This window comes from Pectobacterium sp. F1-1 (assembly GCF_025643735.1).
Classification (GTDB): domain Bacteria; phylum Pseudomonadota; class Gammaproteobacteria; order Enterobacterales; family Enterobacteriaceae; genus Pectobacterium; species Pectobacterium colocasium.
Map to the genome: position 1 here is coordinate 1787815 of NZ_CP104733.1, position 115343 is coordinate 1903157.

Below are 115343 nucleotides of genomic sequence, written 5' to 3' on the forward strand. Positions count from 1 at the left end.
TGAGGCGAATTCATATTGGATGTTGCTGTAAAGGCGCCAAGACGCTCCAGTTCCATATTGCGATTCATTACAATATCTACTGCATTCTTGAATAGTCCAGTTGCCTCTTTTTCTTGTAATTTTTGTCTTAGTGAAAACTGAGTATCATCTGCTTTCTGTCCATAATTTTTTGCACTAATAATATTGGGGTCAGCTTTTTTATTTAGATCAGTTGGATATGTAATCTGTTGAAAATTCGTTTGATTCAATGACTTTCTTTTTATATCATCCGGGGTTGCATTTTTTATATTAGGATTACGTGCAGGCCAAGGGGTAATCTGCCCAGAATGAGAAGAAGATGCATCTTTTTTTTGATTCCCAACATCTTTTTTTTCTATTTCTTTTTCCCCTCCAGTACTCAACTCTATATTCTTATTTTGTATTACCTTATTGTTAATTTTCATGGGCATGATGTAACTCCGTAGGTGTATTTTTAATTTAACTATTAATTTCAATGTTTAATGTTAGAGTGTTTTTTATTTCCACCCTAATTTTAGGTGGTTTTTTATCTGAAGAAGTTCCCTCAAAACAAAGAGAAATTTATAAATAAAAACAATATAATTTTATAATGATTAGTTATAAAAAATTTATTTTAATATAATAAGTAATGGGTTTTCATGTCGTTAATATGAACAAAAAAATGGATTTTTTTCTCGCCAGACGTTTAATATGAATTCGCGAATTAATGTTATGTCGTTTAATTCGTTACTAAATACCTTACCTGCCCGTTAGCATGATTGAACAGGCATTAACGCTCACTGATACCGTCACGCTGCGCAAGCGAAAACTTCCCCTTGAGTCCATGGTGCGCTATATGAACGCATCCCGTTTGCAAGGCTTCCGTTGTGTTGACGTTGACGGATAGGTCGCAGCTCTATATCCGGCCTTATTGCAGCCTGTGCCGCGGGCCTCGATGAGATTCGCCGACTTGCTCCTTATTCTCCTGGCGGGCTTTATGCCCGACACACCATTCAGGTTTAGCAAGTCCCGGTCTTACCTGTCGTTGTCATCACGCTGGCTGCCCTCGCAACCTTTCCGCATTCATCCTTTTGTTAAGGGTTAATGGTTTTCAGCATCCGCTGTTAATACGGCCTGATGCTGACGTAATCTTTCCGGTACTCCCGTTCGTGCGCCGCCACCGCCCACACCGTGCGCGCCAGTTTGTTGGCCATCGCGACTATCGCCACACTGGTCGGCCGCCGTTTCTTTAACTCCGTTATCCACGGTCCCGGCTCTTTCGCCAACAGGCTCGCTGCCCTCGCTCCATGGATAAACAGCGTACGCAGGTAGGTGTCACCGCGTTTGCTTATCCCCGGCAGGCGAACCTTGCCGCCAGTGCCGGTCTGTTTTGGGACGAGTCCGACATAGGCCGCGAACTCCCGTCCCGACCGGAACGCATGAGCCTCGCCCATCGTAGCCACCGCCGCCGTGGCTATCAGTGGCCCTACGCCGGGTATAGCCATCAGCCGTCGGCAGGTCTCGTTCTGTTTCGCCAGCGCCGTCAGTTGTTGCTCAATGCCGTTAATCTGAGCATCCAGCTCACTCAAGCGACGGTGCTGCTCTTCAATCTGGGCGATGAGGAATAGCGGCAGGCGGTTTTTCAGCCTCTCCAGCGCCACGGGCAGAGCCTTGTCCAGCGCGGTACGTCCTTTGCGTACTGTTTCACCAAATTCGAGCAGTAAGCCATGCAGGGCATTGGTCTGCGCGGTGCGGAACTTCACCCACTGGCGGCGCATGCGATGCAGTGCCAGAACGGCCTGCTGCTCTTCGCTCTTTACGGCAATCCCCCGTCCCGGTTGCTGGACCGCCATCCATATGGCGCGGGAGTCCATGACATCGTTCTTGTTGCCCATCAGGAAGGCTTTGACGAATTTCGCCTGAAGCAGGCGAACCTGATGACCAAGTTTCTTCAACTCCCGGGCCCAGTGCTGAGAGCCGCCACAGGCTTCCATACCAATCAGGCAGGGTTCACGGTTGCTGAAGAAGGTCAGAACATCCTGACGTCGCAGCTGTTTATCCACCACTTCGCCGCTATGTTTGTCGATGAAGTGAACCTGAATCAGGTGTTTTGCGATATCAACGCCAACAGGGGTATAGTTATTCATGTGTGGAGTCTCCAGTCAGGGGAACGATGAGTATCCCGTTATAGGCACGATGATGCCGGAAATCTGCGAGGCTCCACACCCCGTCTTTCAGCCTCTGTGCTACTCGTCAAATAGTTGGGATGCGTTCATCTCATTCTCTTGATTCTCTATCGGCTTACAAAGACAAAGTATCTTTCTACAGCCTGGACGGGATACGGAGCAAAAGAGGCTGGAGGCCGCTGGAACAGTGTTGGCACCTCAATGGTTTATGTATCAGAAACCGCATAGCTTACGATGCTGGAGACGCTGGTACATCTGCATGCAGCGCAGATCCTGGATTATTACACGCTAATGCGTATCGAGGTGCCTGAAGATCAGATTCAGAGTGCCGATATGGACGAATTGCCAGACAACTGGGCTGCTGAAGAAGCGCCGCCAGATCTGGCTATATACGGTGATGCGAGGATCTTTACCAAAGGTTCGATAGCGTTGCGAGTCCCCAGCGCGCTATCGCCCGTGGAGTATAACTACCTGTTGAACCCAGAACACCCAGATTTCTACGGGATCATTCAGAGGGCAGAATCTATACCGTTCCAGTTTGATAGTCGGCTAAAGCCTGATCGTAAATAAGGAATACGGCCTGACGCCGTCGGTGCTGCGACTGGCGCAGAAATAGGTATGTTTTACCGAGGCGGACAGGTGTCCGCCTCGTTCTTTTCTGAACGTGCTTATTTCGCCGCCAGCAGGCATAAATGCAATGCCACTTCATACGATTTCACAAATGACGGCACGGGTAAAAACTCAAACCGCGAGTGGAAATTGTGCGCGCCGGTAAAGAAGTTCGGTGTCAGCAACCCTTTGGCGGACAGCGCAGCGCCGTCCGTGCCGCCACGCATCGGCGTTACTTTAGGCTCAATGCCCAGTGTGTCCAGTGCGGCAAACAGCAGGTCGATAGCCCTGCGATCGTCAGTGATGGCGTTGCTGATATTGCTGTAGATATCGGTGAGGGTATAGGTCACGCTGCCCGTCGGATATTGGGCAGCAATCTTGTCGGCAATTGCGGCGATCTGCTGTTTACGTTGTTCAAACGTGGCTAAATCAAAATCGCGGATAGACGCTTTGAGCTTCGCTTCATTGGCATTTGCCGTCAGATCGTTAAACCAGACATAGCCTTCACGCCCCTCGGTGTGCTCCGGCGTCTGCTGGCGATCAAACTGGCTGATAAAATCGTGCGCCATGAGCAGCGGATTGACCAGCACGCCTTTTGCCGACATCGGGTGCGCTGGCACGCCGGTAAAGCGAATTTCCGCCGAGGCCGCATTGAAGTTCTCATACACTACTTCACCCAGTTCGCAGCAGTCGATGGTGTAGGCAAAATCGACATCGAAGCGTTTGAGATCGAGCGCTTTCGCACCACGCAGCCCAATTTCTTCGTCCGGCACAAAGGCCACTACGATATCGCCGTGCGGCGTCGTGTCGGTCAGGTTCTCCATGAGCGTCATCACCACGGTAACGGCAGCCTTGTTATCCGCGCCGAGTACGCTTGTGCCATCGCTGAATATAATGTCCTGCCCGACATACGGCAGAATTTCCGGGTGTTCCGCCGTGCGCAGCCAGATGTCCTGTTCAGCATTCAGGCACAGGTCCTCGCCGGTAAAGCGCAGCGTCTGCGGATGAATATGCGGCGATAGGCCGACGTCCACCGTATCGATATGGGTAATAAAACCGATGCGCGGGGCGGACGGACAGTTGCCCGGCTTCACGGCGGTTACGGTGGCATGCTCATCAATCACTACGTCTTGCAGACCCAGCGCAAGCAGCTCGTCTGCCAGCAGTCGCGCCATCTCATGTTGCTCCGGGGTGCTGGGCAACGTTGTCGAACTGGCATCGCTTTGGCTGGTGACGGCGAGGTAACGGTAAAAACGCGTGCTGAGCTGATGAGCCAGACTGTCTGTCATAACGAATCCTTTTTATTCAGTACGTTTATTCAGTAATAGCGTTGATTATTATCCTAACGTAGAAATTATTTCATTCGAGGGTTTTATTTGTCATTTTATTGCCATGCTTTTCTATTTCAGACAGTGGCAGTCAGAAAGCAAATGCAGTAAACGGGGCACGAACAACACTAAATGGGAAACGAATGACACTACAAGTGAGGACTGGAATGAAAAAAACAGGAATACGATTTACGCTGGCAGCGTTGACGCTGGCGCTCGCCTCAGCGGCCTCGGCGAATACGCTGGTGTACTGCTCTGAAGGATCGCCGGAAAATTTTAACCCGCAGCTTTACACCTCCGGCACCAGCGTGGATGCCAGCGCGGTACCGATTTATAACCGCCTGGTGGATTTTAAAGTGGGTACTACGGAGCTGATACCGAGTCTGGCAGAGCGTTGGGACATCAGTGCCGATGGACGCGTGTATACCTTTCATCTGCGCAAAGGCGTGAAGTTCCAGAGCAACAAATTTTTCAAACCCTCACGTGATTTTACCGCCGACGACGTGATTTTCTCCTTCATGCGGCAAAAAGACCCGCAACACCCCTATCACAGCGTCTCGAAAGGCACCTATGCCAATTTTGAAAGTCTGGCCTTTGGCTCGCTGATTCAGAGCATCGAAAAAGTGGACGACCATACGGTGCGCTTTACGCTCTCCCATGCAGAAGCGCCGTTTCTGGCCGATTTAGCCTGGTACTTCGCGTCTATCCTCTCTGCGGAATATGCCGACGCGATGCTCAAAGCCGGGACGCCGGAGCGTGTGGATATGGAGCCGATTGGTACTGGGCCTTTTGAATTAGCGCAGTATCAAAAAGATTCCCGCATTCTGTTTAAGGCGTTTCCCGCCTATTGGGAAGGCAAAGCGAAGCTGGATCGGCTGATTTTCACCATCACGCCGGATGCCTCCGTGCGTTATGCCAAGCTGGAGAAGAATGAATGTCAGGTGATGCCGTTCCCTAATCCTGCCGACCTGCCGCGCATGAAAGAGAACAAGGATATCGTGCTGATGCAAAAGGCCGGGTTGAACACCGGTTTCCTGTCGTTCAACACCCAAAAAGCGCCGACGGATAACGTGAAAGTGAGGCAGGCGTTAACGATGGCGATTAATAAACCGGCGATTATCGAAGCCGTTTTCCAGGGAACGGGCACGGCGGCGAAAAACCTGCTGCCGCCGGGCGTCTGGAGTGCGGATAGTGAACTGAAGGATTATGACTACGATCCCGAGAAGGCCAAAGCATTACTGAAAGAAGCGGGCTTGGCGGAAGGCACCACGATCGAACTGTGGGCGATGCCGGTACAGCGCCCGTATAACCCGAACGCCCGCCGGATGTCGGAGATGATTCAGGCTGACTGGGCGAAGGTGGGCGTGCAGGCCAAAATTGTCACCTTCGAATGGGGGGAATACCTGAAAAGAGTGAAAGGAGGCGAGCATCAGGCCGCGTTGATGGGCTGGACAACGGCGACGGGCGATCCTGATAACTTCTTCGGACCGCTCTTTACCTGCACAGCTGCTAACGGCGGTTCCAACTCAGCAAAATGGTGTTACGCACCGTTTGATAAACTGATTACCGAAGCGCGGGCGTCGCAGGATCATGAACAGCGTATTGCCCTGTACAAGCAGGCACAGCAGATGATGCACGATCAGGCTCCGGCCGTCATGATTGCGCATTCCACCATCTTTGAGCCAGTCCGCAAGGAAGTGACCGGCTATGAAATCGATCCATTCGGGAAGCATATTTTCTATCAGGTCGATGTGAAGAAGTAAGACGCAGAAAGTCCGGCACGTGCTGTGCCGGACTCAGACCGTTGACAAACTTATTTGTCGAACGAAAACGGTAGTAACGGAATAGAAGAGTAAAGCGTTTGCGCCAGGGATGGCGCAATCCGAGCGTACAGGGATGTATTTACAGCGTCTTTACGATCTATCCGTTACTACCGCTCTACGGGCTCTGGTGTGGTGCGGTTATTCGGCTTCGTCGCCGTAATACAGTTTACCGATGCGAATAATATCGCGTCCCTGTGATTTTCGATGCTTGTTGGAGTCGCGCAGAGAATAAATGCAGCCGCAATACTCCTGTTGATAGAAACGTTCGCGCTTGCTGATTTCGATCATGCGCGATGAACCGCCGCCTTTGCGCCAGTTGTAATCCCAGTAGGTGATGCCGGGATATTTCTGCGCGGCGTTCTGGCCACATTCGTTAATCTGCTGCATGTTTTTCCAGCGGGAAATTCCCAGTGAACTGGAAATGACGCTAAAACCGTTTTCTGCGGCGTACAGCGCGGTGCGCTCGAAGCGCATATCGAAACACATGGTGCAGCGAATGCCACGTTCGGGTTCCCACTCCATGCCTTTGGCGCGCTCGAACCAGTTATCCGTATCGTAGTCGGCATCGATGAACGGCACGTTATGCTGTTCGGCGAAGCGGATATTTTCCTCTTTGCGGATCAGGTATTCACGCTGCGGGTGGATGTTAGGGTTATAAAAGAAAATGGTGTAGTCGATGCCAGAAGCGGTGATGGCTTCCATGACTTCACCAGAGCAGGGCGCGCAGCAGGAGTGCAGCAGCAGCTTGTCGGCATTATTCGGCAGAGAAAGCCGCGGGCGTTGCAGCGCAGCGGTTTTGACGTTCTGCATAGTTTTGATGTTCGACATAATAAATAGTCACTTCGTTGTGGTCCGTTAGGACAGTGTCGGCTCAAATTCGTCACGAATTATTGATGATATACTCACAAGAGGCAACCTCTGCGCCCGTCCTGCCTTATCTTTCCCGTTGCGTTCCTCGTACAATACCCCCTAAGATTGCCTGCTTTTTTAGCCGTGCAATGAATGGCTGTGATTAACGATAAAATGGTTACCGAGTAGCGTTATGCGTGTTCTGCTTGCCCCGATGGAAGGTGTTCTCGACTCATTAGTGCGAGAACTGTTGACTGAAGTAAATGATTATGACCTGTGCATCACCGAGTTTTTACGCGTGGTGGATCAGTGTCTGCCGGTGAAGTCCTTTTATCGCCTTTGCCCTGAATTGCACCACGCCAGTCGCACGCCGTCCGGCACGCTGGTGCGCGTGCAGCTACTGGGACAATATCCACAGTGGCTGGCGGAAAATGCGGCGCGGGCCGTTGAGCTAGGTTCGTATGGCGTCGATCTCAACTGCGGTTGTCCGTCCAAGCTGGTGAACGGCAGCGGTGGCGGGGCGACGCTGTTAAAAGATCCCGAGCTGATTTATCAGGGCGCGAAAGCGATGCGTGAGGCGGTGCCAGCTCATCTGCCGGTTACAGTGAAAATACGGCTGGGCTGGGATTCCGGCGATCGCCAGTTTGAAATCGCCGACGCGGTGCAACAAGCGGGCGCAAGCGAACTGGTCGTGCATGGTCGCACCAAAGAGGATGGGTACAAAGCCGAATGCATTAACTGGCAGGCAATAGGGAAAATCCGCCAGCGATTGCGGATTCCGGTGATCGCCAACGGCGAAATCTGGGACTGGCAGAGTGCGCAGGACTGCATGGCGACAACGGGTTGCGACGCAGTGATGATCGGGCGAGGGGCGCTGAATGTGCCGAACCTGAGCCGCGTGATTAAGTATAACGAACCGCGTATGCCGTGGCCGGAGGTCATGCTGCTGCTACAAAAATACGTGCAGTTGGAAAAACAGGGCGACACGGGAATGTATCACGTCGCACGCATCAAACAGTGGCTGGGCTATTTGCGTAAAGAGTACGACGACGCCACCGAGTTATTCAGCGAGATCCGTACCTTGAAAACATCGGCAGACATCGCGCGTGTGATTGGTGAGCCGTAGGCGCTCACCGTTTCCCCACTTTTGCCTTCCCACTCTTCGTGTTTTCATCACGCTGTTCAGATTTAACGCACTTCATCGCTCCCCTTCCGGCCTGCACTTTACTTTACGAATCGGTTGACGGTATAACACTCTATCTGTCTGGAAGTTTAGACGTCTATAATAAAAGGTCATCATGGAACAACACGCACCAGGCTCGGAAGGGCAATTTAAGCGCACCATGAAAGCTCGCCATCTGGTGATGCTCTCGCTCGGCGGCGTCATCGGGACCGGCCTGTTTTTTAATACGGGCTACATTATTTCCACGACGGGTGCCGCCGGGACGCTATTGGCGTATCTGATCGGTGCGCTGGTGGTGTATTTGGTGATGCTGAGTCTGGGGGAGTTGTCCGTCGCGATGCCGGAAACCGGGGCGTTCCATGTGTATGCATCCCGCTATCTTAGCCCGGCTACGGGCTATACCGTGGCGTGGCTCTATTGGCTGACGTGGACGGTCGCGCTGGGTTCCAGCCTGACTGCTGCGGGTTTTTGCATGCAGTATTGGTTCCCGCAGGTGCCGGTCTGGACCTGGTGTCTGCTGTTTTGTATGCTGATCTACCTGTTGAATATCGTGTCGTCCCGCTTCTTTGCTGAAGGGGAATTTTGGTTCTCGATCGTTAAAGTCGTCACGATCCTTGCTTTTATCGTGCTCGGCGCTGGCGCGATGTTTGGCTTTATTCCCATGCAGGATGGTTCTCCCGCGCCGTTCTTCCAGAACATTACCGCGTCTGGCTGGTTCCCACACGGCGGCCTGCCGATCTTGATGACGATGGTGGCGGTAAACTTCGCTTTCTCTGGTACGGAGTTGATCGGTATTGCGGCAGGGGAAACCGAGAATCCACAGAAAGTGGTGCCGATGGCGATTCGTACGACCGTTGCGCGACTGGTGATTTTTTTCCTGGGGACGGTGCTGGTGCTGGCGGCGATAATCCCGATGGAAGAGGCCGGTATCGCGAAAAGCCCGTTTGTGCTGGTGTTTGAAAAGATTGGTATTCCTTACGCCGCCGATATTTTTAATTTCGTGATTTTGACGGCGATTCTGTCCGCCGCTAACTCAGGGCTGTATGCCTCGGGGCGTATGCTGTGGTCGCTGTCCAATGAAGGCACGTTGCCGCGCCGTTTTTCTCGTCTGACGCGCCGTGGCATTCCGCTCTTTGCCATTTCCGTCAGTATGTTGGGCGGGCTGCTGGCGCTGTTTTCCAGCGTGGTCGCACCGGATACCGTTTACGTGGCGCTGTCTGCGATTTCCGGCTTTGCCGTGGTGGCGGTGTGGCTGAGCATCTGCGCCTCACACTATATGTTCCGCCGTCACCATATCCGTAAGGGAAAACCGCTGTCCGACCTGCAATATCACGCCCCTTGGTTCCCCATCACGCCGATTCTTGGCTTCCTGCTGTGCTTACTGGCCTGCGTCGGACTGGCGTTTGATCCCAGCCAGAGAATTGCGCTGTGGTGTGGAATTCCGTTTGTCGCGCTGTGCTACGGTGCTTATTATTTCACGCAGTCAATGAAGAAGCGTGGATTAACGGGAGTGGAAGACATTGCGTAAAAATACGGTTACCGAACTGCTGGCGACGGCACCCACGATTGTGCTGGATGGCGCGCTGGCTACCGAACTGGAAGCGCGCGGCTGTGATTTAACGGATCCACTGTGGTCGGCGAAAGTGCTGGTTGAGAACCCGGCGCTGATTTATCAGGTTCATCTCGACTATTTCAAGGCAGGAGCGCAGTGCGCGATTACGGCCAGCTATCAGGCGACGCCGCAAGGGTTTGCGGCGCGTGGCTATAGTGAAGCAGAGTCGCTGGCGTTAATTGCCAAGAGCGTGCAACTGGCGGCGCAGGCGCGGGATGATTACCGTCGCGACAATTCACAGGCTGGGTCGCTGCTGGTTGCGGGGTCAGTCGGGCCATACGGCGCCTATCTGGCGGATGGCTCGGAGTATCGCGGTGATTATCAGCTGCCGCAGGCTGACATGATGGCGTTCCATCGGCCGCGTATGGCGGCGCTGTTGGAGGCGGGAGCGGATCTTCTGGCCTGTGAGACGCTGCCGTCTTTTGCGGAAATTGAGGCGCTGATTGCGTTACTGGCGGAGTTCCCGCAGGCGCAGGTGTGGCTCTCCTTCACGCTGCGTGACAGCGAACACCTCAGCGATGGTACGCCATTGCGCACGGTGCTGGCGCGGGTTAATGCCTGTGCGCAGGTGGTTGCCGTGGGGCTCAACTGCATTGCGCTGGAAAACGTGACGCCCGCGTTGACGCATCTGTCTTCACTGACAGATTTGCCGTTGGTGGTTTATCCCAATTCCGGCGAGCAGTATGATGCGGTAACGAAAACATGGAGCAGCGCTCACGATGCGGCCTGCTCGCTGACGGCGTATCTGCCCGAGTGGCAAGCGGCAGGGGCGCGTCTGATTGGCGGCTGCTGTCGCACCACACCCGCTGATATTGCCAGTATTGCACGCTGCTGCCAGCATGGGCATCAGCACTAAATAAGGGGATGCTGAGATGGAAAATGAGGTGAACCTGCAACAGGTGTACTCGCTTGCCAGACAGCGCGTCGCGCCCGATGCGCCGGTAACGGTGCTGTGCATTGGCGAACAGCAGACGACGGTTGTCTGCGGAACGGCATCACACCCATCGATAACCCTGCAACTGACCATCGGTTTTGATAAAACGGCGGCGACGTTTTTCAGGCACCTTCCTCCAACGCCAGACGAAATGGAATTGGCGATCATGGCGGTCGAAGATGAAGTGACGCGCATTCGCCACGACATCCCAGCGGGTTCCGCTCTGTTTGCTTTTGATCCCGCCTTGGTGACTATCGTTCAGATTTCGGGAGCAGAAAAAGAGGGCGCTGGCTGGCGCCTGCCGCAGGATGACATGGAACGGACATTTAAACGTCTGGAACGTGTCATGTTGGGGAGTCCAGCTGCCTGGGAGGGCATTCCGCTTGAGAACGCTTTCTCTGCTCGGTTGCTGATTTTGCGTGAGTTTATGCACCATCACGGCTTCGATTCTGCACTGATTTTGCTATTACCTGAGGTTGTTGCGTGAAGAACTAGCGGTTTTTGCCTTCTCAGCTACTATTAACGGCGGTCAGCGTCCAGTAAGGGCACTGACCGCTTTTTTGTTGGGAAATATCCGAAGGTATTCGTCAATGAGTATGCTCTGACAGGACATTGCTCTCAGGATATCTGACGTTGTAAGGTAATAATGCGGTTTTATTATCAAGGTCGGCATTGCTATCGCGGTGACAGCCTGTGACAGGACGTAAGGCGTGAATCAAGGAGGATAAGAGGACGGCCACTGAGCCATATTATGTTACCTGTATTATCTATTTTGCGGATGACTGAATCATTATTATCTTGAATTTCCGTATGGCAGCGTAATAAAACACTGTTCTATATGGCGGATATTCAATGCTATTTCAGGGAGTCCAGTGAGGGGAAAGAACATGGTTGAACATTTCACAGGGAAATATGAAGTTGAACTTAAATTCCGCATTGACGATATAGCCGTTTTCAGGAATACGCTTTTTAGCCTTCATCCTGAGGCTTTTGTCTTTGAAAATAAAGAGCACGACGTTTATTACGATGATGCAGAGAATCGCCTGCGGCAGCAAAATATCAAAATGCGGGTGCGCCGCATGGAGCCATCGGGGATTAAGCTCTGGATCGTGAAAGGGCCGGGCGTCGATCGCTGCGAAGCGGTTAATGTCGAAGATTTTGAAAAAACCCACAGCATGCTACAGACGTTAGGGTATCAGCCCCTTTTTGAAATTCATAAAATCCGCAGCATCTACTTTTTAGACGCCTTCCATATTACGCTCGATTATATTGAGACCTTGGGTTATTTCGTAGAAATATCGGTAATGACCGATGATGAAACCCAGTTGAAAGCACTCAGGGATAGGTGTATAGAGTGTGCGATACGACTTCAATTGTCATTGGATAATATTGAAACGAAATCCTATTATCAATTATTAGGCTTTAACTAACTGTTATTTTCTGGTTATTGAATTGTTGTTTTTAGTGTTCGATTTACACACGGGGAAATGATGAAAAAATCTATTTCGGCGGCGTTGGCCACGGTAGTGATGGTGTTTTCTCTGCCTGTTCATGGTAGCGATGTGGCGCAATATAAAGATGGCAGCTATATCGGAAAAGCGCAGGGTAAGGCGGCAGACGTTGAGGTTACGGTCAGCATTAAAGACGGAAAGATCGCTAATGCTGAAGTGTTGAAGCACGGCGATACCGAAGCCATGATGCTGAGCGCGACGGATCAAATCGTGCCGGAACTCATTGAGAAGCAGGATATTAACAAGGTGGATGCGGTAACAGGGGCAACGTTATCGAGTCAAGGGGTGATTAACGCGGTGAAGCAGGCGCTGGAACAGGCAAAAGTCACGCCGTAATCGTCACTGTTACCGTTGAGGAAGGAATCTACCGCCGTGGAAGACCTGCTGATTATTCTGCGTCATACACCTTACTGGGTGTGGATTGTTTTGGGTTACCTGATTTATGCCGGAATAAAAGCCAGCCAACCGAGGCGACAATCGCTGACGCGGATGCTGGTTGTGCCAATTGTTTTCATGGTGTGGGGCGTTAGCGCCATTTTTCATACGCTGCTGTTCCCGCTTGCGGCGGCAGGAGGATTTCTGCTGGCGTTACTCGTTGGGCTGGGCATCGGGTGGATGTTGGGGAAAACGTCAGGCGCTTATCTGCCGGAATCACGTGTTTTTCAGCGCACGGGGTCATGGTGGCCGCTGGGCTTGATGCTGCTGACGTTTTGTTCTCGTTTCTATTTTTCCGTCCAACTGGCTCGGTTTCCCGCGTTGGCACATGACCTTGTATTCTGTCTATTGTCCGGCGCGGTAGGTGGCATTACCGCTGGAATATTTAGCGGTGTCAGCCTGTGTTTGCTCAACCAGATGCGCAAAATAAAACCGTCTCTGACGTAATGCGATAAAAAACAGTGGGTTGACAAAACCGTTTGTCAAAATTTGTCACAAAGCTTTTTCTGCTGCATGAGTGCGTGGGGAAGGGCGGTAAATTATAATGCCGATGCCTATCCCTTTCATTTAACAGAATACTGTTTAAGTTATTGAAGAATGACGAAAAATTTTAAGCTTTCTCTTTGTGGCCTGTTGCTGCTGTCAACCCATGCTGTGATGTTGCCTCAGGCTGTGGCGAAAGCACCGACGTACTCCGCCGGCACTGCGCATCAGGAAATTGCTTCCGGTAGCGCTATGGTGGTGGATTTGCGTGATAACCACATTCTGTATTCCAGTAACCCAGATGTGGTGGTGCCGATTGCTTCGGTGACGAAATTGATGACGGCGCTGGTGGTGCTGGATGCCAATCAGCCGCTTGATGAAATCATCTCTGTGGATATCAGCCAGACGAAAGAAATGAAAGGGGTGTACTCGCGCGTTCGTCTGAATAGTCAGATCAGCCGCCATGACATGCTGCTGCTGGCGCTGATGTCATCAGAAAACCGGGCCGCAGCGAGTCTGGCACACCACTATCCGGGCGGCTATCAGGCGTTTATCCGCGCGATGAATGCCAAAGCCCGTGCGCTAGGCATGGCTCACACGCGCTATGTCGAGCCGACCGGGCTGTCCATCAATAACGTCTCGACCGCCCGCGATCTCACTAAACTCCTGATCGCCAGTAAGCAATATCCGCTGCTGAGTCAACTGAGCACCACGCAGGAGAAAACGGCGACGTTCTCTAATCCGACGTACAGCCTGCCGTTCAGAAACACGAATCATCTGGTCTATAAAGCGGACTGGAGCATCCAACTGACCAAAACGGGCTTCACGAATCAGGCGGGACACTGTCTGGTGATGAGGACTGTCATTAATCAGCGGCCTGTGGCGCTGGTGGTGCTGGACGCATTCGGTAAATACACGCACTTTGCCGATGCTAACCGCCTGCGTAAGTGGATGGAAACCGGCAAGGTCAGCGAGGTGCCTGCCGCCGCGCTGAGCTATAAGAAACAAAAATCGCTGGCTTCTCGCCAACCGCAGAGCATGGCGAGCATCGAAACCGAATAACGGTTCCTTCTTTCTAATGCTTTAGAAGGGAATATTAACGGTGGCCGAACGGGCCACCGCTTCTACAGCGCTACGCGCGAGCGCGCCGATCTTCTATCACTTCTCCCGCTTTTCTCACTTCTTCGTCATGTTCATCTTCGCGCCAGGTTTCCGCTAAAGCATCTTCCAGCCAGCGCTGCATAGCAGGCTGCGCCAACAGATGGTCGCAATAGGCAGTGGCTTCCGGCGAAACGGGAAGCTGATAGGTTTTGATACGGAACACAACTGGCGCAAAGAAGGCGTCCACTGCCGAAAACTGTTTTCCTGCCAGAAACGGCCCGCCAAAGCGCGTTAGCCCTTCCTGCCAGAGTTCACAGATGCGGTTAATGTCGTTGCTGAGGGCGGGAGATATTTCGTTCATTTTGACGCGCACGCCGCAGCTCATGGAACAGGTATTGCGCAGGGCGGTAAAACCAGAATGCATTTCGGCCGCGGCACAGCGTGCCCAGGCGCGGGTTTTTGCCTCGGCAGGCCAGACGCCGGGATGCTGCTCAGCCAGGTATTCGGTAATCGCCAATGAATCCCAGACGGTGATATCGCCGTCGATCAGGCAGGGGACTTTTGCCGTCGGTGAAAAGGCCTTAAACGCCGGCTGTGCCATGCCCGGTGCAAAAACAACCAGTTTCTCTTCGAAAGGAATCGACAGTGTTTTCAATAGCACCCACGGACGCAGTGACCAGGACGAATAATTTTTATTGGCGATATACAGCTGATACATGTCTGATGCTCCTTGTGTTGACGAAGCCTTAGCATTAGCACGAAAGGGGGGAGAAATCATCCTCCACTTCTCTGCTAGCCTGGTCTGCGTGAGCGTGCTACGAGGCTAAACATCATCGTGCATGGTCAGGCTATGATCACCTGTTGGCAATGCATCTGTAGTAATGCCAGTTCGGGGTTGTCCGCACTGGCGGCATCGGTCACGATCATATCGATTTCCGGCAGGGTGGCATAGACCACGCGGCTGGTGGTGCCAATCTTGCTATGATCCGCGAGGATAATTCGCGTTCGTGCATACTGCACCATGGCTCTGGCAATAGCCGCTTCATGGTGAGCAAAACTGCTGGCGCCGGAAGCGGCAACTACTCCCACCGGAGAGAGAAGTGCGACATCGGCGCGATAGCGTTGTAGTTCATTGATGGTGATGTCGCCGCTGGTTGCCTGTGCCGAGGCGCCCATGTAGCCACCGAGTAATATCACGCTATGCTGTGCAACGGATTCCGTCGCGGTGAGTTTTTGTGCCACGGTCAGGCTATTGGTAATGACCGTCATTCCCGGCATGGAGAGCAACTCATCGGCTAACAGAGAAGTCGTGCTGCCCGCGTCGATAAACAGGGTTTGCCCGGCTTTTAACTGCTGTACGGCCGCGCGGGCAATGGCCTGCTTTTCTTTTTCGCGCACGGTATTACGAACGGACAGCGGCAGTTCCGGTTCTTGTGTTGTTGCCACAATCCCGCCGTGAACGCGGCGCAACGCGCCTGCGGCTTCCAGCTTCACGATATCGCGTCGTACGGTTTCGCGTGACACACCAAGATGTTGAATGATTTTCTCGGTGCTCACCTGGTTTAATGTCGAGAGCAGTGCCTGTATGCGATGTAACCGCGTTTCTTCTAACATAGCTTTCCATTCTTTGAGATTCTGACACCGGCTACACCGTTTGCCGTTTCTCTGTCACAAGATGCAGAAGCAGGGCGGTCATGGCGACAATCCCCATAATACACGTAGAAAAGGCGGCAGCCTGTGAGGTAAAGCCGGCTTCATCCAGCCGCATCACGGTAACGGCACCTAACGGCAATGACGGCGTGACCAAAAAAATCACGGCCGATAGTGTAACCATTGAGCGCATGAATAAAAACATGGCGACCGAAATCAGCGTGACGCGCATGGCTGGCAGATAAACATCACGTAAAATACGTACCACACCGCCGCCTAACACCGTGGTGGCATCTTCCATCGCGTGTGGAACGTTACGGATTCCCATCATCATCGTGGTGTAGCCTTGCGTGTGGTAGTGATAATAATTGCACAGTGCCACCAGCAGGGCTGAACCGTACAGCATACCCCAGGGAAGATCGGCCGTATTGAACGTAAACACGTAAGATAACCCTAATACCAGACCGGGAACCGCAACAGGCAACGCGCTGAGTAGTACGGCGGCGTTGGCGACTTTACCCGGCTGCCGATGAATACCGAAAGTGAGCAGGAATAACAGCACGGTGCCGACCATGGCCGCCAGCGCCGAAATCCACACTGACGTCCACAACGGGGTGTAGCCACCGGCGAGGTCGATATCATAATGCTTAAGCGTCAGGTCCAGACGGTACGGCCATAGGCGTATCATGCTGGCGATAATAACAGTGCCAATGACGGCGATAATGGCGAACGCGATCGTCATGGTGGCCAGATAGAATGACATATCGCGAGTACGCAAAGGTTGCGGCACATGCGGGATAGCCGCGTGTGTGCCAATTGCTTTTTGCCGTCTTGCCGCGGCGCGCTCTATCCAGATAGACGCCGCCGCAGGTAGCAGCAGTAAAATCCCCACGACCGCACCCATACCGAATTTCATCTGGCCGCTGACCTGGCTGTAAATCTCGGTGGCGAGTACGGAGAAGTTGCCGCCGATCACAATCGCGTTGCCGAAGTCCGTGATGGTAATGGTAAAAATGACAAAGGCGGCACTCAGCAGGCCGTATCGCAGGCCGGGGAGGGTAATATCCAGAAACTGTCGCCAGTCGGACGCGCCCAGCACATTAGCGGCTTCGTACTGGCGAGTATCGCTATGGCGCAGGGTGGTGCGAATGATCAGAATGGCCTGCGGCAGCGCGTACAAGACGTTGGCAATCAACAGTCCCCAAAAGCCATAAATATCCAACCGCACACCAAGCAGATTACCGATGATGCCATTTCTTCCCAGCAGAAAAATCAGCCCCAAGCCCAACACCAGCGAAGGTGCAAGTATAGGAAGTGCGGTCGCAAAGGCGATAAAACGCTTCGCGGGCATGGCGGTACATTCCAGCCCATAGGCAACAATGAATCCCAGCAACAATGTGACCAATGTGGTGACGACGCCTAATAACAAGCTGTTTGCTGTTGCCCGCCAGATGCCGGGTGAATCCATCAGCACCAGATAGTTGGATAAGCCAACGGTGCCGTTTTGATCGTCCAGCAGACTGTGCCAGGCGATACTCAGCATGGGGATGCCGAAAAACATCAGCAGCGCCAGCAGTGGAAGCCACAGACAGAGACGTGAAAGCCAGCGGTCACTGGCCGTTTGCGGAGGGAGAAGTGAATGGCTCATGCTTGCACCCAGGCGCAGTCTTCTGCGCGAATTGAGAGATGAACGGGGTCTCCAGAGGACCAGTTAACGGCGCTGCTGGTTTCGACCAGCAGCGGTTGCGATTTCCACATCACCTGAACACGTTGAATGCTGCCGAGGAAGCTGGTGGTGATAACCCGGCCTTCCGCGCCTTCTGCTTTCTGTAATGCGATGCGTTCCGGGCGAATAAACAGCTCTGCGTCTTCCGGTAGCACAGTATTTTGCGCGGAGGGAAGCAGCTCGGGCATACAGGCAGTGACGACATCACGCGACAGCAAATTACTGTGTCCCATGAATTCGGCCACGAAGCGTGTGCGTGGGCTGGTATAGAGTTCATGTGGTGTGCCTTCCTGAACAATACGTCCACCGTGCATGCAGATGATTTTATCCGCCATGCTCATTGCCTCTTCCTGATCGTGCGTGACCATCAGTGTCGGAATGCCAAGACGTTGTTGCACGTCACGCAGTTCCTGACGCAGCCCAGCACGCACGCGTGCATCCAGTGCTGAAAGCGGTTCATCCAGTAAGAGCAGGGAGGGATTGACCGCCAGTGCGCGGGCAATCGCAACACGCTGCTGTTGCCCGCCTGAAAGCTGGGCAGGATAACGATCGCCGAACCCGCTCAGACGCACGGTGTCCAGCAGATCGCTGACGCGTGCGGCAACTTCCTCGGCAGGCGTCTGGCGAATTTTGAGACCGTAGCCAATGTTTTGTGCAATCGTCATGTGGGGAAAGAGTGAATAAGACTGAAATACGATGCCAAAGCCTCGTTCTCTCGCGGGCACGTTGACCAGATCGCGGTCATCCAGCGTGATTTTCCCCCCATCGCAGCTTAGCAATCCGGCAATGATACGCAGCAATGTCGTTTTGCCACAGCCGCTTGGCCCAAGAAGGCAGACAAATTCGGCATTTTCAATCGACAAATTGATACGGTCGAGAGCGACATAACCCTCAAAGCTTTTATAAAGATTTTGAATAACCAGTGCCATGAATGCGACCTCTTAATGACGGCTTCCGCGCAGTTGGAATACGCTGTGCGGCAGCCTCTACAGCGAATACAGACCACTATCGGCCGATGGTTTTTTGCCAGGTTGCCAGTGTGGCGTCACGATCGCTGGCGCTTTTGGTGAAATCCACGGGATAGAGCACCTGTGTGAGATCGGCGGGCAGGCCAGCCACTTGCGCGGCTTTTGACTGTTCAACGCCAGGTATTGTCACGATCTCTTTATATTTGGTGTAGAGCGTGGCGGCATGGCTGGAGAGCGTCCAGTCAAGAAAGCGCTTCGCGTCGGGTTTGTTTTTGGCTGCCTTCATCAGGGCGGAGGCTTCTAATTCATAGCCAGCCCCATCGTTTGGGATCACCATCTTGATGGGGTAGCCTTCTTCAATCGATTGCATCGCGGCGAAAGCCAGCGATACGCCAATCGCATATTCGCCCGTCCGTGCCGCTTTACACGGACGTGAGCCGGACTTGGTGTATTGGGCGATGTTGCCATCCAGCGACTTCAGGAATGCCCAGCCATTTTGATCCCCTTTAGATTGCAGCAGCGCCGCGATTTGCAGATAGCCTGTGCCGGAGGAAACCGGATTGGGCATCACGATTTCCCCTTTATAGACCGGGTTGGTCAGATCCTGCCAGGATGCGGGAACAGGCAGATTCTTAGCTTTTAACGCTTCGGTATTGACGCAAAAGGCAGCCATATAGCCTGTTGCTGCAAACCATTTGTGATCCGGGGCGCGGTAGGTGGCGGCAAGGCTATCGCTGCCTTTGGCATCGTAGGGCTCCAATAAGGCGGACAAGCGTGGATCCATCACACTGGTCACTGCCCATCCCCAAATGACGTCATGTTGCGGATTCTTGGATTCCGCCAGAATCCGTGGGCCGAGATCGCCAGTGGACAAGCGCAGTACGTTGATTGTCAGGTCGGGTAAGTCTTTTTTGGCCTGTGCGACGTAATCTTTGATCTCATCTTCTTCCAGTGAGGTATAGACCGTGATGGTGCCTGCTTGTGCGACAGCGCTCGCCAGTGTGGCACCGATGAGTGCAGCGATCAGACTGGTGCGGCGCAATGAAAATCGGTTCATAAACGTTCCCCTACGGTTGTGGAAAAGGTTGGCATCAGTGTTCCTCTCGCGTTGAACGGTGCGTAACACGTTCTGTGTATTTTTGTGTTTATTGCGAGTGGTGTGAGGTTTTAGCACTAATCGTGCCATTTTCTGATTTGAGAGAAATGCTTGTTAAAATACTTATATAAATAAGTAGATTAGGTATTTTTTCTTACACGTGGGCCAATCCCATAACGGATGCCTGGCATCGTGCGTGATGTGATATGACAGATTTATTGCACTTTTTTGGCATTTTTGTGCATCAAAAAAGTGCATTTTTTTGTATTTGTGTATTTTGTTGCTTTTGGTGTAGGGTGAGTGTCATCTGAACCCGCACGATGCGTTTTATCCCTGTGTGACGCAGTCGTGCCACCACCTTATGTAGGAGTGATTATGGCGACACGCTCAACCATCATGGATACCAATAGCTTTCGCGCTGAACATGCGGATGCGCTGGATGAGGACACACGCAGGCTGACGAATAAGCGTACTCAGGTGTTAGGGGACTCCTATCGTTTGTTCTACCGTAATCCGGTACATCTGGTTCGCGGTGCTGGGCAATACCTGTGGGATGCCAGCGGGCATAAGTATCTGGATGTCTACAACAATGTCGCCAGTATTGGACACTGTCACCCTGCGGTCATTGACGCTGTTAACGAACAAATGCGCCTGCTCAACACACATACCCGTTATTTGCACGAGCGTATTCTGGATTACTCTGCGGATATCCTCAGTACGGTGCCTGCGGCGATTAACAAGGCGATGTATATGTGTACCGGGTCGGAGGCCAACGATCTGGCGATTCGCGTAGCGCGCGCCTACAGCGGTGGGACAGGGATTATTGTGAGCCGCGAGGCTTACCACGGGACCAGTGAACTCACCTCCGGCGCCTCACCGGCTCTCGGAAGCGGACAACCTCTGGCGGCGACAACGCGTCTTGTGCCCGCGCCTGACCGCTATCGTGTCAATGCGCCGGATCTGGGCGTGTGGTTTGCGCAGCAAATTCAACGGAAAATTGATGACATGGCTGCGAACGGTATTAAATTTGCCGGCTTTCTGGCGGATTCCATTTTTTCCTCGGATGGTGTCTTACCGGGACCGGCTGGCTACCTGAAACCGGCCATTGATGTGGTGCACGCGAATGGGGGAATTTTCATTGCGGATGAGGTACAGCCTGGCTTTGCCCGCACGGGCGAGCATTTCTGGGGATTTGGTCGGCACGGCATTGTGCCGGATGTCGTCACGCTGGGTAAACCCATGGGCAACGGCATACCGGTGTCGGCGCTGCTGGCAAAAGCCGATGTATTGGCGGCATTCAGCGATGAAATTCCCTATTTTAATACCTTCGGTGGCAATCCGGTGTCGATCGCCGCTGCGCAGGCGGTATTGCGCGTGATTCGCGAAGAGGGGTTGCAGGAACACAGCCGCTGTGTCGGGGAAAAATTGCAGCGTGAGCTGACGCTGCTTGCCGATCGCCATGCGTGCATCGGTGATGTGCGCGGCGCGGGGCTGTTTATCGGCTTTGAGCTGGTCAGCGATCGAGAAACAAAAACGCCGGATAAAGCACTGGCGCTGGACGTAGTTGAACAACTTCGTGCCGAACGCGTGCTCACGTCGGTGGCCGGGCCGCATGGGAATGTGCTGAAGCTGCGTCCGCCGCTGGCGTTTCAGGAACACGATATTGACTGGCTGGTTGGAGCGCTCGATCGGGCTTTGCGTTTGCAATCATCGCGGCGTTAATCTTCCCACATGCGCATGTGGCGACCGTTGTTCGCTTCATGCGCCTTCATGCTGTCCACCTTTTCTCGCCGCTGCTCAGGCAGAATGTTCGTTTTGCGTATCGTCTAGCATTATTCTTGCAGTTTTTATTAAATGAAATCTCAATAAATGCACTATATTACGCGCTGTGCATTTGAGTGCGTCGGTGCGGCAGCCACTATCGGGAAGCCTTATTCGCTTAAGGCAGGAGAAGGTGTTTTTCGCCTTGTCAGAGAAGGGATGTGACCGTCGGAATCTTCAACCTGTCTTGTGCTTCAGCGCCTTATTCTGTTTTGCTCTGACGCCTGGATTGACTGGGTCTTTATAACGAATGAAATGGCTTACTTCACTGACTATAGCAATTGGACTTGCTTGTAATCCGGCGTTTGCGCAGGAATTGACGTCTGCGCCGGCATCAATATCGCCTTCACACCAGCAACGCGACGCGTTTGTCACGGATCTGCTGAAGAAAATGACGTTGGAAGAGAAGGTCGGTCAGCTTCGACTGATCAGCGTCGGGACGGATAACCCGAAAGAAGCCATTCGGGAAATGATCAGAAACGGTCAGGTTGGCGCGATTTTTAATACGGTAACCCGTCCGGATATTCGTGCAATGCAGGATCAGGTCATGCAGCTCAGCCGCCTGAAGATTCCGCTATTTTTTGCCTACGATGTGGTACACGGCCAGCGCACCATTTTCCCTATCGCACTGGGGCTGGCTTCCAGTTGGGATATGAGCGCCATTGAGAAAAGCGCACGCGTGGCGGCTTATGAAGCGACGGAAGACGGCCTGAACATGACCTGGGCGCCGATGGTGGATATCACTCGCGATCCCCGCTGGGGCCGCGTGTCGGAAGGCTTCGGTGAAGACACCTGGCTGACCAGTAAAATTGCTGGTGTGGTCGTGAAAGCCTTCCAGGGCGATGATGTCACTGGACGCCACTCGCTGATGACCAGCGTAAAACACTACGCGCTCTACGGCGCGGTGGAAGGTGGGCGCGACTATAACACCGTGGACATGAGCCCTCAGCGCATGTTCCAGGATTATATGCCGCCTTATAAAGCGGCGATTGATGCGGGCAGCAGCGGCGTGATGGTGGCACTGAACTCCATCAACGGTACACCCGCGACGTCAAACAGTTGGTTGCTGAAAGATGTGCTGCGCGATCAGTGGAATTTCAAAGGCATCACCATTACCGATCACGGGGCGATTAAAGAGCTGATTAAGCACGGCGTGGCCAGCGATCCGCGTGATGCATCGCGTCTGGCGGTGAAATCCGGTATCGGCATGAGCATGAGCGACGAGTATTTCGTTCGTTATCTGCCCGATCTGGTGAAAAGCGGGGCGGTGAGCATGCAGGAGATTGATGATGCCTGCCGTCAGGTACTGAACGTAAAATATGATATGGGGCTGTTTGACGATCCGTATCGTCATCTGGGGCCGGCAGATTCCGATCCGGTGGATACCAATGCGGAAAGTCGTTTGCACCGTCTGGATGCGCGCGATGTGGCGCGGAGAAGTCTGGTATTGCTGAAAAACCGTCTGCAAACGCTGCCGTTGAAAAAAGAAGGTACGATCGCCGTGGTTGGTCCCTTGGCTGACAGCCAGCGCGATACGATGGGAAGCTGGTCTGCTGCGGGCGTGACGAAACAGACGATTACCGTTTATCAGGGGCTGAAGAATGCGGTCGGCGACAAAGCCACCATTCTCTATGCCAAAGGCGCCAACGTCAGTAATCATAAAGGCATTATCGACTTCCTGAACCAGTATGAAGATGCTGTGCAAGTGGATAAACGTCCACCGCAGGTGATGATCGATGAAGCCGTTGCCGCGGCGAAGAAGGCGGATGTCGTGGTTGCGGTTGTCGGCGAAGCGGCAGGTATGGCGCATGAAGCCTCCAGCCGCTCGAATATCGATCTGCCGCAAAGCCAGCGTGACCTGATCGCCGCGCTGAAAGCGACGGGTAAACCGCTGGTTCTGGTGCTGATGAATGGTCGTCCTCTGGCGCTGGTGCGTGAAGATCAGCAGGCTGATGCGTTACTGGAAACCTGGTTCAGCGGCACGGAAGGCGGTAATGCGATCGCCGATGTGCTGTTTGGCGACTATAACCCGTCCGGCAAACTGCCGATGTCCTTCCCGCGTTCCGTCGGCCAAATCCCGATTTATTACAATCACCTGCCGTCAGGCCGTCCTTACACGCCGGAAAACCCAGGCAAGTATACGTCTCACTACTACGATGAAGCCAATGGGCCGCTCTATCCGTTTGGTTACGGTCTGAGCTATACCACCTTCAGCGTGTCGGATGTGCGTTTGTCCAGCCAGACGATGAAGCGTAACGGAACGATCAACGCCAGCGTGACGGTGAAAAACACTGGCAGCCGGGCAGGGGAAACCGTTGTGCAGCTATACGTGCACGATGTGGTCGCTTCCATCAGCCGTCCGGTGAAAGAGCTGCGTGGTTTTGAGAAAGTGATGCTCCAGCCGGGAGAGTCACGCACGGTTACCTTCACGCTCGATCAGGATGCGCTGAAGTTCTACAACGCCCGCATGCAGCAGGTGGTGGAACCTGGCAAGTTTGACGTGATGATTGGTCTGGATTCACAGCGTGTGAAGAGCGAGAGTTTCACCCTGCTATAATGATGGTTGTCTCGCCGCCGGGAGCAAGTGCCGGCGGCGAGTGAATACGAAGGGTGATTATCGTCATACCGCGTGATTGCGGGAAAGCAGGGTATTGCGGGAGAGTAAGGTATTGCAGGAGAAGGGTATGCCGTTGACTGAAGTGGTTCTTGTTGATGAAAGTGACAAGCCAACGGGGGTAATGGAAAAGCAGGAAGCGCATGTAAAAGGGGCATTACATCGTGCGATCACCGTCTATATTTTCAACTCTCGCCAGCAACTGTTATTGCAGCAGCGTGCGGAGGAGAAATACCACAGCGGCGGTTTATGGAGTAACACCTGTTGCAGCCATCCTGCGCCCGGTGAAGAGACATTACAGGCGGCACACCGCCGTTTGTATGAAGAAATGGGATTACGCTGTGTGCTAACGCCGATGTTCACATTGACCTATCGCCTGCCGCTGGATAACGGGCTGATTGAGCATGAGCTGGGGCATGTGTATTTTGGCGTGACGGATGACCTTCCGCAGATAAATCCTGATGAGGTATCGAGCTATGAATACCAATCGATGGACGATATTGCACGGCGGATGACGGCGACGCCCGAACAGTTTACCGCCTGGTTCCAACTGACCTTCGCGCGTATTCCTGAGTACTGGCAGACGTTTCAGTCTGAGCAACCAAATTAATTAAAGCGATGCGAATTGCCGCGTTTCCGTGCGGCACCGTTCGTGCAGTCGGCGGTGCTTTGGGGCGAAAGCCTCAGCCTGAGTGCACGATAATAATGTAACCCACCAGCATCATGCCGGAGATGCCGCCTAAGGCAAGCAGGGCAAAGAGACCGATAATACCGATTTTTTGAAGAGTCATCAGGTTATCCTTTTGTTAATTGCCCCGAATTATAAAGCCTTCCACCCGTGAAACAAGATCGAAACGCTCCGCGCTTTTTAAATAAACCGCATTAGCGAAATAAAAGCAGCGCACCAAAAAACATCAGAATGACGCCAGCACCGCGTTCAATCGGGTTAAGCCAACGCGTTAAACGCTGCTGAATCAACGGACGAGCGATCAGTGCGGCGATCAGCAGATCCCACACCAGAACGACAGAAAACATCCAGCTACCGCTGACGAATTGCTGCGTTGGTGTCACATTCTGCCCAAGAATACTGGTCATCAGGCTGATGTAGAACAGCATGTTTTTGGGATTCAACAGCGCCGAGCCGAGTCCCAGCAAAATTTGTTTACGCAGCGTCGGGCAGTGGTCGGACGGTTGTTCCGCCTGTAATGAGAGCACTGAACGGCTTTTCACTAACTGATAGCCCACCCAGAGCAGATAAGCTGCCCCGCCTAACTCGATGAGGGTAAACAGCGTGGGCGAATGTTGAATGCCTGCCCAGCCAATCGCCGCCAGCAGAATGTAAATGCCGTTACCCAGCGCGATACCCAGACAAATCCCCGCACTGCCGCGCAGTTGGTAACGAATGGCGTAAGCTGTCAACAAAAAGAAGTCCGGTCCTGGACTCAGCAGCGCCACAAAATGTGCCAGCGCCAGAGCGGGAAAGTGAGTGGGAAAGAGAGCCTCGGCGGAAAACAGGGTATTGATAAACGGTGCATTGATGAACATGGTATGTCTGACCTCAATAAGTAATCGAGGCCAGTCTAGACAAGGCGTCCCGCTATTTATTGTCAAATATTGATCGCGCGTACTGACCCGGCGTCGCGGCGGTGTATTGCACAAACGTTTTGTGAAAATGGCTTTGATCGCAGAAGCCGCTTTGATAGCTAGCATCAACCAGCGGTGTGCCTTGTTTCAGCAGCGATTTGGCATACTCAATACGGGCATTATTCAGGAATGCCATCGGCGTGATGCCAGTATCGTGACGAAACTGTCGCACGATGGTTTCACGTCTCAGGTTTAACTCCTCCGCCAGCGTTTCCAGCGAGGGGGCTTCTTGCAAATTATTCAACAGACGTTCGCGTACATGGCGTGTCGTGATTTGCGATGCCTGATGCGGTAATGCTGGCAAACCGGAAGGGGCGGGAAGGCAATATTGTTGCCAGATGGGTGCCAGCATCGCTTTGAGCTGGTTATCTGCCGCTGCAATGTCTCCCCGATACAGCAGGGCAATGATGTGCTGATAATGTCTAAACCGTTCGGGATCGCGTAAGACGACGCAGTTGCAACGCAGGGTATCTACTTGATAACCACAGTGAGTAGCGATTTGAGCGAGACACCACTCGGCATCCAGGTACAGCATGTGATAACTGCGCGTTTTGCCGGGCAGTGGGTTACAGCTGTGCGGCTGTTGAGGATCGATAAAGATCAGGTCGCCAACCTGTAAGTGGTGAGTGTCGTTGCGGTACTGACATAGCGTTTCGCCGTGTTCTATCGCCCCAATCGAAAATTGCGCATGGCTGTGTGTTTTATAGGCATGACTGCTGTTGCGCGTGCTGCGGCTTTCAACGTGCGGTAAGTGTGGTGAAAACCAGTACGATTGGTTAATGGCATGGACTGAGGACATAATTTACCGAAGCTATTGTTTACGGAAATAGCGTTTACCGCTCGCGATAAAGGTCGTGTTTGATAAACAGATGTGTCTGGTAAAAAGAATAACTCACCCTAATCGTTGGGCGGAAGATTGTCGAGGTCAGAAGCATCGCACACGTGATATCGGCTGACGTCGCCGGGCGTCTGTGGGACAATGGCGGCCAGATTACACAAATACAGAGTATGCATGACGCTGTCCCCCGCAATAAAATTGCAGATTGGTCAATGGTATAAGGCCCTGCAAGAACAAATCCCGGATTTTATTTCCCGCGTTCCCCAGCGACAGATGATTGCCGAAGTGGCGAAAACACTGGCGGGTGATTACCCGCGCCATCTGGCTATTGAAGCGCCAACCGGCGTCGGGAAAACGCTTTCTTACCTGATTCCGGGTATTGCGGTGGGGCGTGCGGAGGATAAAACACTGGTGGTCAGCACGGCGAATGTGGCATTGCAGGATCAGATTTACAGCAAAGATTTGCCGCTGTTGCAGAAGTTTATTCCCGAACTAAAATTTACCGCCGCATTTGGCCGTCGTCGTTATATTTGCCCGCGCAATCTGGCGATGTTGGCAACCGATCCCGATGCGCAGGGAGATTTACCGCTCTTTCTGGATGACGAACTGATGTCCGCCAGCAAGGAGGAAAAGCGTACCTGCGTACGGCTCGAAAAGGCGCTGCAAGGTTACGCCTGGGACGGACTACGCGACCATTATCAGGATACGATTGACGATAGCCTGTGGCAGAAGCTGAGTACTGACAAAGCGAACTGTCTCGCGCACAACTGCCATTACTATCGTGAGTGCCCGTTCTTCATCGCACGGCGTGAGATCGAACAGGCCGATGTGGTCGTCACCAACCATGCGTTGGTGATGGCGGCGATGGAAAGCGAATCGGTACTGCCTCCCCCTAAGAATCTCCTGCTGGTGCTCGATGAAGGGCACCATATTCCTGACGTTGCCCGCGATACGCTGGAGATGTCCGGTGATATTCATCCCGCTTATATGATGGCGCAACTGGAACAACTGGTGCAGCTCATCGGGCAATGTATGGCGCAGTTTGCCCCTAAATCACCGCCGCGACTCGCTAATAGTGAACGGTTAACCAGCCACTGTGAGGAGATCCGCGAGTGCGTGCTGTCTTTCTCGCAAATGTGCGGTCTGTTTCTTCCGCCTGACGGGCAGGAAACCGAGTACCGCTTTGCGATGGGCAAAATGCCGGATGAAATGCGTGAACTCTGCGTTCGGTTGTTCAAATTGACCGATACGCTGCGGGCGCTAGCGGAGTATATGCTTAACGACCTGAGTGAGAAAACCGGGAAGCATGATGTGGTGCGGGTCTATCATGCCTTGTTGAAAATGAGCCGCCAGCAGGGCTACCTTGAGTCTATGAGTAAACTGTGGCGGCTGGCCGCGATGGAGAAATCTTCAAATGCGCCAGTTTCCAAATGGATCACCAGGGAAACGCGTGATAACCAGCCGCATCTTCACCTTCACTGCGCGGGGATCCGCGTCTGCGAGCAGCTTGAAAGACTGCTGTGGAGTAAGGTATCGCACGTCGTGGTGACCTCGGCGACGCTGCGTTCGCTGAACAGTTTTGCGCGTATTCAGGAACTGTCTGGTCTCGGTGAGGAAGAGGGGGACACGTTTATCGCGCTGGATTCGCCGTTCAACCACCGTGAACAGGGGCGTCTGGTGATTCCTAAAATGCGGTATGAACCGCTGATCGAATCTGAAGCGCAGCATATTGCTGAAATGGCGCAGTTTTTCCGGGCGGAGCTAAAGCAGGATAAACATAAAGGCATACTGATGCTGTTTGCCAGTCAACGTGCCATGCAGCTGTTTCTGACACAGGTTACCGATTTGCGTCTGATGCTGCTGGTTCAGGGAGATAAGCCGCGCTACAGGCTGGTTGAACTGCATCGTCAGCGGGTACAGGAAGGGCAGACTAGCGTACTGATTGGCTTACAATCCTTTGCAGAAGGATTGGATCTCAAAGGGGAACTCCTTTCTCAGGTGCATATCCATAAAATCGCGTTTCCGCCCATCGATAGCCCGGTGATTCTGACGGAGGGCGAGTGGCTAAAAAGCCTCAAACGGCATCCGTTTACCGTACAAAGTTTGCCCAGCGCCTCGTTTAACCTCATCCAGCAGGTTGGACGCCTGATTCGCAGCCATGATTGCTTTGGTGAAATCGTCATTTACGATCGCCGCCTGTTGAGCAAAGGCTATGGCGCACAGCTGTTGGCGGCGTTGCCCGTTTTCCCGATCGAACAGCGAGATATGCCATAATAAATTACTCTCTATGCGTTCGCTGAATAAAGGGGTAACTAATCCCTATTTAGCGCTATATTTTTTTATTCTTATTTGTTAGATTTGTCTCCGAACAGCAAGGATGCCGTTAATACGTGTGACAAAATATGTCATTGCTCGGCGCGATTTTTGTCAACCATGGAAAGGTGTCACGATGAGAATTAACGCAATTAATAAAAATTCTTATTTTTCAAAAATTAATACCACTTGGTATCTGTCTTTCTAGCTGTTCATATCCATACTAATAATAAAAATAGTCACTGTGATCTTATTATTTATCATTTGATAATAACGAAAATAATTTGCTTTATTAATTATTTCCTTATTGAGGTGGTTTTTATTTATATGCGTTTTTTATATAAATATTTCTTAGTGAGCATTATCTACCCAGGAGACGATTAGCACGCGACCACGCGCGGTACATGCAATATAGCCATTGCATGGAGGGATTTAGGATTCTGATCATCCCGATCAGACTTATGGAGAAGAAAAGATGGCTTTACGAGATGAAGATAAGGATACCGCTGAATCGGCATTGCATGCAGCGGGAACGGGGTATAGCGATGTGTACGATCTGTATAATTACCATTCACGTGGCGATGGACAGCTTAATGGCAAACCCTCGTTCACAAGCGATTTGGCAGCGAAGGAAATTGTCCGCGACGGTCTGACCTGGAATGGCACGAACGTATTCGGCAAATCCGCTAATCTGACCTATTCGTTCTTACAGAACGTGCGGTCTATCCCTTCTGGCGATCAGGGCTTTGTGAAGTTTAACGCCGCTCAGACTCAGCAAGCTAAGCTGTCTCTGCAATCGTGGTCAGATGTCGCTAACATCACGTTTACCGAGGTCAATCCAAGCCAGAAAGCCAACATCACGTTTGGTAATTACACCCGTGATTCAAGCGGTCGACTGGACAATAGTACCCAGGCCTATGGCTATATGCCGGGTAACCACTCGGCGGCCGGCAGCACCTGGTACAACTACAACGTCGACAATATCCGTAACCCAGATACGATGGAGTATGGGCGCCAGACGCTGACGCATGAAATTGGCCATGCGCTGGGTCTGAACCATCCAGGGTCTTACAACGCTGGCCAAGGTAACCCGACCTACCGCGATGTGACCTATGCGGAAGATACGCGCCAGTTCAGCCTGATGAGTTACTGGAGTGAGCAGAACACCGGAGGAGATTTCCAGGGGCACTACGCTGCTGGTCCGTTGATCGATGACATCACGGCAATCCAATATCTATACGGTGCGAACATGAACACGCGTACCGGAGACACGGTATACGGTTTCAACTCCAACACCGGCCGTGATTTCTATACCGCGAATAGCAGCAGTGACAAACTGATCTTCTCCGTTTGGGATGCGGGCGGTAACGATACGTTTGATTTCTCTGGTTACAGAAACGATCAGCGTATCAACCTGAATGAAGGCGGATTCTCTGATGTTGGCGGTCTGAAAGGTAACGTTTCTATCGCCCACGGCGTCACTATCGAAAACGCGATTGGCGGCTCCGGCAACGATATTATTATCGGCAATGACGCGAATAATATTCTGAACGGCGGTGCAGGCAATGACGTCATTTACGGCGGCGGCGGGGCAGATACGCTGACGGGCGGTGCGGGCAAAGATATTTTTGTCTACGCCAGCGCGAGCGACTCTTCCTATAAGAACGGTTATGACACCATTACGGACTTCCAACGCGGCATCGACAAAATCGATCTGTCAGCGCTGAATCCAAAAGGTGATTTGCAGTTCGTCAACGCTTTCACCGGACGTGGCAATGAAGCGTTGCTTAACTGGGATGCAGAGAGTAATACCACCGATCTGTGGCTGAATTTTGCCGGTCAGACCACACCAGACTTTCTTGTGCATATTGTTGGTCAGCCGTCTGCGGCAACCGATTTTATCGTGTGATGTAGCAAGGACGGGGAAATCCCCGTCCTTTTCTGTTATCTACTAGGGGCCACTATGAAAAAGTTAATCATCGCGGCGTTGTTAAGTGCAATAAGCGGAGGATGTATGGCAAGTAGTCTGAAATTACCTTCAGCAAGTGAGCTAAGCGGCGTATGGCAATTGCGTGGCGGAGAACAGCAGTGCGAGGTTGTGCTGCACAATACGCCGTTAGTGGATAACATCTGGCGTCTTGAGGGTGATGTAGCGTGTTTAAAAGCGCTGCTGCCGGATGTGCCCGCCGGATGGCGGCCGACGCCGGACGGTATCACGCTGACGAAAGCGCAGGGTCAGTCCGTCGCGTTTTTTAGCAAGGAAAAAGAGGGCTATACGCTGACGTTGCCTGATGGCAGTACACGGACGTTGCATAAACAGCCCTGACAGGAGAGGCAAACGCAGTGAGTCAACTAGCAAATAAGGAACGTTCGTTGTTGAGTATACTGCGTCCTTTCCGGCGCAGCTTTTGGAGCATTGGGATTTTCAGCGCCATCGTTAATCTACTGATGCTGTCGCCCTCTATCTATATGCTGCAGGTTTACGATCGCGTACTGGCGTCGGGGAATGGCACCACGTTGCTGATGCTCACCCTGCTGATTGCCGGTCTGGGGATATTCATGGCGGCACTCGAATGGGTGCGAAGTCTGGTGGTCGTGAGACTCGGCACCCGTATCGACCTACAGCTGAATCAACAGGTTTTCAACGCCGCGTTTGAGCGCAATCTGGAAGCCGGTGAGGCCAAAGCGGGTCAGGCACTGAACGATCTCACGCTCTTGCGGCAGTTCATTACGGGCAACTCACTGTTTGCCTTCTTTGATATTCCCTGGTTTCCCTTCTTTTTATTGGTGCTGTTCCTGATCCACCCGGTTCTCGGCCTGCTGGCGCTGGGAGGGACGGTGGTGCTGGTGCTGCTGGCGTGGCTGAATCAGTATCTCACCACGTCGCCTTTGGAAGAGGCTAACCATGAAGCGCTACAGGCGACCCATCTTGCGGATACGCAACTGCGCAATGCGGAAGTTATTGAATCGATGGGAATGTTGCCTAACTTGCGCCGCCGCTGGCTGGGGCAACACTACCGCTTTATTACCTTGCAAAATCTGGCAAGTGAACGGGCTGCGGTTGTCGGCGCGGCATCCAAACATGCACGCGTTTTTCTGCAATCGCTGATGCTCGGCGTGGGTGCCTTGCTCGCGATTAAGGGCGAGATTACGCCAGGCATGATGATTGCGGGTTCAATTCTTGTCGGGCGTGTGCTGAGTCCTATCGATCAGTTTATTGGTATTTGGAAACCGTTAAGCAGCGCCCGTCAGGCCTGGCATCGACTGAGTCGTATCATGGCCGCGTATCCACCTAAAGCGGCACCGATGGCGTTACCAGCGCCAGTTGGCCAGCTCAGCGTCGAGAATGTGCTGTTGCAGACGCCACAAGGGGCGGCCAGGTTGCAGGACATCCATTTCTCGCTTCAGGCGGGGGAAACGCTGGCGATTCTGGGCGCCTCCGGTTCGGGGAAATCGACACTGGCACGCCTGCTGGTGGCGACGCAAACACCAACGCGCGGCAAGGTTCGACTGGATGGCGCCGATCTCAACCAGGTAGATAAAACCGCGTTTGGCCCGGCGATGGGCTACCTGCCGCAGGATGTGCAGCTCTTTAAGGGCACGTTGGCGGAGAATATTTCCCGCTTTGGCGAACATGATGCGGAAAAAATTGTGGCGGCGGCGAAGCTGGCTGGCGTCCACGACATGATTCTTAGCCAACCGCAGGGATACGACACCCCGCTCGGCGCTGACGGCAACGGGCTGTCGGGCGGGCAGCGGCAGCGCATTGCTCTGGCGCGTGCAGTGTATGGTGACCCCTGTCTGCTGGTGCTTGATGAGCCGAACTCTAGTCTCGATAACGAAGGTGAAATGGCACTGGCACAGGCGATCTCGCATCTTCAGAAGCGGGGGGCGACGGTGGTACTGATTACGCATCGTCCTGCGTTAACCACGCTGGCACATAAGATTCTGGTGCTCAATCAGGGGAGGCAGCAACGCTTTGGCCCTGCGCGCGATATTCTGAGCGAACTGCAACCGCGACGTGCCGCCAATCAGGCACAAATGACACCTTCTGCCGCTGTCCAGCGGTAACACGGAATGACGACAACAGGGAAAGACATGTCCGCATCAGAAATAAGCGAAGAGAGTATGAACCAGACGGCGCAGCGCGATGAAAAACGTGCCGTGCGTCTGGGGTGGCTGCTGGTGCTTGCCGGGTTTGGTGGCTTTCTCCTGTGGGCACTGTTTGCCCCCTTGGATAAAGGCGTGATGGTGAATGGCAGCGTGGTGATTTCCGGTAACCGCAAGGTTGTGCAGCACAATCAAGGCGGCATTGTCGATAGAATTCAGGTGAAAGACGGCGACAGAGTCGAGGCCGGCCAGATCCTGCTCACGCTGAATGAGGTTGATGCGCGTTCGGCGAGTGAAGGGCTGGATGGTCAGTATTTACAGCTGGTGGCACGGGAAGGTCGACTGCTTGCCGAGCAGCAGCGCCTGAACGATATGGTGATGACGCCCCGCCTGCAACTTCTCGCTGAAAGGCCGGAGATGAACGTAATTACGGCATTGCAGCGTGATTTACTGCGCAGCCGTCAGCAATCACTCAAGCTTGAAGCTGAAGGAATGCGTTCCAGTATTGCAGGCATGGAGGCGTCACTCAGCGCCCAACGTCAGGTGATGTCCAGTAAGCAGAAGCAGCGGGAGACGCTGGAACAGCAGCTACAAGGGCTGCGTTCACTGGCGGCGGAAAACTATGTACCGCGTAACAAAATGCTGGAGAACGAACGTTTGCTGGCGCAGCTTAACGGCGACATCGCCCAGTTGGCGGGGGATACGAACCGTATCCGCCGTGATATTGAGCAACAAACGCTGCTGATAGCACAGCGTCAGCAGGAATACGACAAGGAAGTGAACAGCGAGCTGGCGGAAGTGCAGGCGTTGCTGAGTGATGTGGGCAGTAAGAAGGAAAAAGCCGATTTCAATTTGGCGAATATCCAGATGCGCGCGCCTGTTTCCGGCACGGTGGTCGGGCTGAAAGTGTTTACGGAAGGCGGTGTGATTGCGCCGGGGCAGACGCTGCTGGAGATTGTGCCGGACGATCAGCCGCTGTTGGTGGATGCGCGCCTTCCCGTGGAGCTGGTGGATAAGGTCTGGCCGGGGCTACCCGTCGAGTTGCAGTTCGTCGCGTTTAACCAAAGCACAACGCCGCGCGTAGCGGGAACGGTCGAGCTGTTGTCCGCCGACCGCCTGCTGGATGAGCGAGACGGTTCTCCTTATTACAGCCTGCGCGTGATGGTGGATGATGCAGGAAAACGTGAGCTGGAGGGGTTGGAAATCAAACCCGGCATGCCAGTACAAGGGTTTGTGCGTACTGGGGAGCGGTCGTTCGTCAATTATCTATTTAAGCCTTTAATGGATCGCCTGCATCTGGCATTAACGGAAGAGTAATCATGCAAAGGATCGCGATAATCATGCTGTTTGGGCTGCTTTCTTCGGGCGCGAGCGCATTAGGACTGCTTGATGCCTGGGAGTTGGCGTTGCGTAACGACGCTCAGTTTCGTGCGGCGGGGTTTGAACGTGCGGCAGGTCAGGAAGAGGAAAACATCGGGCGTGCCAATCTGCTCCCCAACCTCCAGTATGGCTATAGCGCTAACCGCAGCCACTCCAAAGTCACCCAAACGGATAGTTTCACCAATAACACGCTAAAACGTGATTACAACAGCTACACGTCCACGTTGTCGCTGCGCCAGCCGCTGCTGGATTATGCAGCCTGGGCGCGCTATCAGCAGGGCGTTGCCCGCACACTAATGGCCGACCAGCGTTTTCGCGATCGCAGTCAGGATCTGATGGTACGGTTATATAAAGCCTGGAGTAGCGCGCTGCTGGCGCAGGAAAAACTGCAATTGCTGGATGCGCAACAGCGGGCGTATCAGGAGCAGTTGGCGCTGAATAAACGTCTCTTACTTGCGGGCGAAGGGACGCTAACGGATGTGCGGGAAACGGAAGCGCGCTTTACGCTGATGGAAGCACAGCGGATTGAGCAGCAGGACAATCTGGATGCCGCGATCACCGATCTGGAAAATATGACGGGTACAGCGCTGGATATCACGGCGCTGCATCCTCTGACGCTCACTCAACTGCCGCCTGCGGAATCAGGCAAGCAGACGCTGGCGCAGTGGCGCGATCTTGCCGTGCAGCATAATGCCAAACTGGCGACGCAGCGCGAGGGGCTGACGGTCAGTCGTTATGAAATTGAACGCAGCCGCGCCGGACATTTACCCACGCTGTCGTTGGTGGCATCGTCGCGCAATAGCCGTTCGGAAAGTGAATACAACTACAACCAGAAATACGACACGCAGAGTGTCGGCTTGCAGTTGAACGTGCCGCTTTATTCCGGCGGTTCCGTCTCGGCATCGATGCGGCAGGCCGCAGCGGAATATCAGCAAACTCAGGCGGAACTGGACGATCAAACCAAACAAACGCTGGCGGAATTGAAAAAATACTACAACCTGTACAACAACGGGTCGGCGAAAATTAAGGCCTGGCAAATGACCGCCTCGTCGGCACAAGAAGCGGTCAACGCCACGCGATTAAGCGTCGCGGGCGGCGAACGTATCAATCTGGATATTCTGCTTGCCGAACAGGATTGGTATAACGCCCGACGAGAACTGGCGGAAGCGAAATACAGCTGGCTTCAGGCGTGGCTCTTACTACGCTATACCGCAGGGACGCTGAACGAGAAAGATATTCTGGAACTGGCGGCCTGGTTTCAACCAGCAACGACCCCTTCGTTTTAAATGGTTCAATTTTGTAGGATATTGTGCCTCAGTAATACTTAAACTCCTTTAAAATCATCAAACATCCTCATTTTGCATAATGGCCTCCGTTCTTATCAGGAGGCTTTATCGTGAAAAAAATCAAAAAACCGCGTCTTACCGGCTGGATTGTGACATCCGCTTTTCTCTTTGCTGTCATCGGGCTGATTTCACCACAACAGCTTCCCGTCACCGTCTATAAGCTCTCGCTTATCTCACTCGCCGCCGTACTCGGTTACTGGCTGGATCGTTCGCTATTTCCTAAAGCGCGCCCCGGTTTGTTCCTCGAACAAGGTGATGAACCTGTGCCGCGCGGACGTTTCCCGGTTCGGGACGGCCACCACACCGTGTTTGCAGCTGCGATGCTGCGGCGTGCGCTGATTGTGTCAGCCGTTTGCATCGGCGTAGCGATGGGGTTGTGATATGCGCTACTTTTTCATCATTCTGTTTTTTAAAACAATACTGTTAAGTGCTGTGGCCTGCGCAGATACGATCCCTCGTGCCGCGCAGGCGTACCGCAGTGATGTCATCCGCAGCGCACGGCTGGATTGGGGCATGAATGCCCCGATTGCAGACTTTGCCGCGCAACTGCATCAGGAAAGCGGCTGGAATCCACGGGCCGTCTCGCCCGTCGGTGCACAAGGGCTGGCTCAGTTTATGCCGACAACCGCTGACTGGTTTAGCGGTATCGTTCCTGAACTTCGGGCAAACCAACCGTTTAATCCGGCCTGGGCTATCCGCGCGCTGACGGGTTATGACCGCTGGTTGTGGACACGAATCAGTGCCAGCAATGATTGCGAACGCATGGCAATGACGTTGTCGTCTTACAACGGCGGGCTTGGCTGGTTACAGCGTGATAAACAGCGCGCGAAGATTGCCGAGAAGGACATCCTTCGCTGGTTCGGCCATGTGGAAACCGTCAATGCCGGGCGCAGTGCCGCCAACTGGCGTGAGAACCGTCATTATCCCGATCGTATTTTGCATCAGTTGGCGCCATGGTATCTGAGCTGGGGGAGGGCGAGCTGTGTGGAATAGTCTGTTTATCAATAGCCTGAAATCCCTTCTTTCGCCGCGCGTGGTCACGGTTCTGTTTGCTGTTGTGCTGCTACTCGCGGTCTATCTGACGGGGCGTCATCAGGGTTATCAACTGGCACAAGCATTGGGAGATGCCGCGCTGGCGAAACAGCTGGCGGCATTCAACTTGCTACAGCAGCAGCAAGCCGAAACCCAGAACCAGCTATCACGTGCGGCGGCAGAGCAATACCAGCAGCAGGTAGCGCGTGGGAACCAACTCGAACAGCGCTATCTCGCTGCGCGTCAAAAACTGGCGGCGGATAACGCCGCCCTGCAACGGAAGATCGATCATGTTACTCAGCAATATATTGACGAAAAAGGCAAAGTTCAGCCTGTGCAGTGCGTGTTTACTCGTGGCTTCGTGCAGCACTACAACGCCGCTTTCGGTCTGTCCGCCGACGGTGCCACAGACATTACCGCCGCTGCCCGCCGCACTGGCGCAGCGCCCGGTTCCGGCGCAGCCGCTGACGCCGAATTACAACCTTCAGGCGTCTCCCAGCGCGATATCCTCGCCAATATCAGTGACAACGGAGAACGCTACCAGGCGCTAAGCGCGCAGGTTAACGCACTGCTGGATTACATCGAAGCGTTACAACAGGCAAGGGAGGTAACACGTGAAGATTGAAGTGGAGTTCTGGTCGCTGGTCGGCCTGCTGTTGTCGTTTATGAGCTTCCTGTTTGCCGCTGGGCGGATTCTGCTTACCCAGATTGAAAAACGGCTGAACGAGCGTTTTGCCGCGCTGGAAAATGCGCGCCAAAAGAGCGAGCAAGGATGGACGCGGCTGGAGCGTGAGTTTCTGGAATTTCGCGCTGATTTACCGCTGATCTATGTGCGACGTGAGGATTACATCCGTGGTCAGACGGTCATCGAAGCCAAACTGGATGCACTTTACAATAAACTGGAGTTAGTGCAGCAGCGGCATGTGGGAGGCAATCATGGCTGACACGCAGCGTATTCGGCAGGAATCGATGCGTTGGCATTTGCTGATCGCATTAAATAAAACACGCCCTTACACCGCGAATGAAATGTTCCTGCTGGCGCTGATGCAGCGGCTGTATGCCGATGCCTCTGCGCTGGAGCTACGTCATGCGCTGGATTACCTAGCCGATCGCAAGATGGCGGTATTAACCAAGGAGGTGAGCGGCGTCTGGCTGGCGAATCTCACCCGTCTTGGCGTGGATGTCGTGGAATATGCGGTGGATTGTATGGTTGGCATCGCCCGGCCTGAAAAATACTGGGATCGGTAATCCCATTGCATGGCTTGCGCTTCTGCCTTTGCGCGTTGTCAGTGTCGCCATATTTCTCTGCGCCAGCACGATTGTGTTGGCGTTTTTTTTATCGAAATAATTTTTATTTTTCATGGTATTAGCCGTTATTTTTCAAATAAATCACGTCGCTGTTTTTTCTAAAACAGATTAAAAGCCGCCGCCAACCATTATCCGGATACTAGCGCCATCAACACGATGCGTCGCCAAAACAGGACGCCATCAACACAGCGGGTGAACGGATATGAATACCAGACCAATTATCGATGCGGTGATAGCCCGCCTCAAGCAGCACTTACCGGCACGGCGGATTGCGTCCTGTCCAGAAAACATTCTGACCGGGCCAGAGCTTCTGACGGCTGGCGACGTTCTGGTGGGGTATCGCGGTTCCGAGTTTTCCGCACCGGAAGATGCGGATTCTCCGGTTCAGACGCAGCGGCCACAGCTGATGGTCGCTGTGTTGTTGCCCGAGCTGGATGGCGAAGACGGCGTGCTGGCCACGCTCGATACCGTCCGTCAGGCGCTGGGAGGATACCGACTGCGTGACTGCCATCGCGGTATTCGGTTAGTTCGTGACCGTTATGTTGGCTACACCGAAGGACGCTGGCATTACGCCATCGATTGCACCACTGAAACCCTTTTTATCGAAGACCGCGAGCAGACGGATGGTCCGCTGCTTACCACGGTTAATTATGAGGAGAAAGACGCATGAAGTATCGCTATACCGGCCCTGCCAGCGGCGTCACGCTGGCAGATGGTCAGGAAATTCTGCTTTGGCCCGCTCAGGTGACTGAACTGCCGGCAGATCATGAGTATGTGAAAACGCTGATCGCGCTGGGCTATTTGCTGCCTGTCGCGGGTCAGAATCTGGCGGATAGCGAAACGGAGGTGACCCTTGGCCGCTAATTATTTACACGGTGTAGAAACGATTGAAGTTGAAACCGGTGCTCGTCCGGTGAAAACCGTCAAATCTGCGGTGATTGGGCTGATTGGTACGGCGCCACAGGGTGCGGTCAATGACGTTACGCTGTGCCTGTCCGAAAAAGACGCGGCACAGTTTGGTAGCCAGTTCGGCGGCTATACGATCCCGCAGGCGCTGGATGCGATTTACGATCACGGTGCGGGTACGGTTCTGGTTATCAACGTGCTGGATCCGGTGAAACACAAATCGTCGGTGAACGCAGAAAAAGTCATCTTTGACAAAGCGACCGGTACGGCGCAACTGGCGAACCGTGTGGTTGCCAAACTGGTGCTGACGGCGGCGGAAGGCAGTCAGCCGTTTGTCGAAGGTCAGGACTATACGCTGGATGCACAAACTGGCGTACTGAAAAATCTGGGTAAAAATATCGATGCCGCTGCTGTAGTCAGCGCGTTTTATGACTTTGCTGATGTCACGAAAGTGACTGCCGCCGACATCATCGGCAGCATCAACGCCGCGGGCAAACGTACCGGTATGAAGCTGTTGAACGATACCTACAACCTGTACGGCTTCTTTGCCAAGATTCTGATTTCGCCGGTGTTCTGTACGCAAAATAGCGTAACGACCGAGCTGATCGCACTGGCGGACAAACTGGGCGCGATTGCCTATATCGATGCGCCAATCGGTACCACCTTTGCGCAGGCGCTGAGCGGCCGTGGCCCGGAAGGCACGATCAACTTCAACACCAGCTCTGAACGCGCTCGTCTGTGCTATCCGCACGTCAAAGTGTACGACGCGGAAACCAACAGCGAACGTCTGGAACCGCTATCGGCGCGTGCTGCTGGCCTGCGTGCCAAAGTCGATCTGGAAAAAGGTTTCTGGTGGTCGTCGTCCAACCAGGAAATCAAAGGGATCACCGGTGTAGAGCGCCAGCTGTCCGCGATGATTGACGATCCGCAGAGTGAAGTGAACCTGCTGAACGAGCAGGGCATCAGCACCATTTTCAACAGCTACGGCTCCGGCCTGCGTCTGTGGGGTAACCGCACCGCCGCCTGGCCAACCGTGACGCACATGAAGAACTTCGAAAACGTGCGTCGTACTGGCGATGTGATTAACGAATCCATCCGCTATTTCAGCCAGCAGTACATCGACATGCCGATCAACCAGGCACTGATCGACGCATTGGTGGAATCGGTCAACGCCTATGGTCGCAAGCTGATCGGCGATGGTGCGCTGCTGGGCTTTAAGTGCTGGTTCGATGCCGCGCGTAACGAGCAAACCGAGCTGGCGGCAGGGCACCTGTTGCTTAACTACAAATTCACTCCGCCGCCACCGCTTGAGCGTCTGACCTTTGAGACGGAGATCACCTCGGAATACCTGGTAACGCTGGAGGGCACTAACTGATGGCCGGGAAAATTGAAGTAAACCGTATTACCAACGCCAACATCTACATCAACGGCACCAACCTGCTGGGGCGTGCGCAGGAAATCAAACTGCCGGATGTCTCCATGATCATGCAGGAGCACAAGGCGCTGGGTATGGTCGGTAAGATCGAACTGCCTGCGGGCTTCGACAAACTGGAAGGTGAGATCAAATGGAACTCCTTCTACCGCGAAGCAATGCTGGCGGCGGCGAACCCGTACCAGTCGCTGGCGCTACAGTGCCGCTCCAGCGTGGAACGCTACGGCTCTCAAGGCCGTATCGAAGAAGTGCCGCTGGTGACGTACATGACCATCATGTTCAAAAAGAATCCGCTGGGTACGTTCAAGCAGCATGAAAACCCGGATTTCAGCAGCGCATTCAACTGCACCTACATCAAGCAGGTGATGAACGGTGAAGACCTGCTGGAGCTGGATTATATGTCCAACATCTTCATGGTGGGCGGCGTGGATCAACTGAACAGCTACCGTGCCAATATCGGCGGTTAATTTATCTTCCAGGCTCGCCAGTAGGGCGGGCGTTTCTATCAATCAATGAGGTGACTATGTCAGCAAAAGTATTTGATATTATCGACTTGGAAAATAATATTCATTTTCAATGCCGCGAAGATGTCTACATTTTGGATGCGGGGGAAGAAGCAGGTTTTGATTTACCGTATTCCAGCCGTGCTGGCGCGGATCCTTCATCGGTAGCACGTTTGATTTCTGGTCAAGTCGATCAAAGCGATGGTTCCTATTTAGATGACAACCAGAAAGCGGCCGGCTTCTTTCTGACTGATACCTCTTACCCGCTAAGCAATTGTGTTGTTCGCTTCTATGCAGAAGATGAGCTGCATCATTAATTATCAATGTTCGCGTTATCGTAATGAGAGGGGCTTCGGCCCCTTTCTTATGCCCGCCATTTTCGTTTTCTAATTCACTTTAAAATCGTTATTCCTCGCTGCACGCGATACTGCTCCCGACATTTACTAAGGAGCCGTTATGCACACTGAAACCTATTCTCTGCAATTCCCTTACACCACCTCTGCTGGCCAACGCGTGGAGTCCATTTCGCTCAAGCGTCTGAAAGTCAAAGACATCAAAGCGGTAAAAAAAATCAGCGATGACCCAAGCAACTGGGACGACGCACTGCTGTCGCGCATGACCGGTCTGGTGCCGGAAGACATCGATGAGATGGACGCGCAGGACTATATGGCGCTGCAAAAACGATTTCAGCAGCTACTTGGGTTGGATAACGCAGCCGGCGCTGCTGTGGAAAGCGCAGGCGCTACTGGCGAGGTGGTTTCGCTTTCAGCCGAGTGAAATTGATGCGCTGGAACTGGACGATTTTGAACGCTGGTTGGATGAAGCCAGCGAACAGATAAAACGTGAGAACGGTGAGGAAGACTGATAACTGACATGATTACTGAGTCCACCATCCACCCTAACCCGGCCAGCGATAGGACGCTGGCCGTTTTACTCCCTCACCACCTGTCTTCTTCTCCTGCTGATTACCGCCCTTTTCCTCGTTTTATCCCCGGTTTGTGATGGGGAAACCAAGCTGGAGCGGCGCAAGCCGCCGTCTCCGATCCGCCCCGTAAGGGGTTTTTCTAAATGAGAGTGAACCGTGGATATGCTTTTAAACGGTGTCATGCTGGGCAGGGCGTTTGGCGCCACGCTGGATGACACAAAAAAATCCCTGCAGCCACTTAGCGATAAACTCAAACAAGCTGAGGAGTGGCAGCGTCTGTTTAATCAGTCGCTAGAACGTTTTGGCAATGTCAGTTTGCGCAGCACACAAGTGACATCCCGACTGAGCCAGTCATTAAGTAAATTGGTAACCAATCAGGAACGGCTGGAGAGTAGCCAGTCACGTCAGGAAACGCTACGTAGCCGTCGAAGTGAACTCGCTAGTGACTTTAAGACTAAGCGCGAACAGTTCGGTTCTGTCATGAAGCCAATTGTGGCGTCGGTTACACGCTATGCGTCGTTCGAGGCGCAGTTGCGCGACATCAGCGTTGCTCATGGGATATCGAGCGAGCAGGAAAAGTTGATGGGGCAGAAGCTACGTCAATCTTCTCAACGCGTAAACCAAACGCCGGATGCGCTGCTTAGCAGTACCGGACAGCTGCTTGCTCGCGGTATGTCAAAAGAGCAGGTAACGGATGTAGCCGAGGTGCTGGGGAAAACGTCAACGGCCTCTGGCGCGGCGCTGTCCGATCTTACCGCGCTTTCGGCCACATTGGATGGCGTGTTTAACCTGAAAGGAGCGAAAGCGCTGGAGGAATCCTTCTCCCGCATGCTGGCGGGGACTAAGCAAGGGTTTTCCATGGCGTCGATGGCGCAATACGCGACGGCGCTGGCTCCAGGATTTACGGCGATGGGGGCGACAGGCAATCAGGCGCTGAGTCAGTTAGTTTCCAGTCTGAGTGCGACAAAAGGCACGGATACGGAAGCGAACACGGCTGCCCGGCTGGAGAGCTTTATGAATGCCGTGGGGCGAACCGACATTGCTGACAGTTACGGCAAAGCGGGCGTGAATTACAACGCGTTGCTGAAAAGCCATATGAAAGATGGATATTCACAGTACGACGCAGCGGTTCTGATTGGCAATCAGTTGATCGACAGCAAAGGCAGTCAATTCCAGAAACGCTGGGACATGGCGGCGGGTAACGTGGACGCACAGCAAAGCTTAATGCAGCGTTACGGCTTGCAGGAGGTGTTCCGAACACCAGAAGCGCTCAATCATGCGATGTCGATGAAACAGAATTGGCAGAGCTATCAAGCAAACCAGCAGCGGATGAATAGCCCGGCGGCCACGCAAACGCTGGGTCTCGACTTCGCCCGACAGAATGACACATTGACCGCGCGCTGGAATCAAATGACAACGTCAGTGATGAACATTGCGCTCAATGTGGGAGAAGCACTGACGCCGGTATTGGTTTCCTTGAGCGACATACTGATTCCTATTTTGGATCAATTGGTGACCTGGACGGCAGCGAACGCTGAACTGGTTCGCGGGATCGTGATGGCCGTTGCCGGTTTCTTCGCGTTCAGAATGGCATTGAGCGGGGCGAAGTTGGGGATGACCACGCTGTTATCGCCTTTGCAGAGCGTTTGGGGCGGTATTTTGCAAGTTCAGCGCGGTTGGCAATTGTTCAATGCGGGATTAAGAACGACGGGCGTATTACAAGGTGTGGGAGCGGCGCTGAACTGGCTGGTTGGCGGAGCCGGAACATTAGGGCGCATGCTTGGCGGTGTGTTACGCAGCGGCTTGATGATGGCAGGCCGAGCAATATTGGTGCTGGGGCGTTTGCTGCTGACAACACCAATTGGCTGGATAATTACCGCGATTGTGGGGGCAGTTGCTTTGATTTACTACTACTTTGATCCAATCGCTGCATTTTTCAAAGATCTCGGTTCAAAAATTGGCAATGCTTTCGATGCGGGTCTGGAAGCGCTCAGTGATGCGGTATCCGGTGGCGTAGTAGGTATTACCGCTTTACTGCTCGATTGGTCACCCTACGGTGTGCTGTATTCCATCTTTGCTGATACTGTTAGCGAACTGGGGATTCAGCTTCCCGGCAGCCTCAGTGAGCTCGGTGGCGTGATTATTGATTCCCTGGTTAAGGGGCTGGTCAGTTATTTCCCTGAGCTAAAAAATGTCCTGAAAACGATCGATGAGTTTATTCCCGATAGCGTTAAAGACTTTCTGGGTATCGGCTCGAAGAAAGTGTCTGTAGAAGCCAGCGGTCAATCTGTGGCTGCCAGTGTTATGACTCCACCCGTTCTGCAACCCACTCAAGTATCTGCATTGTCGCTACAGCCGACGCAGCATGTTGAATCACCTAAGACTGAGGACACAATGCCAACCCCGCAACAGCGGGTTGCAATGACATCATCTGTCGGTGGCGCGAAAGGTAAGTTAGTCAGCGCAGCCCCTTCCGAACGTGTTCAGGTTGCTTTCTCACCCACCATTTATCTCAACGGCCAGAAGGCTGCGCCAACGCCTGAAATGACGAAGACGCTGACGCTTAGCATGAATGAACTGGAAAATATGTTGAACAAGCTGCTCACTCAGCGTGAGCGCAGGGGGTATGCCTGATGTTTGCGGTATTAGGAGATATTGAATTTAAAGTAACCGCCTATTGGGACGGCTTTAATACGTCATTCGGGGCAGATTACGCCGAGCATAGCCGTATTGAAGGTAAACCCGGTCTGCAATTCATCGGCGCGAAGCTGGACGAAATTCGTATTAGCCTGGTGTTTCACCAGCAATATTGCACGCCGGATGTGGAACTGAAGCGGTTGAATGAAGCGATGCGAGCGCATCAGGCGATGGCGCTGGTCTTCGGTAATGGGGACTATCGCGGCTGGTTTGTGATTACTGCACTGACCTCGACCAGCCAGCATACCGACGCGAAGGGCAACGTATTGGCTATGAATGCTGAGCTGACGCTGCGCGAATACATTGGCGATCCGAAGAATCCGCTCAAGCCGCCGGCGATACAGACGCCTGTTCCTAACGTCAGTGCAATCACCAAGGCTGTTGAGAAAGTGAACGACTTTGCGACCTCGTTACGTACGGCCGTTACGTATGCCAAGAAGGCGCAGTCTGCCTTTAAAGCGGCGAAAACCACGGTGCAGATTGTCAAGCGGATGAAGAAAAATCCCGAAACGGCGCTGTTGCAAGTTCCCGGGCTGTTAACGCAAGTCGGAAATGTATTGACGCCGTTAAGTGAGGTGGAGCCTGCGTTTAAAAAAACGGCAGAAGCCATTTCTGATGCCGCGGTTCAGGTAGAGAAGATGATGCCTGAAATTACGGCGGTGAATAAAGCGGCGAATGATGTGCTGAAACAGGTCAGGCAAGTTGCCGACTTGTTGCAGGGCGTCGACAGTAAAAACGTCATCGAAAGGGTGGAAGCCATCAGTAAACATGTTGATGCAGCTAGCGACACGTTTAAAGGCGCGGAACCTGCGCTGAGCAAACTGACGGCGGAAATCGTGAAGAGGGTTGAAGCATATGCACCTTGAACATATCACTACACAAGGCGAACGCTGGGATACCTTGTCCTATCGGTATTACGGCGATCCGCTCGGCTATCCGCGGATTATTGCCGCGAACCCGCATATTCCGATTGTGCCGCTGTTGCCATCAGGCTTGGTGGTGCTGATTCCGATTATTGAACAGGCAGAAGCCAGCAACGCGGAGGACACCCCACCATGGCTGCGTTAACGGAAGAATTAACCTTGCTCTCGCCCGCCGTGTCGGACGTGCTGCAACCCGCGTTCACCCTGTGGTATCAGCAGAAAGACATTACCAATGATATCGCGCCGTATGTCACCAGCGTGACGTATACCGACAGCATCAAGAATGAGTCGGATTCGATCGAGGTCAGGCTCGACGATACCGACGGCCGCTGGATGGATAAGTGGTATCCCGGTACGGGCGATACGTTATCGCTCAAGCTAGGCTATCGCGGTGAAACGCTGTTTAACTGCGGCACGTTCTCGATAGATGAAATTGAGGTTAGCGCACCGCCCAGCGAAGTGATGATTCGCGGCGTCGCGACATCGGTCAACCGTGCATTGCGAACCAAGTCAAACCGCGGTTTTGAAGATACGACGCTAGCTGCCATTGCGACACGCATCGCGAAAAAGCATCAGTTGATGCTGGTAGGCAAGATTCAAATCATCAAGATCGATCGTGTTACGCAATATGCGGAAACTGATGTCGCTTTTCTAAAGCGGCTCGCCAGCGAATATGGCTATGTTGTGAAAGTGGTCAGCGACCAACTGATTTTTTCCCATCTGGCAACGCTGCGCAGCCAGGCGCCTGTTCGACAAATCAAGCCAACGGATGTCGCGCGTTTTTCACTGCGCGACACCATCAGCCACGTCTATAAAAACGCCAAGACGAAATATCAGAAAGGGAGTGAAAAGAAACTGATGGTTTATGAAGCTGACGGAGGCGTGAAAAGCGAAATGAAGTCTGCTGGCGCCGAGACCAGCGCGGATACGCTGAAAGTTAATGCCCGCGCGGCGGATGCCTCTGGCGTGCGGATGAAAACGGATGCCGCATTGGATGCGCATAACGAAAAGCAGCAAACGGGATCGATGACGCTGATGGGCAGCCCACAGTTGGCGGCGGGGAATAAAGTTGAACTGGTGTCGTTCGGCCAGCTTTCTGGTCAGTGGTTGATCGAATCGGCTCGCCATGTTCTGGAACGGGGTAGTGGTTATACCTCCGAGATCGGTGTGACGCGCGGACCGATTACGGCAGGCAAGCGTAAGTCGGACAGCGGAAAAACGCTGGTGACTTACCATCCTGATGGCAGCCAGACAACACAAACGGTTAAGAGTAAAAAGGATGTGGGGTTATGAGTTTATCTCGTCGAATTGGCACGATCAGTGCGCTGGATGAGGTTCGCGTTATGGTGCGCGTCCGTTTACCTGAGTGCGACAATCTGCGAACGGCCTGGCTACCGGTATTACAGCGCAATACGCAGAACAATAAGGATTACTGGTTGCCAGATATTGGCGAACAGGTCGAAGTTCTGCTGGACGGCAACGGCGAAGATGGTCTGGTTCTGGGTGCGATTTACTCCGCTGTTGATGTGCCAACGCTGGCAGATAAGGACAAAAGGGCGGTAACGTTCGCTGACGGCGCGCACATTGAATACGATCGCCGAACGCATACGTTAACGATCAACGGCGGCGTGCAGCATATTGCAATTAGCAGTGGCACTGACGTGGTGGTTAACGCTCAGAAAGTCACTATCAATGCGCCAGAGACGACGGTGACGGGTAAGCTGCTGGTACAAGGACAGCTCACCTACGAGAGCGGGATGTCCGGTTCCGGCGGTGCCAGCCTCAGTGGTGATGTCAATATCTCCGGCAACGTCAGCGCCAGCGGCAGTGTGATGGACGCGGGTGGCAACTCCAACCATCACTCGCACTAGTATTTTTCTAAACCGTTTTACAATTCCTTCCTCTCACCGGGGGCGACAATAGCCCCCTATGAAAACTCAATCTGTTTTTTGGCAACCGGCGCTGCAACGTTCTGGCGAAATCGTCGAAGGAACGGCAGATATCATGCAGGCGATTCACATCATCCTGCGGACACCCTGCGGCAGCGACCCACATCGGCCTGACTTTGGTAGCAATCTACATCTGTATCTCGATTATCCGATCGATCGTGCGATCCCGCATGTCGTCAGGGAATCGGTAGAAGCGATCAAACGATGGGAACCTCGCTGCCAGTTACTGGCGGTTAAACCTTCTGTGAATGGGGCTCACCTGACGCTGCACGTTAGCTGGAAAACCGCTAACGGCGCGACACAGACCACGGAGTTGTTATGGCGCTGACAGAACCCAATTTTATTGAACGCGACGCGGCGAAGATTACCGCCGAAATGATCGCGAAATATGAAGCTGACTCAGGGAAAACACTCTATCCAGCGCAGGCCGAACGCCTGCTGATCAACCTCTTTGCTTACCGGGAAACTTTATTGCGTAGCGCGGTCCAGGAAGCCGCCAAGCAGAACCTGGTCGCGTTTGCTCGTGCGCCGATGCTGGATTATCTGGCAGAACTGGTCGGCGTCTCCCGTTTGGCGGCGCAGCCGGCGCGTGCAGAGCTGCGTTTTACCCCCGAAGCGCCGTTAGTCAGCGATTTGCTGATTCCAGCAGGCACCCGCGTTAGCGCATCGGACAGCGTAATGTTCTCCACCGACAGCGATGCGCTACTGAGAGTGAACGGCAGCGGCGTCACTGTAATGGCGACCTGTACCGAAAGTGGCGAAGTGGGCAATGACTGGCTGCCAGCCCAGATCAGTACGCTGCTGGATGAGATTGGCGACAGCGATTTACGTGTCGTCAATATCACCAAAAGCAGCGGTGGGTCTGCGGAAGAGGATGACGATCGCCTGCGGGAACGCGTTCAACTGGCGCCGGAGTCGTTTAGCACCGCGGGATCGAAACTGGCGTATCGCTTCCATGCGATGCGGGCGCACCAAAACATTGTTGATGTCGCGGTGATGTCACCGGAACCGGGTGAGGTGGTGCTGTACCCGTTGCTCAGCACTGGTCTGCCGGACAGCAGCCTGCTCTCGCTGGTGGAAAGCTTTTGCTCCGACGAGCAGGTGCGCCCGCTGACGGATTTTGTCTCCGCTAAATCCCCCACGCAGGTGGATTACGCCATCAATGCCAAATTGACGCTGTTCAACGGTGAACAGGCTAGTGTCGTTCAGGCTGCGGCGGAGAAAGCCGTGCAAGCCTGGGTTGAAACCCGTACCGCCACATTGGGGCGCGATATTGTTCCGAGCCAGATTATCGCCACGCTTTCCATTCCCGGCGTGTATCAGGTGGAACTCGTTTCACCGTCATTGATGGTGCTTGATGACAGCGAATGGGCGAACTGCACGGGCATCAATGTCAGCGTCGTCGGGGTGTCGAATGGCTGATTCACTACGACTGCTGCCACCGCCTCTTGCTGCCGACGCCCGCTTTCGCTCGCTGGCGGAGTTAGCCGACCGCTTCGATGACATCGATCTGAATACCTTACTGGTTTATCTGATCGATATTGCCGATAGCAGCGCATTGCCTTGGCTAGCCGAACAGTTCTCGCTGTTTGGCGACGGATGGGAACTGGCGGAATCGGATGATTCCAAACGTGCGTTGATCAAGGCCGCTATCGATCTGCATCGCAGCAAAGGAACGCCGTGGAGCATTAAAGAGATCATCCGCCGTTTCGGCTTCGGCGAGAGCACGCTGATTGAGAACATCGGTCGCCTGAGTTACGACGGGGAAACCACCTACAACAACCTTTATGTACACGGCGACAAAGCGGCGTGGGCGGTCTATCGCGTGCTGCTAAAACAACCGATCACCAACGATCAGGCCAGAATGTTACGCAATGCCATTGGGATGTTTGCCCCAGCACGGTGTCACCTGGCCAGCATCGAATATTGGGAAGTGCCTATCCGCTACAACCGGACGGCGACATACGACAGTAACTACAATCATGGGAGCGCTTGAACATGGCGAATTTGTCAGAGAACCCGCAATGGGTTGACGGCATTTACCAAATCGAAACGTCGGATCCGGTCGTGGGTGGACCGGACGGCGTCTCAAACCGACAGGCTAAAGAATTGGCCAGTCGTACCCGCTATTTGAAAAAAGAGCAGGAAAAAACGGGCAGCGATCTGGCGATACACGCCGCCGCCGCCGATCCGCATACGCAATATGCGCCGAAGGAGAACCCAACCTTTACCGGCACGCCAAAAGCGCCAACGCCTGCAACGGATAGTAATAGTCAGCAAGTGGCAACGACGGCGTTTGTGAAATCTGTTGCTGCGGCGTTGGTGAATGGTGCGCCAGCGGCACTGGATACATTGCAGGAATTAGCGAAGGCGATTGGTAACGATCCGAATTTTTCGGCGACGGTGCTGGATGCTATCGCTGATGTAAAAGCCGAGGCTGCGAATAAACTGAATGCACACAATGCAGCGGCTGATCCACATACGCAATATGCACCAAAAGCGAGCCCAGTATTGACGGGTAAGCCGACGGCACCAACGGCGGCACAAACATCGAATGATACACAAGTTGCGACAACCGCATTTGTTAAAGCGGCTGTTACCGCGTTGGTGAATGGTTCCCCAGCAGCATTGGATACCTTACAGGAACTGGCCAATGCATTGGGCAACGATCCGAAGTTCTCAACGACGGTGTTGAATGCATTAGCGGGAAAACTGGCAAAAGATCAGAACGGTGCGGATATTGCGGATAAGAATCTGTTTATTAAAAATATTGGCGCTGCCCGTGCTTTTCACGGAGCGATAAACATTGGCGGTGATAATGGTGCGTGGAAAACTTCTGATTTTATTGCTTGGTTGAAGAGTCAGGAGGCATTCAACCATCCCTATTGGGTTTGTAAAGGTGGATGGTATTACGCAGGGAATAAAATTATTACCGATACGGGCGTCGGTAATATTCAATTGGCTGGCGCGGTTATTGAAGTGTTTGGAACAGAAGCGGCGATGACTATTCGTATCACTACGCCTTCTACAGTGACTGCCGCTGGGGCAATACCCAATGCGCAGTTTACCTATATTAATCATGGTGATAATTATTCCCCAGGCTGGCGGCGGGATTATAATACGCGCAACTTGCCTACTGCTGCAGATGTGGGGGCGATACCATTTTCCGGCGGTACATTAACTGGGGAACTCACATCCGCTAAGCCTGATAATTATCGCATCAGTTACGGTGATTATGGCGTTTATATGCGTAATGATGGTGCGGCTTTTTATACCCTGCTAACAAATAAGGGAGATCCATATGGCAATTACAATGCCCTGAGACCATTTCGAATTCACCTTGAGTCAGGTGACGTTCAAATGTCCCAGAATGTTGAGGTTGAAGGCATTCTTTCAGAAAAAGGGGCTCGAGTTTATAGCTCAAAAAATAAACCGACTCCTGCTGACATTGGAGCGCTACCTGTCGCAGGAACTGCTGTTGCAGCTACAAAATTAGCCACACCGCGTAAAATCAACGGTGTGGTATTTGATGGTTCGGCGGATATTACTTTAACTCCCGCAAACCTTGGTTTGCGGGAAATCATTGAAACTGGTTCTGGTTCAGGATTCTATTGGAGAAAATACTCAGATCGAGTGATAGAAATTTTTGCGAGAGTAGATGTTATTACAGGAACGAATCAAACCATTTCTTTTCCTGTAAAAACTAACGGGGTGATTTTCATTTTAGCAAATGACTTCGGCGGATATTCGGGTCCAAATGCCTATACGGTAAGACCTTATAATGTAACTGAATCTGGTTTTTCTGTTTATTGGGATCGATTTAATGAGAATGGAGGAGGGAATAAGAAAAGTTTATATTATCATGTAATTGCTAATTCACTTTAATAGGTGGCCCTTATGGGCTGAGGGATCCCCACAAAATCATCGCTAATAAACCAGCACCATGCTTCGGTAGGTGCTGGTGAGTTGGGCTAAAATACTCTCCAGTTTCACCCGCCCGATTATTCGCGGTGAATGCCGCAGTACATTTTCCGCCAGTGTCAAAAACGATATCACTCTTCGACTTTTAAGGCTGTTCGCTTGATAATGAAGATGAAGTCCTTTATTTTCAAAATGATATCCTAATAACCAGAGTACAATGGATGCCAGTGTCGCCAGCAGACTCAGCACCCAAAGCCGCTCACCTGTTTTGCTTCCACAGGCGCGTAAGCCAAAGCCAAATCTCTCACTCTTTTCATCCCGAAAGTTTTGTTCAATCTGCATGCGTCTGCTGTAGAGCTTCATGATTTCACGGGGCTTAAATTCCTCTGTGCTGGTAAATATCAGCCACGGCTCTTTGGCTGAGGCTCGTTGCTCTTTTTCTGTTGTGGGATGGCTCGGTTTCCCTTTGCGACGTTGGCTTTTTCGGCCTTTCGGCGTTTTTTTATAAAGATAAAAATATCCGTTGCATTGCGCTTTTTTTGAACGCGCCAGCGTACCTATTCCCAGATATTCCGCAGATGCCGTTTCCTTGCAGTCTTTCACGCTCAGCCAGTTTTCTTTGTCATGATGAAGGCAAAATTTTACGTTTCCCCGGATGCGGCCAATAAAGTCCCACCCCAGTGATTTGATACGCCGAAACCATTCACTCTGGAAGCCCGCGTCGGTGATGATGATGACTTTCGTTTGCGGAGCGATGGCACTGGCAAGCGCGTCAAGAAAGGCATTCTGTATCAGAACATTGTTTTGCTTTTTCGACGGAACAATCTGGCTTATCAAGGGGATAGCACGACCATCACAGACAAGGCTGGCACGCAGGACATGAAATTCCTGAGAGGGATAGCCACTCCAGTCAACGGCAATAGCACACCACGGCATGTTTTTGGTCATCATGGACGTAATCTGATTAAATATTTTCGGAATATCGTTATAAAGCGCAGAATTTCCCAAAAGGCGGTCAACCCGTTTTATTTTATCTTTCACACGAGCCGCACCGGGCAAATGGCGCCCGATACTGGTGAGCGAAAGCGTCGCACCGTTTATCAACGCAGTGGTTGAGTCAATGAGCGCATTTTGTCGGTATTGATGCGTTGAAGCTAAAGCGTTATGGAAAAAAGTCTGGCATACTTTACGGACAGGCATAGGGTGATCTCATTGAATTTTTTGGCGAAAATCAGTAGATCATAAAACTCTATGCCTGTCTTGTTTTCTGGGGATTCGTCAGCCTGAAAGGGGCCCCTTAACAGATATGGAGCATAAGGGATTAAACAGGGCGATCCACCATGCCGGGAAAAACGGCAGGATCACGCTGTCTGAGTCTGCAATGGCATTGCTGGTCAGCCTGACCGGAAGACGACCCTTGCAAATCACCTCATTAAAATATCAGGACATAAAAGAAGAGAATAATAGTGATTCCGGCTATTTCATCAACTTCCCCAGGATCAAACAGGGGGGCGGATTCAGGAGGACCTTCAGGCTCCTGAACGTTGATAAATATCTGTTTGATATTGTCAGGCAACAGGCAGAGGCGTCGGTAAGCCGGATTGAGAAGGCTATCGGCAGGGCGCTTCAACCGGCAGAAAAAGAGGATGTGCCTGTTTTTCTGTGTGAGTCGCAATGTCGTCTGAGCGAAGGTCAGAATATGACGGCGTTACTGGCGTCGGACAGACTTCATGCTTCCCGAAACGGGGTTAATGATGCACTGATCAGCGTGGTTAATACCGAGCAGGTCATCTCTGAAAGAACCGGTGAAATCATGAAAATAAGTCCCCAACGACTCCGTTATACCCTTGGCACCAGGATGGCGCGTGACGGGTATGATGTGCAATACATTGCAGAGTTGTTAGATCACTCTTCCACGGCCTGTGCCGGGATTTATGTTGAAAATTTACCGGATAGTGTCGTCAGGATTAACGATGCTGTTTCTGACAAATTATCCTTTATTGCCGATGTTTTTCTTGGGAAAGAAAAGCCGAAAGTAAAAAGCTGTTCATCCTGTGCGACAGCCATTCCGTGTCATCAGTGCCTTTATTTCAGACCTTTCACTCACCAGAATAATGACGAGGTGGCGCATGGGTAACGTGACCGTATTCAAATCTCAGGCCGGGTTGAGTGCGGAAAAGAATACCGGTGATTTTATTGCTTTTTGCCGGGATAAGCTGACCGTATTTGGTGCGGATTTAAACTGGCATTCACCTGTCTGGAAAGGCATTGCAACGTTTTGCAAGCTGGGGACGGGGAGAGGCGCAGTCAGCAATGAATGTGCCATGGACAGCGATTTCATTTCTTTTGCCAAAAGCTATATCCGTTACCAGCAGGCGTTACGCCCGGTCAAAAGTCACGGTGCGGCACTCATGGCACTGAGGTGTCTGGAAAAAGCGCTGTTGCAGGTTTGCCGGAATGCCCATATCTATAACACGTCGGTTCTGGTGCTGGATGAAGCGATGCAGACCGCCAGACAGTATTATAAAGATAATGTGTTATACCAGTGTGGCGCACAGCTTGAAAAACTGGCGCAGTTTCTTACGACCCACCGCTTCGTTAGCTGTGGTTTTTTTCGCTGGTGCAATCCGGCTAAACCCGATTTCAAAAATCATTACCTGCCTGAGAAAGAAGATCCGGACAGAAAGCATAAATTACCGGACGAACGGGCTTTACTCGCTATCGCTGAAATTTTTTCACGACCGGATGATGAACTCAGTGAGCGGGATTTGTTTACCACCTCGGTCTTTGCTTTGCTGATGTGCGCACCAAACCGTATTTCAGAAATTCTGGCATTACCGGCAGACTGTGAGATCACCCGGAAAGATAAAAATGGCGTGGAGCGTTACGGGCTTCGCTTTCATGCCGTCAAGGGCTATGGGGCCACTATCAAGTGGGTGCCTGATGTTATGGTGCCGGTTGCCAGAAAAGCGGTCAGCCGGTTACGTCTTCTGTCGGAAAACGCCCGTTCAATAGCGAAACGGGCAGAAAATCAAACATGTTCAGCAAAACCTAAGACTGCTGCACGCTCTGTAAACGAGAAGGTGATGCCGTGTCTGCCTGCGGATTTTCCCTGGTTTGATAAAGAAAAGTCTGTGCGATATAGCAATGCGCTGTGTCTGCTGAACAAATATCAGGGCTGTGAGAAAAGGGAGACGCGGGACGTTCAGATTTGCAGGCCAGCGTATCATTTCTTTGCCTCTGATATTGCAAAGATGAGACCTTCCGGCACGGTGAAGAATATCTTTGCACGTCATGGTTATACCGATGATGAGGGGAACCCCTTATTTCTGCGCTCCCATCAGCCGAGGCACCTTCTCAACACGCTGGCGCATCAGGGGGAACTTTCAGAAATGGAGATCGCCAAATGGTCAGGCAGAGTCAGTGTCATGCAGAACCGTGCCTATAATCATGTCTCTCAGGAAGAGATGCACGAGAAAATCAAAGCGCTGAAGCTGGGGGCTCATGGTTATGCTCTGCCTGTCAGTATTCCGGTTATCACAGAAGAGCCGGATCACGGTGCGGTTCACGTCACCCCCAACGGTTATTGTGTTCATGACTACCTGATGCTCCCCTGCAAGAAATTAGCCAGCACGTTGCATTACGGCTGGGCAGGAGGAATGAACGGGCATGAGCCTGTCAAAAAAATCCGTCAGCACCTTCGGATGGCGAAAAAGGCAGTGAAAGACGCGTATTTTGGTGCGGATAAATGGGTGGCTCACCACGAAGCCGTATTATCTGTTTTAGAGAAAATGCAGAGCAAAAAATGAAAATATCTTATAAAAATTAATCATCAGGAGGCCGTATGGCAAAACATTTAACATCATCAGATATCACAGTCATTAAAAAAACGCTTCAGGGCTGGCAAGGAAAATTAACATGGGAAGCGCTTTGTATCGAAGTTGAAAAATTTATCGGAAAGAAACCCAGTCGTCAGTCATTGAATATGCATAAAGATATCGTGACTGCCTATTTAATGAAAAAGAAAATGATACAGACAAGCCGCGTTGAACCAAAGAAACCCGCCAGCCTGAAAATTGCAGCACAGAGAATACGACATATTGAAAACGAGATGGCAATGCTTGAGCAGCAAAACAACCGTTATAAAGAGCAGTTTTCCCTGTGGCAGTATAACGCCAATAAATATGGGGTGAAATCGCACCAACTTAATGAACCGTTACCTGAAAAAAAGTGACTATAAACGAAAGCAGGTAGCGTAAATATATTTTTACGGGTGCTTGATTTTTAATTTAATGGTGATATTGATACGTTGTCAGGATGACAATATTAATAATTTAAATGCAAGGATGCATAGTTATGAAAAAAATAAATATGAGTTTAATGGAAAGGTATCTGCTGTTGCTGGACAGGTTTGTTGATAAGCTCGATGAATCGGGCTTTTCAGAAGCGGAAATCACCGAGCAGTCTTATCTTTTTTGTGCCGGATTTTATATTAAATATCAGCAGGACATAGAAAATCTGACATTCTCAAACAGAGAAGTGGTGCTAAGCTTTTTGCTTCTCTCTTACTACTGCCATATCGAGAAAATCAGTGATGATTTGATTGATAAAGCTCGTCTGAATAAAGTCTTTCTTTCCATCATCAGTTTCATCATCAACAACGGTGGAAGAACCGAGCGAATCTACGTGCATGAGAAAAAGAAGTATGACGCCAACAGGCTGATAAGAGCCTCAATGAGCGTTAAGAGAAGTGGTTGTAGGATGTGATGAAAAAGCCCGTAGTTTCGACGCTACGGGCTGATGCTTTCCCTGATGTGGCAGTATTTTATTTAAAACACACCGCTTTTCATTTCACTGGCACCGGCAGTGAATTCATACGAACTGACTTTCTCACCTTTAAACGTGATGAGAATTGATTTTTCTTCAATATCCGTTCCGCCAGTCAGTATTCCTACAATCGGAATATATGATGTTGGTTTACTGCGGTAGTTATGCATTGAATAAGACCATTTCTCCTCATCATCTGAGGCGATACGTTTATCCGGCTCACCAAAGGCGGTTAATACTTCTGCCTTGGTGGTTTTTCCTTTTACAATTTTAGCTTTTACGTCTTCCTGCGTTACATTTTTCAGAGTCTGATTACCGAAGGAATAACATCCAGAGAGAGTGAGTGATACCAATACGATGATGATTTTTTTCATGGGTTTTTAACCTTAATTTTCATTGACAACCTGATCGAACACTTCCATCCACTGGTTCATTTGTTTACGCAGGTCATTGAACCCAATCTGAGATTTAAAAGAGCCTTCCTTAGGGAAAAATCTGATGTGCCATTCTGGATTTTGAATATCTCTTACACTAATAAAAAAACCTGTCTCATTTCGGTTTTTTGCCATGCGAACATTATTAATATTTTTAGCAGTAATGCTTAAACCTGCATCTTCAATTTCAACCCCATGACTGATGTTATATTTCCATTCTTTAAGATCATCAAATGAGTAGATCTTTTCATTATTCCCATCTTTGAGGAAAATGAGTCTTTTGTTGCTATCGAGCTTCATTGATGAATTAAGAAGCGTATGACTATAACAACCATCATTATCATCGTTAAAATTATCGACAGTGGCTTGATTGCTTAATTTAAGAATGTAAGAGCCTAATGCCGTGAAAAATAAAATAGCGCAGATTGGGATCCAAAAAAATCCGATAGAGATTAGATCTTCAGTCGTGCCAAAGTGCGAAAGAAACATTGGCAGAGCAAGGGCGATCCAAAGACGCTTCATTTTGAAAAAATTAATAAATTTCATGAAGCCACTGACTTTTTCAGGTGGAGAAATTTTCTTTTTTTGAGGCTGAAGCACGGCTAACGCTTTTTTGTCGCGTCGGTTCGTGAAATACGCCCAAATGAGCAGACCAACACTGACAGGAAGCCAGATAATCCCTGTGAGAACGAATCCACTTTTTCCCATCAATAATGCGATAAGTGCGGGGAGCGATACTGCAATCCAGAAGCGTTTCATAGCAAAAATGCTCATACAAATTTCCTTAATAGCGAATCAATGTGAAAGTCATATTCGTATGAAGCAGTCAGAGACTGAAAATGAGGCGAGGTTTGTCATTGCTGAGCCTATATCGTTAGTTGAATAAGTAAATAGACCAGTTAAATCAGTCTATTATGGGAAAAGGAACAGCTACATTTTGAACAGTTGTGATCAAACAAAGCAAATCGCTTATAACGATCGATGGTTTACTTGCGATAGTCAAAGGCTATCATAAATTAAATATAGATCGTTTATATCGATCGTTAATCTTGTGTTTTTTGTATGAAGAAAGGCTTGCTGGACGGCTTCTCAGCCCTACATTTGGAATGATGATGGGTGCGGTTTTTGCGGAGTTTGGATGGTGGTTTTTGGTGTTGCCGTAATTTCTATCATCTTCACGCCAGTGATGGTGTTGTGTTTTCTGGGGCGTTTGAGCATAGGGATTTTGAGTTTTTTCAACATGCCAAGGATGATGTTGAGGTAGGGAATGGTTTCCAACCATCTGAAGCCGGTCTGAATCATAGAGAGGGGTTTTCTGTGGTGAGCTTCTTTTGCTGCTTCGGTTGTATGCGTTTCTTTAGCATCTACACCAGCTTCTTTTACTGCTTCGGTTGCATACACTTCTTCAGCATCAGCATCAGCATCAGCATCAGCATCAGAGAGAAGCGCTTTGGGATAATTGATAGCGTATTTGCCCTGACCGGCTTCCTTATTGAGGGTAAGCGTTTCGATGGGGCTGTTAACGTCTGCTTTGAAGATTTCAGGGGTATCTATAGCTATGGTCATATCAAGAGCTTCGCTAACCGATGCCTTACTGACTGAGGGCATTTTCAGTTCAAACAGGAAAGCATTATCGCGTTCCGCCTGGTAATCGAGCTTGTCTTGTAGGGTAGACCAGGAATAACATTTACCTAATTGCGAAGCTTTGAAAGCAATCCCAGCATATTCGAATGAAAATCCATTCATCTTTCCGGTAGAAGCGATATTCGGGACTACCGTTATGTTTCGTGCCACAAGCTGTGTCACAAATTCAGTCGTTGATGGTTTACCGGCAAGTAATGCTTCCAAGGCTTCCTGGATTACCGATTTGGGTGATGGCTCTCCTCTATACTTCTCCATCATCGCTTCGTTACGTGACAGCTTTTTAGGTTTTGGTGTTGCGCCCATCGGTTTCTGGGGCGGGGATTTTCTGGATAGCGAAGGAGGGAAGGGCGAAGCTGGGGATGGTGATGCTACCAATTCTGGTCCTTTGGTTCTTAGTGAATAGTCGCGTTCAAGCTGTTGAATGATACGAGTGCTGATGAGGTTTTCATTTTTGCCCAAGTAAAGGCTTCCATTGGTGAGATCGATACGGCTGGCAATAATGTGGATGTGCTGGCCTGCTTCGTCATCATGAAGGACATAGCATCTCAGATGCGTTTCAGAGAAGCCCATTCGGGACATGTAATCATCAGCAATCTCTGACCACTGAGCATCTGTCAGCGCTTCGCTTTTCGGTAACCGAAGTGAATTATGCCAGACGGGTTTAGTAACATCCGGGCGAAGCGTTTTGGTGGTATTGAATTCGGCGATCAGATCTCCGGCTTCATTTCCCAGCATGTTCCCACCAATGACATAAGGTGTGCATTTATGGTGAGAGTCTGGCTTTAATGCGTAGAGAACAACACCAGCGAAGTTTTTACCTCGCTTGATTTTCTGCATTCCCTTCATGGGAAGCACTCCACATATTATCGGTGATCAGATTTGTGCGAAGCTCTGAGATCTGACGCTTCACTGCAAAGAGTTCAGTTTGTGAGAGAGAACTATCATTGCTCTTGCTATCCAGATGAGCGACCAGTCTGTTCAGCTTCTGTGAAATCTCACCAAGGGTTTTCCATGCTTCGAGATTAATAGGGGGGATAATGGCAGGGAGGTTGTGCAGAAACGCCATACGCAGCCATTCACCTTTGCGATGACTGCCACGTCTTTCATTCAGAAGCGACAACTCTTCATTATTTAATCTGACACTGATGCAGTGGCAGCGAAGGATATTATTAAAAGTATTACCAGTGCTCATATGAACTCCTTTTCATATAATTAAATCAAAGCATATTCCTTATGCTTAGACTTACTTATATGACAGAAGCTAACAATGTCAATGCATGGTGTTGATTTTGCTTTTAATTTTTTTCAACCGAAGGGCGAAAAAACAAGGGAGAACTCGGAGAAGCCAGCGTAGCGCTTCGGAGAGTTAGCCCTTGCTTTTGTTATTTATAATTATTTAAAAAAATAATAATAGATCTTTGATGGTTAATTTTTATTTTGATATTGACAATGCTTTTTTAACTGGTATCACTAGTTTATATTAATATAATGTACGAGGGTAATTTATGACTATCGAAGAATTTTGGAACCATGCATTTATAGCTTGTTTAACTAGGCTGTCAGTTGATGAGGCAAAGAAAGAGGCAGATAATGCGTTAAATATATGTATTAAACATTGGAATTCAAATAGGGAGAAATACACTCCTTTTTACAATAAATGGCAAAATCAAAATATTGGGGATGTTTTTATCCCAGATGAAGGGTCACAATTAAAAAACTTCCCCGGATATTTGGATAGTGAAAATAACAAGTAACTAATAAGTATAGCTATAACCTAAATTTTCTAATTCCGCCAATGCCTCATCAAATGAAGTAGCTCTGAATTTTACAACAGGTGGAGAGGACATAACAACAACCCAATACTCATATGATGGCGGTACAAATGGATGACCATTTTCATCAAGTGCCTCTACTCTGATGATTTTTGCAGATGGTTTTCGCGATTTAAATGAACCTATCATATTGTCCTTCTCCTTTAAATAATAAGATGTTAAGTTTTGTCGATACAGTATGCAGGAGTGCTTTTATCCGAATATAAGACTTGGAAAAACCAATAAATTACTATGTTTACTATTCGAGAATTATTACGGCAAGCCTGCAATCTCTTCAATTTCCCACAGCTTTACTGATAGCGTTTAACACTTCCACGCATACAGCATGCTACCATTAATTATCAATTTTAACAAAATAAAAAATCATGATTTTTTGTATGCAACTTGTATATTTTAGCCAAAAAATTAAAAAAATAAATTTTCTTTCCATAAAGAAAATATTGAAGAATAATGGGCGTAATAGATTAACTTTTAACATGAAAATGCTGATACAATCAGCCCAATCTTTCCCAAAGTAGGTCAACATCTTTTTTACTGTGGCTGTCTAGCTTCGCTGACTCTGTAGAACAACACCTTGCCCTGAGCAATCACCTATCCACTGATATGTAACATGTCCTCAACTGGATACGAGTCAAATAAAAATAAATTAATATTATTATCTTGCTATCGTTTTTTTGGATAAAACTATTGGATTAATTATTTTTTAACTCTCAGGTGGATCTTTTTCAATAGTAGAGCTATATCGTATAAGCAGTATTTTAAAAATCATTAGCATAAAAATATTTTACGTCTGTAATTTTTTTAATTGTTATTAATTAGACAGGACAGCAATGTTTATAAAAACTATAGAAAAAACAAATCATTCTGAATGGGTGGTGAGAAATAGTTTGTATTGGATGTCTGCTTACACAAGGTGGCAACTGGGGGCAGATGACAATGACTGGATCGTCTCTTTTGAATCCTTTGATGACACCATCAAGTTTGAATTTGAACGCCTCCTGAATGATTACAAGCTCCGCGAAGCTCATCAAAGCCATACCGGACATATCAGGGCTTCAATCATCTCCACTGTGCTGAGAAGCATTGATGCGAGGCTGACTGAATGAAGCCAATGCCATTTAACTTTGACAGGTTGAATGATGGCAGGGTATTCATCAGCAATCTGGCTGGCTTTCATCACTTCATCACTAACGATGAATTAGAAAGCCTTTCCTGCAATAAATGGTCGCCGGAGTTCCGGTCTAGTGACATTCTGGAAAGTAAGCTGTTCATTGCCGACGATGCTTCCGAAGACCTGGCTTCTGCTTCACTCAGTTCAGGATTTGCTAAACGGCTGATGAGCGATCTGGCTGTCAGACCGATTTTCATGATTGTGCCAACATTGCGGTGCGATCATACCTGCAAGTATTGTCAGGTCAGCCGAGCGGCAATCGGTGCTGAAGGTTACGATCTTGATCCGCTTCTTATCCCTGATATCGTTCAGACCATTAAAAAACTGTCTTCTCCTCCCTATAAAATAGAAGTGCAGGGCGGGGAGCCTTTACTCCGGTTTGATCTGATCCAGGAAATATACGCTGAGTGTGAGAGAACGCTGGGTCAGCAATGCTTTGAAATGGTGATCGCCACAACGCTCTCACTGCTTGAATCGTCCATGATGGATTGGGTTAAAGATCGCAATATCACGTTCTCCGTTTCTCTGGACGGTGGTGAGGATATCCATAATAAAAACCGGCTCCTTGCCGAGGGTAAATCCTATTCAAAAGCCGTTGCGGGGATGCTGGCGGTTCGGGAGCTGCTTGGCGCAGGTCGCGTGGCGACAGTCACGACCGTTACCAAGGCATTGATCCAACATCCGGGTTCAATCATTGATGCCCATCTGGGATTAGGCTTGACGGATATCTTTGTCAGACCCGTTAGCCCTTACGGATTTGCCCATAAAGAAAGCTTCACTTTCTCGATGCAGGAATATTTCGACTTTTACGCCGCGTTAATTGACGAAATTCTGTGGCATAACCAGAAAGGTACTGCTGTGGTTGAACACTCAGCCGCGATACATTTAAAGCGGATTTTCAATCCGGGTTTTAGTGGCTATGCCGATCTGAAATCTCCCAGCGGCGTCGTATTGAACTGTATTCTCTTTAACTATGATGGCCGTGTTTATGGCAGCGACGAAAGCAGAATGCTTCAGAAGGTGAATGCAGATGCTGATTTTAGTGCCGGAGCTGTTTCAGGATTGTCTTTTTCTCAAAGTCCCTACTATCAGTCAGTCCTGAGTTCATCGTTCAATTTTGCTCTACCGGGTTGTGATACCTGTGCTTACCAGCCATTTTGCGGCGCTGACCCTTGCCAGAATATCAGTGTTCAGGGAGAGCCGGTAGGCGACAGAAGCCGCTCCATCTTCTGCCAATATCATAAGGGAATGTTTCGGTTCCTGATGAATGCCATTGCTCAGGATGGGCCTACCGCAACGATGCTGAAAAGGTGGGCTTATGTCTGAGGTGCTAAGAAACGATATCTTCCGTTTTACGGCAAAAAACACGGTTGAAATGGGTTTCTATCGGCTGTGCAAAAAGAAGCCCGTTGACCCACAATTTTTTCTGCCAAATTTACTGATCCAACATTCTTTTGATGATGGTGCGACTGCCCCTTATTATGCAGGCTCTATCGTCAGTAATCAGCTATACGAGTCCGTAGAAGATGGCGATATTGGTGTTGTGAATAATGGCAATATGCTCAGAGTGATTTTGTCTCGCAGAGCAAATCATAATACTGTCCTTGTGACGGAAAGATGTAATAACCGATGCCTGTTTTGTTCTCAGCCACCAAAAACACCCAATGATGACTGGCTTCTTACACAGTCTGCCCTTGCGATTGCGGCATTTAACTTTAATGGGCTTGTCGGGGTCAGTGGTGGTGAGCCGCTGCTATATGGCGAAGAATTTCTCTCGTTTCTTGATTTCGTTATTGATAATGCTCCTGATACCTCTCTGCATGTATTAACCAATGGTCGACAGTTTGCTGATGCTCGGTTTGCTGAAAAGGTGAGGGAACGAAGCAAAAGAATGAACATTACCTTTGGGATCCCGCTTTATTCTTCACGACAGCAAATTCATGATCATCTAAATAGCTTTGCATAATAGCGCTACACTCGCTGAAGACGGCATCCCGTCAGCACTGGCCTCGCACGATGAGAAGTGAAGCATCAATGTGCGAAGTTATTTAGTGGGGAGTGATGGTGCTTTCAGGGACACTGTTAAAGGTTTAATTAACGCTGGAAATTCAGGTATCAACATTGAATTAAGGATCATCCCAACAAAGGCGAATTACCACGATCTTGCTGACGTGGTGGAATATATTGGCAGGGTTTTTTCTAACATCAGTCAGATCTCCATTATGGGATTGGAATCTATTGGCTGGGCAAGAAAGAACTGGGATGAGATTTTTGTCAGCCACGATTCGTATGCGACCTCTCTGTCCTTAGCTACCGACACGGCCAACAGAGCGGGTATCCCGTTGGTGATATTCAATTATCCGCTGTGTCACCTGCCTGAGTCTTTATGGGATTATTCAACACAATCTATTTCTGACTGGAAAAACTACTATCCAGAAGCGTGTGATTCATGCAGTAAAAAATCATCCTGTGCTGGTTATTTCTCCTCATCAAAAGGCCGTTTTCATCAAATGCCGAGACCAATACTATGAAAAGATTAAAGTTAGCCGCTTTATTACCTGGGTTTTTAGCACTCAATAACTCTGTGTGGGCCAGTGATGCAGCGATGAATATTGAAGAGTTTGGCTACTCTCCATTAAATGATCACGACCTTGTGCTTGCACCACTCAATACCGAAGTGCCTTTTTATATTGCCGGTCACCGAAGCCACAGCTCTCATCGTAGCCACAGTTCGCACAGCTCCCACCGTTCTTCATCCGGTGGTGGATATTATGGTGGTAGTGCTACACCATACTACCCTCGCAGCAGTGATTCATCTTCCGGGAGTAGCGGCTCAGGAGTGACGTCATCACCGTCTTCGCCAGCGGCATCTTCACCTTCAACGAGAGCGCTTCGTCCTGAAACCGGAAATTCTGTAAGTTCTTCAAGGTCTAGAACGAGCCAAAATACCAATACCTCCATGAATGGTGTCTCTTCCGATCAGGAAAAAAGACGCAGGCTTATCATGCGTGTGCAATTTGCCTTGTTTGATAAAGGCTATTATGAGGGCATCATTGATGGCGTTATGGGGCCGGGAACCCGATCTGCTATAAGAACATATCGAATTAATAAAGGTCTCCCTTTACCAGCTACTGAAACGTTAGATACCCAGTTGCTGAATTCATTGGGGGTTTTGGCTCGGTGAAATATATTTACTATTTTCGTCAATTAAATAATGTAATGAGGTGAGAAATGGCTCTTTTATCACAATCAGATTTAAAGCATACATATAGTTGGACAGCATTAGGTAATGATGATCCGAAAAAGACAGGAAAGCCAGATAGCACATTGCTTAACCGACATGAAGGATATGAAGTCCTTCCATTTATCAATAGATTTGCTGAGAAACACTCTTTAAAGAATAAGGCGATTGGTCTTAAAGTAGAAAAGATGATCAGAGAAAATCTACCAGGTGATGTCCGTAGCCATAAAAATGTAATTGCTTGGTTAGAGAATAACTGGAATAACTATTGATTTTTAGATGACAGCTATAAACATAGCTGTCATCTAATTTATATTCTGCTTTATCGATTGTTGTTAATTGTTTTTATAAAAATAAATTTTATGCCGAGCATACCGACTACTACTGCTCAATAAGATAGCGCTCCTATAAAGAATAAACATATTGTCGGTTAAATTAAATATGTTATCTTGACTATAAGTCAGAAAAACAGAGTGTTGCGAGTCTACTGCCTTCCTTTGTTAAGGCCTTGCTTGTAAATATATGCTCAGATTTTTCTAATTCGTTAGTTATAGAAATTATTCTTCTTTCTATGAAATTACTATTTTTCACAGATGAGTTGTTCATTGTAATCCAGTATTTTCTGATGTTTGAGAAAACATAAATGGCATGAAGTAGGCCTCTTTCATTTCTACCTTCACCTTTCCACGGAGAATAAAAGTGGTTAGATAAATACTCTTCGTGAAACAATGGAATGTGTTTTTCAATACAAGTTAGTTGAAGATGTAAAGTTTCGTGAATAACACTTTCTGTGAATCTTTCTAAACGATTCGCTTCTTGAATCGATGGTATAGAGCAAAAAATATCAAAAGGCATATCTGGGTCACTGAAACTAACGTCATTATTTGGTGCCGATAAAATTGGATGAAATACCAAGGCAAATGACGAAATGGAGCTTTGTAAGTTTCTGACGCATGTAAGGCTTTCATACATCTGCAATGCTAAATCATTGAATGAGCTATACTGGAAATTCTCTTCCTCTACAAAAGATATACCCATCGATTCCCATGCTATTTTTTCTGATTCAGACAGAAATTTTGGATGTATATAATCTATGCCCGGTTTTTTTAAAAAAAATTCTTTGTCTGAATTATTTTGGGGTTGGGTCGTATTTTTTATAGTATATCCAGCATGATCCTCACATAAGGATAAAAAAATAGGGTGGTGCCTCTAATTAGTTGAATTGATATATAATGACCGCTTTGAGGTTTGCTCATGGCCAGCGTTAATGTTCATTGTCCTCGCTGTCAGTCTGTTCAGGTTTACCGTCATGGACAGAACCCTAAAGGTCGTGACCGGTTTCGCTGTCGTGACTGTCACCGCGTGTTTCTGCTCACCTATACCTATGAAGCGCGTAAGCCCGGTGTCAAAAAACAAATTACCGAAATGGCATTCAACGGCGCCGGCGTTCGTGATACAGCCAGAACACTGAAAATCGGTATTAACACCGTCATTCGCACGTTAAAAAACTCGCGCCGAAGCGAATAACTTCCTCTCCGGTCGCTCATGCCGATGTAGCACTTATCTGTGAGCTTGATGAGCAATGGAGCTTTGTCGGCAATAAAGCCCGGCAGCATTGGCTCTGGTATGCATACAACACCAAAACAGGTGGCGTTCTGGCTTACACGTTTGGACCGCGCACGGATAACACCTGCCGTGAACTTCTGGCTCTGCTGACGCCGTTTAACATCGGTATGATAAATAACCAGCGATGACTGGGGCAGTTATGCCAGAGAACTCCCGAAAGATAAGCATCTGACAGGAAAAATCTTCACTCAGCGTATTGAGCGTAACAACCTGACACTGAGGACACGTATTAAACGTCTGGCCCGTAAAACAATCTGCTTCTCGCGTTCGATAGAATTGCATGAAAAAGTCATCGGGGCATTCATTGAAAAACACATGTTCTACTAATTGGATGCATTACCATATTTAGTGGTTATTATATTGGTTTTTAAATCATCAGATAAATCAGCATAACCATATAAATCGTCTAGGTTTTGATATGAACGCCATAATATAAATGGCCGATCAACTATCTTAATTCTCGATGAGCTAGAGTCAAACTCAAAAACAATAGGTTTTATAGATATTTTTACTTGAAGATCAACGGATTTTCGCAAGGCCTGTCTTAATTTTGGTTCATCGCGCTTTACCGGGGAACGCTGCTTTAATTTTCAGGAAGAAGTAGTCGTTATCCCGGTATCCATAAGCCATTCGCTTTAGTACCTTGATTTTGTTATTCATCCCCTCCAGCACACTCGTATTCAGACGATGTTCAGCACTGGCGATTATCCCGCTCACGTAGCCCTTGAGCTTATCTGCGAACTGCTGCAGCGCTTTTATATCGCTCTCCTGAGACTGCCTGTACCATTCATCCCAGCGATGCCGGGCCACCTCCTTATCCGGCGCATACCACAGCTCTTTCAGCGCAGTTTTCATCACGTACACGGTGTTCAGCGGCTGGTTGGCCTCCAGCAACTCTGCCAGCTTTACATCATGACCTGCTGGCAGATTTTCAGCGTTACGCAGCAACAGCCAGCGGCTGCGCTTGATAACCTTCCGGGCTTTCGCGTTGTCACGTAGCTGATTCGCCTGGTCAACCCGCCCCCTGTCGATGACCTCGCGACCGAACTTCGCCACCACGTGGAACAAATCATAGACCACTTCCGCCTGTGGGCATTGCTCCCTGACTTCAAGGTCCAGCGCCGTGTTCATGTCCATTGCGACAGACTCGATAGCCGCGCAGCCTTCCGGTCCCAGCCAGGTGAAGAACGGGCGGAAGGCCGCGCGGCTGCGACCTTTCCCGACCCACAGCACCTGCTGCGTATCAGCGTCCACGACCACAGTGGCATAGCGATGGCCTTTAAACAGGGCGAACTCATCCATTATCAGGCGGCGAAGTGTATGTCGCTCTGGCTCCTGCAATTCCCGACGCAAACGGCGGAGGTCGATATTCTTGATGGTGTGCCAGTGCAGGCCTGTCAGCTGTGCTACGTGCTTCACGGGGAGTAGACGGCTAAGAGACTCAACCCAGACGGATAATGTAGAGGTGTAACGCTGCCTCTCAGGCAACCAGGAGATACGTTCGGTGGCAACACCGCAGCAGGCGCAGCGAAGACGACGAACAGGAACCAGAAGGGTGACGCGCCAGTGCAGCAAATCCCGCTCACGAACCTGACGTACAGAGACATCATGAACGGCACAGTCTCTTCGGCCACACCGGCGGCACTGGGGTGCAAAACGGGGGTCTGGGCGAAGCGTAATAAGCAGCGCATCAGATGAGGAATGGGAAAAGGAGTCAACGGTAAAGCCTTCCCAGAAAAGGGAAGAGAGGTTAGCATTCATGGCAGACGGCGGTTGAGTGGTCGGTTAGTGTTTTGGCGAATACAAAACTAACCACTTTTACCGCCGTTTTCTATTGGTTCACGCTTAAGCGCGATGAACCAAAAATTTGCACCGATAACTTTAGATTCCCTCTGTGTATTATTTACTTGTTCTAATTCACAAGCCTGAAAACACAACTGCTGAACTAAAAAAATGCTTCCATTACACTTCTCAACAACATCTGATTTAAATTTATCATCAAATTTAATGTTAAGTAATCTTTCGCTATTCTTAAATAATTCATATACATCATTTTTCTCCCAACGATCAGCATTAATGGAAACAATTCTTCCAGCTAAGTCACCATTGAATGTTGTAAGCTTATCTTCCTCCAGCCATACACCAACTATTATGAAACAAAGTTTAGATGACTCATGAAAAGCCTTTAATGCTACTGAGAAATCAATTTGAGTTTGTTCTGGAAGATAATGAAAATCTTCAATGACTATGATTTTATCAAAATTAACTTCATCTAAGGAGGTGATAATATCGTTTACATCTTCAGGATCTAGTTCAATATTTTTTTTATTAATGGTTTTTGCTGTATCGCCATTTACATCTAGTGATGTTTTGCTGATAAAAGGAATATTTATTCCTATTTTAACTTTAGCTGTTCCTTTTAATGTTTTGGACTGTGATGTTGAAACTTGATAACCAATTTTTTTTAAAATCGCGACATGAATATCTTCCAATCTCCAATTGTTAGAACAGGTAATGTCGATATAATCATTTTGAAGAAGATTCTTTTTCCTTAAAGATGTTTTACCTTGTTTTGAACTACCATAAATTACAACATGTGTCTCTTGAGTTAGTGCATCAATAAATTTATCGTCAATATCTTTTCTTATGACATAGTTCTCGGGAAGATCTCTTGATGTCTTAAAAACAGATGAAATTGTGCTACCTTGCTGCATGTAGACCTCTAATGTTTTTATTTGTGATTGATTTTTAATGCGCTGATTATTTTCATTTATATCATGTGATTACATTGACGTTTCGAGCTAAATGAAGATATACCATCTGATTGTAAGACTACTAACAAGTTCTATTTACTAAGATAATTCGCTTAATCAACATCTGCTTCTGGGAGTTAATTGCCTGCCATCGCTAACTGACCTCCAAAGCCTAATTTATGTAGTGTTTTAAATGGTTTTCAACAAAAACATTACGAGGCTCAACTTCACTACCAAGAAGCTGCTTCTTAAATTCGTATATTAGGGTTATTTCGTTCTCAGTCAATGGGGAGCGTCCATCATAGTTTACGAATGAGAAAATCGATTCGCTGAGCTCTTTGATATCCATATTATCCTAATCATTATAATTGCATCAATGGTCTTGAGTGTTCATTAACGATAATATACAAAGCGCAAAACCATTGAAAAGGAAATTTATATGGCTAATTATGCATACATGACTATCGAAGGTAAATCACAGGGATTGATTTCTGAGGGTTGCTCCACATTAGAATCTATCGGTAACCGATATCAGGCAGGGCATACGGATGAAATCATGATCTTGGCTTTTAACCATATGATGAGCAATGACGGTCATGCAGTCCATAATCCGATCACCCTGGTAAAACCTATCGATAAGTCAACGCCGTTACTGGCAATGGCATTGAACGAGCAAGAGAAGGTCAAAGTGCAGCTCGACTTTTACCGCACGACGCAACATGCCAAGCAAGAGAAGTTTTTCTCCATTCAGATCAATGATGGACTCATATCAGATATCAATCTCGTCATGCCTAACATCATTGATGATGGGGCTGGTCTGATATTGGAGCATATCTCTATCAGGTATAAAGATGTGACATGGACGCATCACAAGGCTGGGACGTCTGGTTATGCATTGTGGGAAATGACGAAATTCATGAACTAAAAAAGCGCAGGGAAGACCTGCGCTTATCTTATGTTAAGTGGGAAAAGCGCGACTAGTGCGATTTTCTAAAAGTTTGGCTCTGCACCTTTCCGGGATGCCCCACTGACAAAAGGCCGAGCCGTTTTTTTCAGAATCAGTGGCTTTTATGTTTTAGCAACCGATTAAAATAAGTTAGTATCAACATACTATAGATATTTTTTAGCTAGGAATCAAGAAGAATGCGTATCGATACCCGCTTGGATAGGGACGGCCTGACAGTTAGGCAGTTGTTTTTTATTGAATGCTGGGCCAATTTGAGCCATAAAAATAGTATAGATACCGATCGTGTAGGATTTAATAACGTATTAAATTCTTTACAAGAAATTGATTTCCTATATGAGTTCGGTAATAAATATGGAGGGGAGAAAAAAAGAGAAAGAGCAGTAAGTGAGTTTTTGGAGATCTTAATTCAAGACGAGCTTTTGAATGACTCTATTTTTTTGAGCCTCAATATGAAAATTACCAGTCTTTTCACGAAGCCAGGATTAATAAAAGATCCTAATAAAAGCCCCGTCGAAAAGCAAAAGAAACTATTTCAGAGTTTATGTAAACAATTGAGATTAATCATTGAAAATGATTATGTTGATCTGGCAGCAGATAAGATAAAATCCATTGTAGATAAGAGTGAGACACCTAGCGATGATGAGTTAATGAAGCTATATAACAAAATAAATAACCTAATGAGCGTTCTTTTAACCAAGGGCATGCCATTAACTGAGTGTTATTTATTGTATAATAATATTTTATTGAAGAATGACAAGGGGAGTTTCGACGAGCGTTATCAATCTTGGCGAAGCAAAATTTCTCAAAAGCCCTCAAATCATACAGTGATGTTCATTCTTGAAAATGATGTATTACACGACCTTTTATCTGGAAATGATCAACCTATAGCATTCAATGATTGTCAGTTTAAAATTATCGACACTGAAAAAGGAAAAAAATACATTCAAGTAAAAATAGAGACTAAAGCTATAACACAGTTATCGGCTAGAATAAAAGCTGATCAGATACTAGTCGAATCACTTGATGTTATTGCATATATGATAGGCAAGGGGAAAATAGAAATAAAAAATAAGTTCAGTGTCAAAACAGAAGGAGAGGATGTTAATATAATTAATCATTTTGATAATGAAATCAATGTTAACTCCGATAGATTAACAAAGGACGAATTTACACATTTCATAAAATCCATGGATGTCTTATTTAAAAACGCGACTGTGGAGTCGAGAAAAAAAATAAGTTCTGCATTTCATTTTCTTAGAAATGGTATTAACAACATTTCAAAAGAAAGTAAATTTACGTCATATTGGTCCGCTCTTGAATCTTTAACCTTAGGGGTATCTCAAGATGAAATAAAACATGATGAGCATGTTATTCTTTCTGTAGTCCCATGCATTGGTCTTGATTATGTTGTGAAGCAAATGTTTGCGTTAAGAGGTATTATAAATTATCTGAATATTGAGAGTTTCTCCGAGGGTGAACAATCTTATGATTTTATAAATATAACTTTAGGTGATCTTTATCTACTTTTAAAAAATGATAATGTTTGTAATTATCTGACTCTCCAAATGTTGGAGTATCCTTATGCTTTATTTTCTTTAAATAAGATGATTAATCTGTGCAAAAACCCATCGTCAATGGGGGCTAAAATAGATAGCCATACTAAGAAGGTAACACTACATATACATCGGTTATATATTTTAAGAAACTCTATTGTTCACAATGCTGAGTCTAACCCAAATATTACTTTCCTTACATCAAATCTTGAACACTATCTCCGTGGTACTATTAATGCAATGTATTACATTGCATTACTACTTCCTAGTGTTTCCTCTCCAGAAGAAATATTTGTAAGGTGTAATTTTTTGTTTAAATCAATACAAGATAACCTCGTGAAAGTTAACAATGAAGGTGGACCCTGTGACAATAATTTAGTTGAGTGGCTTAATTTGCATAAATAATATCCTTAACTATCTAATTTGTTATTTTTAATCTGATTAAAGGCATTATGGTATAGGTATAATAATTATGAAATATAAAATTCATGAGTATGAAAATTTATGAATATAAAAATTCAATAAACAGTAAAAACTGTATCCAACCTTCACTCGTTGCCCAACATAGAACTCTGCCTTATTTTTTTAGAAAAAATAAAATTATCTTCGCCGATTATACCAGTCACAAAACTTCCCAAAGATAATCATCAGGATGATAGCTATAACTAGATGATAAACCTTCTCACTCCATGGTGCATAACCAACAAATACAATATAGCAGATCCAGAAAAAACAAAGTGTCAGCAGTAAAAATCCTAACTGATAGGATAAAAATAATAAAACTTTCTTGATGATTTTAAGCATGAGATTTAATCTTTTCTCCTACTTTATCAATCAATGCATTAAACATATGATCGCCATATATTCTTTTCACTTTTAGTGATTCCATGATTGGCTCCACCATTGGTTCGATTAAAAAGAATAAAAAATCAAGATCGTCTTTTCTTAGTGCGTAATAGACCTCTGGGTTTTCGGTGTTCAGGCTTCTTGAGCGATATATTGATCTCTCTGCCATTCCGCCACCTAACAATATGTAATATGAAAACACAGAGGGTATGCTCGCAAGATTTCCAATACGGGTTGCTAACTGCAATACTACCTGAGATACAATGACACTTCCGGTCATCGCACCCGCTGCGCCGTGGTAAATATTGCGTTTCTGCGACTCAGACGTGTGCTTGTTGAAGCTATCAAAGATCCTCTTTACAGTTTCATAGACCTTATCGCGTGAAAGAATTCCTCTGTGTATGGCACGGATCATTCTTTCCATTTCTCGTGACCGTGCATATCGGGTATCCGTATCAAGGAATGAGTAGGTGAGATAGCCAAAATTTTTGCTGACTTCACCTATCCCTGACCCTATGCCTCTGTAAAATTCACCGGTTGTAAACAGAAGAACTATTTCATCAGCCAGTTCATCCAGATCTGCTTCAGTCATTGTCATTCCATCCATGAATTACATGATTGCGTTACGATTGATTGTAATGCAATCAACTAATGAGCGGAATACATTCTTATTATATTAATAGTTTGCTATCTATTTAGTGAGGATAACTGCTATTTGGTTTAGCATAGTTGAAGGTATGCTCTTGTCTAAAAAAACAATGTAAAGAGCGGTTATTAGAGTGGATGTGTTGATTTTCAGATATAGATAACCTTTAGATCGTGAATAACTCAATGAATTTTTAACGAAAGACGGTATTATCTATGTCACTGACTCAAAGAATTCACTGGTCAGTAACTGAGCGTAGAAAATGACTGAGTTACAGAAACTATTTTTATGATTGAATTATTATATGAGGGATTATGAGCGGAAATATTTTTCCAGATGATTTCCTGGAACAACTTAGCAAGATAACGATTAAAGAAATCCCTGAGCCTAACTTCTTTGATGTAGGTGGATGTGGTTATTTTGAAAACCCTACATCAGATTTAATGGCATTGTTTATGGGAGGTCATGAAAAAGTAACGCCATGGCTGTTGAAGGCATTATTAAAAGTATTAAAAATAGATACTGAGAATATGGATTTTTCGTCACTCACTGCCGAGAGAGAAGTTGGCTGTGAGGATGGAGAAAGAATCGATATCGTAATATGCCATGACGATTTTATAATCGGCATAGAGAATAAAGTCATCTCTGGCATTAACAATCCGTTTGATAAATATGAGGAGCAACTTAAAAAATACATTAATAATAATCAAGATGTATATAAGTGCATACTTAAGCCATCATGGAATAAAAGCTCAGTAAATAATGATTGGAAGGTTATTACCTATACTGAGTTGACTGATATGGCAATTTCCCTTCTGGGTCAGGATATGATTAATGAACCATTAAGTAAATGGACGATTTTCTACAACGAATTTTTATCCCATCTATCTGCATTGAGTGAGGAAGAAATGAGTGATTTATTGAGTAATGAACAGTCTGATTTTATTACGGAAAATTTTGGAAAACTTATAAAAGCTAAACAGCTTTTAGAGGCGTTTGAAAATACTATCTCTCAGGAAGGGAAAAGTGTCATTTCCAAAGTTCTTCCTGACAGCAATATCACCAATCGTATGAATAATTGGGATGAGGATTATAAAGCATTGCACTTTTATCCAAGTGAGTGGGGATACGATAAGACGTATATGAGTTTAGTGTATAGACCAGAGAGCAATGGGGATGGAATTGAATTTTATGTCAATGCTGAAATTAATAAAAATCAATATCCCGATATAGCCTATCTCAAGGATGAAGTAGAAAAGAGCATAGCCAAGAATGATTTCATACCGAGTGCAAGTAATGAAGATTACTCTGTCTCTTCCTCAAAAAATGGAGCCAATCTTTCTCTCAGTTTCTGGGGGCTATCGAAAGATAAACAGGGAGCAATGACATTGCTGCATGATATGACTGTGTGGGTGAATGAAAAAATAAAATCTGTCCTGTAAATGCGGCTTTTTTTGCACGATATGGGCTACTTTCCTACAAAATGTAGCCCATCTACGTTGAACCGCGTGCCTGAAAAAGCCCCAACGACCATGAAAGGGCTAAAAGGGTAGTGGTTATTGCTTCCTGTTGGCAAATTTAGCCAGCGACAGAAACGATGCTTGTTTTACCATATGAAGCTGACTCAACATGCTCTCCCCACCAAGCCATCATTTCTCTGCGCTGTTCAAGATACTGCGCCCTGTTATAGGCTCTCCTGACTTCATTAGTATCGATATGCGCTAACGCAGCTTCGATCACATCAGGTGGAAATCCTTTTTCATTGAGGATGGTCGAGGCAATGGCTCTCATTCCATGAGCTACAAGCATATCTTTGAAGCCCATACGTTTGAGAGCCATGTTTGCTGTCTGGCTGTTCATTGGCTCAAGTGGGTTACGATATCCAGGGAAAACATAATCCCTGTGCTTACTAATGGGCTTCATAACTTCCAGAATCCCCAGCGCTTGCTCTGAGAGCGGGATAATGTGCTCACGTTTCATCTTCATGCGACCGGCAGGAATACGCCATTCTTTTGCGTCAAAATCGATTTCATACCAGCGCGATTCGGCGGCTTCGGCTGGTCTGGTCATGGTGAGTAATTGCCATTCGATAAGACAACGGGTTTGTCTCCCAATGCTGGCAAATGACAGTGTTTTCATCAGAAGTGGTAATTGCTCTGGCAAGAGGGCAGGGCGATGCTTCACCTTCGGCTTATGAAAAGTGCGTCCGATTCGGGCGGCTGGATTTACTGAGACCAGACCAGAGTTGAGGGCATAATCCATGACTTCATTGATACGCTGACTCAGACGTTTAACAGTTTCAAGTCTGCCTGCGGCATGAGTGGGTTCTAACGCTCCAATAAATCGTTGAGCCGTGATGTTAGCAATCGGCATAGAGCCAATGTGTGGGAATACATACTTGCTCATGGAGCGCCAGATATCGTTCAACGTATGTGTTGCCAAACCTGCTGATTCTTTAGTTTTAAACCATTCGGCAGCAACTTTTTCAAATGTGTTCTCTGTGGCATTCTTTTGCCGTGATTGCTCTGCTTGCTTGTGCTCCTGCGGATCAACGTCTTTGCCAAGAAGAAGGCGTGCATCTTCACGAAGCTTACGCGCTTCGGCAAGAGATACCGAAGGGTAAGCGCCAAGGCTAATCATTGCACGTTTGCGAGTGAAGGGTTTGTAGTAGCGAAAACGCCAGAGCTTTGAACCACTCGGAGTGACCTGTAATTCTAAACCGTCTCCATCGTAGAGGATGATAGCACGGTCAGTTGCCTTGGCGCTTTTGACCTCAGTATTGTTCAGGGGCTTTGTCTGACGTGCCATATCGCTCTCCAATCAAATCCGCAAAGCTGTTTAGGCATAGGATTGAGGCTACATGTTGCGTCGTATGCCTATATCTATGCCTAAAAAGTGTGGATTTCAATGTATCAATATGGAATTCAGTAGACAACAGAAAAACAGCGGGTTTATGCAACCTGCTGTTTAATCTGTTATTTATAGTCTTGTCTGGACTTCAATAGACAAAACGTTGGGGGAAATTTGGTCGGCACGAGAGGATTTGAACCTCCGACCCCCGACACCCCATGACGGTGCGCTACCAGGCTGCGCTACGTGCCGATGCTATGGGCATTTATACTACCTTTTCCTGACCTTATTGCAATAGCCTGATGGAACGACTGCTTTAGATTTAGGCAGTTAGTTGGCAATAAAGCGTCTTTCGTTCGTTAGTACCTGCAAGAGCAGGGCAAGCTGTGGTTTTTCATCATTCAGCCGATTTCCCGCCATGTCGTAAGCCCGGTAGTTGCCGTTGCCTTCCAACACGATGAGCTGATCCTGCGTTGTGATTATCAGCGTGCCGCCATTGCCGTTAATCAACCACGGGGAGCGTCGTTGGGCAGAGAAGAGGTCTTCGCCCTGTGAATAATCATCCGTGCTGTTTTTAACATGAAGCAGACGCTGCATTAGTGTGGTCATGACGTCCTTGTTGTCCGTCATTTTCGTAATAGTCTGCGCAGGGGTATTCGGCCAATGAACAATGAGCGGCGTTTGCCACTGGGTTCGCACAAAACGTGCCGTATTGCCAGTGTTAGCATTCTGGTTTTGTGCCGTTGTTATGATGACGACGGTATTATCCAGAATGTTTTTTTCCTGCAGGGTGCGAATAATTTGGCCAATCTGGCGGTCAACGTCCTGAATATTTACACGGGCGTTGGTGTCTGTAATTTTGCCATCTGCGGTTTTCGGCGCACTGCTGAGTTCAATGTAAGAGAACCAGGGGGCAGGGTTATTATCGCGGTTGAGCCATTCCTGCCACTGCGTGATGATGACATCGCCGTTTTGCTGCTGTGGTGCAGGCAAGGAGAAATCAGAAAGCAGCGCCTGGCGATAGAGCGGGCTGTTGAAACCGTTCACCGAAAAAAGCCCGAACTGATAGCCCTGCTGGCTTAATGCGGTGATTAACGCTGACGGTTTACGTGCGCTCAGTACGCCATCCATATAGGTCGTCGAGAGGCCGTAAAACAGGTTAAACAAGGCGGCATCTGGCTGCGAACCTGAATCATAATGATCGCTGAAGCGCACATTTTCTGCGGCGAAGCGTGACAGGTTCGGCATGCGATTCTGCATTGCATCAGGTGGGGTATCGTCGATCATCACCATCAGCAGATTGTAGCCGCTGCCGTTATCGCGGAAGGTGATGTTATTAAGCGGGTACTCCACTGTTATGGCTTCAGGATTACCCTGTTGTGTCAGCCGACGCTGATATTCCTGTGCATCCAGCAGACCATGTTTTTCCAGAAACTTGCGGGCTGTCATCGGATAAGACAGCGGCAGATTGGCGCGTTGCATCGTAATCGGGCGATAGAAATTGGCATCGGCCCAAATGTACATCAGGTGCGACGCAAAGAACGCCGAGATGAAAACGCCCGCCAGCGGCTTGCCAAAGTGGCGGCGATTCAGACTGCGTAATTTTTGCCAGCACCAGGTGCCGAACAGCATTTCCACCATGAAAATCAATGGAATGCCAATAAACATCCACTGCCAGTCGCGGGCAATTTCGCCTTGCCCCGGGTTGACGACAAGTTCCCAAACGGTGCTGTTGAGGTGCAGGTGAAACCGTGTAAAGACCTCAACATCCACTAACAGTATCGTCAGCCCAGCCGTTGCCAGCGCCGCAGACAGGAACCTAAGCAGGCGCTGCGACATCACAATAAATGTGAGCGGGAAGATGACGAGCAGATAGGCTGCAAAGACGATAAAACTGAAATGACCGAGCCAGCTAACTAGCGCGTAAATTCGACCGAACAGGGAGGTCGGCCAATCGGCAACAAACAGATAGCGGCTACCCAGCCCCAAAGTGAGCAAAATGTTGAATAAGGCGAACCAGTGTCCCCAACTGATCATCTGGGAGACTTTTTCGCGGTAGCGCTGACGGTTGGTTACCATACGTTGGTCAAAACTTAGTGAGCTTTATCGGCTTTTTTAATCGAAGCCTGTAGGGCTTCAGCGAAAGAACGCGCCATAACCTGACGTTGCGCAGGCGCGATGCTGGTGTTAATCAGGTTTGTCACCATATTACCGAGCACCATCAAAGCAAGATCGGTCGGGGCGTGGTGCTTTTCCAGAACATTGGCCATCTCAGAAAGCAGTTGTTCAACGTGTTCGTCACTATAACGGGATGATTGTGGCATAAAATGGCGTATCTCAAGCTGGTAAAGTCGCTTATCTTACCGTATAGGCTTATGCTTTTCCGCACTTTTATCATTACCGTACTTTTATCCCAAACGGACTTTTATCAATAAACGGAATTTTATCAATAAGTAGTGTAGACGCTTAGCGCGTGTAAGGTATGAAGGGCGGCTTTATGTGTTGCGGGCTGTCCGCATCAGTGTTTGAATACGCTCCTTGCTAAAAGGAGAGTTTATCATGAGTCTGGATATCGCCCAGATTGCCCTGCATCAGCTAATTAAACGTGACGAACAAACGCTGGAAATGGTGTTGCGTGATTCCCTGCTGTCGACCAATGCGGCAGTCGAAGAGATGATGGCTGAGCTGCATCGCGTATACAGCGCCAAGAGTAAGGCCTATGGGCTGTTTAATGAGCAAAGCGAGCTGGCGGATGCGCTGCGAGCCTGTCGCAAAGGCGATGAGGACTTTCTGAGTTTCTCACGCGCTGCCACCGGGCGCCTGCGTGACGAGCTGGCGAAGTACCCGTTTGCCGAGGGCGGTATTGTGTTGTTTTGCCAGTACCGTTATCTGGCGGTCGAGTATTTACTGATATCGGTGCTTAATAGCTGCAATAGCATGCGGGTTAATGAGCAGTTGGATATCAGCACCACGCATTATCTGGATATCAATCATGCCGATATCGTCGCACGTATCGATTTGACCGAATGGGAAACCAACCCAGAATCTACCCGCTATCTGACATTCCTGAAAGGGCGCGTTGGGCGTAAAGTGTCTGATTTCTTCATGGATTTTCTGGCTGCCTCGGAAGGGCTGGACACGAAAGCGCAAAACCGTGGCTTGTTGAAAGCGGTCGATGAATATTGTGATGAAGCGCAGTTAGATAAAAACGAGCGTCAGAATTACCGTCAGCAGGTGTATAGCTACTGTAATGAGCAATTGCAGTCCGGTGAGGAAATCGAACTGGCGTCGCTGTCACAAGAATTACCACCGCTGGGTGAGAAAACTTTTCAGCAGTTTTCAGCCGAGCAGGGTTATGAGCTGGAAGAAAGTTTCCCTGCCGATCGTGGGACATTGCGACAGTTGACCAAATTTGCCGGCAGCGGCGGTGGCATCAGCCTGAATTTTGATGCGCTATTGCTCGGTGAGCGGATTTTCTGGGATCCGGCGACGGATACGTTGACGATTAAAGGCACACCGCCAAATCTGCGCGATCAGCTACAGCGCCGGACGAGCAGCGGCAAGCAGTAAACCTCGTTCCAGAAAACGACGTTGCCCTTTTTCTTATCACCAGGAAAAGGGCAACGACGGTTGATGTCAGGAAACGATAATGGTTAGAAATATTTAAGCCAGCGGATGTCTCGGCGACGGGCTTTTAGGCGGGCAAACGCTTGAACCGGCGAAAATAATACGACCATCAGCAACAGAGTACATCCCCACAATTGCCAGACGGCGGAAAAGCCGAACCACTCTCCCTGATTTTTCCCCCAGACTGCGACGGCGGTTAAATACATGCCTTTTAAAACATACAGATGCAATAGGTAGAAAAACATCGGAGCGGCACCGAAGCTTGCCAGCATAATAAGCCAATGTTTCTGCTGCTGACGTTCAAACACTGCAAGCAGGCAAAGCCCGATACCGAGCGTCAGGCAGAGAAATAGCAACGAGGGCGGATACTTCGTGATGTTGAAATAGCTCATGAGTGTCTGCGTGATGACATCACTCCGCTGCCAGGGTTTGTCACCATACAGATTGATACTGCGCAGAACGAAGAACAGCGCCAGCGTGATACCCGACGCGATGAACAAGACTTTCTGACGCAGAAGCGGAAAAATGCCTTTCCGGTATAGTGCGCCAGCCGTATAACCAAGTGAAATGACACCAATCCAGGGAAGTACCGGATAGGACGTGCGTATACGGAAGGTTTCGCCAGTTTCTATCCAACCGCGATCGTGCAAAATCGCCCAGGGAATGGACCAGATGGAGTCTGCGGAAGCGTGCAGAGGATCCAGCAGATTATGTCCGCCCACGATAACGATGCCGAGTATGAAAACCAAGCTGACAGGTAACCAGATTAGCGCGCTGAGAGCGAGCATGCTCATGCCGATGGCCCAGATGACCTGTAAATAGATAACCTGTGGCGGGAACTGCAACGTCCACGCGAAGTTGATCAACGTGAGTTCAAGAAGAATAAGAATTAAGCCGCGCTGGAACAGAAAGAGGGCTGTTTGTCGGCGATCTTGTACTTTCTGATGGTAAAGCGCGGCAGAGAGCCCGGTTAAAAAGACAAACACGGGAGCACACAGATGTGCCAGCGTACGGTTGATGAATAGCATGGGGTCGGTGCTGGTTACATCAATCGGATCGGTGAGTTGCAGGTGCAGATAAAAGGTTTCCCGCACATGGTCTAGCAGCATAAGCACCATCACCAGACCGCGTAGGGCATCAATAGCGATAAGCCGCTGTGGGATATCACGAGACATGTTCACATTCCTTTGCGAATTAGCTAATTTTTATAAAAAAAACGCCGCATAAGCGGCGTTCTTCTTTTCCGGCGTCCCGGAAAACAACTTCAGCGCGAACTAAACGCGAACGAAGTCGATGTGAGTCAGTTTTGGCTTGTAAACGTGACGTTGTACAGCCTGAACTTTAACTTGTACTTCTTTGCCATCGATAGACAGAGTCAGTGCAGTACCGTAGAAGCCTTCTTTCGCTTCCTGGTTTTTCACTGAGTCGTGATCCAGTTCGATAGAAACTGGTGCTTCTGAACCACCGTAAACGATGGCTGGGAATTTACCAGCGGAACGCAGGCGGCGGCTCGCACCCTTACCCTGATCCTTACGTACTTCTGCTTTGATAGTAATCATTTTATTCTCTACTTATATAAAGTAACCCTGCTACAGGCGACCCAGCAGCAGGCGGGGTTATTCAGCTTTTGCGAACAAAAGCGGGCTGAATTCTAGCGGAATATGGTTCTGCGGGCAAATGAATCTCGGAATTACTTAGCCGCGTAGCTCATTGGCGCGGCGGAAGTGCCCCTGATAGTCAAAGAGCTTTTCACGGATTTGCCAGAATTTTCCGTGTTTGCGGGCGACGATAAAATCGGGGGAGCGCAATAACGCCTGTTGCGTGATAACGTCGACGGCATGCTGCCAGTTAAACGGCGTTCCCGGTGCGCGCTGATGAACGCGCAAGAACTGTTGCAGGAAAACGTGGCGCTGCGCGGTGGAATGCAGGCGAAAACGTTCGCTCACTTCGGCACCATCCTCATCGTGGTAGATGATTTTCAGCCATTCTCCTTTTGCATCTTGCCCCGGCTCGAAGCTCATGCCGCTACAGCGTAAAACTAACGCATCTTTCAGCTTCAGCGCCGCTTTCAGCATATCGTCGGGATCGACCAACACCTCGTTACACTGGTGGCAGCGCCGCGCCGCGATATCGTTTTCTGCGCCGCAGTGCGGGCAGACTTTAAACCGAAACCGAAAATCACACTGCTGGCGCTGGCCGTTTTCCGCCGTTTCCCAACCCTGACAGCGACGACCATAGTGTTCGATGATATCGCCGTCTGGGGTGGTTTTGCCCCAGAACAGGTTAGCAAAGCCGCATTCAGGGCAGAAAACTTGCACTGGCTGGCTACCCGTATGCGGCTTGCTGTTGCCGACTTCCGGCGTATAGAGATCGTGGGGGTTGCCGGCGTAATCCAGTATCAGGCAGTCCGTTTTTCCTGGATAGAGGCGTAAACCGCGTCCGACGATTTGCTGATACAGGCTGACGGATTCTGTCGGGCGAAGGATGGCGATAAGGTCAACATGCGGGGCGTCAAAACCGGTTGTCAGCACCGCCACATTGACCAGATATTTCAGCGACTGCTGTTTAAAGGCGTCAATCAACGCATCGCGTTCGGCTGCTGGCGTATCGGCGCTGACCAATGCCGCCTGCCCAGCCGGCAACAAGGCCGTAATTTCTTTGGCATGTTCGACGGTGGAGGCGAAAATCATCGCACCGCGCCGTGTTTGCGCATAATCAATGACTTGGTTGATGATGTGCGGCGTAATGCGTTGCTGACGTTTGAGTTCAAGATTCAGGTCAGCTTCGCTGAATAGCCCGTTGCTGCGGGCAACGAGCTTGCTGAAATCATATTGCACTACCGGCATATCCAGCCTGTCAGGCGGCACCAGAAAGCCATGTTTGATCATATAGCGCAGCGGTAGCTCATAGATGCAGTCGCGAAATAAACAGCGCTCGTCGCCACGTATCATACCGTGATAGTGATATTGGTATATCCAGCCTTTGCCAAGCCGATAAGGCGTGGCGGTTAAGCCGAGTAGCCGCAGCTGTGGATTGGTTTTTTGTAGATGCTGGATGATTTGTTGATATTGGCTGTTATCGTCATCGCTAATACGGTGACACTCATCAATGATCAACAAAGAGAACGCATTATCGAACTGGTCGAGGTTCCGTGCGACAGACTGTACGCTGCCAAAAACCACTTTCCCCTGACTGTCTCGCTGTTGCAGCCCGGCGGCGAAGATATCCGCATCCAGCCCCCAGGCGCAGTATTTGGCATGATTTTGCGCGACCAGTTCTTTAACGTGCGCCAGCACCAGAACACGGCCGCGAGCAAGTCGCGCCAGTTCGGCGATGACCAGGCTTTTCCCCGCACCGGTAGGTAAAACGATAACGGCCGGTTGGGTATGGCGGCGAAAATAGTCGAGGGTGGCGGAAACGGCCTCACGCTGGTAAGGCCGTAGTGTGAACGAGACAGACGGTGTGAACGACATAATTAGTGCTGACAGATTTTACTGGCGCTGGTGGTAAAGCCCGCATCGTGCGGAATAAATTTTCCGCGTTCAGCCAGAAACTGTACCAGCATCGGGGCCGTCATATTCTCGGCGGAGCAGGTATGAAAACGCGCCTCGCTGCCAAAGCGCGCTTCTATCGTGCTAATCAATTGTTCGGTAGTAAACGACTCACCGGACGCGAGCATCATTTGCAAAACTTCATGACCGTGAATAGATGACATAGCGTTGCCCTTAAAAGAGAGAAATTGCCCCTATTATGCCTGTTGACAATACACCGTGCGAGAATGTGCAACCCGAAGGTGGGCTAAAAGAGCCACTTATGGGCGGTGAATTGCAGGACGCGCGAACAAACCCCCGTTATACTACGATCTCATCATTTGTGGTCTCATGATTTGAGACTGGCAGTATTTGAGACAGGTAGTGAGTTTTAATGCGATTGGACAAATTTTTATCCCAGCATCTGGGAATCAGCCGTTCGCTGGTGGCGCGTGAACTGCGCGCGCAGCGTGTTACCGTCGATGGCGACGTGGTGAAAAGCGGTGCTTTCAAACTCTCCCCCGAGCATAACGTTGAATTTGATGGCAATCCGCTAGAGCAGCAGAACGGTCCGCGCTATTTCATGTTAAATAAGCCTCAGGGCTATGTCTGTTCAACGGACGATCCCGATCACCCGACCATTCTGTATTTTATGGATGTTCCGGTGGCGCACAAACTGCATGCGGCGGGGCGACTGGATATTGATACCACGGGGCTGGTGCTGTTAACGGACGATGGACAATGGTCGCATCGTATTACCTCGCCTAAGCATCAGTGTGAAAAAACCTATCTGGTAACGCTGGAGCAGCCGCTGGCCGAGGATACCGCCGCGCAATTTACCGCCGGCGTACAGTTGCATAACGAGAAGAGCCTCACTAAACCCGCTACGCTTGAGAAAGTGACGGATCATGTCGTTCGACTGACGATTAGCGAAGGTCGCTATCATCAGGTGAAAAGGATGTTTGCTGCGGTGGGGAACCGGGTCGTGGAATTACATCGCGAACGTATCGGCGACATCTGGCTGGATAGCGAACTGGAACCGGGGGAATTCCGCGAATTAAGCGATGATGAGATCGCCAGCGTGACATGATTTTGCTCAGAACGACCTTCTTTCTACTCTGGAGTTATTAGTGCAATTACGCCGCTCTTCTCATCTTGGGCTGATCTTTATTCTTGGCCTGATTTCGATGCTAATGCCGTTAGCCATCGATATGTATTTGCCTGCATTACCAACCATTGCTAACGAGTTTGGCGTGGGGGACGGGCACGTTCAAATGACGCTCAGTACCTATGTGCTGGGCTTTGCGATTGGCCAGATGTTCTACGGGCCAATGGCGGATAGCCTGGGACGCAAGCCGGTGATCCTCGGGGGGACGCTGGTTTTTGCGTTTGCAGGCGTGGCCTGTGCGTTAGCGCAAACGGTCGAGCAGCTTATCTACATGCGCTTCCTGCATGGTGTTTCTGCCGCGGCCGCTGCGGTGGTGATTAATGCCCTGATGCGCGATATGTTCTCGCGGGATGATTTTTCTCGCATGATGTCGTTCGTCGTGCTGGTGATGACGGTCGCACCGCTCATTGCGCCGATTGCTGGTGGCTGGTTGCTGCTGTGGTTTAGCTGGCATTCCATTTTCTGGACGATCTCTGGCGCAGCGTTTCTGGCAGCCGCGCTAATTTTCTTTTTTATCAAAGAAACGTTACCGCCTGCGAAGCGGCAAAAATTTCATCTGCGTACCACTATCGGGAATTTTGCCATCCTGTTCCGCCATAAGCGGGTATTCAGCTATATGGTGGCAAGCGGCCTTTCGTTTTGCGGCATGTTTTCTTTCCTGAGCGCCGGGCCATTTGTGTATATCAACCTGCATGGCGTGTCGCCTCAGAATTTCGGCTATTACTTTGCTTTGAACGTCGTCTTTCTGTTTGTGGTGACGTTGTTTAATAGCCGCAATGTGCGCCGGCTAGGCGCGCTGGCGATGTTCCGTGCGGGGCTGGTGATCCAGTTTGCGATGGGAATATGGCTAGTGATTGTCTGCCTGTTCGATCTCGGGTTCTTACCGCTGGTATTTGGTGTCGCGCTGTTTGTCGGCTGTATTGCCATGGTTGCATCGAATGCGATGGCGGTTATTCTCGATGATTTCCCTCACATGGCAGGGACGGCGTCGTCGCTCGCGGGCACGCTGCGCTTCGGTCTTGGCGCGATGGTAGGCGTTATCCTATCGCTGGCCTCATTCAACAGCGCCTGGCCGATGGTGCTATCGATGGCCCTCTGTTCGATTGGTGCGTTTCTGCTGTACCTGTACGCAAGCCGCTCGGCTGCGTCCTGATTCTCCCTTCTTATCAGATGCAGGAAAGGTGTTCCTGCATCTGAGTCTGTTTCTTCTTTCCCTGTTTTCTTTCTGACGGCGATACCTTGTCATGGTTTTTTGTTTTGTGAATGTAAAATATTTGACCCAAAAGTGAACGAGTGGGTTAAAAAGGGTTGAGATATTAAATGGAAAAGGTTACATATAGCCGGAAAAGAAGAAAGATTCGTGATCAATTTGGCATTAATAATGCTTGCAATCAGGCTTGTTAGCCACTAACACGATATGAAAAAGGTGTGTTTGTTGTTTTTTTGTTCACGAAAGGTGGCAAGAAATGGTGTGAACACGCTACTATGATAAATATGTTACTATTTTGTGAATTATTACCTGAGGAAAACAGTAGTGGACAGTTTCCAACTTTCGGTAGTTCATCGTTTGCCGCAAAGTTATCGCTGGTTATCGGGTTTTGCAGGTGTCAATGTTGAACCGATTCCGCTGAGCGGCAGAGAAGAAGATAATAACCTGATTGGCCTCAAGCTTCTGAGCCATGACGGCGATATTGCATGGAAAATCATGCACCAGTTGCATCAGTCTCTGTCTGAAATTCAGGTTGAATGCGCCGTTCTGGAATGGGAAGGCGAACCGTGCCTGTTTTTACATCGCAATGATGAAAGTACGGCAATGTGCCGTCTGAAGAACGTCGGTGTCGCTATCGCTGAGTCCGTATCGGCACAATATCCCTTTTAAACCGCAGCGTCAGCAGACTGGCGCTGCGGTATTCCCGCATTATGCCGACGGTGTTTCCGTTGTGTAGGATGAAAACTGTAGTAATTCCCGTGTGTAATGTTCGGCAGGGTGCGTGAATACCTGTTTACATTCACCTTGCTCAACCACTTCGCCTTGTCGTAGCACAATAACCTGATGGCACAGTGAGCGGATAACCTGCAAATCATGGCTGATAAACAGGTAGGCGATTTTGTGCTTGTCCTGTAATGACTTCAGCAACGCCAGAATTTGCGCCTGAACCGTTCTGTCCAGTGATGATGTCGGTTCATCAAGGATCAGCAGCTCCGGTTGCAGTATCAGGGCGCGAGCGATAGCGATACGCTGACGCTGACCGCCAGAAAATTCGGAGGGATAGCGGTAACGGGTCGCAGGATCCAGCCCAACTTCCTGCATCGCCTCAACCACGCGCTGGTCTCGCGCCTCTTTGCTTAACTTGTGATGGACGGTCAAGCCTTCTGCAATGATTTGCTCCACATTCAGCCGTGGGTTCAGCGCGGAGTTCGGATCCTGAAAGACAACCTGGATCCGGCTGCGGAAAGGTAAGAGCTGCTTGCGGGTGAGTCCTTGTAAAGGCTGACCGTCAAACCAGATATCACCACGTGAGTGAATCAGGCGCAGCAGCGCTAACCCGGTTGTGCTTTTGCCGGAGCCGGATTCTCCCACCAGACCGAGACTTTCGCCGCGTCGCAAGGTGAAGTTGATATTGTTCACTACCTGCTTTTCGTCAACGGTACGGCGCAACAGGCCGCGTTTGATGGGAAACGAAACCTGTAGTTTTTCCACTCGCAGGAGTGGCTCACCGTCATCCTCGACTGGAAGCGGTTCGCCTGATGGTTCTGCATCCAGCAATTGGCGTGTGTAAGGGTGTTGCGGTGCGCTGAAAAGCTGCTGACAGCGATTATGCTCCACGGCCTGACCGGCTTTCATGACCGATACGCTATCCGCTAACTGACGGACAATATTCAGGTTATGGGTGATGAACAGTAAACTCATCCCCAACTCCTGTTTCAGCTCATTCAGCAATTTCAATATTTGCGCCTGAACGGTCACGTCCAGTGCCGTTGTGGGCTCATCGGCAATCAGCAAATCCGGCTGTGTCAGCAACGCCATCGCAATCATGACGCGCTGGCGTTCCCCGCCGGAAAGCTGGTGCGGAAAGTCGTTCAACCGGCTTTTCGCCTGCCGAATCCCTACGCGATCCAGACAGGTGATGACTTCGCTGCGGGCTGCCTCGGTACGCATCCCACGGTGGAGCGACAGCACTTCAATCAGCTGTTTCTCAATGCTTTGCAGAGGATTCAGCGACACCATCGGCTCCTGAAAGATCATTGCGATCCGGTTGCCGCGTATCTGACGCAGTGTTTTTTCATCAGCATGCAGCAGCGATTGTCCGGCGAAGCGGATATCCCCCTGTGGATAGATGACGGGCGGGGAAGGGAGCAAACGCAAAACCGACAGCGCGGTGACGCTCTTACCCGAACCTGATTCACCGACTAGCGCCAGCGTCTCACCCACGTTCACCGCCAGCGACAACTGATCGACGACGCGTTGCTCCTGATCGCCTTTGCGGAAGGCAATGCTGAGATTATCTATCTGCAATAAAGGTGAACTGGACATATTAATGCGCCTTGCTGGGGTCAAAGGCGTCGCGCACCGCTTCGCCAATAAAAATGAGTAAGGAAAGCACGATGGAGAGCACCATAAACACGGTAATGCCCAGCCACGGCGCCTGAAGGTTATTTTTTCCTTCCAGCAATAAGGTGCCTAATGACGGCGAGCCCATCGGCAGACCAAAGCCGAGAAAGTCCAGCGATGTCAGCGTGGTAATCGAGCCGCAGAGAATGAAGGGCAGATAAGTCAGCGTGGCAACCATCGCGTTTGGCAGCATACAGCGGAACATAATGGCGCGATCGCTGACTCCCATCGCCTGTGCGGCGCGAATATAGTCAAAATTTCGGGTACGCAGAAATTCTGCTCGCACCACACCAACCAGGCTCATCCAGCCGAAAAGGACGGTAATCGCTAATAGCCACCAGAAGTCTGGCTGAATCACGCTGGATAGCAGGATAATGAGAAATAATGTCGGCATGCCGGACCAGACTTCAATAAAGCGTTGTCCCCATAGGTCGAGACGCCCGCCGTAATAGCCCTGTGTCGCCCCGACGGCGATACCAATCACGCTGGACAGGATTGTGAGCGCCAGACCGAACAGCAGTGAGATACGGAAGCCATACAGTACCTGCGCAACCACATCTTTCCCCTGGCTGTCCGTGCCCAGCCAGTTCTGCCAGTCTGGCGCCGACGGAAAGGATGCCGTCGTGGCGTAGTTGATGGTGTCGTAGCTGTAGTGAATCAGCGGCCAGATAGCCCAGCCGTGGCTGCTGATACGCTCGGCGATATAAGGATCGCGGAAGTCAGCGGTGGTATCTAACTGTCCGCCGAACGTCCTCTCGCTGTGATCAATGAGAACCGGCGTATAGAACTCACCGTCATATTTTGCCAGCAGCGGTTTATCATTGGCAATGAGTTCGGAAAACAGGCTGACGATAAACAGCACCATGAAAACCCACAGCGACCAGTAACCGCGACGATTACTTTTAAAACGCGCCCAGCGCGCCTGATTAATCGGGCTTAAGCGGCTCATTGGCGTCCCTCAAAATCGATACGCGGATCTACCAGCGTATAAGTCATGTCGCTGACGATGTTCAGCAGTAAGCCGATCAGCGTGAAGATATACAGCGTACCGAACATGACGGGATAGTCACGTTGCAGCGTCGCGTCATAGCCCAACAGACCCAACCCGTTGAGGGAGAACATCACCTCAATCAGCAGCGAACCAGTAAAAAACATACTGATAAATGTGGCAGGGAAACCGGCGATCACCAGTAGCATCGCATTACGAAACACATGGCGGTAGAGAATGCTCTTTTCATCCAGCCCTTTAGCGCGTGCAGTAACCACGTACTGCTTGCGAATCTCATCCATAAACGAGTTCTTGGTGAGCATCGTTAAGGTGGCAAAACCGCCAATCACGGAAGCCAGAACCGGTAACGTGATATGCCACAAATAGTCGGTAATCTTGCTGTACCACGGCAGGGTATCAAAATTGCTGGAAACCAGCCCGCGTAGTGGGAACCAGTCCAGATAACTGCCCCCCGCGAACAGCACAATCAAAATGATCGCAAATAAAAACGCCGGAATGGCATAACCGATAATAATTAACGTACTGCTCCAGGTATCGAACGGCGTGCCGTTCTTTACGGCTTTCTTGATGCCAAGGGGAATGGAAATCAGGTAGACGATCAGCGTACTCCACAGCCCCAGCGTGATGGAAACCGGCATGCTTTCTTTAATTAATTGCATCACCGAAGAACCGCGAAACAGGCTGTCGCCGAAGTCAAAGCGGACATAATCCCACAGCAATTTAAAATAGCGCTCATGGATCGGTTTATCGAAGCCATAGCGTTTGGTGATTTCTTCGATCACTTCCGGGTCGAGCCCACGAGCTCCCCGGTAGGCGTTCTCGATATTGGGTGTGCCGCCGGTGCCAGTACGTGCCATACCGGCATCCATTCCGCTATTGGCGGTAAAACCGCTGCCATGCCCCATTTCAATGGCTGCTATGGCCTGATCGACTGGCCCACCGGGGGCAATTTGTACAATAAAGAAGTTAATCGTGATAATCGCCCACAGGGTTGGAATGACCAGCAGGAGGCGGCGTAATAGATACGTTCCCATTTTGATTCCTTAACGTCGCTCTGCGGGCAGCGTAGCCGCCTTTTGGTTATCGAACCACCAGCCGTCGAAGCCCAGCGAATAAGCCGGGCGCACAGCGGGCATAGCAAATTTGTTCCAATAGGCGAAGCGGTCATGATTGGAATACCACATCGGAATCATGAACTGGTTCCAGGTCAGTACTCTGTCCAGCGCGCGCCCCAGCGAGAGCAGCGGCGCTTTCTGCCCTTGATGCTTAACGATTTCCTCAACGAGAGCATCAATCGCGGGATCGCTGACGCCAGGTCTGTTATAGGTCGAGTCGATGTATTGTGAGCTCCAGAACATTTGCAGGTTGTCACTGGGGTAGAGAAACGCGCTGTAAACCGTTGCCGTCATATCGAAGTCCCGCTTACGAATACGGCTGTTGAACTGGGTGCTGTCGATATTACGCACGTTCATGGTGATGCCCAGTTTCTTCATGCTCTGTTGAAACGGCAGGACATACTGTGAGTTGCCCGCGCTTGGCAGCAGCAGCTCAAACGTAAAGGGTTGTCCGGTTGTGCGATTCACCAGTTGTTGATTTTTCAATTCCCAACCGGCTTCTTCCAGCAGCTTGAGTGCCTTAAGCCAGTTTTGGCGGTCATAGCCGCTGCCGTCGGAGGAGGGCGGTTGGTAGCTGGGACCAAAGACTTCGGCAGGCACCTTGTCCTTAAGCGGTGTTAGCCAGGCGAGTTCTTCTGTGCTGGGTTCGCCTTTGGCGGCATAGTCGGTGTTTTGGAAATAGCTGTCGGTACGTTGATAGGCGTTGTAATACAGCGCCTTGTTCATCCAATTGAAGTCAAAGGTCAGCGTTAGCGCCTGACGGACTCGGCGATCCTGAAACAGCGGTCGTTGGATATTGAATGCCAGCCAGCGTGTATCCTGTGCGGACTGATTTACCTGATCCTGTTTGATGATATAGCCGCGTGCAAAGTTGCCGCCTTGATATTGCGTCGCCCAATTCTTTGGTGACCCTTCCTCGCGCAGATCGAAGGCACCGGCTTTAAAGGCCTCCAGCGCGACGCTGTCGTCCAGATAGTAGTCGTAACGAATGCTATCGAAATTGTACTGACCTTTATTTACCGGTAGATCTGCACCCCAATAATCTTTCACGCGTGAATAGGTGACATATTGGCCGGTACGATAGGCGGTGATGCGGTAAGGGCCACTGGCGGGTGGTGGGTACGATAGTGGCTCGCTGAGTTTATGATGCTTCCAGAACTTCTCCGGCATGATGGGCAATGTCATCAAACTGAACATGCGGTTTTTGTCGGAAACCGGAAAATCGAAGCGTACGGTTAGCGGTGCAACGGCTTTCGCGGTGACATCTTTAAAATAGATGCGGAATTGCGGCACGCCCTGCGTCATAAACATATTGTAGGTGAACGCGACGTCGGCTGCGGTGATCGGTGACCCGTCATGAAAGCGGGCTTTGGGATTCATGTCGATCTCAATCCAGCGGAAATCCGCTGAATGGCGTGTTGTCAGGGCAACCAGTGGATAATAACTGCCGGGTTCGTCATCAGAGGAAACAAAGAGCGAATCATAGAGGCGTTCAGTGCGCGCCGCTGCCACGCCGCGTAGCGCGTAGCGGTTGAAATTGTCAAAGGTTCCTAGTGCGCTGAGCGTGATGCTACCGCCTTTGGGCGCATCGGGATTCACATAATCAAAATGGCGGAAGTTCTCGGCGTATTTGGGCTCCCCCAAAAGTGCAAAGCTTGTGCTGTTTTCAATCGTTTCGGCATGCAGCCCAAAATGGGTTGTGCAAAGCAATACGGCAGCGATAACGCGTTTTAACATCTGACGGTAATCTCCTGCGAGCGGATGTTATCGGGTTGGGGATCGTCTGATGCAGACGTGCCATACCGTAACGTCAACAACGCCGATTTTCTCGGCATAAAGTTCTTGAAATAATTAACATTCCCATCGGGAAGCGGTGTGTTTTCTTTTTATCATGAAATCAGGTGATAAACCTACTTTAATCACGGCTTGTTAATGTTTCAGGTTGTTGAGTGAGTCATATTTTGCGCAGTGCGCCGCAAAAGGGGGAAAATGTGAGCAGGATTCGGGCAAAACAGGCATAAAAAATTTCCGGGAGAAATTTGTAACGTTGCGTTAGCAACGGCCCGTAGGGTGATGGACAAGGATGTCCATCATAAAAAAACGCCGCTTATTATAGCGGCGTTCATGTCGTCTCGTTTCGTTGGCTACAGCAAGGGAGCAGATATTGATTAGCTGGTCTTCGTTCCTTTACTCAGAACACGGCGTCCTTCCTGATAACGCTTATTCCAGTAGTCTTCCGTCATTTTAGAAATGATGACGCCGCTGCTGGTTGAAGCGTGGACGAACTGATCGTTGCCGAGGTAAATACCAACGTGGCGTCCGGTTGAACCCGCACGGAACAGAACAAGATCGCCAACGCGCAGTTTATTACGCTGAATTTTCTGGCCCATCTCTTGCTGTTCATAGGTTGAACGCGGTAGATCCATACCAAACTGTTCGCGGAAGGTGCGCTGAACGAAAGCTGAGCAGTCAATGCCACCGCGACTATCACCGCCTAAGCGATAACGAACGCCTTTCCAACTGGCATATTGGTTGAGTAATTTGGACTTGATGTCCACATTACGCACTAATGCTTCAAATTCATCCTGAGAGGCTTGCAGTAAAAGACTATCTTTGTCATTAACTGCACGCATATCAGTTTGAGCTTTATGGTTGTACGCACTGTTACTTCCACATGCGGAGAGCATCATTGCCACCGCGACGGCAGGCACTGCCCGCCAGATATATCTCAGAATCGGTTGAGACTTGACCATTATTGTTATGTTCCCTTGCTGTCCTTAACGATAAATATCGCTATGTAGTATCCCCATTTCACTGGGGTATAAATGCCAAACGAAAACGAGACTCAGACTAAAACAGAGTTTCTTCTTAGCCAAACACTCATCGGCGAAAATGTGTCGGAATGCACATTATTTCTCTTGCCGCTGCTAGTTCAGTATGTGCTAAAAAGCAAACTTGAACGAGACTACCGCAACAGCAGCAGGATTGCGAGAAGTTTTAACTATTTTATTTATAAGATTTAATGATGTGTTCAGCTAAAAAATGTCGATGTAAAAAATCTGAAATCATAGGAATTTATACTGTCGATTTTTTAGGTAATAGTCGGTTTAACAGGGCAATAGCGGCATCGCTTGCTGGCGTTAATAGCCACCAGCTCAGGCCGACCAAAACAACCGAGAGCGAACCGACTGCAATATCGGTAAACCAATGCGCGCCAATCATGATGCGAGGTAATGAGAAAATTACCATGATGGCCAGACCGATAACAAAAGCGGTGCGGGTGAAATAGCGCAGCATAAAAGCGGCAAAGATCATCAGCATCATGCCGTGGTCGCCAGGGAAACTGTCTGATGAAGCATCTTTGGTCGGAATACCGGTTAAATCTGAAACGCGGTTGACGTCGCTAAAATAGAGCGTCGGGCTGGCGTGTTGTACGGGTAATAAATGTCCTGCCTGATTCAGCACCACGGCGGTTAGCAGCATGATAAAGCCAATGATCAGCAAACGGCGGCGCTCTGTGGGCGTGGCTTTCAGATAAAATGACAGATACAACAAGCCCATCGCAATGAGCGCACAGCCGTCAAAGGCGCGATTGTTGGTGATGGCAACCAGATGTAAAAATGCTGGGCTATCGACTAAGAGACGATTGAAATAGAAAAAGATATGGCTGTCGAGCGTTAGCCAAAAACCATGATCTTCCAGCAAATACCAGGATAAGAACAAACCCATGCCCAAGGCATTGAGCACTAAAATAGAAGAAAGACGAGCAAAAGACATAAGGCAAAGCATCCAAATAAAGACGAAAAGACTCCAGTTTAGTCTACGTTAGCTAAACGAGCCTTCAACAATGAGGCTTGTAACGTATTCCATTCTGCTGGTGTTTCATTGATGATTTCGATACGGCTATCAATCGGTGCCGTTGATCGGGTTTCTATGTGAAGATCGTGTCCCTGACGGTTAACGACGAGTGTCCCTTCCTTTATACGCATCACCCCTTTAACCCGGCTTACGGGAGAAAGACGAACCCAGTCCAGCAGGGCGGCAGTGTCAAAAGCGGTTTCAGGTGCGAATATCCAGCCGCAGGCGTGATAGCCTTGTCCCTGATTGAGTGAACGTCGCCAGGATTGTCCACCCGGTAATTGCAGTGCGGCCAAACCGTTCGTTGGCTTATGTGAATGGTGGTGGACGCCATCTGGAAGTTCGCGCACACGGTTTTGCGATGAATGGTGTTGCGGTTGGTCGAGCAGTTGTCGGTTAATGTTTCCCTGACTGGCCTCGATAATGTGGCGACCCTCGCCGCTTGCCTGCTGCCACAACTGCAAGGCTGCGAGATCGTCGGCGGTATAGGTATCACGTTTGTTGGCGATAATGATATCCGCGGCGGCAAGCTGATCGCGGAAGTTCTCATTTTCTGTGTAACGTGTTTCACTTAACTGGCGTGCATCCAGCAGACACAGCGTGGACTGTAATGTCAGCCAGGGCTGATAGATGTCACTTGTCAGCAAGGAGAGAATTTGTTTCGGGTGACCGAGCCCTGTAGGTTCGATGAGCAGACGGTGGGGCTTTTTTTGTTGCAGCAGCATATTCAGGCCAACCTGCATAGGCAGACCGTTCACGCAGCACATGCAGCCACCGGGAATCTCTTTCAACACGGCGCCGCTGTCCGCCAGTAGTGCGCCGTCAATGCCGATTTCGCCGAATTCATTGACCAGTACCGCCCAGACTTCATCTTCCGGCTTTTGTGACAGAAGATGGCGGATCGTGGTGGTTTTTCCACTTCCCAGAAACCCCGTAATCAAATTGACTTTTGTTAGCATGGTAGGCTCCTCTGTATGTGGAAGGTTTACGTGTGCCGGACGTCTCATCCGGCGACAGGTATCGCGCTGACAGCGCGAGGTATTTTATTAGTCTGCGCGACCCATATAGCGACGTTCTGGGATGTGAATACGGATTTTTTCACCCGCGCTCAGGTATTCTGGCACCGGAATAGTCAGGCCCGTGCTCATGGTTGCAGGTTTGTTGCGTGCACTGGCGGAGGCGCCTTTAATGCCCGGTGCGGTATCAATGATTTCCAGATCCACCGTTTGTGGCAGTTCCAGCGCGATGATCTGGCCGTCCCAGCTCAATACCTGAATGCCCGGCATGCCGCCTTCAGGGATAAACAGCAGTTCTTCTTCTATTTGATCTTTTTTGAAGAGGTAAGGGGTGTAGTCCTCATCATCCATAAAGACGTATTCATCGCCGTCAATATAAGAGAAGGTGACCGTGCGGCGCGTCAGCGTGATGGTGTCGAGAATATCATCGCCTTTAAAACGCTCTTCCACTTTCAACCCCGTGCGCACGTCAGAAAAGCGCATTTTGTACAGTGTGCTGGCACCGCGGGCGCTGGGGCTCTGGACGTCAATATCCTTTACCAGCAATAACTTGTCGTTATAGTTAACGACCATACCGCGTTTAATCTCGTTCGCTCTTGCCATAAAAATTTCCTGCTATAGGGAGTGTGATTTTTGTGGCGACACGTTACTCGCGCCGGAGAATTCAGGCAAGCATAAGATACGTGGTCTTATATTGGTTTTTGGTAGAAGGGCTGTTATCGTGGCGCTCTCTATCTTTTGTCAGCCCACCGGAGAGTTTGCTGATGGACTGTCGCTCCCATTGTGGTGCTTGTTGTACCGCGCCATCGATTTCGACCCCCATGCCGGGGCTACCGCACGGCAAGCCCGCGAACACGCCCTGTATCCATCTTGATGACGCGATGCGCTGCGGATTATTTCATTCACCGTTGCGACCCGCGGTTTGCGCAGGGCTACAGCCGCGCGCAGATATGTGTTTCAGCCATCGGGATGAGGCGATGATTTACTTGCTCAAACTGGAAGCCGATACGGCACCTTAACGTGCGACCATCAGGCGTCTTTGATACGCCACATACAATAGATGGAACCGACGATCATCAGCAGGGCGAAGAAGAAAACGGCGTGATAGTTCCAGATTTCCGCAACGATCCCAGCCAGTGAACCAGAGATGATCCAGCCAACGCGGGTGGTATTGGTGAACAACGTGGTGGCAGCACCGGCCTGTCCGGGCATCAAATCCTGAAAATAGAGCATGCCGATTCCGGCCAGAATGCCAATAAAGATCGCGTTCAGCGCTTGTAACCCCAGCAGCGCAATTTCCCCATCGAGAACCAGCAAGCCGCCGAAGAACAGTAATCCGGAGGCAACGGCAAGCCGCATCAGGAAACGTTTCCCGAAGCGTTTCGCGACGTAACCCGCAATCAGCATGACCGGAATTTCCAGCCCGGCCGCCACGCCCATCATGATCCCCGCCAGCTTTTCCGGTAGATGCAGTTCATGCACCAGATACAGTGGCATATTAATGAGGTAAATCCCGTTGCAGGTCCACATCAAGGTACAGGCAACGAACAACAAGAGCGCGTCTCTGCGATTACGACGCGGTGATTCCAGCATTGAGGTGGTCTTTTCCACCGCTTTGGGCATGGAGGGCAGAAAGAGTTTGACCAGAATGCCGCACAAAATAAAGACGGCCGCCGCAGTCAGGTACATCGTGGTGAAGCCGAACCCTAGCGCCAACGCAAAAGCGATTGGCGGGCCAACAACCCAGGCGAGAGAAATTTGGGCGCGGAGGATGGAGCTGAACATCGCTGCTTCACGACCTGTTTTATCTGCGTGCTCCCGTGCCAGCGCAAAGAGCTGTGGGTTGGCGGTGGAGCCAAAACTGCTCAGCAGAACGCCAATAAAAAGCAGAATAAAGTAGTTACGGTTCCAGGCAAACAGCATGCAGGCCAGTGCGCCCAGCAGGCAGCACACGAAGATCAGCGATTTGCGATCGCCCTGACGGTCCGAACGCGTAGCCAGCATCTGACTAACGACAATACCGATAACCGCACTGCCGGTATAAAACATCCCCACCAGAAAAGGGCGAGCCTGTACTTCACTGGAAAGAAAGAGGCTGAGCGTAGGAAGTTGCAGGGCGCCGGCTGTTCCGGTCAGAAAGGCAATAACCAGGAATGCTGACGATGTCAGATCAAGCGGGCGTCGTGTTGTGTTTGCAGGAGTGAACATAAATTGATAGAGCTTGGAAAATAGGCAGAGGCTGTCGAGCGCGACATACTACTCGGGTTTATAATGAAACAGAAATCTTGTTTCATTATTTTTCGTCAGCACGGCTTCAGCCATTTGCGGATTTTTGTTGGCGGGCAGCGCATCATCCACGTTAAAATGTGCGTGATGTCAAAATTCTGTTACGTCAGCAGCGTAGAAAGCTTGCATAAATGGCGTAATAGAATGAGACTTTTGAAACGTTTCAGCGGAATTTTTTTTGAAACGCCCTAACAATCGACACATTTTTTTCTCATAAAAGCTGAAACGATTCAACTTTCAGCCAGAGAGGAGTGCCATGTTCCAGTTGTCACAGCAAGATATTCATTTGGGCGCAGCGGCCAGTACTAAGCAGGAAGCTATCCAGCTTGTTGCTTCAGCGCTGACCGAGGCCGGGTGCGTTAACGCAGGGTATGTCGACGGCATGCTCCAGCGCGAACAGCAAACATCCACCTATTTGGGAAGCGGCATTGCTATCCCTCACGGCACCACTGATACCCGCGATCTGGTATTGAAGACCGGGGTTCAAGTATTTCAATTTCCGCAGGGTATTGCCTGGGGTGAAGATCAAACCGCCTATGTGGTACTCGGTATTGCAGCCCGTTCTGATGAACACCTTGCGTTGCTGCGCCAATTGACCCACGTCCTGAGCGATGATCGCGTAGCGGCTCGCTTGGCAAGCACCACGTCAGCAGAAGAATTGCGTAGCCTGCTGATGGGCGAGCAACAACTGGCGGAATTCCGCTTTGATACCTCGCTGATTGCGTTGGATGTGGCGACCGATAATCTGCTGACGCTTCAGGCGCTGAATGCCGGTCGTCTTCAGCAGGTCTGTGCAGCCGACGCCAGCTTTGTCAGCACCGCAGTCAGCAACAAGCCGCTGAATCTGGGACAAGGTGTGTGGTTCAGCGATAGCGCGGTGGGTAACCTCAGCAGCGCAGCCGCAGTGGCGCGTCCGGCTACGCCTTTCAGCGTTGATGGTGAAAACGTGGCGTTATTGGTCACGGTAGCTGCGGCTGACGATCAGGCTTTTGCGCCGATCGATTATCTGAGCAACCTGCTGATTGCACAAAAAGCGGAACGTCTGCTGACGGCTGATGCGCCGACGCTGCTGGCTTTACTGACCAGCGATGTACCGGAAGAAAGCGAAGTGCTGACGGCAGAATTTACCATTCGTAACGAGCACGGTCTGCACGCACGTCCGGGCACTATGCTGGTGAATGTGATCAAACAGTTCAGCAGTGAGATTACCGTCACCAATCTGGATGGCACAGGCAAACCGGCAAATGGCCGCAGCCTGATGAAAGTCGTCGCGCTGGGCGTGAAGAAAGGTCACAAACTGCGCTTCACCGCCAGCGGTAGCGATGCGGAACAAGCACTGGCCGCCATTGGCGACGCGATTACGTCCGGTTTGGGCGAGGGGGCAGCATGAGCAGGAGAGTAGCCACAATCACCCTGAATCCAGCTTATGACCTGGTTGGCTATTGCCCGGAAGTTGAGAAAGGCGAAGTCAATCTGGTTCAGACAGCGGGTCTGCACGCCGCAGGCAAAGGCATTAACGTTGCCAAGGTGCTGAAAGATCTCGGGATTGATGTCACGGTAGGTGGCTTTCTGGGCAAAGACAATCAGGATGGTTTTCAGCAACTGTTCAGCGAGCTGGGCATTGCTAACCGTTTCCAGGTTGTGCCAGGACGTACGCGCATTAACGTCAAATTAACCGAAAAAGATGGTGACGTCACCGACTTCAACTTTTCCGGTTTTGAAGTGACACAGCAGGACTGGCAGCGTTTCGTCAATGATTCGCTGAGCTGGCTGGGGCAGTTCGACATGGTTGCGGTAAGCGGCAGTCTGCCTGCTGGCGTCGATCCTGATGCATTTACCGACTGGATGTCTCGTCTGCGTACGCAGTGTCCTTGCATTATTTTCGACAGCAGCCGTGAAGCGCTGGTGGCGGGATTGAAAGCCTCTCCCTGGTTGGTGAAACCAAACCGTCGGGAGCTGGAGATATGGGCTGGGCGTAAATTACCTACGCTGGCTGATGTGGTGGATGCCGCTCACGCGCTGCGTGAACAGGGTATTGCACATGTTGTGATCTCACTGGGTGCGGAAGGTGCGCTGTGGGTGAATGCATCGGGTGCGTGGCTGGCTAAACCACCTGCTTGTGATGTGGTAAGTACGGTAGGTGCGGGCGACTCCATGGTTGGGGGGTTGATTTATGGCTTATTAATGCGTGAGTCCAGTGAGCACACTCTGCGTTTGGCGACGGCAGTTTCGGCTCTGGCCGTGAGCCAAAGTAATGTTGGTATTACCGATCGTCCTCAGTTGGCCGCGATGATGGCGCGCGTCGACCTGAAACCCTTTAACTGATACAGCAGGAGATAAACAATGAAAACGCTGCTGATTTTGGATAAATCACTGGGCCTGGCGAGAAGCCAACTGGTGAAGAACCTACTCGGCGCTGCCGCTGCGAAAGCAGGGGTGACGTTTACAGAACAGGCTAACGACGCTGAACTGGCGATCGTTCTGGGTGCATCCGCTGCGGCGGACAGCGCACTGAATGGCAAGCAGGTTTATGTCGGTGACATTGAGCTGGCTGTTTCGCAGCCGGAAGCCTTTTTGGCAAAGGCGCAGGCTGAAGCAACGACGTATCAGGCTGTCGCGTCAGCTTCCGTTCAACAACCCGCTGCTGCTAAGCGCATTGTTGCCGTAACGGCGTGTCCGACTGGCGTCGCGCACACGTTTATGGCAGCAGAAGCGATTGAAAGTGAAGCTAAAAAACGCGGCTGGTGGGTTAAAGTGGAAACGCGCGGCTCCGTTGGCGCGGGCAACGCGATTACCCCAGAAGAAGTGGAGCAGGCCGATCTGGTGATCGTTGCTGCGGATATTGAAGTCGATCTGGCGAAGTTTGCGGGCAAGAAGATGTATCGCACTTCCACAGGGCTGGCATTGAAGAAGACGGCGCAGGAGTTAGATAAAGCGCAGACTGAAGCGAAAGTGTATCAGCCGTCTGGGCAAACCAGTGCGTCAAGTGCGAACGAATCTGCTCAGAAAGGCGGAACGGGTCCTTATCGTCACCTGCTGACCGGCGTATCCTATATGCTGCCGATGGTGGTGGCGGGTGGTCTGTGTATCGCCCTGTCGTTTGTCTTTGGTATTGAGGCCTTTAAACAGGAAGGTACGCTGGCCGCGGCGCTGATGAAGATCGGTGGCGGTTCTGCCTTCGCACTGATGGTGCCAGTGCTGGCGGGCTATATCGCTTTCTCGATTGCGGATCGTCCGGGATTAACGCCGGGTCTGGTTGGCGGGATGTTAGCGGTGAGTACGGGGGCGGGCTTCCTCGGTGGGATCATCGCGGGTTTCCTGGCCGGTTATGTGGCCAAAGCGATCAACAATAAGCTGATCCTGCCGCAAAGTCTGACGGCGCTAAAACCGATTCTGATCATTCCGCTGTTTGCTACGCTGATCACCGGTCTTATCATGATTTATGTCGTCGGTACGCCAGTGGCGAAAATCCTGACTGGCCTGACAGGCTGGCTGCAATCCATGGGCACGGCAAACGCGGTGATTCTGGGTGCGATCCTGGGTGCAATGATGTGTACAGATATGGGCGGCCCGGTTAACAAAGTGGCTTACGTCTTCGGTACAACCTTACTCAGTAGCCAGATTTATGCGCCAATGGCGGCGGTGATGGCAGCAGGTATGGTGCCACCGCTGGCAATGGGTCTGGCGACCGTGCTGGCAAGCAAGAAATTCAACCCGACCGAACGTGAAGGCGGTAAAGCGGCGTTTGTACTGGGCCTGTGCTTTATTTCCGAAGGGGCGATTCCTTACGCGGCGCGTGATCCAATGCGCGTTCTGCCTTGCTGTATCATCGGTGGCGCACTGACTGGTGCACTGTCGATGGCGGTGGGCGCTAAGCTGATGGCACCACACGGTGGTCTGTTCGTGCTGTTGATTCCTGGCGCGATTACCCCGGTTATTGGCTACCTGTTAGCGATCATTGCGGGAACCGCAGTGGCTGGCGTGCTGTACGCGCTGCTGAAACGCTCTGATGAACAGCTGGCGAAAGTCGCGTAAGTTTGACTTTTACGATGCAGGAAACGGCGTCGTGAATAACAAGTAATGCCATAACACAAGGATGTGGATGAGATAGCGCCAGTTGGGTAAACCAACTGGCGCTTTTTACTATTATGGAGTCAAGAAGCTAACTAGCGCTGCGCTTCGGATTTGAGCCAGGCGATTTCGTCAGCCCAGATATCAGGGTTGATCGTTTCCAGAATCATCGGGATGCCGTCAAAACGGGCATCTTTCATGATATAGCTGAAAGCGGTTTTGCCAATATTGCCTTCCCCTAGGCTATGGTGTCGGTCAACACGGCTGCCGAACGCGCTTTTGGCATCATTCAAATGCATTCCGCGCAGATAGCGAAACCCAACAATGCGATCGAATTCAGCGAAAGTGGCTTCGCAATCGGCTTCTGTCCGCAGGTCATAGCCACCGGCGAAAGCGTGGCAGGTATCGATACAGACGCCGACGCGGCCTTTATCTTCTACGCCGTCGATGATGGCTGCCAGATGCTCAAAGCGGAAACCCAAATTACTGCCTTGCCCGGCGGTATTCTCAATCACGGCGGTGACGCCATCCGTTTCCGCCAGCGCGATATTGATAGACTCGGCGATACGTGCCAGACAGTCCGTTTCCTTTATCTGTTTCAGATGGCTGCCGGGGTGAAAATTCAGAAGACTCAGCCCAAGCTGCTGGCAGCGGGACATTTCATCAATAAACGCGCTGCGAGATTTCTCCAGCGCTTCGGCGTCCGGGTGACCCAGATTAATCAGATAGCTATCGTGGGGCAGAATCTGTGCTGGCGTATAGGCGTACTGCTCACAGGCGGTTTTAAAACGGTCGATGACCTCTGTACTGAGCGGCGCGGCCTGCCATTGGCGCTGATTCTTGGTAAATAAAGCGAAAGCCGTCGCCTTTATCTCATGTGCGCGAATCACGGCCTGATCGACTCCGCCAGATGCGCTAACGTGCGCCCCGATGTATTTCATGTTGGTCTCCTCTGATAACGGAGACATTATGCAGGTTAATGAGACGTTAACAGGTAAATAATTTATCGTTAGCCGAATAAATGTTCGAAGAACAGATTAATGCCCGCACCGCCAACGACCAGCCAGAGAAACAGAACAAGTGCCAGCAGCAGCGGCTTTGCACCTGCCTGCTGGATGGCGCTGAAGCGGGTCGTGAGCCCCAGCGCCACCATCGCCATGGTCAACAGTACATTATCGAGCTGTACCAACTGTGTGACGAGCGCAGTAGGAAGTAGCTGGAAGGAATTGAAGGCGGCTACGGCAATAAACCCCAGAGCAAACCACGGAAACATCAGTGGAATCGCGTCTTCCGCGTCACTTTTTTGCGTCGCTTTTTTCAGGTAAAACCCAAGAATGAGAAGGAAAGGCGCCAGCATCATCACGCGCAGCATTTTGCTGATGACGGCGATGTTTTCTGTCGCGCCATCGACGGCGTGTCCGGCAGCAACGACCTGAGCGACTTCGTGTATCGTTGAGCCGAAGTACAGACCGACGATCTGTGGTGTGACGTCAATCCAGTGATGGTCGAGATTGACCTGATAGAGCCACGGGTACAAAAACATGGCTGTCGTACCGAAAATCACCACGGTGGAAACGGCGACGGCAATCGCATTGCTGGACGCTTTGACGACGGGAGCGGTTGCCATGATCGCCGCCGCGCCGCAGATGCTGCTGCCAGCACCGATGAGAATCACGGTTTCATTGTCGAGCTTCAGCCAGCGTTTGCCCATCCAGTAGGCGAGTAAAAACGTCAGCGTGACCACGCTCAGATCGACGGCAATCCCGGTAACGCCCACGGCAGTTACCTGCTGAAAGCTGAGGCGAAAGCCATAAAGTATGATGCCCCAGCGCAGTAAATGCTGCTTGGCCCACTGCACGCCTGGGTCGCACAGAGGGTGAAGACGCGGATAAACGCTATTTCCCAGCACGATCCCAATTAGGATCGCCAATGTCAGTGAACCGGGTCCCCAATGGGCGATTTTCGGAATATTTGCCAGCCAGAGGAGCGAAAAAGTTATTAAACTTACTAACAGCAGACCGGGCAATCGCGCTTTTGCTCCATCGGGTGGGGCTATCGTAGGTAATGTCGCAGGAAGAGCCATGGATGTAGTGCCTATTCTGACCGTACCGAAAATTGAGAAGCCAGCTTATAATCCACAAGATTAAAAGAGAAATTGATTATATATTTATAACCTATAAGTATTTTAGATAAAGAGCGCACTATGCATATCACGTTACGTCAACTGGAAGTCTTTGCCGAAGTCCTGAAAAGTGGTTCAACGACACAGGCCTCCGTTGTGCTTGCCCTGTCTCAATCAGCCGTCAGCGCGGCTCTGGCGGATTTAGAAGGGCAGCTGGGTGTTCAACTTTTCGATCGCGTTGGCAAGCGTCTGGTGGTTAATGAACATGGCCGCCTGCTGTACCCCAAGGCACTGGCACTGCTTGAACAGTCGATGGAAATTGAGCAACTGTTCCGGCGTGATAACGGAGCGCTGCGTGTGTATGCCAGCAGCACCATCGGCAACTATTTATTGCCTGCGATGATTGCCCGCTATCGTCATGACTACCCTGATATTCCGCTAGAGCTGCATGTTGGCAATACGAAAGATGTGATTACCCGCGTGTCTGAATTCAGTGTCGATTTGGGCTTGATCGAAGGGCCTTGCCATCACCCTGATTTGATTACGCAGCCCTGGTTGGAAGATGAGCTGGTGGTGTTTTGTTCTCCCGAACATCCGCTCAGCCGGGGCTCTGTATCATTAACGGCGCTGGCGGATGCGCACTGGATCCTGCGTGAACGTGGATCAGGCACGCGCGAAGTGCTGGATCATCTGCTGCTGACGCACCTGTCGCATTTCCATCTGGTGATGGAGCTAGGTAATTCAGAGGCGATAAAACATGCGGTTCGCCACGGAATTGGCATCAGTTGCCTGTCACGGCATGTTATTGCCGAGCAGTTGGCGTCAGGTTCGCTGGTGGAGTTGAAGGTGCCGTTGCCTAAACTCACGCGGACGCTGTATCTGGTTCATCACCGGCAGAAGCATCTTTCAAATGTGCTGCAGCGTTTCTTGAGTTATTGCTGCGAAACGCCATAGCGAAAATATTTTCTGCTGCTAATAATCTGGCGTGAGTTATTAACCTCTCTTATAACTCGACGATCTTAACTATTCAGCACAACGCTATTTGCTACAATCCCGCCTCGATTTTTAGCACGAGCACGCGGGATGACAATGGCTCAGCACGATATTCAACAAACTACACAGGGCGCACCGACCCTGCGCCGTGAACTGAAAGCACGGCATTTAACGATGATCGCCATTGGCGGATCGATTGGCACCGGATTATTTGTCGCGTCTGGTGCGACGGTTTCACAAGCAGGCCCGGGTGGCGCACTGTTGTCTTATGCCCTGATTGGCCTGATGGTTTACTTCCTGATGACCAGCCTGGGTGAACTGGCGGCGTTCATGCCAGTTTCCGGTTCATTCTCCAGCTATGGTTCCCGTTATGTAGAAGAAGGATTCGGCTTCGCGCTGGGCTGGAACTACTGGTACAACTGGGCGGTGACCATCGCGGTCGATCTGGTGGCGGCGCAACTGGTGATGGGATATTGGTTCCCAGAGGTGTCCGGCTGGATCTGGAGTGCGCTGTTCCTGGCGCTGATGTTCCTGCTTAACTACATTTCCGTGAAAGGATTTGGCGAGGCGGAATACTGGTTCTCACTGATTAAAGTGGCGACGGTCATCATTTTTATCGCCGTTGGCGTGATGATGATTACGGGCATCATGAGCGGTGCGGAAAATGCCGGATTCCACAACTGGGAAATTGGCGATGCGCCGTTTGCTGGTGGCTTCTCTGCCATGATAGGTGTGGCGATGATCGTGGGCTTCTCTTTTCAGGGAACGGAACTAATCGGCGTGGCGGCAGGGGAATCTCAGGAGCCAAGCAAAAACATTCCGCGTGCCATCCGTCAGGTTTTCTGGCGTATCCTGCTGTTCTACATTTTCGCGATTCTGATTATCAGCTTAATCATTCCCTATACCGATCCGAACCTGCTGCGTAATGACGTCAAAGACATTACGGTAAGCCCGTTCACGCTGGTGTTTGAGAACGCTGGTCTACTGTCTGCCGCTGCGGTGATGAATGCGGTCATCCTGACCGCGGTGCTGTCGGCGGGTAACTCGGGGATGTACGCCTCTACGCGCATGTTGTTTACGCTGGCATCGGAAGGCAAAGCGCCGCGCATGTTCGCTAAGCTGTCAAAAGGCGGCGTACCGCGTAATGCGCTGTATGCCACCACTGTAGTAGCGGCACTGTGTTTCCTGTCTTCTTTGTATGGCAATCAAACGGTTTATCTGTGGCTACTGAATACGTCGGGTATGACCGGCTTTATCGCCTGGTTGGGGATCGCTATTAGCCATTATCGCTTCCGTCGCGGGTACGTTATGCAGGGGCATGATCTGAACCGCCTGCCTTATCAATCGAGTTTCTTCCCGTTGGGGCCGATCTTTGCGTTTGTGCTCTGCTTGATTATCACTCTGGGACAGAACTATCAGGCGTTTCTGCAAGACAAAATCGACTGGTATGGCGTGACGGCAACGTACATCGGTATTCCGCTGTTCCTGCTGATTTGGTTCGGTTACAAGCTGTGCCGTGGAACGCGCTTTATCAAATATCAGGATATGACGTATCCCGATCATAAAGACTAAAGCGTAAATGCGTGGTTAACTATCGCTGCTTTTTACTTTAGCGTATCGCCTTTCACGCCGCTGATGACATGTGATCAGCGGCGTTTTTATTTGATAAAACTATCACTTTTATATCAAATATTTTGAGTTTAATTATTCTTGTAAAGTCCTTCCTGACCGTTTTTATTCTTCCTGGTAAGTGCTTTCGTGCTACGAAAACTGGCATTTCTAAACCGTAGTTAAACGAAATAAAGAATGCTAATACTTATCATTTACGTTTAAATGCATTCCTTTACACTCTTTCCTGCAAAAAAACTCAATAAAATAACGAGGAATCATGAAAGCAAATTCTCTGATTAATCTCAAGAATGCAGTAGCACTGGCTCTGGCGGCAACAGCAACAAATGTCGCGATAGCGGCAGATAGTGATGATGTTTTAGTTGTCACCGCGAGTGGTTATGAGAAAAAGTTAACGAACGCACCTGCATCGATTTCTGTCATTAGTGAAGAGGCGCTTTCCCAGAAAAACTATCACGATCTGGGAGAAGCGTTAAGTGGCGTGGAAGGGGTTGATGTGCGCAGCGGTACGGGTAAAACGGGTGGTCTGGACATCAGTATTCGTGGTATGCCGAGCAGTTATACCCTGATTCTAATCGATGGAGTACGTCAGAATGCCAGTGGAGATACAACGCCGAACGGTTTTGACACCATGAATACGGCGGTGATGCCGCCATTGTCAGCCATTGAACGTATTGAAGTGATCCGTGGGCCGATGTCGACGCTGTATGGTTCTGATGCGATTGGCGGTGTGGTCAACATTATTACGAAGAAAAACAGTAAACAGTGGAGTGGCAGCGTTAATCTGTCACATACGGTGCAAGAACACCGTAAATGGGGTGACAGCTCAACGCTGGGGTTCTATACCTCCGGCCCGTTGGTGAACGATCAATTTAGTTTGGCATTGCGCGGTAATGTGGAGCATCGTCAGGGATCAAGCGTCACCTCACTGAGCGGGACGGGTGACACGCGTGTTCCGTTCCCGACCAAGACTGATAACTACACTGTCGGTGGGAAACTGAGCTTTAAAACCAGCGAAGCGAATACCCTGTGGATTGATGGCGATGTGTCACGTCAGACTTACGATAACCGCAGTAGCCAACTGGGCCCGATTGGTGTTAGTGGCGGTGGATACCGCGATGAATTGCGCTTTGAGCGTAATAAACTGGCAATTGGCCATGACACCGACCTCTCGTTTGGTCGTTGGAGCTCAAATTTGTCATATGCAGTGACCGAGAACAAGGGGCGACTGCTAACACCACGCGTATTGAATACCGCCAATGCAAGCCTGTCTGGCCGCGACCGCGAGCTGAAGAATACCAACACTATTTTCGATACGATGCTCGTGTCGCCAATCGGGGAGGATCATCTGCTAACGGTTGGTGGGCAATTCTGGGATTCACGCCTTAAAGATGGCATTGTGTTGGCAAACAGCGGTGAAACGTTTGAACAAAAAAGCTGGTCGCTGTATGCAGAAGACGACTGGCAGCTACTCGAACCGTTGTCACTGACGTTAGGCGCCCGCTATGAGAAACATGATAGCTTCGGTGGACATGTTAGCCCGCGTGCCTATCTGGTATGGAATGTCGCGGATGACTGGACGGTAAAAGGTGGTGTGAGTACCGGATACAAAACGCCTTCTCTTGCGCAATTGCATAATGGTGTCAGTGGCGTAGCCAGAAATGGCGCTGCAACGACCATCGGCAACCCAAATCTCAAGCCTGAAGAAAGCACCAATTTTGAGACGGGGGTGTATTATGAAAACGATGCGAATGTAAAAGCGAATATCACAGGGTTCGTGAACCATTATAAAAATGCGATTGACTCGGTTGAACTCAATAGCTCAACGAGCACGTATCGCAATATTGGCAAAGCCAGAACACAAGGTGTGGAACTCGCGACATCTTTCCCAGTATTCGTGCCGGATGTCACTCTGGCGCTGAACTACACCTATACGCATAGTGAACAAATCGGTGGAAAGAATCCTGGCGCAGCATTGACAACGACGGCCAAACACATGGCGAATGCCCGTTTGAACTGGCAGATCGATGAGCAATGGAATAGCTGGTTGGCAGCGGAATACCGAGCGAAGACACCACGTTTCACTGCCAATTATGCGAATCTGAATACGGCTCAAAAATTGGTGTATGACGATCGTGGTGCCGACCTGAAATCCTGGACGGTAGTGAATCTGGGCACTTCGTATAAAGTAACGAAGGATGTTACGCTGAACGGCACGGTAAACAATCTATTGGATAAGGACTTCTCTCAAGTACAGCGCTATGAGTCAACTGATAGCTCATATTATGCGGGTGATTACTTCGGAAACAGTGCTTTTACGACAGGTTATGTAATGCCAGGACGTAATTACTGGTTATCAGTTAACGTCAACTTCTGATGCAACATCTCCCCGGAATGTCAAATGTGTTCCGGGGAGGATGCCCTCCGCTCGCTTTCCCTTTCCAGCCACATAGCACCCTTTCTACGGTTTTTTTCGCACAGTTATGCCTTCTGATTAACGACGGGATTCGTCATCATCCTTTATTGCCGCCATCTCTTTGCTGATGACATGGGAGTAATACGCAACTATCCGCGGTGTTTTATTGTTTTTGTGATATTTCTGAATATCGTCGCTAACAACGTCGATGAATGGAATTCATTATATTAGGTATTGTTAATTGCTTTAATGCTGACTACGCTTCACCTTACGGAGTGATGGATTCCCGATGAGGCAGGAAGTGTAACGTTATTAATACGTTCGTTGTCTTGTGTCGTACAGAGAATTTAATTCATTATTTTTGTATGAGAATACCTGTCGTGATTGCCGATTGCGGAGCACTCGATATCTGCAATCGGCAGTCAGTGTATGAATAGCAACCAGGGCACGATGATGTTAAAAATTACCTTTTTGGATAAAGGCTCACTGCCTGAAACCATTTTCCTGAAAAAGACGAGTTTTAGGCGGCCCCAATGTCGCCATGAATGGATTGAATATAACCACACCTCGCCCGATCACGTTATCGCCCGAGCAAAAGACACCCACGTTATCATCACGAATAAAACCCTATTAACGCGAGACACCCTGGCCGCGTTGCCTGAGTTGAAGCTGATTGCCGTGACGGCAACGGGAACCGACAATATCGATCTTGTTGCGGCTAAAGAGCTGGGTATCACGGTCAAAAATGTACCGGGCTACTCAACGCAGGCGGTATCCGAACACGTGATAGCCATGATTTTCGCGCTAAAGCACAGCCTGATGGCGTGGTATCGCGATCAACTGAGCGATCGCTGGGCCAGCCAGTCGCAGTTTGCTTATTTTGATCATCCCGTCAAAGACATTGCGGGCGCGACGCTGGGCATCATTGGGGCCGGTACGATTGGGCGGGAGGTTGCACGTCTGGCGCAGGCGCTGGGGATGAAGGTGATTTTTGCCGAGCACCGAGGGGCCGCACAGTGTCGTGCCGGCTATCTGCCGTTTGAAGACGTTCTGCGGCTGGCGAATGTGATTTCACTCAACTGCCCGCTCAATACAAGTACGCAGCATCTGATTAATGCGGAGACGCTCGCGCTGTGTAAGCCCACCGCGTTTATTATTAACACCGCCAGAGGCGGATTGATTGATGAACACGCGCTGGCAGAGGCATTACAGCAGCGCATCATCGCTGGCGCAGCGCTGGACTGCCTGACGCAGGAACCACCGCAAAAAGACAATCCATTGATGGTTGCGGCGAAAACCCTGCCGAACCTTTTGATTACGCCGCATATCGCCTGGACGTCTGCGTCATCGCTGCAACTACTGATGGAAAAGACGATTGAAAATATTGATGAGTATGCTCAGCAGAACGGATACAAATAAGCTGTAGTTTGATTTCGCAGGATGCGGTTTGATTTCGTCGGATATAGTTTGATTTCGCCGGGTATAAAGGAATATTGCCCGGCAGCGAAAATATGATATTCATCAATTTTAATTGATTACTAAAATTGAACGTTTCATCAGATTGAATCTTTTGTCATCGATTATCTGCGCCAGACGCATTATATCCGTGAAGGAATATCTCCACTCAGGAATGAAAGATTTCTGCGAGAGAATGAAAATGCTTCACATCAAACCTAAAGCGAAACGTTATTATTTGTGATTATTCTGATTACTCTCTTTGTTGTGTGAGGGAATATTTATTTCTTAATAATAACGGGAGTGAATAATAAAACGGATGTGGTGATATATTTTTGTGGGATAAATCCGACTTAATGACGGAGGGTTGTCGTGGGCTGAGTAGTGAATCCGCCCCGAATCCAGATACACGGGGCGGAAGTTAGTGTGAATCAGCGTTTCTGGATATACGTCATTGCCAGCGCGAGTGCCAGAACCAGACCTTTAATGATATCCATGGCATAGTAAGGCACGGAAAGCATTACCAGCCCATTCTGTAAGACGCCAAGAATAACGGCACCGAGCAACGTACCCAATGCGTTCGGTTTACCGGATCCTGCCAGCGAGAAACCGATGTAGGCAGCGGCAACGGCATCCATCAAATAGCCGCCACCGGCATTAACCTGAGAAGAGCCGATGCGTGATGCCAGTAAAATGCCGCCCAGCGCCGCAAGTAATGAAGAGAACACATACGCTTGTACTCGATAACGCGCCGTGCGAATCCCTGCCAGTCTTGCAGCCTCGGGGTTGCCGCCGATGGCGTACATCCGGCGACCGTGTTTGGTGAGGGACAGGTACAACTGCACCAGTACCGTTACCGCCAGCATGATGACGACAATGACCGGTACCTGACCCAGTGTGGCAAAGAACTCAGGAATGATGCCCTCCGCCATCTCTCCGCTGGGCAACACCATGTTCTGCGTGATGGAGCCGCCATAGCTATATGTCATCGCAACGCCCTGAATGACGAACAGGCTGGCAAGCGTCGCCAGCATATCGGGAATCTTCAACACGACGATGAGGAAGGCATTGAATAGCCCGACCAGCGTACACAGCAGTAGCGTCAGAATGATCGCACCTGTAGTGCCGAATCCGTACCAGACAAACAGCGAGATAACCAGCGCGTTGGCCAGCGAGGCGGTCGATCCCACGGAAAGGTCAAACCCGCCGACGGACAGCGAGATCGAGACACCAATGGCAATCACCGTGACGATAGCGATAGAGCGCAGAATATTGATGATGTTATAGGGATCGAGAAAGTTATCCGACGCCAATCCGAAGAGGGCAATCAGCGCGACAACCGTGATCAACATGCCCCATTTATAGAGAAACTCGAAAACGTAGTGACGGAAGGGGAGCGCCCCGTTAGATGAAAGTGGGTGACTCACGCGGGAGTTCCTCCAGTTGAATATAAAAGTAGGGTTTCTTCGTCAATTTCGGCGGCATTCAGCTCTGCGACAATACGACCATCCCAGAGCACGCAGATGCGATCGCAGAGTCCGACCAGTTCGGAAAATTCGCCCGAGGCATAAATAATGCCTTTTCCCTGACGGGCGAGGCCATCAATCAGCGTGAATAGGTCCTGTTTGGCCTTGATATCCACGCCTTTGGTGGGTTCGTCAAAAATCAGCACCTGTGCTTCACTACGTAGCCACTTGCCGATCGCCACTTTCTGCTGATTCCCACCCGACAGGCGCGCCAGCTTTTGTGCCGGACCGGTGGTGCGAACCGCAAGCTGTTCAACGATCCGTTTCGCCCAGCTCACTGCCTTACTGCGGCTGAAGAAACCCCAGCGGGAAAAACTGTCGGTGGCCGTGATGCTCAGATTCATGGTGACGGATTCATCAATAAAAATGCCTTCTTTGCGCCGCTCTTCAGGAACCAGCGCCAGACCCTGTTCGACGGACTGGTGTGGCGAATGTGGTCGCCAGGGCTTGCCGCGATATTCACCTTGTGCGATCTGGCAGGGTTCCGCACCGAACAGCGTTTTGCACAGTTCGGTTTTCCCTGCGCCCGCCAGCCCGGCAATGCCCAGAATTTCCCCTTTGCGTAGCGTAAGAGAAATATTGTGCAGCAGCGTTTCGTCGTGCAAACCCGTGACCTGAAGCAGCGTCTCGTCAGCAGGTGCAGTGCGTCGCGGTGGGAAAATGTCATCAAGCCGATGCCCCAGCATTCTCTCCACGATCGCTTCGCCGCTAAGCCCTTGCATTGCGCCGCTGCTGACAAATTCGCCGTCACGCAGAACGGTCAACGTATCGCAGATCTCACTCAGCTCATGAATACGGTGGGAAATAAACACGATCCCGATGCCGTCGGCCTGTAAACGGCGCACGACCTGAAAGAGTCGTGCACTTTCAGCCTGATCCAACGGGGCAGTGGGTTCATCTAAAATCAGGAAGCGGCATTCGTGGGACAAGGCGCGGGCGAGCAGAATTTGCTGCTTCTCGGCCAGCGAACAGGTATCCAGTCGCTGACGAACATTCAGGTGAACGCCAAGTTGATCGAGAAGTGCCTGCGCCTGACGGTATATCTGCGGCCAGCTCAGTAGGTGCCCGTCCTGCGCCAGCGTATCCAGCATAATGTTTTCCGCTACGGACAGCGTGGGAACCAGCGCGACATCGACTTCCTGCTGCACCAGATGAATACCGTACTGCTTGGCATCACGCGGTGAATGGACATCGACCTGCTTGCCATTAATCAGAATGTCGCCCTGATAGTGATCGTAAGCGCCGGATAAGATGGTCATGAGCGTGGATTTACCCGCGCCGTTTGCGCCGGTCAGGGCATGAATCGAACCACCTTCCAGTGTGAAATTAACCTGCTTGAGGGCGTGGAAACCAGAAAAGGAGATGGAAATGTTCTGCATTTCCAGTCGGCTTTGGGAGGTAGGAATCATGGTCGGTAACGCTCTTGGCGGTCAGGGTCATGAAATAACGGAAAAGAAAGGTAGCACATATCCCAGAGAATTTAATACAGCTTCAAGTGTTTGAGAGTTATTGGCTATGAACGAAAAGGCATAAATTAAATAAAAAAGTTCTTAAGCTGGCGCAGGCAAGTGAATAAGATGGAATTATCAATAGGGTAGCGCAGCAGATTCATCTATCAGGCAAACATAAAATAAGAGCCACGTTCAAGGTAAGGCGCGGCGAGGAAGATTCAAACATGCACACAACGACAGTCCGCGTACAAGTTGGCCCCGCCAACTATTTTTCTTTCTCTGGCGCTATCGATAAGCTGCTGGAGTTTTATCCGCCAGAGGTGCTGAAAAACGCACTGTGGATCTACGGTGAGCGGGCGATTGCGGCGGCCCGACCGTATTTACCGGCCGAATTCGATGCGCCGTCAGCCCGGCGCGTTCAGTTTGGTGCGCATTGCAGTGAAGGTGAAGTCGCAAAATTGGTAGCACAGGCGGGTGATGACTGTCAGGTTGTCATTGGCGTCGGCGGCGGGGCGGTGCTGGATACCGCGAAGGTCGCCGCGCGTCACATTGGCGTGCCGCTGGTGGCGATTCCAACCATTGCCGCGACCTGCGCAGCCTGGACGCCGCTGTCCGTCTGGTATAACGATGCCGGACAGGCGCTGCGCTTTGAGATTTTCACCGATGCTAACCATCTGGTGCTGGTGGAGCCGCGGATTTTGCTGGCAGCGCCGGTGGAATACCTGCTGGCTGGCGTCGGTGATACCTTGGCGAAATGGTATGAAGCCGTCGTCCTTAGCCCTCAACCAGAAACGCTGCCGCTTTCTGTCCGACTGGGCTTACAGGCTGCACTGGATATCCGCAATGTGTTGCTGCAACAAAGTGAGGCGGCACTGGAAGCTGTCAAACATGGTGAACTGACGCAGGACTTTCTGGATGTGGTCGATGCGATCATTGCTGGCGGCGGCATGGTTGGCGGGTTGGGTGAGCGTTACACGCGTGTGGCAGCGGCGCATGCGGTTCATAACGGTTTGACGGTGTTGCCGCAAACGGAACGCTTCCTGCATGGTACTAAAGTGGCTTATGGCATTCTGGTGCAGAGTGCTTTGCTGGGGGATCGTGAGACGCTGCGTCAACTGAAGGCGGCATTTAAGGCATTCGGTTTGCCAACCTCACTGGCCGCGCTGGATGTAGATATTCACGATCGCGCGTCGCTTCAGGCTGTTATTGCCCGCACCTTGCAGGAGGGGGAATCCATTCATTATCTGCCGTTGGTACTGAATGAAGACGTTCTGCTGGCGGCTTTTAATACCGTTGAGTTTGCCGAAGAATAAATCGGTGGTAAGAAAAGGGCGGAGAGTACCTCCCGCCCGTAAAGATGATTTTTATGTTTAAAAACATAATTTTATACTTAAATGGCTATTGTGTTTTCTCGTAAGGGAATGAATTTTTGATGTAGCTGGCGTAGTAACGGTACTTCGTCTTGCTGGCCATCAGCTCTTCATAAATCATGCGTGCTACGCCGCTGTAGAGATAGATGCTCCCATTTAGCAATTCGACTTCCAATTGGCTTTTTTCTGCATCGTATCCGACGGAAAACAATTCTGTTGATGAAACGCGTTTTCTCTGCAAAATTAATCACTCCCAACGTGTCAATGCCGCATCCTGACGGTATACCACCCTCTTTCGAGTTCTCTAGCTATATTGTGTTATAACCTTAAGAATAGTGTTATAGCTCGAAATATATCGCGGGTAAACAGCAGCATATCGTTATTAGATCATGAATAATCAGTAAACGCTCACAGAATTCTATCTCTGTCGTTCCTCTAACGGTTTGTTGTTTATCGCTGATAAGATGATGGCCTTATTGTTTCGTTAATCCTGAGCGATAGCCCGTTGAAAAGCAGGCTGGCTCTCTATCCGCTCAATGTATTGCTGGATATGCGGATAGCGGCTGAAATCCAGACGCGTTTTCGCCAGCACCAGCGGGACGGCCATTTGTATATCGGCACCGCTGAGCGACTCTCCTGCAAACCAGTCTTTTGTGCTCAAATGCTGTTCGATGAACTGAAGTTGCGTCGTTAGCCTCGGCACAATAAAAGCCTGTTCGATACTGTGCACAATTTTTCGTGCCACGGGGCGGACGAAGAATGGCATTGGCGCGGACTCTGTTTTCGCTAATACCAAACGCATCACCAGCAACTGCATGAGCGATCCTTCAGCAAAATGTAACCAGAAGCGATAGTCCAATAGCGCTTGTCCGCTCTGCGGACGAAGCCTGCCGTTGCCGTAAGTCTCAATCAGGTATTCCACAATCGCCCCGGATTCGGCAACCGTGAGGTCACCATCGGTAATGACCGGTGATTTACCTAGCGGGTGGATTTGTTTGAGCGATGCGTGAGCACTAAACGTTTTTGGGTCACGCGTGTAGCGAATGATTTCATAATCAACGCCCAGTTCTTCCAACAGCCAGGTCACGCGGGTCGAACGGGATTTTTCGAGGTGATGAACGTGTATCATCAAGGTTTCCTTTTTTTCTTTTTTTATCCGTCATGCTGCACGCGGTAGGCGCGTTCATGTTGTTCAGGGATGATGACGATTGGGAGAGAAAACGCGCTCAGGAGATTCCTGAGCGCGGCGCTCAACGAGGTAAGCATAGCACTATTATTCAAATAGCTATTCTTCCAACAACTATTCTTCCAATAGCTATTCTTTCAATAAATAGCGGGCGTGAAAGCGCAGGTGATCCTCGATGAAACTGGCGATGAAGAAATAGCTGTGGTCATAGCCAGACTGTGTCCGCAGCGTCAGCGGCCAGTCATACTGGCTTGCCAGCGCTTCCAGCTTCGCCGGTTGCAACTGATCGGGGAGGAACTGATCGCAATCGCCCTGATCGACCAGCATCGGCAGCTTCTTCTGGCTATTTGCCAGTAAAT

112 protein-coding genes, 1 tRNA gene and 3 pseudogenes (2 of these 116 only partly in view) are annotated in these 115343 nt (G+C 50.1%); 71 read left to right on the forward strand and 45 right to left on the reverse strand.

Annotated features, from left to right (window positions below):
- A protein-coding gene (locus NAL19_RS07820; RefSeq protein WP_263059336.1) for a hypothetical protein crosses the window boundary here: on the reverse strand, positions 1-449 show its start. The gene continues 643 nt to the left of window position 1, outside the view; 449 of the gene's 1092 nt are visible here — the first part of the coding sequence; the start codon lies at positions 447-449; its stop codon lies beyond the left edge, outside the window.
- 326 nt (positions 450-775) lie between these two features.
- Here NAL19_RS07820 and NAL19_RS21800 point away from each other — a divergent pair.
- Positions 776-847, forward strand: a pseudogene (locus NAL19_RS21800) (hypothetical protein); the annotation flags it as partial.
- Between the two features lie 274 nt (positions 848-1121).
- On the opposite strand, the gene NAL19_RS07825 reads toward NAL19_RS21800, so the two are convergent.
- Positions 1122-2144, reverse strand: coding sequence for an IS110 family transposase (locus NAL19_RS07825; protein ID WP_263058599.1), 1023 nt, complete (start codon positions 2142-2144; stop codon positions 1122-1124).
- 138 nt (positions 2145-2282) lie between these two features.
- Between NAL19_RS07825 and NAL19_RS07830 the strand changes: the two are divergent.
- A pseudogene (locus NAL19_RS07830) lies at positions 2283-2753 on the forward strand (RES family NAD+ phosphorylase).
- Between the two features lie 98 nt (positions 2754-2851).
- Here NAL19_RS07830 and pepT read toward each other — a convergent pair.
- Positions 2852-4081, reverse strand: coding sequence for a peptidase T (pepT, locus tag NAL19_RS07835; protein ID WP_225087705.1), 1230 nt, complete (start codon positions 4079-4081; stop codon positions 2852-2854).
- A gap of 206 nt (positions 4082-4287) precedes the next feature.
- On the opposite strand from pepT, the gene NAL19_RS07840 reads away from it, so the two are divergent.
- Positions 4288-5883: an ABC transporter substrate-binding protein gene (locus NAL19_RS07840; RefSeq protein WP_225087706.1), complete on the forward strand. Its 1596-nt coding sequence runs from the start codon at positions 4288-4290 to the stop codon at positions 5881-5883.
- Positions 5884-6081: 198 nt separating this feature from the next.
- Here the strand turns inward: NAL19_RS07840 and NAL19_RS07845 are convergent, their stop codons facing one another.
- On the reverse strand, positions 6082-6753 hold the full coding sequence (locus NAL19_RS07845) for an epoxyqueuosine reductase QueH (protein WP_225088125.1): 672 nt from the start codon (positions 6751-6753) through the stop codon (positions 6082-6084).
- A gap of 232 nt (positions 6754-6985) precedes the next feature.
- Between NAL19_RS07845 and dusC the strand changes: the two genes are divergently transcribed.
- The 8 genes from dusC (at position 6986) to pbpG (ending at position 14012) form a co-directional block, all read left to right on the forward strand.
- On the forward strand, positions 6986-7918 hold the full coding sequence (gene dusC / locus NAL19_RS07850; RefSeq protein ID WP_225087707.1) for a tRNA dihydrouridine(16) synthase DusC: 933 nt from the start codon (positions 6986-6988) through the stop codon (positions 7916-7918).
- 172 nt (positions 7919-8090) lie between these two features.
- Complete coding sequence (gene mmuP / locus NAL19_RS07855) at positions 8091-9503, forward strand: S-methylmethionine permease (RefSeq protein WP_263059337.1); 1413 nt, start codon at positions 8091-8093, stop codon at positions 9501-9503.
- Positions 9496-10443: a homocysteine S-methyltransferase gene (gene mmuM, locus NAL19_RS07860; protein ID WP_263059338.1), complete on the forward strand. Its 948-nt coding sequence runs from the start codon at positions 9496-9498 to the stop codon at positions 10441-10443. The genes mmuP and mmuM overlap by 8 nt, the downstream gene beginning before the upstream one ends.
- 16 nt (positions 10444-10459) lie before the next feature.
- Entirely contained in the window at positions 10460-11008 is a 549-nt protein-coding gene (locus NAL19_RS07865) for a hypothetical protein (protein WP_263059339.1), read from the forward strand.
- Between the two features lie 400 nt (positions 11009-11408).
- Entirely contained in the window at positions 11409-11951 is a 543-nt protein-coding gene (cyaB, locus tag NAL19_RS07870) for a class IV adenylate cyclase (protein WP_225087711.1), read from the forward strand.
- Between the two features lie 60 nt (positions 11952-12011).
- Entirely contained in the window at positions 12012-12368 is a 357-nt protein-coding gene (locus tag NAL19_RS07875) for an FMN-binding protein (RefSeq protein WP_317630319.1), read from the forward strand.
- A 36-nt stretch (positions 12369-12404) separates the two neighbouring features.
- The gene (locus NAL19_RS07880; protein WP_225087713.1) at positions 12405-12914 is read left to right on the forward strand and encodes a DUF6622 family protein; all 510 of its coding nucleotides are present in this window, start codon (positions 12405-12407) and stop codon (positions 12912-12914) included.
- 150 nt (positions 12915-13064) lie between these two features.
- Positions 13065-14012 (forward strand): D-alanyl-D-alanine endopeptidase, encoded by a 948-nt coding sequence (gene pbpG, locus NAL19_RS07885; RefSeq protein ID WP_225087714.1) that lies wholly within the window; start codon positions 13065-13067, stop codon positions 14010-14012.
- 70 nt (positions 14013-14082) lie between these two features.
- Here the strand turns inward: pbpG and NAL19_RS07890 are convergent, their stop codons facing one another.
- The 5 genes from NAL19_RS07890 to NAL19_RS07910 form a co-directional block, all read right to left on the reverse strand.
- On the reverse strand, positions 14083-14769 hold the full coding sequence (locus NAL19_RS07890; RefSeq protein ID WP_263059341.1) for a glutathione S-transferase family protein: 687 nt from the start codon (positions 14767-14769) through the stop codon (positions 14083-14085).
- 125 nt (positions 14770-14894) lie between these two features.
- Positions 14895-15665 carry a DeoR/GlpR family DNA-binding transcription regulator gene (locus NAL19_RS07895; protein WP_263059342.1) on the reverse strand — a complete coding sequence of 257 codons (771 nt, stop codon included), beginning with the start codon at positions 15663-15665 and terminating at the stop codon, positions 14895-14897.
- 31 nt (positions 15666-15696) lie between these two features.
- The gene (locus NAL19_RS07900) at positions 15697-17349 is read right to left on the reverse strand and encodes an ABC transporter permease subunit (RefSeq protein ID WP_263059343.1); all 1653 of its coding nucleotides are present in this window, start codon (positions 17347-17349) and stop codon (positions 15697-15699) included.
- Positions 17346-18356, reverse strand: coding sequence for an ABC transporter ATP-binding protein (locus NAL19_RS07905; protein WP_263059344.1), 1011 nt, complete (start codon positions 18354-18356; stop codon positions 17346-17348). The genes NAL19_RS07900 and NAL19_RS07905 overlap by 4 nt, the downstream gene beginning before the upstream one ends.
- A 76-nt stretch (positions 18357-18432) precedes the next feature.
- Positions 18433-19452: an ABC transporter substrate-binding protein gene (locus tag NAL19_RS07910; protein WP_225087719.1), complete on the reverse strand. Its 1020-nt coding sequence runs from the start codon at positions 19450-19452 to the stop codon at positions 18433-18435.
- Between the two features lie 414 nt (positions 19453-19866).
- Here NAL19_RS07910 and NAL19_RS07915 point away from each other — a divergent pair, with 414 nt between their 5' ends.
- The 3 genes from NAL19_RS07915 (at position 19867) to idi (ending at position 24536) form a co-directional block, all read left to right on the forward strand.
- On the forward strand, positions 19867-21213 hold the full coding sequence (locus tag NAL19_RS07915; RefSeq protein ID WP_263059345.1) for an aspartate aminotransferase family protein: 1347 nt from the start codon (positions 19867-19869) through the stop codon (positions 21211-21213).
- 349 nt (positions 21214-21562) lie between these two features.
- Entirely contained in the window at positions 21563-23869 is a 2307-nt protein-coding gene (bglX, locus tag NAL19_RS07920) for a beta-glucosidase BglX (RefSeq protein ID WP_263059346.1), read from the forward strand.
- A 127-nt stretch (positions 23870-23996) separates the two neighbouring features.
- On the forward strand, positions 23997-24536 hold the full coding sequence (gene idi, locus NAL19_RS07925) for an isopentenyl-diphosphate Delta-isomerase (RefSeq protein WP_263059347.1): 540 nt from the start codon (positions 23997-23999) through the stop codon (positions 24534-24536).
- A gap of 272 nt (positions 24537-24808) precedes the next feature.
- Here the strand turns inward: idi and NAL19_RS07935 are convergent, their stop codons facing one another.
- On the reverse strand, positions 24809-25471 hold the full coding sequence (locus NAL19_RS07935; RefSeq protein ID WP_225087723.1) for a LysE family translocator: 663 nt from the start codon (positions 25469-25471) through the stop codon (positions 24809-24811).
- A 52-nt stretch (positions 25472-25523) separates the two neighbouring features.
- The gene (locus NAL19_RS07940) at positions 25524-26369 is read right to left on the reverse strand and encodes an AraC family transcriptional regulator (RefSeq protein WP_263059348.1); all 846 of its coding nucleotides are present in this window, start codon (positions 26367-26369) and stop codon (positions 25524-25526) included.
- 213 nt (positions 26370-26582) lie between these two features.
- Between NAL19_RS07940 and dinG the strand changes: the two genes are divergently transcribed.
- The 28 genes from dinG to NAL19_RS08075 all read left to right on the forward strand — a co-directional run bounded on the left by dinG (position 26583) and on the right by NAL19_RS08075 (position 51117).
- Positions 26583-28682, forward strand: coding sequence for an ATP-dependent DNA helicase DinG (gene dinG / locus NAL19_RS07945; RefSeq protein ID WP_263059349.1), 2100 nt, complete (start codon positions 26583-26585; stop codon positions 28680-28682).
- A 514-nt stretch (positions 28683-29196) separates the two neighbouring features.
- On the forward strand, positions 29197-30630 hold the full coding sequence (locus tag NAL19_RS07950; RefSeq protein ID WP_225087726.1) for a serralysin family metalloprotease: 1434 nt from the start codon (positions 29197-29199) through the stop codon (positions 30628-30630).
- Between the two features lie 105 nt (positions 30631-30735).
- A complete protein-coding gene (locus NAL19_RS07955; protein ID WP_317630320.1) occupies positions 30736-31047 on the forward strand; it encodes a protease inhibitor Inh/omp19 family protein in 312 nt (103 codons plus the stop codon).
- 17 nt (positions 31048-31064) lie between these two features.
- Positions 31065-32792 carry a type I secretion system permease/ATPase gene (locus tag NAL19_RS07960; protein ID WP_263059350.1) on the forward strand — a complete coding sequence of 576 codons (1728 nt, stop codon included), beginning with the start codon at positions 31065-31067 and terminating at the stop codon, positions 32790-32792.
- A gap of 27 nt (positions 32793-32819) precedes the next feature.
- Positions 32820-34148: an HlyD family type I secretion periplasmic adaptor subunit gene (locus NAL19_RS07965; protein ID WP_225087729.1), complete on the forward strand. Its 1329-nt coding sequence runs from the start codon at positions 32820-32822 to the stop codon at positions 34146-34148.
- A gap of 2 nt (positions 34149-34150) precedes the next feature.
- The gene (locus tag NAL19_RS07970) at positions 34151-35497 is read left to right on the forward strand and encodes a TolC family outer membrane protein (protein ID WP_263059351.1); all 1347 of its coding nucleotides are present in this window, start codon (positions 34151-34153) and stop codon (positions 35495-35497) included.
- Positions 35498-35607: 110 nt separating this feature from the next.
- Positions 35608-35937 (forward strand): putative holin, encoded by a 330-nt coding sequence (locus NAL19_RS07975; RefSeq protein ID WP_010281025.1) that lies wholly within the window; start codon positions 35608-35610, stop codon positions 35935-35937.
- A 1-nt stretch (position 35938) separates the two neighbouring features.
- Positions 35939-36550 carry a transglycosylase SLT domain-containing protein gene (locus tag NAL19_RS07980; RefSeq protein WP_263059352.1) on the forward strand — a complete coding sequence of 204 codons (612 nt, stop codon included), beginning with the start codon at positions 35939-35941 and terminating at the stop codon, positions 36548-36550.
- Positions 36540-37214 carry a hypothetical protein gene (locus NAL19_RS07985; protein ID WP_263059353.1) on the forward strand — a complete coding sequence of 225 codons (675 nt, stop codon included), beginning with the start codon at positions 36540-36542 and terminating at the stop codon, positions 37212-37214. The genes NAL19_RS07980 and NAL19_RS07985 overlap by 11 nt, the downstream gene beginning before the upstream one ends.
- Positions 37204-37533, forward strand: coding sequence for a hypothetical protein (locus NAL19_RS07990; RefSeq protein ID WP_180741352.1), 330 nt, complete (start codon positions 37204-37206; stop codon positions 37531-37533). The genes NAL19_RS07985 and NAL19_RS07990 overlap by 11 nt, the downstream gene beginning before the upstream one ends.
- Entirely contained in the window at positions 37526-37837 is a 312-nt protein-coding gene (locus tag NAL19_RS07995) for a hypothetical protein (protein ID WP_225087733.1), read from the forward strand. The genes NAL19_RS07990 and NAL19_RS07995 overlap by 8 nt, the downstream gene beginning before the upstream one ends.
- Positions 37838-38099: 262 nt before the next feature.
- Complete coding sequence (locus tag NAL19_RS08000; RefSeq protein ID WP_263059354.1) at positions 38100-38567, forward strand: Gp37 family protein; 468 nt, start codon at positions 38100-38102, stop codon at positions 38565-38567.
- Positions 38564-38761: a hypothetical protein gene (locus NAL19_RS08005; protein ID WP_180777048.1), complete on the forward strand. Its 198-nt coding sequence runs from the start codon at positions 38564-38566 to the stop codon at positions 38759-38761. Before NAL19_RS08000 ends, NAL19_RS08005 begins: the two co-directional genes overlap by 4 nt.
- Complete coding sequence (locus NAL19_RS08010) at positions 38751-40178, forward strand: phage tail sheath subtilisin-like domain-containing protein (RefSeq protein ID WP_263059355.1); 1428 nt, start codon at positions 38751-38753, stop codon at positions 40176-40178. The genes NAL19_RS08005 and NAL19_RS08010 overlap by 11 nt, the downstream gene beginning before the upstream one ends.
- Positions 40178-40702, forward strand: a complete 525-nt coding sequence (locus NAL19_RS08015; protein ID WP_005972713.1) for a phage major tail tube protein — start codon at positions 40178-40180, stop codon at positions 40700-40702. Before NAL19_RS08010 ends, NAL19_RS08015 begins: the two co-directional genes overlap by 1 nt.
- Positions 40703-40758: 56 nt before the next feature.
- Positions 40759-41055 carry a 2Fe-2S iron-sulfur cluster-binding protein gene (locus NAL19_RS08020; RefSeq protein ID WP_263059356.1) on the forward strand — a complete coding sequence of 99 codons (297 nt, stop codon included), beginning with the start codon at positions 40759-40761 and terminating at the stop codon, positions 41053-41055.
- A gap of 139 nt (positions 41056-41194) precedes the next feature.
- Positions 41195-41515: a phage tail assembly protein gene (locus NAL19_RS08025; protein WP_225087738.1), complete on the forward strand. Its 321-nt coding sequence runs from the start codon at positions 41195-41197 to the stop codon at positions 41513-41515.
- Positions 41460-41603 carry a GpE family phage tail protein gene (locus tag NAL19_RS21680; RefSeq protein WP_094431851.1) on the forward strand — a complete coding sequence of 48 codons (144 nt, stop codon included), beginning with the start codon at positions 41460-41462 and terminating at the stop codon, positions 41601-41603. Before NAL19_RS08025 ends, NAL19_RS21680 begins: the two co-directional genes overlap by 56 nt.
- A gap of 8 nt (positions 41604-41611) precedes the next feature.
- Positions 41612-41740, forward strand: coding sequence for a hypothetical protein (locus tag NAL19_RS08030; RefSeq protein ID WP_263059357.1), 129 nt, complete (start codon positions 41612-41614; stop codon positions 41738-41740).
- A gap of 85 nt (positions 41741-41825) precedes the next feature.
- The gene (locus NAL19_RS08035; protein ID WP_263059682.1) at positions 41826-44297 is read left to right on the forward strand and encodes a phage tail tape measure protein; all 2472 of its coding nucleotides are present in this window, start codon (positions 41826-41828) and stop codon (positions 44295-44297) included.
- On the forward strand, positions 44297-45226 hold the full coding sequence (locus NAL19_RS08040) for a phage tail protein (protein WP_263059358.1): 930 nt from the start codon (positions 44297-44299) through the stop codon (positions 45224-45226). Before NAL19_RS08035 ends, NAL19_RS08040 begins: the two co-directional genes overlap by 1 nt.
- Positions 45216-45428: a tail protein X gene (locus NAL19_RS08045; protein ID WP_180741347.1), complete on the forward strand. Its 213-nt coding sequence runs from the start codon at positions 45216-45218 to the stop codon at positions 45426-45428. The genes NAL19_RS08040 and NAL19_RS08045 overlap by 11 nt, the downstream gene beginning before the upstream one ends.
- The gene (locus NAL19_RS08050; RefSeq protein ID WP_225087740.1) at positions 45416-46576 is read left to right on the forward strand and encodes a phage late control D family protein; all 1161 of its coding nucleotides are present in this window, start codon (positions 45416-45418) and stop codon (positions 46574-46576) included. Before NAL19_RS08045 ends, NAL19_RS08050 begins: the two co-directional genes overlap by 13 nt.
- Positions 46573-47154: a phage baseplate assembly protein V gene (locus NAL19_RS08055; protein WP_225087741.1), complete on the forward strand. Its 582-nt coding sequence runs from the start codon at positions 46573-46575 to the stop codon at positions 47152-47154. Before NAL19_RS08050 ends, NAL19_RS08055 begins: the two co-directional genes overlap by 4 nt.
- Positions 47155-47212: 58 nt before the next feature.
- Positions 47213-47560, forward strand: coding sequence for a GPW/gp25 family protein (locus tag NAL19_RS08060; protein ID WP_181847671.1), 348 nt, complete (start codon positions 47213-47215; stop codon positions 47558-47560).
- On the forward strand, positions 47551-48654 hold the full coding sequence (locus NAL19_RS08065) for a baseplate J/gp47 family protein (RefSeq protein WP_263059359.1): 1104 nt from the start codon (positions 47551-47553) through the stop codon (positions 48652-48654). Before NAL19_RS08060 ends, NAL19_RS08065 begins: the two co-directional genes overlap by 10 nt.
- Entirely contained in the window at positions 48647-49228 is a 582-nt protein-coding gene (locus NAL19_RS08070) for a phage tail protein I (RefSeq protein WP_263059360.1), read from the forward strand. Before NAL19_RS08065 ends, NAL19_RS08070 begins: the two co-directional genes overlap by 8 nt.
- A 2-nt stretch (positions 49229-49230) precedes the next feature.
- Positions 49231-51117, forward strand: a complete 1887-nt coding sequence (locus NAL19_RS08075) for a phage tail protein (RefSeq protein WP_263059361.1) — start codon at positions 49231-49233, stop codon at positions 51115-51117.
- Between the two features lie 42 nt (positions 51118-51159).
- On the opposite strand, the gene NAL19_RS08080 is transcribed toward NAL19_RS08075, so the two are convergent.
- Complete coding sequence (locus NAL19_RS08080) at positions 51160-52353, reverse strand: IS4 family transposase (RefSeq protein WP_225085167.1); 1194 nt, start codon at positions 52351-52353, stop codon at positions 51160-51162.
- A gap of 106 nt (positions 52354-52459) precedes the next feature.
- Between NAL19_RS08080 and NAL19_RS08085 the strand changes: the two genes are divergently transcribed.
- The 4 genes from NAL19_RS08085 to NAL19_RS08100 all read left to right on the forward strand — a co-directional run bounded on the left by NAL19_RS08085 (position 52460) and on the right by NAL19_RS08100 (position 55920).
- A complete protein-coding gene (locus tag NAL19_RS08085; protein ID WP_263059362.1) occupies positions 52460-53290 on the forward strand; it encodes a site-specific integrase in 831 nt (276 codons plus the stop codon).
- Positions 53283-54962, forward strand: coding sequence for a DNA-binding protein (locus NAL19_RS08090; protein WP_263059363.1), 1680 nt, complete (start codon positions 53283-53285; stop codon positions 54960-54962). Before NAL19_RS08085 ends, NAL19_RS08090 begins: the two co-directional genes overlap by 8 nt.
- A 35-nt stretch (positions 54963-54997) precedes the next feature.
- Positions 54998-55387 carry a hypothetical protein gene (locus NAL19_RS08095; protein WP_014699398.1) on the forward strand — a complete coding sequence of 130 codons (390 nt, stop codon included), beginning with the start codon at positions 54998-55000 and terminating at the stop codon, positions 55385-55387.
- A 122-nt stretch (positions 55388-55509) separates the two neighbouring features.
- Complete coding sequence (locus NAL19_RS08100) at positions 55510-55920, forward strand: hypothetical protein (RefSeq protein WP_263059364.1); 411 nt, start codon at positions 55510-55512, stop codon at positions 55918-55920.
- A 62-nt stretch (positions 55921-55982) separates the two neighbouring features.
- Here the strand turns inward: NAL19_RS08100 and NAL19_RS08105 are convergent, their stop codons facing one another.
- From NAL19_RS08105 to NAL19_RS08120, 4 genes are all read right to left on the reverse strand, one after another.
- Positions 55983-56354, reverse strand: coding sequence for a hypothetical protein (locus NAL19_RS08105; RefSeq protein ID WP_263059365.1), 372 nt, complete (start codon positions 56352-56354; stop codon positions 55983-55985).
- A gap of 12 nt (positions 56355-56366) precedes the next feature.
- Positions 56367-57188 (reverse strand): DUF4755 domain-containing protein, encoded by an 822-nt coding sequence (locus NAL19_RS08110; protein WP_263059366.1) that lies wholly within the window; start codon positions 57186-57188, stop codon positions 56367-56369.
- Positions 57189-57509: 321 nt separating this feature from the next.
- The gene (locus tag NAL19_RS08115; protein ID WP_263059367.1) at positions 57510-58904 is read right to left on the reverse strand and encodes a relaxase/mobilization nuclease domain-containing protein; all 1395 of its coding nucleotides are present in this window, start codon (positions 58902-58904) and stop codon (positions 57510-57512) included.
- Positions 58873-59250: a hypothetical protein gene (locus tag NAL19_RS08120; RefSeq protein ID WP_263059368.1), complete on the reverse strand. Its 378-nt coding sequence runs from the start codon at positions 59248-59250 to the stop codon at positions 58873-58875. Before NAL19_RS08120 ends, NAL19_RS08115 begins: the two co-directional genes overlap by 32 nt.
- Before the next feature lie 313 nt (positions 59251-59563).
- On the opposite strand from NAL19_RS08120, the gene NAL19_RS08125 reads away from it, so the two are divergent.
- On the forward strand, positions 59564-59812 hold the full coding sequence (locus NAL19_RS08125; protein WP_263059369.1) for a hypothetical protein: 249 nt from the start codon (positions 59564-59566) through the stop codon (positions 59810-59812).
- Here the strand turns inward: NAL19_RS08125 and NAL19_RS08130 are convergent, their stop codons facing one another.
- Positions 59813-60019 (reverse strand): hypothetical protein, encoded by a 207-nt coding sequence (locus tag NAL19_RS08130; RefSeq protein WP_263059370.1) that lies wholly within the window; start codon positions 60017-60019, stop codon positions 59813-59815.
- A gap of 701 nt (positions 60020-60720) precedes the next feature.
- Here NAL19_RS08130 and hxsD point away from each other — a divergent pair.
- From hxsD to NAL19_RS08155, 5 genes and pseudogenes are all read left to right on the forward strand, one after another.
- Positions 60721-60996: a His-Xaa-Ser system protein HxsD gene (gene hxsD / locus NAL19_RS08135; protein WP_015730161.1), complete on the forward strand. Its 276-nt coding sequence runs from the start codon at positions 60721-60723 to the stop codon at positions 60994-60996.
- Entirely contained in the window at positions 60993-62387 is a 1395-nt protein-coding gene (gene hxsB / locus NAL19_RS08140) for a His-Xaa-Ser system radical SAM maturase HxsB (RefSeq protein ID WP_263059371.1), read from the forward strand. Before hxsD ends, hxsB begins: the two co-directional genes overlap by 4 nt.
- Positions 62380-63592: pseudogene (locus NAL19_RS08145) on the forward strand (radical SAM protein). Before hxsB ends, NAL19_RS08145 begins: the two are co-directional and overlap by 8 nt.
- Positions 63589-64245, forward strand: a complete 657-nt coding sequence (hxsA, locus tag NAL19_RS08150; RefSeq protein ID WP_263059372.1) for a His-Xaa-Ser repeat protein HxsA — start codon at positions 63589-63591, stop codon at positions 64243-64245. The pseudogene NAL19_RS08145 and the gene hxsA overlap by 4 nt, the downstream one beginning before the upstream one ends.
- Positions 64246-64292: 47 nt before the next feature.
- Complete coding sequence (locus NAL19_RS08155) at positions 64293-64574, forward strand: hypothetical protein (protein ID WP_033071217.1); 282 nt, start codon at positions 64293-64295, stop codon at positions 64572-64574.
- A gap of 181 nt (positions 64575-64755) precedes the next feature.
- Here the strand turns inward: NAL19_RS08155 and NAL19_RS08160 are convergent, their stop codons facing one another.
- Complete coding sequence (locus NAL19_RS08160; protein ID WP_263059373.1) at positions 64756-65340, reverse strand: aKG-HExxH-type peptide beta-hydroxylase; 585 nt, start codon at positions 65338-65340, stop codon at positions 64756-64758.
- Positions 65341-65556: 216 nt separating this feature from the next.
- Between NAL19_RS08160 and NAL19_RS21805 the strand changes: the two genes are divergently transcribed.
- From NAL19_RS21805 to NAL19_RS21815, 3 genes are read left to right on the forward strand one after another with little or no spacing between them, the layout of a single operon-like run.
- Complete coding sequence (locus NAL19_RS21805) at positions 65557-65829, forward strand: IS1-like element transposase (protein WP_411561408.1); 273 nt, start codon at positions 65557-65559, stop codon at positions 65827-65829.
- A 35-nt stretch (positions 65830-65864) separates the two neighbouring features.
- Entirely contained in the window at positions 65865-66056 is a 192-nt protein-coding gene (locus tag NAL19_RS21810; RefSeq protein ID WP_411561428.1) for an IS1 family transposase, read from the forward strand.
- 40 nt (positions 66057-66096) lie between these two features.
- Entirely contained in the window at positions 66097-66255 is a 159-nt protein-coding gene (locus NAL19_RS21815) for an IS1 family transposase (RefSeq protein WP_411561429.1), read from the forward strand.
- Between the two features lie 228 nt (positions 66256-66483).
- Here NAL19_RS21815 and NAL19_RS08170 read toward each other — a convergent pair whose 3' ends face one another.
- Together NAL19_RS08170 and NAL19_RS08175 are read right to left on the reverse strand one after the other, a co-directional pair.
- Positions 66484-67689: an ISL3 family transposase gene (locus NAL19_RS08170; protein WP_263059374.1), complete on the reverse strand. Its 1206-nt coding sequence runs from the start codon at positions 67687-67689 to the stop codon at positions 66484-66486.
- Positions 67690-67736: 47 nt separating this feature from the next.
- Complete coding sequence (locus NAL19_RS08175) at positions 67737-68642, reverse strand: hypothetical protein (RefSeq protein WP_263059375.1); 906 nt, start codon at positions 68640-68642, stop codon at positions 67737-67739.
- Between the two features lie 478 nt (positions 68643-69120).
- Between NAL19_RS08175 and NAL19_RS08180 the strand changes: the two genes are divergently transcribed.
- Positions 69121-69606 (forward strand): Hcp family type VI secretion system effector, encoded by a 486-nt coding sequence (locus NAL19_RS08180; RefSeq protein ID WP_263059376.1) that lies wholly within the window; start codon positions 69121-69123, stop codon positions 69604-69606.
- 218 nt (positions 69607-69824) lie between these two features.
- Entirely contained in the window at positions 69825-71606 is a 1782-nt protein-coding gene (locus NAL19_RS08185; protein WP_263059377.1) for a hypothetical protein, read from the forward strand.
- Positions 71607-71997: 391 nt separating this feature from the next.
- Here NAL19_RS08185 and NAL19_RS08190 read toward each other — a convergent pair whose 3' ends face one another.
- A complete protein-coding gene (locus NAL19_RS08190) occupies positions 71998-72639 on the reverse strand; it encodes a hypothetical protein (RefSeq protein ID WP_119158493.1) in 642 nt (213 codons plus the stop codon).
- 368 nt (positions 72640-73007) lie between these two features.
- Between NAL19_RS08190 and NAL19_RS08195 the strand changes: the two genes are divergently transcribed.
- Positions 73008-74135, forward strand: a complete 1128-nt coding sequence (locus tag NAL19_RS08195; protein WP_263059378.1) for a PD-(D/E)XK nuclease family protein — start codon at positions 73008-73010, stop codon at positions 74133-74135.
- A 136-nt stretch (positions 74136-74271) separates the two neighbouring features.
- Here the strand turns inward: NAL19_RS08195 and NAL19_RS08200 are convergent, their stop codons facing one another.
- The 4 genes from NAL19_RS08200 to NAL19_RS08215 all read right to left on the reverse strand — a co-directional run bounded on the left by NAL19_RS08200 (position 74272) and on the right by NAL19_RS08215 (position 77867).
- Positions 74272-75501: an integrase domain-containing protein gene (locus tag NAL19_RS08200; RefSeq protein WP_263059379.1), complete on the reverse strand. Its 1230-nt coding sequence runs from the start codon at positions 75499-75501 to the stop codon at positions 74272-74274.
- A gap of 217 nt (positions 75502-75718) precedes the next feature.
- Positions 75719-75795 (reverse strand) — tRNA-Pro (locus NAL19_RS08205).
- 78 nt (positions 75796-75873) lie between these two features.
- Positions 75874-77622 carry an LPS biosynthesis-modulating metalloenzyme YejM gene (yejM, locus tag NAL19_RS08210; protein ID WP_263059380.1) on the reverse strand — a complete coding sequence of 583 codons (1749 nt, stop codon included), beginning with the start codon at positions 77620-77622 and terminating at the stop codon, positions 75874-75876.
- A gap of 14 nt (positions 77623-77636) precedes the next feature.
- Positions 77637-77867, reverse strand: coding sequence for a YejL family protein (locus NAL19_RS08215; protein WP_263059381.1), 231 nt, complete (start codon positions 77865-77867; stop codon positions 77637-77639).
- Between the two features lie 235 nt (positions 77868-78102).
- Here NAL19_RS08215 and yejK point away from each other — a divergent pair, with 235 nt between their 5' ends.
- Positions 78103-79113, forward strand: coding sequence for a nucleoid-associated protein YejK (gene yejK, locus NAL19_RS08220; RefSeq protein WP_263059382.1), 1011 nt, complete (start codon positions 78103-78105; stop codon positions 79111-79113).
- A gap of 83 nt (positions 79114-79196) precedes the next feature.
- Here yejK and NAL19_RS08225 read toward each other — a convergent pair whose 3' ends face one another.
- The 4 genes from NAL19_RS08225 to NAL19_RS08240 all read right to left on the reverse strand — a co-directional run bounded on the left by NAL19_RS08225 (position 79197) and on the right by NAL19_RS08240 (position 82885).
- Positions 79197-80345 carry a DUF1624 domain-containing protein gene (locus tag NAL19_RS08225; protein ID WP_263059383.1) on the reverse strand — a complete coding sequence of 383 codons (1149 nt, stop codon included), beginning with the start codon at positions 80343-80345 and terminating at the stop codon, positions 79197-79199.
- 99 nt (positions 80346-80444) lie between these two features.
- Positions 80445-80729 (reverse strand): 50S ribosomal protein L25, encoded by a 285-nt coding sequence (gene rplY, locus NAL19_RS08230; protein ID WP_180741325.1) that lies wholly within the window; start codon positions 80727-80729, stop codon positions 80445-80447.
- 135 nt (positions 80730-80864) lie between these two features.
- Positions 80865-82643 (reverse strand): DEAD/DEAH box helicase, encoded by a 1779-nt coding sequence (locus NAL19_RS08235; protein ID WP_263059384.1) that lies wholly within the window; start codon positions 82641-82643, stop codon positions 80865-80867.
- A gap of 2 nt (positions 82644-82645) precedes the next feature.
- The gene (locus tag NAL19_RS08240) at positions 82646-82885 is read right to left on the reverse strand and encodes a YecH family metal-binding protein (protein ID WP_225087771.1); all 240 of its coding nucleotides are present in this window, start codon (positions 82883-82885) and stop codon (positions 82646-82648) included.
- A gap of 209 nt (positions 82886-83094) precedes the next feature.
- Here NAL19_RS08240 and rsuA point away from each other — a divergent pair, with 209 nt between their 5' ends.
- From rsuA to NAL19_RS08255, 3 genes are all read left to right on the forward strand, one after another.
- The gene (gene rsuA / locus NAL19_RS08245) at positions 83095-83790 is read left to right on the forward strand and encodes a 16S rRNA pseudouridine(516) synthase RsuA (protein ID WP_225087772.1); all 696 of its coding nucleotides are present in this window, start codon (positions 83095-83097) and stop codon (positions 83788-83790) included.
- Positions 83791-83830: 40 nt separating this feature from the next.
- The gene (locus tag NAL19_RS08250; protein ID WP_263059385.1) at positions 83831-85021 is read left to right on the forward strand and encodes a Bcr/CflA family multidrug efflux MFS transporter; all 1191 of its coding nucleotides are present in this window, start codon (positions 83831-83833) and stop codon (positions 85019-85021) included.
- Between the two features lie 381 nt (positions 85022-85402).
- Entirely contained in the window at positions 85403-85747 is a 345-nt protein-coding gene (locus NAL19_RS08255) for a YejG family protein (RefSeq protein ID WP_263059386.1), read from the forward strand.
- Between the two features lie 39 nt (positions 85748-85786).
- On the opposite strand, the gene yejF is transcribed toward NAL19_RS08255, so the two are convergent.
- From yejF to yeiP, 8 genes are all read right to left on the reverse strand, one after another.
- Complete coding sequence (gene yejF, locus NAL19_RS08260) at positions 85787-87403, reverse strand: microcin C ABC transporter ATP-binding protein YejF (protein ID WP_263059387.1); 1617 nt, start codon at positions 87401-87403, stop codon at positions 85787-85789.
- 1 nt (position 87404) lies between these two features.
- On the reverse strand, positions 87405-88430 hold the full coding sequence (locus NAL19_RS08265) for an ABC transporter permease (protein WP_263059388.1): 1026 nt from the start codon (positions 88428-88430) through the stop codon (positions 87405-87407).
- The gene (locus NAL19_RS08270; RefSeq protein WP_263059389.1) at positions 88427-89524 is read right to left on the reverse strand and encodes a microcin C ABC transporter permease YejB; all 1098 of its coding nucleotides are present in this window, start codon (positions 89522-89524) and stop codon (positions 88427-88429) included. The genes NAL19_RS08265 and NAL19_RS08270 overlap by 4 nt, the downstream gene beginning before the upstream one ends.
- Positions 89525-89533: 9 nt before the next feature.
- Positions 89534-91342 (reverse strand): extracellular solute-binding protein, encoded by a 1809-nt coding sequence (locus NAL19_RS08275; RefSeq protein WP_263059390.1) that lies wholly within the window; start codon positions 91340-91342, stop codon positions 89534-89536.
- Positions 91343-91773: 431 nt separating this feature from the next.
- Complete coding sequence (gene mepS, locus NAL19_RS08280; RefSeq protein ID WP_263059391.1) at positions 91774-92358, reverse strand: bifunctional murein DD-endopeptidase/murein LD-carboxypeptidase; 585 nt, start codon at positions 92356-92358, stop codon at positions 91774-91776.
- Between the two features lie 322 nt (positions 92359-92680).
- Positions 92681-93382: a phosphatase PAP2 family protein gene (locus NAL19_RS08285; protein ID WP_263059392.1), complete on the reverse strand. Its 702-nt coding sequence runs from the start codon at positions 93380-93382 to the stop codon at positions 92681-92683.
- A 38-nt stretch (positions 93383-93420) separates the two neighbouring features.
- Positions 93421-94422, reverse strand: a complete 1002-nt coding sequence (locus NAL19_RS08290) for a CobW family GTP-binding protein (protein ID WP_263059393.1) — start codon at positions 94420-94422, stop codon at positions 93421-93423.
- Positions 94423-94509: 87 nt separating this feature from the next.
- On the reverse strand, positions 94510-95082 hold the full coding sequence (gene yeiP, locus NAL19_RS08295) for an elongation factor P-like protein YeiP (RefSeq protein ID WP_263059394.1): 573 nt from the start codon (positions 95080-95082) through the stop codon (positions 94510-94512).
- A gap of 161 nt (positions 95083-95243) precedes the next feature.
- Between yeiP and NAL19_RS08300 the strand changes: the two genes are divergently transcribed.
- A complete protein-coding gene (locus NAL19_RS08300) occupies positions 95244-95498 on the forward strand; it encodes a YkgJ family cysteine cluster protein (protein WP_205564048.1) in 255 nt (84 codons plus the stop codon).
- A 10-nt stretch (positions 95499-95508) separates the two neighbouring features.
- On the opposite strand, the gene setB is transcribed toward NAL19_RS08300, so the two are convergent.
- Positions 95509-96687, reverse strand: coding sequence for a sugar efflux transporter SetB (gene setB, locus NAL19_RS08305; RefSeq protein WP_263059395.1), 1179 nt, complete (start codon positions 96685-96687; stop codon positions 95509-95511).
- A 334-nt stretch (positions 96688-97021) separates the two neighbouring features.
- On the opposite strand from setB, the gene fruB reads away from it, so the two are divergent.
- Genes fruB through fruA form a run of 3 tightly spaced genes read left to right on the forward strand, consistent with a single transcriptional unit; the run spans position 97022 to position 100800 of the window.
- Entirely contained in the window at positions 97022-98155 is a 1134-nt protein-coding gene (fruB, locus tag NAL19_RS08310; protein WP_263059396.1) for a fused PTS fructose transporter subunit IIA/HPr protein, read from the forward strand.
- A complete protein-coding gene (gene fruK, locus NAL19_RS08315) occupies positions 98152-99090 on the forward strand; it encodes a 1-phosphofructokinase (protein WP_005967280.1) in 939 nt (312 codons plus the stop codon). The genes fruB and fruK overlap by 4 nt, the downstream gene beginning before the upstream one ends.
- A gap of 18 nt (positions 99091-99108) precedes the next feature.
- The gene (gene fruA / locus NAL19_RS08320) at positions 99109-100800 is read left to right on the forward strand and encodes a PTS fructose transporter subunit IIBC (RefSeq protein ID WP_263059397.1); all 1692 of its coding nucleotides are present in this window, start codon (positions 99109-99111) and stop codon (positions 100798-100800) included.
- Positions 100801-100931: 131 nt separating this feature from the next.
- Here the strand turns inward: fruA and nfo are convergent, their stop codons facing one another.
- Both nfo and NAL19_RS08330 read right to left on the reverse strand, forming a co-directional pair.
- Positions 100932-101777 carry a deoxyribonuclease IV gene (nfo, locus tag NAL19_RS08325; protein ID WP_263059398.1) on the reverse strand — a complete coding sequence of 282 codons (846 nt, stop codon included), beginning with the start codon at positions 101775-101777 and terminating at the stop codon, positions 100932-100934.
- A gap of 68 nt (positions 101778-101845) precedes the next feature.
- Positions 101846-102919, reverse strand: coding sequence for a YeiH family protein (locus tag NAL19_RS08330; protein WP_263059399.1), 1074 nt, complete (start codon positions 102917-102919; stop codon positions 101846-101848).
- 120 nt (positions 102920-103039) lie between these two features.
- On the opposite strand from NAL19_RS08330, the gene yieE reads away from it, so the two are divergent.
- The 4 genes from yieE to NAL19_RS08350 all read left to right on the forward strand — a co-directional run bounded on the left by yieE (position 103040) and on the right by NAL19_RS08350 (position 109415).
- Positions 103040-103912: a DNA-binding transcriptional regulator YeiE gene (gene yieE / locus NAL19_RS08335; RefSeq protein WP_010294758.1), complete on the forward strand. Its 873-nt coding sequence runs from the start codon at positions 103040-103042 to the stop codon at positions 103910-103912.
- Positions 103913-104047: 135 nt separating this feature from the next.
- A complete protein-coding gene (locus NAL19_RS08340; RefSeq protein ID WP_225087790.1) occupies positions 104048-105523 on the forward strand; it encodes an amino acid permease in 1476 nt (491 codons plus the stop codon).
- 316 nt (positions 105524-105839) lie between these two features.
- Positions 105840-107957 carry a TonB-dependent receptor gene (locus NAL19_RS08345; protein ID WP_263059400.1) on the forward strand — a complete coding sequence of 706 codons (2118 nt, stop codon included), beginning with the start codon at positions 105840-105842 and terminating at the stop codon, positions 107955-107957.
- Positions 107958-108425: 468 nt separating this feature from the next.
- Entirely contained in the window at positions 108426-109415 is a 990-nt protein-coding gene (locus tag NAL19_RS08350) for a 2-hydroxyacid dehydrogenase (RefSeq protein ID WP_263059401.1), read from the forward strand.
- Between the two features lie 467 nt (positions 109416-109882).
- Here the strand turns inward: NAL19_RS08350 and NAL19_RS08355 are convergent, their stop codons facing one another.
- The gene (locus NAL19_RS08355) at positions 109883-110803 is read right to left on the reverse strand and encodes an ABC transporter permease (RefSeq protein ID WP_225088129.1); all 921 of its coding nucleotides are present in this window, start codon (positions 110801-110803) and stop codon (positions 109883-109885) included.
- 71 nt (positions 110804-110874) lie between these two features.
- A complete protein-coding gene (locus NAL19_RS08360; RefSeq protein WP_263059402.1) occupies positions 110875-112386 on the reverse strand; it encodes a sugar ABC transporter ATP-binding protein in 1512 nt (503 codons plus the stop codon).
- Positions 112387-112652: 266 nt separating this feature from the next.
- On the opposite strand from NAL19_RS08360, the gene NAL19_RS08365 reads away from it, so the two are divergent.
- A complete protein-coding gene (locus NAL19_RS08365) occupies positions 112653-113741 on the forward strand; it encodes an oxidoreductase (RefSeq protein WP_263059403.1) in 1089 nt (362 codons plus the stop codon).
- A gap of 85 nt (positions 113742-113826) precedes the next feature.
- On the opposite strand, the gene NAL19_RS08370 is transcribed toward NAL19_RS08365, so the two are convergent.
- From NAL19_RS08370 to fghA, 3 genes are all read right to left on the reverse strand, one after another.
- Positions 113827-114039 carry a KTSC domain-containing protein gene (locus NAL19_RS08370; protein WP_039350901.1) on the reverse strand — a complete coding sequence of 71 codons (213 nt, stop codon included), beginning with the start codon at positions 114037-114039 and terminating at the stop codon, positions 113827-113829.
- 243 nt (positions 114040-114282) lie between these two features.
- Positions 114283-114927: a glutathione S-transferase family protein gene (locus tag NAL19_RS08375; RefSeq protein ID WP_225087796.1), complete on the reverse strand. Its 645-nt coding sequence runs from the start codon at positions 114925-114927 to the stop codon at positions 114283-114285.
- 186 nt (positions 114928-115113) lie between these two features.
- Positions 115114-115343: the 3' portion of an S-formylglutathione hydrolase gene (gene fghA / locus NAL19_RS08380; protein ID WP_317630311.1), read on the reverse strand. 616 nt of this gene lie beyond the right edge of the window; only the last 230 of its 846 coding nucleotides appear in the window; the start codon falls outside the window, past its right edge; the stop codon is at positions 115114-115116.

Bases quoted from the DNA above. Each gene is read 5' to 3' on its own strand.
- NAL19_RS07825 (WP_263058599.1), bottom strand. From the start codon at position 2,144: ATGAATAACTATACCCCTGTTGGCGTTGATATCGCAAAACACCTGATT.
- pepT (WP_225087705.1), bottom strand. From the start codon at position 4,081: ATGACAGACAGTCTGGCTCATCAGCTCAGCACGCGTTTTTACCGTTAC.
- NAL19_RS07840 (WP_225087706.1), top strand. From the start codon at position 4,288: ATGAAAAAAACAGGAATACGATTTACGCTGGCAGCGTTGACGCTGGCG.
- NAL19_RS07845 (WP_225088125.1), bottom strand. From the start codon at position 6,753: ATGCAGAACGTCAAAACCGCTGCGCTGCAACGCCCGCGGCTTTCTCTG.
- dusC (WP_225087707.1), top strand. From the start codon at position 6,986: ATGCGTGTTCTGCTTGCCCCGATGGAAGGTGTTCTCGACTCATTAGTG.
- mmuP (WP_263059337.1), top strand. From the start codon at position 8,091: ATGGAACAACACGCACCAGGCTCGGAAGGGCAATTTAAGCGCACCATG.
- NAL19_RS07865 (WP_263059339.1), top strand. From the start codon at position 10,460: ATGGAAAATGAGGTGAACCTGCAACAGGTGTACTCGCTTGCCAGACAG.
- cyaB (WP_225087711.1), top strand. From the start codon at position 11,409: ATGGTTGAACATTTCACAGGGAAATATGAAGTTGAACTTAAATTCCGC.
- NAL19_RS07875 (WP_317630319.1), top strand. From the start codon at position 12,012: ATGAAAAAATCTATTTCGGCGGCGTTGGCCACGGTAGTGATGGTGTTT.
- pbpG (WP_225087714.1), top strand. From the start codon at position 13,065: ATGACGAAAAATTTTAAGCTTTCTCTTTGTGGCCTGTTGCTGCTGTCA.
- NAL19_RS07890 (WP_263059341.1), bottom strand. From the start codon at position 14,769: ATGTATCAGCTGTATATCGCCAATAAAAATTATTCGTCCTGGTCACTG.
- NAL19_RS07895 (WP_263059342.1), bottom strand. From the start codon at position 15,665: ATGTTAGAAGAAACGCGGTTACATCGCATACAGGCACTGCTCTCGACA.
- NAL19_RS07900 (WP_263059343.1), bottom strand. From the start codon at position 17,349: ATGAGCCATTCACTTCTCCCTCCGCAAACGGCCAGTGACCGCTGGCTT.
- NAL19_RS07905 (WP_263059344.1), bottom strand. From the start codon at position 18,356: ATGGCACTGGTTATTCAAAATCTTTATAAAAGCTTTGAGGGTTATGTC.
- NAL19_RS07910 (WP_225087719.1), bottom strand. From the start codon at position 19,452: ATGAACCGATTTTCATTGCGCCGCACCAGTCTGATCGCTGCACTCATC.
- NAL19_RS07915 (WP_263059345.1), top strand. From the start codon at position 19,867: ATGGCGACACGCTCAACCATCATGGATACCAATAGCTTTCGCGCTGAA.
- bglX (WP_263059346.1), top strand. From the start codon at position 21,563: ATGAAATGGCTTACTTCACTGACTATAGCAATTGGACTTGCTTGTAAT.
- idi (WP_263059347.1), top strand. From the start codon at position 23,997: ATGCCGTTGACTGAAGTGGTTCTTGTTGATGAAAGTGACAAGCCAACG.
- NAL19_RS07935 (WP_225087723.1), bottom strand. From the start codon at position 25,471: ATGTTCATCAATGCACCGTTTATCAATACCCTGTTTTCCGCCGAGGCT.
- NAL19_RS07940 (WP_263059348.1), bottom strand. From the start codon at position 26,369: ATGTCCTCAGTCCATGCCATTAACCAATCGTACTGGTTTTCACCACAC.
- dinG (WP_263059349.1), top strand. From the start codon at position 26,583: ATGACGCTGTCCCCCGCAATAAAATTGCAGATTGGTCAATGGTATAAG.
- NAL19_RS07950 (WP_225087726.1), top strand. From the start codon at position 29,197: ATGGCTTTACGAGATGAAGATAAGGATACCGCTGAATCGGCATTGCAT.
- NAL19_RS07955 (WP_317630320.1), top strand. From the start codon at position 30,736: ATGGCAAGTAGTCTGAAATTACCTTCAGCAAGTGAGCTAAGCGGCGTA.
- NAL19_RS07965 (WP_225087729.1), top strand. From the start codon at position 32,820: ATGTCCGCATCAGAAATAAGCGAAGAGAGTATGAACCAGACGGCGCAG.
- NAL19_RS07970 (WP_263059351.1), top strand. From the start codon at position 34,151: ATGCAAAGGATCGCGATAATCATGCTGTTTGGGCTGCTTTCTTCGGGC.
- NAL19_RS07980 (WP_263059352.1), top strand. From the start codon at position 35,939: ATGCGCTACTTTTTCATCATTCTGTTTTTTAAAACAATACTGTTAAGT.
- NAL19_RS07995 (WP_225087733.1), top strand. From the start codon at position 37,526: ATGGCTGACACGCAGCGTATTCGGCAGGAATCGATGCGTTGGCATTTG.
- NAL19_RS08000 (WP_263059354.1), top strand. From the start codon at position 38,100: ATGAATACCAGACCAATTATCGATGCGGTGATAGCCCGCCTCAAGCAG.
- NAL19_RS08005 (WP_180777048.1), top strand. From the start codon at position 38,564: ATGAAGTATCGCTATACCGGCCCTGCCAGCGGCGTCACGCTGGCAGAT.
- NAL19_RS08015 (WP_005972713.1), top strand. From the start codon at position 40,178: ATGGCCGGGAAAATTGAAGTAAACCGTATTACCAACGCCAACATCTAC.
- NAL19_RS08020 (WP_263059356.1), top strand. From the start codon at position 40,759: ATGTCAGCAAAAGTATTTGATATTATCGACTTGGAAAATAATATTCAT.
- NAL19_RS08025 (WP_225087738.1), top strand. From the start codon at position 41,195: ATGCACACTGAAACCTATTCTCTGCAATTCCCTTACACCACCTCTGCT.
- NAL19_RS08030 (WP_263059357.1), top strand. From the start codon at position 41,612: ATGATTACTGAGTCCACCATCCACCCTAACCCGGCCAGCGATAGGACG.
- NAL19_RS08035 (WP_263059682.1), top strand. From the start codon at position 41,826: ATGCTTTTAAACGGTGTCATGCTGGGCAGGGCGTTTGGCGCCACGCTG.
- NAL19_RS08040 (WP_263059358.1), top strand. From the start codon at position 44,297: ATGTTTGCGGTATTAGGAGATATTGAATTTAAAGTAACCGCCTATTGG.
- NAL19_RS08045 (WP_180741347.1), top strand. From the start codon at position 45,216: ATGCACCTTGAACATATCACTACACAAGGCGAACGCTGGGATACCTTG.
- NAL19_RS08050 (WP_225087740.1), top strand. From the start codon at position 45,416: ATGGCTGCGTTAACGGAAGAATTAACCTTGCTCTCGCCCGCCGTGTCG.
- NAL19_RS08055 (WP_225087741.1), top strand. From the start codon at position 46,573: ATGAGTTTATCTCGTCGAATTGGCACGATCAGTGCGCTGGATGAGGTT.
- NAL19_RS08060 (WP_181847671.1), top strand. From the start codon at position 47,213: ATGAAAACTCAATCTGTTTTTTGGCAACCGGCGCTGCAACGTTCTGGC.
- NAL19_RS08065 (WP_263059359.1), top strand. From the start codon at position 47,551: ATGGCGCTGACAGAACCCAATTTTATTGAACGCGACGCGGCGAAGATT.
- NAL19_RS08070 (WP_263059360.1), top strand. From the start codon at position 48,647: ATGGCTGATTCACTACGACTGCTGCCACCGCCTCTTGCTGCCGACGCC.
- NAL19_RS08075 (WP_263059361.1), top strand. From the start codon at position 49,231: ATGGCGAATTTGTCAGAGAACCCGCAATGGGTTGACGGCATTTACCAA.
- NAL19_RS08080 (WP_225085167.1), bottom strand. From the start codon at position 52,353: ATGCCTGTCCGTAAAGTATGCCAGACTTTTTTCCATAACGCTTTAGCT.
- NAL19_RS08085 (WP_263059362.1), top strand. From the start codon at position 52,460: ATGGAGCATAAGGGATTAAACAGGGCGATCCACCATGCCGGGAAAAAC.
- NAL19_RS08090 (WP_263059363.1), top strand. From the start codon at position 53,283: ATGGGTAACGTGACCGTATTCAAATCTCAGGCCGGGTTGAGTGCGGAA.
- NAL19_RS08095 (WP_014699398.1), top strand. From the start codon at position 54,998: ATGGCAAAACATTTAACATCATCAGATATCACAGTCATTAAAAAAACG.
- NAL19_RS08100 (WP_263059364.1), top strand. From the start codon at position 55,510: ATGAAAAAAATAAATATGAGTTTAATGGAAAGGTATCTGCTGTTGCTG.
- NAL19_RS08105 (WP_263059365.1), bottom strand. From the start codon at position 56,354: ATGAAAAAAATCATCATCGTATTGGTATCACTCACTCTCTCTGGATGT.
- NAL19_RS08110 (WP_263059366.1), bottom strand. From the start codon at position 57,188: ATGAGCATTTTTGCTATGAAACGCTTCTGGATTGCAGTATCGCTCCCC.
- NAL19_RS08115 (WP_263059367.1), bottom strand. From the start codon at position 58,904: ATGAAGGGAATGCAGAAAATCAAGCGAGGTAAAAACTTCGCTGGTGTT.
- NAL19_RS08120 (WP_263059368.1), bottom strand. From the start codon at position 59,250: ATGAGCACTGGTAATACTTTTAATAATATCCTTCGCTGCCACTGCATC.
- NAL19_RS08125 (WP_263059369.1), top strand. From the start codon at position 59,564: ATGACTATCGAAGAATTTTGGAACCATGCATTTATAGCTTGTTTAACT.
- NAL19_RS08130 (WP_263059370.1), bottom strand. From the start codon at position 60,019: ATGATAGGTTCATTTAAATCGCGAAAACCATCTGCAAAAATCATCAGA.
- hxsD (WP_015730161.1), top strand. From the start codon at position 60,721: ATGTTTATAAAAACTATAGAAAAAACAAATCATTCTGAATGGGTGGTG.
- hxsB (WP_263059371.1), top strand. From the start codon at position 60,993: ATGAAGCCAATGCCATTTAACTTTGACAGGTTGAATGATGGCAGGGTA.
- hxsA (WP_263059372.1), top strand. From the start codon at position 63,589: ATGAAAAGATTAAAGTTAGCCGCTTTATTACCTGGGTTTTTAGCACTC.
- NAL19_RS08155 (WP_033071217.1), top strand. From the start codon at position 64,293: ATGGCTCTTTTATCACAATCAGATTTAAAGCATACATATAGTTGGACA.
- NAL19_RS08160 (WP_263059373.1), bottom strand. From the start codon at position 65,340: ATGGGTATATCTTTTGTAGAGGAAGAGAATTTCCAGTATAGCTCATTC.
- NAL19_RS21805 (WP_411561408.1), top strand. From the start codon at position 65,557: ATGGCCAGCGTTAATGTTCATTGTCCTCGCTGTCAGTCTGTTCAGGTT.
- NAL19_RS08170 (WP_263059374.1), bottom strand. From the start codon at position 67,689: ATGAATGCTAACCTCTCTTCCCTTTTCTGGGAAGGCTTTACCGTTGAC.
- NAL19_RS08175 (WP_263059375.1), bottom strand. From the start codon at position 68,642: ATGCAGCAAGGTAGCACAATTTCATCTGTTTTTAAGACATCAAGAGAT.
- NAL19_RS08180 (WP_263059376.1), top strand. From the start codon at position 69,121: ATGGCTAATTATGCATACATGACTATCGAAGGTAAATCACAGGGATTG.
- NAL19_RS08185 (WP_263059377.1), top strand. From the start codon at position 69,825: ATGCGTATCGATACCCGCTTGGATAGGGACGGCCTGACAGTTAGGCAG.
- NAL19_RS08190 (WP_119158493.1), bottom strand. From the start codon at position 72,639: ATGACTGAAGCAGATCTGGATGAACTGGCTGATGAAATAGTTCTTCTG.
- NAL19_RS08195 (WP_263059378.1), top strand. From the start codon at position 73,008: ATGAGCGGAAATATTTTTCCAGATGATTTCCTGGAACAACTTAGCAAG.
- NAL19_RS08200 (WP_263059379.1), bottom strand. From the start codon at position 75,501: ATGGCACGTCAGACAAAGCCCCTGAACAATACTGAGGTCAAAAGCGCC.
- yejM (WP_263059380.1), bottom strand. From the start codon at position 77,622: ATGGTAACCAACCGTCAGCGCTACCGCGAAAAAGTCTCCCAGATGATC.
- NAL19_RS08215 (WP_263059381.1), bottom strand. From the start codon at position 77,867: ATGCCACAATCATCCCGTTATAGTGACGAACACGTTGAACAACTGCTT.
- yejK (WP_263059382.1), top strand. From the start codon at position 78,103: ATGAGTCTGGATATCGCCCAGATTGCCCTGCATCAGCTAATTAAACGT.
- NAL19_RS08225 (WP_263059383.1), bottom strand. From the start codon at position 80,345: ATGTCTCGTGATATCCCACAGCGGCTTATCGCTATTGATGCCCTACGC.
- rplY (WP_180741325.1), bottom strand. From the start codon at position 80,729: ATGATTACTATCAAAGCAGAAGTACGTAAGGATCAGGGTAAGGGTGCG.
- NAL19_RS08235 (WP_263059384.1), bottom strand. From the start codon at position 82,643: ATGTCGTTCACACCGTCTGTCTCGTTCACACTACGGCCTTACCAGCGT.
- NAL19_RS08240 (WP_225087771.1), bottom strand. From the start codon at position 82,885: ATGTCATCTATTCACGGTCATGAAGTTTTGCAAATGATGCTCGCGTCC.
- rsuA (WP_225087772.1), top strand. From the start codon at position 83,095: ATGCGATTGGACAAATTTTTATCCCAGCATCTGGGAATCAGCCGTTCG.
- yejF (WP_263059387.1), bottom strand. From the start codon at position 87,403: ATGTCCAGTTCACCTTTATTGCAGATAGATAATCTCAGCATTGCCTTC.
- NAL19_RS08265 (WP_263059388.1), bottom strand. From the start codon at position 88,430: ATGAGCCGCTTAAGCCCGATTAATCAGGCGCGCTGGGCGCGTTTTAAA.
- NAL19_RS08270 (WP_263059389.1), bottom strand. From the start codon at position 89,524: ATGGGAACGTATCTATTACGCCGCCTCCTGCTGGTCATTCCAACCCTG.
- NAL19_RS08275 (WP_263059390.1), bottom strand. From the start codon at position 91,342: ATGTTAAAACGCGTTATCGCTGCCGTATTGCTTTGCACAACCCATTTT.
- mepS (WP_263059391.1), bottom strand. From the start codon at position 92,358: ATGGTCAAGTCTCAACCGATTCTGAGATATATCTGGCGGGCAGTGCCT.
- NAL19_RS08285 (WP_263059392.1), bottom strand. From the start codon at position 93,382: ATGTCTTTTGCTCGTCTTTCTTCTATTTTAGTGCTCAATGCCTTGGGC.
- NAL19_RS08290 (WP_263059393.1), bottom strand. From the start codon at position 94,422: ATGCTAACAAAAGTCAATTTGATTACGGGGTTTCTGGGAAGTGGAAAA.
- yeiP (WP_263059394.1), bottom strand. From the start codon at position 95,082: ATGGCAAGAGCGAACGAGATTAAACGCGGTATGGTCGTTAACTATAAC.
- NAL19_RS08300 (WP_205564048.1), top strand. From the start codon at position 95,244: ATGGACTGTCGCTCCCATTGTGGTGCTTGTTGTACCGCGCCATCGATT.
- setB (WP_263059395.1), bottom strand. From the start codon at position 96,687: ATGTTCACTCCTGCAAACACAACACGACGCCCGCTTGATCTGACATCG.
- fruB (WP_263059396.1), top strand. From the start codon at position 97,022: ATGTTCCAGTTGTCACAGCAAGATATTCATTTGGGCGCAGCGGCCAGT.
- fruK (WP_005967280.1), top strand. From the start codon at position 98,152: ATGAGCAGGAGAGTAGCCACAATCACCCTGAATCCAGCTTATGACCTG.
- fruA (WP_263059397.1), top strand. From the start codon at position 99,109: ATGAAAACGCTGCTGATTTTGGATAAATCACTGGGCCTGGCGAGAAGC.
- nfo (WP_263059398.1), bottom strand. From the start codon at position 101,777: ATGAAATACATCGGGGCGCACGTTAGCGCATCTGGCGGAGTCGATCAG.
- NAL19_RS08330 (WP_263059399.1), bottom strand. From the start codon at position 102,919: ATGGCTCTTCCTGCGACATTACCTACGATAGCCCCACCCGATGGAGCA.
- yieE (WP_010294758.1), top strand. From the start codon at position 103,040: ATGCATATCACGTTACGTCAACTGGAAGTCTTTGCCGAAGTCCTGAAA.
- NAL19_RS08340 (WP_225087790.1), top strand. From the start codon at position 104,048: ATGGCTCAGCACGATATTCAACAAACTACACAGGGCGCACCGACCCTG.
- NAL19_RS08345 (WP_263059400.1), top strand. From the start codon at position 105,840: ATGAAAGCAAATTCTCTGATTAATCTCAAGAATGCAGTAGCACTGGCT.
- NAL19_RS08350 (WP_263059401.1), top strand. From the start codon at position 108,426: ATGAATAGCAACCAGGGCACGATGATGTTAAAAATTACCTTTTTGGAT.
- NAL19_RS08355 (WP_225088129.1), bottom strand. From the start codon at position 110,803: ATGTTGATCACGGTTGTCGCGCTGATTGCCCTCTTCGGATTGGCGTCG.
- NAL19_RS08360 (WP_263059402.1), bottom strand. From the start codon at position 112,386: ATGATTCCTACCTCCCAAAGCCGACTGGAAATGCAGAACATTTCCATC.
- NAL19_RS08365 (WP_263059403.1), top strand. From the start codon at position 112,653: ATGCACACAACGACAGTCCGCGTACAAGTTGGCCCCGCCAACTATTTT.
- NAL19_RS08375 (WP_225087796.1), bottom strand. From the start codon at position 114,927: ATGATACACGTTCATCACCTCGAAAAATCCCGTTCGACCCGCGTGACC.